This window comes from Microbacterium sp. OR21 (genome assembly GCF_047306785.1).
In the GTDB taxonomy this organism is placed as follows: domain Bacteria; phylum Actinomycetota; class Actinomycetes; order Actinomycetales; family Microbacteriaceae; genus Microbacterium; species Microbacterium esteraromaticum_E.
This window is the reverse complement of record NZ_JAZEXJ010000001.1, coordinates 228,105-339,443: the sequence shown is the minus strand read 5'-3', so window position 1 is coordinate 339,443 and position 111,339 is coordinate 228,105. Positions and strand designations below refer to the sequence as shown.

At 69.9% G+C, this 111,339-nt stretch carries 111 protein-coding genes and 1 tRNA gene (2 of these 112 running past the window's edge); 44 read left to right on the top strand and 68 right to left on the bottom strand.

The features are described from left to right. A protein-coding gene (gene allB / locus V2S04_RS01615; protein ID WP_413636783.1) for an allantoinase AllB crosses the window boundary here: on the top strand, positions 1-746 show its 3' portion. It extends 652 nt beyond the left edge of the window; only the last 746 of its 1,398 coding nucleotides appear in the window; the start codon falls outside the window, past its left edge; the stop codon is at positions 744-746. Positions 747-795: 49 nt separating this feature from the next. Here allB and V2S04_RS01610 read toward each other — a convergent pair whose 3' ends face one another. After that, positions 796-1,974, bottom strand: coding sequence for a glycosyltransferase (locus V2S04_RS01610; protein WP_413636782.1), 1,179 nt, complete (start codon positions 1,972-1,974; stop codon positions 796-798). Between the two features lie 94 nt (positions 1,975-2,068). Between V2S04_RS01610 and V2S04_RS01605 the strand changes: the two genes are divergently transcribed. Further along, positions 2,069-2,653: a hypothetical protein gene (locus V2S04_RS01605; protein ID WP_413636781.1), complete on the top strand. Its 585-nt coding sequence runs from the start codon at positions 2,069-2,071 to the stop codon at positions 2,651-2,653. A gap of 54 nt (positions 2,654-2,707) precedes the next feature. Here V2S04_RS01605 and V2S04_RS01600 read toward each other — a convergent pair whose 3' ends face one another. Beyond that, the gene (locus tag V2S04_RS01600) at positions 2,708-3,280 is read right to left on the bottom strand and encodes a dihydrofolate reductase family protein (RefSeq protein ID WP_413636780.1); all 573 of its coding nucleotides are present in this window, start codon (positions 3,278-3,280) and stop codon (positions 2,708-2,710) included. Positions 3,281-3,353: 73 nt separating this feature from the next. Between V2S04_RS01600 and V2S04_RS01595 the strand changes: the two genes are divergently transcribed. Then, positions 3,354-3,959 (top strand): TetR/AcrR family transcriptional regulator, encoded by a 606-nt coding sequence (locus V2S04_RS01595; RefSeq protein WP_413636779.1) that lies wholly within the window; start codon positions 3,354-3,356, stop codon positions 3,957-3,959. On the opposite strand, the gene V2S04_RS01590 is transcribed toward V2S04_RS01595, so the two are convergent. Next, complete coding sequence (locus V2S04_RS01590; protein ID WP_413636778.1) at positions 3,928-4,989, bottom strand: YeiH family protein; 1,062 nt, start codon at positions 4,987-4,989, stop codon at positions 3,928-3,930. The two genes, V2S04_RS01595 and V2S04_RS01590, sit on opposite strands and share 32 nt — an antisense overlap. Positions 4,990-5,065: 76 nt before the next feature. Here V2S04_RS01590 and V2S04_RS01585 point away from each other — a divergent pair, with 76 nt between their 5' ends. Beyond that, entirely contained in the window at positions 5,066-5,974 is a 909-nt protein-coding gene (locus tag V2S04_RS01585; protein WP_413636777.1) for a LysR family transcriptional regulator, read from the top strand. 69 nt (positions 5,975-6,043) lie between these two features. On the opposite strand, the gene V2S04_RS01580 is transcribed toward V2S04_RS01585, so the two are convergent. From V2S04_RS01580 to V2S04_RS01540, 9 genes are all read right to left on the bottom strand, one after another. Further along, positions 6,044-6,520: a hypothetical protein gene (locus tag V2S04_RS01580; RefSeq protein ID WP_413636776.1), complete on the bottom strand. Its 477-nt coding sequence runs from the start codon at positions 6,518-6,520 to the stop codon at positions 6,044-6,046. Positions 6,521-6,626: 106 nt separating this feature from the next. Beyond that, positions 6,627-8,258 carry a fucose isomerase gene (locus tag V2S04_RS01575; protein WP_413636775.1) on the bottom strand — a complete coding sequence of 544 codons (1,632 nt, stop codon included), beginning with the start codon at positions 8,256-8,258 and terminating at the stop codon, positions 6,627-6,629. A gap of 24 nt (positions 8,259-8,282) precedes the next feature. Then, positions 8,283-9,770 (bottom strand): FGGY-family carbohydrate kinase, encoded by a 1,488-nt coding sequence (locus V2S04_RS01570; protein ID WP_413636774.1) that lies wholly within the window; start codon positions 9,768-9,770, stop codon positions 8,283-8,285. Between the two features lie 111 nt (positions 9,771-9,881). Beyond that, positions 9,882-10,859, bottom strand: coding sequence for a LacI family DNA-binding transcriptional regulator (locus V2S04_RS01565; RefSeq protein ID WP_413636773.1), 978 nt, complete (start codon positions 10,857-10,859; stop codon positions 9,882-9,884). A gap of 61 nt (positions 10,860-10,920) precedes the next feature. Beyond that, on the bottom strand, positions 10,921-11,790 hold the full coding sequence (locus V2S04_RS01560) for a dihydrodipicolinate synthase family protein (RefSeq protein ID WP_413636772.1): 870 nt from the start codon (positions 11,788-11,790) through the stop codon (positions 10,921-10,923). Further along, entirely contained in the window at positions 11,787-13,436 is a 1,650-nt protein-coding gene (locus V2S04_RS01555) for a tripartite tricarboxylate transporter permease (RefSeq protein ID WP_413636771.1), read from the bottom strand. The genes V2S04_RS01560 and V2S04_RS01555 overlap by 4 nt, the downstream gene beginning before the upstream one ends. Further along, positions 13,433-13,960 (bottom strand): tripartite tricarboxylate transporter TctB family protein, encoded by a 528-nt coding sequence (locus tag V2S04_RS01550; RefSeq protein ID WP_413636770.1) that lies wholly within the window; start codon positions 13,958-13,960, stop codon positions 13,433-13,435. Before V2S04_RS01550 ends, V2S04_RS01555 begins: the two co-directional genes overlap by 4 nt. A gap of 59 nt (positions 13,961-14,019) precedes the next feature. Further along, the gene (locus tag V2S04_RS01545; RefSeq protein ID WP_413636769.1) at positions 14,020-14,985 is read right to left on the bottom strand and encodes a tripartite tricarboxylate transporter substrate binding protein; all 966 of its coding nucleotides are present in this window, start codon (positions 14,983-14,985) and stop codon (positions 14,020-14,022) included. A gap of 109 nt (positions 14,986-15,094) precedes the next feature. Next, positions 15,095-15,754, bottom strand: a complete 660-nt coding sequence (locus V2S04_RS01540) for a GntR family transcriptional regulator (RefSeq protein WP_413637274.1) — start codon at positions 15,752-15,754, stop codon at positions 15,095-15,097. A 259-nt stretch (positions 15,755-16,013) separates the two neighbouring features. On the opposite strand from V2S04_RS01540, the gene mgtE reads away from it, so the two are divergent. Beyond that, positions 16,014-17,372 carry a magnesium transporter gene (mgtE, locus tag V2S04_RS01535; RefSeq protein WP_413636768.1) on the top strand — a complete coding sequence of 453 codons (1,359 nt, stop codon included), beginning with the start codon at positions 16,014-16,016 and terminating at the stop codon, positions 17,370-17,372. 9 nt (positions 17,373-17,381) lie between these two features. Here mgtE and V2S04_RS01530 read toward each other — a convergent pair whose 3' ends face one another. Genes V2S04_RS01530 through V2S04_RS01520 form a run of 3 tightly spaced genes read right to left on the bottom strand, consistent with a single transcriptional unit; the run spans position 17,382 to position 20,088 of the window. Next, entirely contained in the window at positions 17,382-18,131 is a 750-nt protein-coding gene (locus V2S04_RS01530) for an SDR family NAD(P)-dependent oxidoreductase (protein ID WP_413636767.1), read from the bottom strand. Then, a complete protein-coding gene (locus tag V2S04_RS01525; RefSeq protein ID WP_413636766.1) occupies positions 18,128-19,252 on the bottom strand; it encodes a C45 family autoproteolytic acyltransferase/hydolase in 1,125 nt (374 codons plus the stop codon). The genes V2S04_RS01530 and V2S04_RS01525 overlap by 4 nt, the downstream gene beginning before the upstream one ends. Then, positions 19,249-20,088, bottom strand: coding sequence for a polysaccharide deacetylase family protein (locus tag V2S04_RS01520; RefSeq protein WP_413636765.1), 840 nt, complete (start codon positions 20,086-20,088; stop codon positions 19,249-19,251). The genes V2S04_RS01525 and V2S04_RS01520 overlap by 4 nt, the downstream gene beginning before the upstream one ends. 241 nt (positions 20,089-20,329) lie before the next feature. Here V2S04_RS01520 and V2S04_RS01515 point away from each other — a divergent pair, with 241 nt between their 5' ends. Genes V2S04_RS01515 through V2S04_RS01485 form a run of 7 tightly spaced genes read left to right on the top strand, consistent with a single transcriptional unit; the run spans position 20,330 to position 28,556 of the window. After that, positions 20,330-21,304 carry a sugar ABC transporter substrate-binding protein gene (locus tag V2S04_RS01515; protein ID WP_413636764.1) on the top strand — a complete coding sequence of 325 codons (975 nt, stop codon included), beginning with the start codon at positions 20,330-20,332 and terminating at the stop codon, positions 21,302-21,304. Next, positions 21,285-22,832, top strand: a complete 1,548-nt coding sequence (locus tag V2S04_RS01510; protein ID WP_413636763.1) for an ATP-binding cassette domain-containing protein — start codon at positions 21,285-21,287, stop codon at positions 22,830-22,832. The genes V2S04_RS01515 and V2S04_RS01510 overlap by 20 nt, the downstream gene beginning before the upstream one ends. Next, positions 22,829-23,893, top strand: a complete 1,065-nt coding sequence (locus V2S04_RS01505; protein WP_413636762.1) for an ABC transporter permease — start codon at positions 22,829-22,831, stop codon at positions 23,891-23,893. The genes V2S04_RS01510 and V2S04_RS01505 overlap by 4 nt, the downstream gene beginning before the upstream one ends. 9 nt (positions 23,894-23,902) lie before the next feature. Next, positions 23,903-25,024 (top strand): class II histone deacetylase, encoded by a 1,122-nt coding sequence (locus tag V2S04_RS01500; protein WP_413636761.1) that lies wholly within the window; start codon positions 23,903-23,905, stop codon positions 25,022-25,024. A gap of 28 nt (positions 25,025-25,052) precedes the next feature. Next, positions 25,053-26,780 carry an ABC transporter substrate-binding protein gene (locus V2S04_RS01495; protein WP_413636760.1) on the top strand — a complete coding sequence of 576 codons (1,728 nt, stop codon included), beginning with the start codon at positions 25,053-25,055 and terminating at the stop codon, positions 26,778-26,780. Positions 26,781-26,785: 5 nt separating this feature from the next. Beyond that, the gene (locus V2S04_RS01490; RefSeq protein ID WP_413636759.1) at positions 26,786-27,601 is read left to right on the top strand and encodes an SDR family NAD(P)-dependent oxidoreductase; all 816 of its coding nucleotides are present in this window, start codon (positions 26,786-26,788) and stop codon (positions 27,599-27,601) included. Positions 27,602-27,617: 16 nt separating this feature from the next. Then, positions 27,618-28,556 (top strand): hypothetical protein, encoded by a 939-nt coding sequence (locus tag V2S04_RS01485; RefSeq protein ID WP_413636758.1) that lies wholly within the window; start codon positions 27,618-27,620, stop codon positions 28,554-28,556. A 32-nt stretch (positions 28,557-28,588) separates the two neighbouring features. On the opposite strand, the gene V2S04_RS01480 is transcribed toward V2S04_RS01485, so the two are convergent. The 4 genes from V2S04_RS01480 to dnaK are packed head-to-tail and all read right to left on the bottom strand — an operon-like array spanning position 28,589 to position 32,550. After that, a complete protein-coding gene (locus tag V2S04_RS01480; protein WP_413636757.1) occupies positions 28,589-29,050 on the bottom strand; it encodes a heat shock protein transcriptional repressor HspR in 462 nt (153 codons plus the stop codon). Positions 29,051-29,052: 2 nt separating this feature from the next. Beyond that, positions 29,053-30,036 (bottom strand): DnaJ C-terminal domain-containing protein, encoded by a 984-nt coding sequence (locus tag V2S04_RS01475; RefSeq protein WP_413636756.1) that lies wholly within the window; start codon positions 30,034-30,036, stop codon positions 29,053-29,055. Positions 30,037-30,049: 13 nt separating this feature from the next. After that, on the bottom strand, positions 30,050-30,688 hold the full coding sequence (locus V2S04_RS01470; protein ID WP_413636755.1) for a nucleotide exchange factor GrpE: 639 nt from the start codon (positions 30,686-30,688) through the stop codon (positions 30,050-30,052). Positions 30,689-30,690: 2 nt separating this feature from the next. After that, a complete protein-coding gene (dnaK, locus tag V2S04_RS01465) occupies positions 30,691-32,550 on the bottom strand; it encodes a molecular chaperone DnaK (RefSeq protein WP_413636754.1) in 1,860 nt (619 codons plus the stop codon). Between the two features lie 190 nt (positions 32,551-32,740). Between dnaK and V2S04_RS01460 the strand changes: the two genes are divergently transcribed. The 12 genes from V2S04_RS01460 to V2S04_RS01405 all read left to right on the top strand — a co-directional run bounded on the left by V2S04_RS01460 (position 32,741) and on the right by V2S04_RS01405 (position 44,669). Further along, positions 32,741-33,427: a sirohydrochlorin chelatase gene (locus V2S04_RS01460; RefSeq protein WP_413636753.1), complete on the top strand. Its 687-nt coding sequence runs from the start codon at positions 32,741-32,743 to the stop codon at positions 33,425-33,427. A 137-nt stretch (positions 33,428-33,564) separates the two neighbouring features. Then, positions 33,565-35,286, top strand: a complete 1,722-nt coding sequence (locus tag V2S04_RS01455; RefSeq protein WP_413636752.1) for a nitrite/sulfite reductase — start codon at positions 33,565-33,567, stop codon at positions 35,284-35,286. Then, the gene (locus tag V2S04_RS01450) at positions 35,283-36,023 is read left to right on the top strand and encodes a phosphoadenylyl-sulfate reductase (protein ID WP_413636751.1); all 741 of its coding nucleotides are present in this window, start codon (positions 35,283-35,285) and stop codon (positions 36,021-36,023) included. The genes V2S04_RS01455 and V2S04_RS01450 overlap by 4 nt, the downstream gene beginning before the upstream one ends. Beyond that, positions 36,020-36,937, top strand: a complete 918-nt coding sequence (cysD, locus tag V2S04_RS01445; protein ID WP_413636750.1) for a sulfate adenylyltransferase subunit CysD — start codon at positions 36,020-36,022, stop codon at positions 36,935-36,937. The genes V2S04_RS01450 and cysD overlap by 4 nt, the downstream gene beginning before the upstream one ends. Beyond that, positions 36,937-38,235, top strand: coding sequence for a sulfate adenylyltransferase subunit 1 (locus tag V2S04_RS01440; protein ID WP_413636749.1), 1,299 nt, complete (start codon positions 36,937-36,939; stop codon positions 38,233-38,235). Before cysD ends, V2S04_RS01440 begins: the two co-directional genes overlap by 1 nt. Before the next feature lie 100 nt (positions 38,236-38,335). Next, positions 38,336-39,358, top strand: coding sequence for an ABC transporter substrate-binding protein (locus tag V2S04_RS01435; protein WP_413637273.1), 1,023 nt, complete (start codon positions 38,336-38,338; stop codon positions 39,356-39,358). Then, positions 39,355-40,191, top strand: coding sequence for an ABC transporter ATP-binding protein (locus V2S04_RS01430; RefSeq protein ID WP_413636748.1), 837 nt, complete (start codon positions 39,355-39,357; stop codon positions 40,189-40,191). Before V2S04_RS01435 ends, V2S04_RS01430 begins: the two co-directional genes overlap by 4 nt. Further along, the gene (locus V2S04_RS01425; RefSeq protein WP_413636747.1) at positions 40,181-41,095 is read left to right on the top strand and encodes an ABC transporter permease; all 915 of its coding nucleotides are present in this window, start codon (positions 40,181-40,183) and stop codon (positions 41,093-41,095) included. The genes V2S04_RS01430 and V2S04_RS01425 overlap by 11 nt, the downstream gene beginning before the upstream one ends. Then, positions 41,092-42,033, top strand: coding sequence for a uroporphyrinogen-III C-methyltransferase (gene cobA / locus V2S04_RS01420; RefSeq protein ID WP_413636746.1), 942 nt, complete (start codon positions 41,092-41,094; stop codon positions 42,031-42,033). Before V2S04_RS01425 ends, cobA begins: the two co-directional genes overlap by 4 nt. Continuing rightward, the gene (locus V2S04_RS01415; protein WP_413636745.1) at positions 42,030-43,430 is read left to right on the top strand and encodes an FAD-dependent oxidoreductase; all 1,401 of its coding nucleotides are present in this window, start codon (positions 42,030-42,032) and stop codon (positions 43,428-43,430) included. Before cobA ends, V2S04_RS01415 begins: the two co-directional genes overlap by 4 nt. Beyond that, positions 43,427-43,756 (top strand): ferredoxin, encoded by a 330-nt coding sequence (gene fdxA, locus V2S04_RS01410; RefSeq protein WP_110555089.1) that lies wholly within the window; start codon positions 43,427-43,429, stop codon positions 43,754-43,756. Before V2S04_RS01415 ends, fdxA begins: the two co-directional genes overlap by 4 nt. Then, positions 43,749-44,669, top strand: a complete 921-nt coding sequence (locus V2S04_RS01405; protein ID WP_413636744.1) for an NAD(P)/FAD-dependent oxidoreductase — start codon at positions 43,749-43,751, stop codon at positions 44,667-44,669. The genes fdxA and V2S04_RS01405 overlap by 8 nt, the downstream gene beginning before the upstream one ends. Positions 44,670-44,708: 39 nt before the next feature. Here the strand turns inward: V2S04_RS01405 and V2S04_RS01400 are convergent, their stop codons facing one another. From V2S04_RS01400 to V2S04_RS01385, 4 genes are all read right to left on the bottom strand, one after another. After that, positions 44,709-46,157 (bottom strand): maltokinase N-terminal cap-like domain-containing protein, encoded by a 1,449-nt coding sequence (locus V2S04_RS01400; RefSeq protein ID WP_413636743.1) that lies wholly within the window; start codon positions 46,155-46,157, stop codon positions 44,709-44,711. Beyond that, entirely contained in the window at positions 46,154-47,917 is a 1,764-nt protein-coding gene (treS, locus tag V2S04_RS01395; RefSeq protein ID WP_413636742.1) for a maltose alpha-D-glucosyltransferase, read from the bottom strand. Before treS ends, V2S04_RS01400 begins: the two co-directional genes overlap by 4 nt. A 125-nt stretch (positions 47,918-48,042) precedes the next feature. After that, positions 48,043-48,504 (bottom strand): DUF3817 domain-containing protein, encoded by a 462-nt coding sequence (locus V2S04_RS01390; protein WP_413636741.1) that lies wholly within the window; start codon positions 48,502-48,504, stop codon positions 48,043-48,045. Between the two features lie 138 nt (positions 48,505-48,642). After that, the gene (locus V2S04_RS01385; protein WP_413636740.1) at positions 48,643-49,911 is read right to left on the bottom strand and encodes a DUF222 domain-containing protein; all 1,269 of its coding nucleotides are present in this window, start codon (positions 49,909-49,911) and stop codon (positions 48,643-48,645) included. A gap of 207 nt (positions 49,912-50,118) precedes the next feature. On the opposite strand from V2S04_RS01385, the gene V2S04_RS01380 reads away from it, so the two are divergent. Next, positions 50,119-51,552, top strand: coding sequence for an MFS transporter (locus tag V2S04_RS01380; RefSeq protein WP_413636739.1), 1,434 nt, complete (start codon positions 50,119-50,121; stop codon positions 51,550-51,552). Then, entirely contained in the window at positions 51,549-53,945 is a 2,397-nt protein-coding gene (locus V2S04_RS01375; RefSeq protein ID WP_413636738.1) for a glycoside hydrolase family 65 protein, read from the top strand. The genes V2S04_RS01380 and V2S04_RS01375 overlap by 4 nt, the downstream gene beginning before the upstream one ends. A gap of 6 nt (positions 53,946-53,951) precedes the next feature. Here V2S04_RS01375 and V2S04_RS01370 read toward each other — a convergent pair whose 3' ends face one another. Both V2S04_RS01370 and dcd read right to left on the bottom strand, forming a co-directional pair. Beyond that, the gene (locus tag V2S04_RS01370) at positions 53,952-55,163 is read right to left on the bottom strand and encodes an NAD(P)/FAD-dependent oxidoreductase (RefSeq protein WP_413636737.1); all 1,212 of its coding nucleotides are present in this window, start codon (positions 55,161-55,163) and stop codon (positions 53,952-53,954) included. A 195-nt stretch (positions 55,164-55,358) separates the two neighbouring features. Next, positions 55,359-55,964 (bottom strand): dCTP deaminase, encoded by a 606-nt coding sequence (gene dcd / locus V2S04_RS01365; RefSeq protein ID WP_099195965.1) that lies wholly within the window; start codon positions 55,962-55,964, stop codon positions 55,359-55,361. Between the two features lie 51 nt (positions 55,965-56,015). On the opposite strand from dcd, the gene V2S04_RS01360 reads away from it, so the two are divergent. Together V2S04_RS01360 and V2S04_RS01355 are read left to right on the top strand one after the other, a co-directional pair. After that, positions 56,016-56,549, top strand: coding sequence for a 2'-5' RNA ligase family protein (locus V2S04_RS01360; RefSeq protein ID WP_413636736.1), 534 nt, complete (start codon positions 56,016-56,018; stop codon positions 56,547-56,549). A gap of 140 nt (positions 56,550-56,689) precedes the next feature. After that, on the top strand, positions 56,690-57,235 hold the full coding sequence (locus V2S04_RS01355) for a TasA family protein (RefSeq protein ID WP_413636735.1): 546 nt from the start codon (positions 56,690-56,692) through the stop codon (positions 57,233-57,235). A gap of 16 nt (positions 57,236-57,251) precedes the next feature. Here V2S04_RS01355 and V2S04_RS01350 read toward each other — a convergent pair whose 3' ends face one another. From V2S04_RS01350 to V2S04_RS01335, 4 genes are read right to left on the bottom strand one after another with little or no spacing between them, the layout of a single operon-like run. Continuing rightward, positions 57,252-57,917: a response regulator gene (locus V2S04_RS01350; protein WP_413636734.1), complete on the bottom strand. Its 666-nt coding sequence runs from the start codon at positions 57,915-57,917 to the stop codon at positions 57,252-57,254. Further along, positions 57,914-59,167, bottom strand: coding sequence for a sensor histidine kinase (locus V2S04_RS01345; protein ID WP_413636733.1), 1,254 nt, complete (start codon positions 59,165-59,167; stop codon positions 57,914-57,916). Before V2S04_RS01345 ends, V2S04_RS01350 begins: the two co-directional genes overlap by 4 nt. Before the next feature lie 26 nt (positions 59,168-59,193). Continuing rightward, on the bottom strand, positions 59,194-60,003 hold the full coding sequence (locus V2S04_RS01340; RefSeq protein WP_413636732.1) for an ABC transporter permease subunit: 810 nt from the start codon (positions 60,001-60,003) through the stop codon (positions 59,194-59,196). Further along, entirely contained in the window at positions 60,000-60,944 is a 945-nt protein-coding gene (locus V2S04_RS01335) for an ABC transporter ATP-binding protein (RefSeq protein WP_413636731.1), read from the bottom strand. Before V2S04_RS01335 ends, V2S04_RS01340 begins: the two co-directional genes overlap by 4 nt. 171 nt (positions 60,945-61,115) lie before the next feature. Between V2S04_RS01335 and V2S04_RS01330 the strand changes: the two genes are divergently transcribed. After that, positions 61,116-61,189: transfer RNA gene (locus V2S04_RS01330), tRNA-Gly, on the top strand. Between the two features lie 6 nt (positions 61,190-61,195). Here V2S04_RS01330 and V2S04_RS01325 read toward each other — a convergent pair. Beyond that, entirely contained in the window at positions 61,196-61,390 is a 195-nt protein-coding gene (locus tag V2S04_RS01325; protein WP_413636730.1) for a hypothetical protein, read from the bottom strand. A 131-nt stretch (positions 61,391-61,521) separates the two neighbouring features. Here V2S04_RS01325 and V2S04_RS01320 point away from each other — a divergent pair, with 131 nt between their 5' ends. From V2S04_RS01320 to V2S04_RS01310, 3 genes are all read left to right on the top strand, one after another. Continuing rightward, on the top strand, positions 61,522-62,364 hold the full coding sequence (locus V2S04_RS01320) for a pyruvate, water dikinase regulatory protein (RefSeq protein ID WP_413636729.1): 843 nt from the start codon (positions 61,522-61,524) through the stop codon (positions 62,362-62,364). A 20-nt stretch (positions 62,365-62,384) separates the two neighbouring features. Further along, positions 62,385-64,769 carry a phosphoenolpyruvate synthase gene (gene ppsA, locus V2S04_RS01315; protein WP_413636728.1) on the top strand — a complete coding sequence of 795 codons (2,385 nt, stop codon included), beginning with the start codon at positions 62,385-62,387 and terminating at the stop codon, positions 64,767-64,769. A gap of 142 nt (positions 64,770-64,911) precedes the next feature. Then, positions 64,912-65,253, top strand: a complete 342-nt coding sequence (locus V2S04_RS01310; RefSeq protein WP_413636727.1) for a protein-L-isoaspartate carboxylmethyltransferase — start codon at positions 64,912-64,914, stop codon at positions 65,251-65,253. Between the two features lie 90 nt (positions 65,254-65,343). On the opposite strand, the gene V2S04_RS01305 is transcribed toward V2S04_RS01310, so the two are convergent. Both V2S04_RS01305 and V2S04_RS01300 read right to left on the bottom strand, forming a co-directional pair. After that, on the bottom strand, positions 65,344-65,757 hold the full coding sequence (locus V2S04_RS01305) for a peptide ABC transporter permease (protein ID WP_413636726.1): 414 nt from the start codon (positions 65,755-65,757) through the stop codon (positions 65,344-65,346). Next, entirely contained in the window at positions 65,754-66,113 is a 360-nt protein-coding gene (locus tag V2S04_RS01300) for a hypothetical protein (protein ID WP_413636725.1), read from the bottom strand. Before V2S04_RS01300 ends, V2S04_RS01305 begins: the two co-directional genes overlap by 4 nt. Before the next feature lie 123 nt (positions 66,114-66,236). Here V2S04_RS01300 and V2S04_RS01295 point away from each other — a divergent pair, with 123 nt between their 5' ends. Continuing rightward, on the top strand, positions 66,237-66,704 hold the full coding sequence (locus tag V2S04_RS01295) for a MarR family winged helix-turn-helix transcriptional regulator (RefSeq protein ID WP_413636724.1): 468 nt from the start codon (positions 66,237-66,239) through the stop codon (positions 66,702-66,704). A 34-nt stretch (positions 66,705-66,738) separates the two neighbouring features. Here the strand turns inward: V2S04_RS01295 and V2S04_RS01290 are convergent, their stop codons facing one another. The 6 genes from V2S04_RS01290 to V2S04_RS01265 all read right to left on the bottom strand — a co-directional run bounded on the left by V2S04_RS01290 (position 66,739) and on the right by V2S04_RS01265 (position 73,245). After that, the gene (locus tag V2S04_RS01290) at positions 66,739-67,935 is read right to left on the bottom strand and encodes a MalY/PatB family protein (protein ID WP_413636723.1); all 1,197 of its coding nucleotides are present in this window, start codon (positions 67,933-67,935) and stop codon (positions 66,739-66,741) included. 65 nt (positions 67,936-68,000) lie between these two features. Beyond that, a complete protein-coding gene (locus V2S04_RS01285) occupies positions 68,001-69,047 on the bottom strand; it encodes a magnesium and cobalt transport protein CorA (protein ID WP_413636722.1) in 1,047 nt (348 codons plus the stop codon). Positions 69,048-69,140: 93 nt separating this feature from the next. Further along, positions 69,141-69,716: a copper resistance protein CopC gene (locus V2S04_RS01280; RefSeq protein ID WP_413636721.1), complete on the bottom strand. Its 576-nt coding sequence runs from the start codon at positions 69,714-69,716 to the stop codon at positions 69,141-69,143. An 88-nt stretch (positions 69,717-69,804) separates the two neighbouring features. After that, positions 69,805-70,392, bottom strand: coding sequence for a hypothetical protein (locus V2S04_RS01275; RefSeq protein WP_413636720.1), 588 nt, complete (start codon positions 70,390-70,392; stop codon positions 69,805-69,807). A 66-nt stretch (positions 70,393-70,458) separates the two neighbouring features. Next, positions 70,459-71,745, bottom strand: a complete 1,287-nt coding sequence (locus tag V2S04_RS01270; RefSeq protein WP_413636719.1) for a serine hydrolase domain-containing protein — start codon at positions 71,743-71,745, stop codon at positions 70,459-70,461. A gap of 60 nt (positions 71,746-71,805) precedes the next feature. Next, positions 71,806-73,245: an ATP-dependent DNA helicase gene (locus V2S04_RS01265; RefSeq protein ID WP_413636718.1), complete on the bottom strand. Its 1,440-nt coding sequence runs from the start codon at positions 73,243-73,245 to the stop codon at positions 71,806-71,808. A gap of 68 nt (positions 73,246-73,313) precedes the next feature. On the opposite strand from V2S04_RS01265, the gene V2S04_RS01260 reads away from it, so the two are divergent. After that, a complete protein-coding gene (locus V2S04_RS01260; protein WP_413636717.1) occupies positions 73,314-74,414 on the top strand; it encodes a hypothetical protein in 1,101 nt (366 codons plus the stop codon). Between the two features lie 4 nt (positions 74,415-74,418). Here the strand turns inward: V2S04_RS01260 and V2S04_RS01255 are convergent, their stop codons facing one another. From V2S04_RS01255 to rpmB, 6 genes are all read right to left on the bottom strand, one after another. Next, positions 74,419-76,413 (bottom strand): cytochrome c oxidase assembly protein, encoded by a 1,995-nt coding sequence (locus tag V2S04_RS01255; protein ID WP_413636716.1) that lies wholly within the window; start codon positions 76,411-76,413, stop codon positions 74,419-74,421. A 71-nt stretch (positions 76,414-76,484) separates the two neighbouring features. Further along, positions 76,485-76,772, bottom strand: coding sequence for an HU family DNA-binding protein (locus tag V2S04_RS01250; RefSeq protein ID WP_099195869.1), 288 nt, complete (start codon positions 76,770-76,772; stop codon positions 76,485-76,487). Positions 76,773-77,055: 283 nt separating this feature from the next. Then, on the bottom strand, positions 77,056-77,883 hold the full coding sequence (locus V2S04_RS01245) for an endonuclease domain-containing protein (protein WP_413636715.1): 828 nt from the start codon (positions 77,881-77,883) through the stop codon (positions 77,056-77,058). Between the two features lie 242 nt (positions 77,884-78,125). Then, positions 78,126-78,431 carry a 30S ribosomal protein S14 gene (gene rpsN / locus V2S04_RS01240; protein WP_099195867.1) on the bottom strand — a complete coding sequence of 102 codons (306 nt, stop codon included), beginning with the start codon at positions 78,429-78,431 and terminating at the stop codon, positions 78,126-78,128. A gap of 2 nt (positions 78,432-78,433) precedes the next feature. Beyond that, positions 78,434-78,604, bottom strand: coding sequence for a 50S ribosomal protein L33 (gene rpmG, locus V2S04_RS01235; RefSeq protein WP_045250846.1), 171 nt, complete (start codon positions 78,602-78,604; stop codon positions 78,434-78,436). Beyond that, positions 78,604-78,840 (bottom strand): 50S ribosomal protein L28, encoded by a 237-nt coding sequence (gene rpmB, locus V2S04_RS01230; protein WP_071645079.1) that lies wholly within the window; start codon positions 78,838-78,840, stop codon positions 78,604-78,606. The genes rpmG and rpmB overlap by 1 nt, the downstream gene beginning before the upstream one ends. A 364-nt stretch (positions 78,841-79,204) precedes the next feature. On the opposite strand from rpmB, the gene V2S04_RS01225 reads away from it, so the two are divergent. Both V2S04_RS01225 and V2S04_RS01220 read left to right on the top strand, forming a co-directional pair. Next, entirely contained in the window at positions 79,205-80,413 is a 1,209-nt protein-coding gene (locus tag V2S04_RS01225) for a Gfo/Idh/MocA family protein (protein WP_413636714.1), read from the top strand. A 16-nt stretch (positions 80,414-80,429) separates the two neighbouring features. After that, positions 80,430-81,407, top strand: coding sequence for a LacI family DNA-binding transcriptional regulator (locus V2S04_RS01220; protein WP_413636713.1), 978 nt, complete (start codon positions 80,430-80,432; stop codon positions 81,405-81,407). Positions 81,408-81,482: 75 nt separating this feature from the next. Here V2S04_RS01220 and V2S04_RS01215 read toward each other — a convergent pair whose 3' ends face one another. The 12 genes from V2S04_RS01215 to V2S04_RS01160 form a co-directional block, all read right to left on the bottom strand. After that, on the bottom strand, positions 81,483-82,154 hold the full coding sequence (locus V2S04_RS01215) for a DNA-3-methyladenine glycosylase (RefSeq protein WP_413637272.1): 672 nt from the start codon (positions 82,152-82,154) through the stop codon (positions 81,483-81,485). Further along, positions 82,151-83,698 (bottom strand): hypothetical protein, encoded by a 1,548-nt coding sequence (locus tag V2S04_RS01210; protein ID WP_413636712.1) that lies wholly within the window; start codon positions 83,696-83,698, stop codon positions 82,151-82,153. The genes V2S04_RS01215 and V2S04_RS01210 overlap by 4 nt, the downstream gene beginning before the upstream one ends. Then, complete coding sequence (locus tag V2S04_RS01205; protein WP_413636711.1) at positions 83,688-84,488, bottom strand: TIGR03943 family putative permease subunit; 801 nt, start codon at positions 84,486-84,488, stop codon at positions 83,688-83,690. Before V2S04_RS01205 ends, V2S04_RS01210 begins: the two co-directional genes overlap by 11 nt. Further along, positions 84,481-85,509, bottom strand: coding sequence for a permease (locus V2S04_RS01200; RefSeq protein ID WP_413637271.1), 1,029 nt, complete (start codon positions 85,507-85,509; stop codon positions 84,481-84,483). Before V2S04_RS01200 ends, V2S04_RS01205 begins: the two co-directional genes overlap by 8 nt. Positions 85,510-85,511: 2 nt before the next feature. Next, on the bottom strand, positions 85,512-85,928 hold the full coding sequence (locus V2S04_RS01195; RefSeq protein WP_413636710.1) for a Fur family transcriptional regulator: 417 nt from the start codon (positions 85,926-85,928) through the stop codon (positions 85,512-85,514). Positions 85,929-85,975: 47 nt separating this feature from the next. Continuing rightward, complete coding sequence (locus V2S04_RS01190; protein WP_340088621.1) at positions 85,976-86,836, bottom strand: metal ABC transporter permease; 861 nt, start codon at positions 86,834-86,836, stop codon at positions 85,976-85,978. After that, on the bottom strand, positions 86,833-87,678 hold the full coding sequence (locus tag V2S04_RS01185; protein ID WP_413636709.1) for a metal ABC transporter ATP-binding protein: 846 nt from the start codon (positions 87,676-87,678) through the stop codon (positions 86,833-86,835). Before V2S04_RS01185 ends, V2S04_RS01190 begins: the two co-directional genes overlap by 4 nt. After that, a complete protein-coding gene (locus V2S04_RS01180) occupies positions 87,675-88,634 on the bottom strand; it encodes a metal ABC transporter solute-binding protein, Zn/Mn family (RefSeq protein ID WP_413636708.1) in 960 nt (319 codons plus the stop codon). The genes V2S04_RS01185 and V2S04_RS01180 overlap by 4 nt, the downstream gene beginning before the upstream one ends. Before the next feature lie 122 nt (positions 88,635-88,756). Further along, on the bottom strand, positions 88,757-90,427 hold the full coding sequence (locus tag V2S04_RS01175) for a glycoside hydrolase family 13 protein (RefSeq protein WP_413636707.1): 1,671 nt from the start codon (positions 90,425-90,427) through the stop codon (positions 88,757-88,759). A 47-nt stretch (positions 90,428-90,474) separates the two neighbouring features. Beyond that, a complete protein-coding gene (locus tag V2S04_RS01170; protein ID WP_413636706.1) occupies positions 90,475-91,377 on the bottom strand; it encodes a carbohydrate ABC transporter permease in 903 nt (300 codons plus the stop codon). Then, on the bottom strand, positions 91,374-92,288 hold the full coding sequence (locus V2S04_RS01165; RefSeq protein ID WP_413636705.1) for a carbohydrate ABC transporter permease: 915 nt from the start codon (positions 92,286-92,288) through the stop codon (positions 91,374-91,376). Before V2S04_RS01165 ends, V2S04_RS01170 begins: the two co-directional genes overlap by 4 nt. Then, positions 92,285-93,589 carry an ABC transporter substrate-binding protein gene (locus V2S04_RS01160; protein ID WP_413636704.1) on the bottom strand — a complete coding sequence of 435 codons (1,305 nt, stop codon included), beginning with the start codon at positions 93,587-93,589 and terminating at the stop codon, positions 92,285-92,287. The genes V2S04_RS01165 and V2S04_RS01160 overlap by 4 nt, the downstream gene beginning before the upstream one ends. Positions 93,590-93,688: 99 nt before the next feature. On the opposite strand from V2S04_RS01160, the gene V2S04_RS01155 reads away from it, so the two are divergent. Beyond that, the gene (locus tag V2S04_RS01155; protein WP_413636703.1) at positions 93,689-94,906 is read left to right on the top strand and encodes an ROK family protein; all 1,218 of its coding nucleotides are present in this window, start codon (positions 93,689-93,691) and stop codon (positions 94,904-94,906) included. A 52-nt stretch (positions 94,907-94,958) separates the two neighbouring features. Here V2S04_RS01155 and V2S04_RS01150 read toward each other — a convergent pair whose 3' ends face one another. The 6 genes from V2S04_RS01150 to V2S04_RS01125 all read right to left on the bottom strand — a co-directional run bounded on the left by V2S04_RS01150 (position 94,959) and on the right by V2S04_RS01125 (position 100,273). Beyond that, positions 94,959-95,243, bottom strand: coding sequence for a hypothetical protein (locus tag V2S04_RS01150; protein WP_413636702.1), 285 nt, complete (start codon positions 95,241-95,243; stop codon positions 94,959-94,961). A 1-nt stretch (position 95,244) separates the two neighbouring features. Continuing rightward, positions 95,245-95,580 (bottom strand): hypothetical protein, encoded by a 336-nt coding sequence (locus tag V2S04_RS01145; protein WP_413636701.1) that lies wholly within the window; start codon positions 95,578-95,580, stop codon positions 95,245-95,247. A 104-nt stretch (positions 95,581-95,684) separates the two neighbouring features. Then, entirely contained in the window at positions 95,685-96,998 is a 1,314-nt protein-coding gene (locus V2S04_RS01140) for a dihydrolipoamide acetyltransferase family protein (RefSeq protein WP_099194726.1), read from the bottom strand. An 18-nt stretch (positions 96,999-97,016) separates the two neighbouring features. Continuing rightward, complete coding sequence (locus V2S04_RS01135) at positions 97,017-97,997, bottom strand: alpha-ketoacid dehydrogenase subunit beta (RefSeq protein ID WP_099194725.1); 981 nt, start codon at positions 97,995-97,997, stop codon at positions 97,017-97,019. Next, complete coding sequence (locus tag V2S04_RS01130; protein WP_413636700.1) at positions 97,994-99,121, bottom strand: thiamine pyrophosphate-dependent enzyme; 1,128 nt, start codon at positions 99,119-99,121, stop codon at positions 97,994-97,996. The genes V2S04_RS01135 and V2S04_RS01130 overlap by 4 nt, the downstream gene beginning before the upstream one ends. An 84-nt stretch (positions 99,122-99,205) precedes the next feature. Next, the gene (locus V2S04_RS01125) at positions 99,206-100,273 is read right to left on the bottom strand and encodes a histidinol-phosphate transaminase (RefSeq protein ID WP_413636699.1); all 1,068 of its coding nucleotides are present in this window, start codon (positions 100,271-100,273) and stop codon (positions 99,206-99,208) included. A 49-nt stretch (positions 100,274-100,322) separates the two neighbouring features. Here V2S04_RS01125 and V2S04_RS01120 point away from each other — a divergent pair, with 49 nt between their 5' ends. Continuing rightward, complete coding sequence (locus tag V2S04_RS01120; RefSeq protein WP_099194722.1) at positions 100,323-100,724, top strand: phage holin family protein; 402 nt, start codon at positions 100,323-100,325, stop codon at positions 100,722-100,724. Positions 100,725-100,762: 38 nt separating this feature from the next. Here V2S04_RS01120 and V2S04_RS01115 read toward each other — a convergent pair whose 3' ends face one another. Then, positions 100,763-102,061: a hypothetical protein gene (locus V2S04_RS01115; RefSeq protein ID WP_413636698.1), complete on the bottom strand. Its 1,299-nt coding sequence runs from the start codon at positions 102,059-102,061 to the stop codon at positions 100,763-100,765. After that, positions 102,058-102,318, bottom strand: a complete 261-nt coding sequence (locus tag V2S04_RS01110) for a hypothetical protein (RefSeq protein WP_413636697.1) — start codon at positions 102,316-102,318, stop codon at positions 102,058-102,060. Before V2S04_RS01110 ends, V2S04_RS01115 begins: the two co-directional genes overlap by 4 nt. A gap of 113 nt (positions 102,319-102,431) precedes the next feature. Between V2S04_RS01110 and V2S04_RS01105 the strand changes: the two genes are divergently transcribed. From V2S04_RS01105 to V2S04_RS01095, 3 genes are read left to right on the top strand one after another with little or no spacing between them, the layout of a single operon-like run. Next, complete coding sequence (locus V2S04_RS01105; protein WP_413636696.1) at positions 102,432-102,944, top strand: low molecular weight protein-tyrosine-phosphatase; 513 nt, start codon at positions 102,432-102,434, stop codon at positions 102,942-102,944. A gap of 37 nt (positions 102,945-102,981) precedes the next feature. Beyond that, positions 102,982-104,355, top strand: coding sequence for an adenylosuccinate lyase (gene purB / locus V2S04_RS01100; protein WP_413637270.1), 1,374 nt, complete (start codon positions 102,982-102,984; stop codon positions 104,353-104,355). Beyond that, on the top strand, positions 104,352-104,720 hold the full coding sequence (locus V2S04_RS01095; protein ID WP_413636695.1) for a DivIVA domain-containing protein: 369 nt from the start codon (positions 104,352-104,354) through the stop codon (positions 104,718-104,720). Before purB ends, V2S04_RS01095 begins: the two co-directional genes overlap by 4 nt. Positions 104,721-104,757: 37 nt before the next feature. Here the strand turns inward: V2S04_RS01095 and V2S04_RS01090 are convergent, their stop codons facing one another. Continuing rightward, positions 104,758-106,182, bottom strand: coding sequence for an MFS transporter (locus V2S04_RS01090; protein ID WP_413636694.1), 1,425 nt, complete (start codon positions 106,180-106,182; stop codon positions 104,758-104,760). A gap of 158 nt (positions 106,183-106,340) precedes the next feature. Between V2S04_RS01090 and V2S04_RS01085 the strand changes: the two genes are divergently transcribed. Continuing rightward, positions 106,341-107,429: a PQQ-dependent sugar dehydrogenase gene (locus V2S04_RS01085; RefSeq protein ID WP_413636693.1), complete on the top strand. Its 1,089-nt coding sequence runs from the start codon at positions 106,341-106,343 to the stop codon at positions 107,427-107,429. 8 nt (positions 107,430-107,437) lie between these two features. On the opposite strand, the gene V2S04_RS01080 is transcribed toward V2S04_RS01085, so the two are convergent. Both V2S04_RS01080 and V2S04_RS01075 read right to left on the bottom strand, forming a co-directional pair. Next, positions 107,438-107,827, bottom strand: a complete 390-nt coding sequence (locus V2S04_RS01080; protein ID WP_413636692.1) for a hypothetical protein — start codon at positions 107,825-107,827, stop codon at positions 107,438-107,440. Further along, positions 107,824-108,483, bottom strand: coding sequence for an acyl-CoA synthetase (locus tag V2S04_RS01075; protein WP_413636691.1), 660 nt, complete (start codon positions 108,481-108,483; stop codon positions 107,824-107,826). Before V2S04_RS01075 ends, V2S04_RS01080 begins: the two co-directional genes overlap by 4 nt. A gap of 114 nt (positions 108,484-108,597) precedes the next feature. Between V2S04_RS01075 and V2S04_RS01070 the strand changes: the two genes are divergently transcribed. Further along, a complete protein-coding gene (locus tag V2S04_RS01070) occupies positions 108,598-108,936 on the top strand; it encodes a PadR family transcriptional regulator (RefSeq protein WP_413636690.1) in 339 nt (112 codons plus the stop codon). Further along, the gene (locus V2S04_RS01065; protein ID WP_413636689.1) at positions 108,933-109,850 is read left to right on the top strand and encodes an HAAS signaling domain-containing protein; all 918 of its coding nucleotides are present in this window, start codon (positions 108,933-108,935) and stop codon (positions 109,848-109,850) included. Before V2S04_RS01070 ends, V2S04_RS01065 begins: the two co-directional genes overlap by 4 nt. A gap of 93 nt (positions 109,851-109,943) precedes the next feature. On the opposite strand, the gene V2S04_RS01060 is transcribed toward V2S04_RS01065, so the two are convergent. Beyond that, on the bottom strand, positions 109,944-111,339 hold the 3' portion of the coding sequence (locus V2S04_RS01060) for a hypothetical protein (protein ID WP_413636688.1). 533 nt of this gene lie beyond the right edge of the window; 1,396 of the gene's 1,929 nt are visible here — the last part of the coding sequence; its start codon lies off the right edge, out of view — the gene reads right to left on this strand; its stop codon occupies positions 109,944-109,946.

Here is a 111,339-nt window from a genome sequence, read left to right as displayed (position 1 = left end):
ACGGCGACGATTACTCCAAGTTCCTGGCATCCCGCCCCCGCGGCGCCGAGAACCTCGCGATCGCCGAGGTCATCGAGCGCGCCCGCTGGACCGACGCCCGCGCGCACATCCTGCACCTGTCGTCGTCCGACGCCCTGGCGATGCTGCGCACGGCGAAGCACGACGGTCTGAAGATCACGGTCGAGACCTGCCCGCACTACCTGACCCTGGTCAGCGAGGAGATCCCGCTGGGCGCGACGGCGTTCAAGTGCTGCCCGCCGATCCGCGAGGCCGGAAACCGCGAGCTGCTCTGGCAGGGCCTGGAGGACGGCACGATCGACTTCATCGTGTCGGACCACTCCCCCTCGACCCTCGATCTGAAGGACCTCGAGAACGGGGACTTCGGCGTGGCCTGGGGCGGCGTCGCCTCGCTGCAGCTCGGCCTGTCGCTGATCTGGACCGAGGCGCGCCGGCGCGGCCTGTCGCTCGAGCAGGTCGTCGCCTGGATGAGCGAACGCCCGGCACAGTTCGCCGGGCTCACCGGCAAGGGCCGCATCGCTCCGGGGTACGACGCCGACTTCTCGGTCTTCGCCGCCGATGACGCCTACGTGGTCGACGTCACGAAGCTGCACCACAAGAACCCGATCACGCCGTACCAGGGCAGGGCTCTCGCCGGTGTCGTGCGCCGCACGTGGCTGCACGGCGAGGTCATCGACTTCGAGAACCCGCGCGGTCGTCTGCTTCGCCGCGGGATGGCGAACGCCTGACGGGCGCTCACGGCGCCCGCCGACGAGCCGCTGCCGGCCTGACGACGCGTCAGGCGGGCAGCGGCTCGTCGCGGTAGAGCGCCTCGAACGTGTCGAGCGTGCGATTGATGTCGTGCACGGCGACGCCGTCGAGCGAGGCGCGCTGCATCCGCTCGTACTCGGCGGGCGAGGCGGTCAGCACCCGGGTCAGCTTGTCGGCGAGGTCGTCGACGTTCCCCGGCTCGAACAGGTGCCCGTTCTCGCCGTCGTGCACGAGGTGGGGCAGGGCGACGGCGTTGGCTCCGACGACGGGCAGGGCGGATGCCATGGCCTCCATCGTCACGATCGACTGCAGCTCGGCGATCGACGCGATCGCGAACACCGACGAGCGCGAGTAGAGCTCCCGCAGCTGCTCGTCCGTCACGAGGCCGTGGAAGGTGACCCGGTCGGCGATGCCGAGCTGGGCGGTCAGAGACTCCAGCGCCTTGCGTTGGTCTCCCCCGCCGGCGATGTCGAAGTGCACGTCGAGCGCCGGGTCGAGCCGCTGCACGGCGCGCAGCACCACGTCGACCTGCTTCTCGCCGGTGAGCCGGCCGACGAAGAGGATCCGGTTCTTCTCGCGCGGGGCGATCACCGGGGTGTAGTTGCGCCGGTCGATTCCGCAGCTGATCGGCACGACTCCCTGCGTGTCGATCGTGCGCTCGAGGAAGTCGGCGGCCTTGCGGGTGGGCGTGGTCACCGCCCGTGTCATGTCGAAGGTGCGCTTGGCGTCGGCCCAGGCGAGGCGCAGCACGATGTCGTCGATGAACTTCGGCATCGTGGTGTGGTCGAGGATGTTCTCGGCCATGACGTGGTTCGTCGCGACGACGGGGATGCCGCGCTGGTGGGCGATGCGCGTGAGTCCGCGGCCGATGATGATGTGCGACTGGATGTGCACGATGTCGGGCTGCACCTCGTCGAGCACCTTGCGCGCCCAGTGCTTCGAGCGCCACGGCCACACGAAGCGCACCCAGTCGTGCGGCAGCCAGCGCAGGGCCGGCAGCCGGTGCATCGTCATGGGCTCGCCCTCGATCACCTCGGTGTGCGCGGGCGAGTGCCGGTAGGCGGTGTTGGGCGCCACGACGTGCACGTCGTGGCCGCGCTGCACGAGGCCGGCGGCGAGCCGCTCGGCGAAGCGAGCGGCACCGTTGATGTCGGGGGCGAACGTGTCGCAGCCGATGAGGATCTTCAGGGGGCGTCCGGAGGTCACGGGAAGTCTGCTGCCTATCTCTAGCTCTGGGCGCCCGTCACTCTACCCGAGGGGACTGTGCCCGCCGGGGAGGCGGGCCGCGTACCGTGGTGTCATGCGTCTGATCTCGTCTGCCGACCGCACCCTGTGGATCCCCGTCACCGGGTCGCTGGGCTTCACCGGCCGTCGGCACCGGAAGGCCGCCATCCGGATGCTCATGGCGCAGGCCGGCACGGGTCTCGGCCGAGAGACGATGCCCGGCGCGCGGTTCGGCAGCTGGCTGGCGAGCCAGGCGATCCCGTTCGCGATGCGCAAGGCTGACGGACGGGTGCTGGCCTGGACGTGGAAGGCCGAGCCGGAGCTCGTGGTGGCGATGGCGACTGTGCAGGCGCTCACCCCGCAGCTGCGCACGGCGCGCGCGATGATGCCGATGGAGTACGACGACACCGAGGACTTCCGCACCGCGCTCGGCCAGGGCGAGAAGCTCATGATGCCCATGCCGTCCGATCCGGCATCCCCGTCGTCGGCGACCTACACCTGGGACACGGGGACGCACCTCATCACCCTCACCGCGGTGTGCAGCGATCGCGAGCGGTTCGGCACCCTCGAGAGCGCCCTCGACGACCTCGCCCGAAGCATCCGCATCGCCGATGACATCCCCGGCGGCGCGGGTGACGTGCTGCGTCTGCCGCCGGCCTGAGCTGCGCGGCCCGTCTGAGCGGCGCGGAATCGAGACCCGGCTGACCAGCGCGTGTCAGGCCGGCGCGTACTCCGAGATCACGACGCCGGAGTCGAACCGGGCGGCCGCACGCGGGATTATCGCGCGCGGCGCGTAGGGGTGATCGCCGAACAGCCGGATGCCGTCGCCGAGCAGCACGGGGCTCACCTTCAGCACGAGGCGGTCGATCTCGCCGGCCAGTCGCGCGGCGAGCGCCCCGCCTCCGCACAGCCAGATGCCGGAGCCCGGCTCGCTCTTGAGCGCGCGGACGACCTCGATCGGATCACGGTCGGTGAACTGGACGTCCTCCGCCCCCTCCGGCGCATCGTGCGCGCGCGTGAAGACGATCTGCCGCAGGTGCGAGTAGGGATTCGGCACGTGGGGCAGGCCGATCGCGTAGGTGTTCCAGCCCATCAGCACCGTGTCGAAGGGGCCGTCGTCGCTCGGCACGCCGACGTGATCGGCGAAGGCGGTCGGCACGGTGCCGCGATACCTCTCCGCGATGAACGCCATATGGTCGCCCTCCGCGAGGAACCGGTCGTGCTCTCCGCCCGGGCCGGCGATGAAGCCGTCGATCGAGACGGCGACGAAGTAGGTGAGTTCTCGCATCGGTGCTCCGATCACAACAGGTGCAGTGGTTGGCAGACTACAACAGCTGCAGTGCTTGCGCTAGGGTCATCCCATGGCGAAGAACGATGCGCGGCGCAGTGCGCTGGCGGATGCCGGGATCACCGTGCTCGCCAGGGAGGGCTCGCGCGGGCTCACCCACCGGGCGATCGACGCCGAGGCGGGGGTGCCGCTCGGAACCACGTCGAACTACTTCCGCAGCCGGGAGCTGCTCATCGCCGGACTCGTCGAGCGGATCGGCATCCGTCTCGCGCCCACCGCCGAGGATCTCGCCGCGCGTGAGTCCGCACCGCCGACGCGCGAGCTCTTCGCCGATTACGTGCGGGACATCGTTCGACGCCTCATCACCCACCGCGAGGTCACGCTGGCGCTGTTCGAGCTGCGACTCGAGGTGGCCCGCCGGCCGGAGTTGATGCCCGCGTTCCGCGACTGGCAGCGTGCCGCGTTCGACGCGGACGTGGCGTTCAACGAGGCCGCAGGGCTGCCAGGGGGGCGTCGCGAGATCGCGCTGTTCCACTACGCGATCGAGGGTCTGGTCTTCGACCGGCTCACCTCGTCGCTCGACCCGGAGACCGGCACCGACGAGATCGTCGACGCGCTCGTCGAGGGCCTGATCGACGGCACCCGCGTCACAGGCAGCCGGCGAACGCCATCGACGTGAGCGTGGTCGCGGCGACGAGCACGGAGAGCATGCCGCCCAGCGCCAGCGGACGCCAGCCCGCGCTGCGGATCGCCGTCAGATCGGTCGACAGGCCGATGCCGGCCAATGCGATCGCCACGAGGAAGCCGCTGACGCCGCTCAGCACCTCGGCAACGGCCGGCGGGATGGCGCCCGCGGAGTTCACCAGCGCGAGCACCACGAAGCCGACCAGGAACCACGGCACCAGCCGCACCAGACGGCCGAGCGAGAAGCCGCTGCGCTCCTGCCCCCGGCGGGCCTGCAGGAACGCGAGGCCCACGCTGACCGGGATGATCATCAGCGTCCGCACGAGCTTGACCACCACGGCGAACTCCAGGGCCGCGGCGCCGTAGACGGTGGCGGCGGCGACCACCGAGCTGGTGTCGTTCACCGCCGTGCCGGCGAACAGCCCGAACGCCTGCGGTGACATGCCGAGCAGGTGCCCGATCAGCGGGAACGCGCCGATCGCGAGAATGTTGAACAGGAAGATGGTCGAGACGGCGTACGCGACCTGCGAGCTCTTCGCGCGGATCACCGGCGAGACGGCGGCGATGGCCGAGGCGCCGCAGATGGCGGTGCCCACGCCGATGAGCGTGACCAGCCCGGCGTCGATGCGCAGCGCACGACCGAGCCACCAGGCCGCCAGCACGCATACCGCGAGCGAGAGCAGCATGACCGGCGCCGAGCGCGCGCCGACGCGCAGCACCGAGTCGATCGACAGCCCGGCGCCGAGCAGCACGACCGCGCACTGCAGCACCCGGGAGCTCGCGAACCGCACACCACCGGCGAGCCGACCCGACGGGCGGCGCACGACGGCGACGATCACGCCGATCAGCACCGCCGGTATGGCCGCACCGAGCACGGGGACGAGGTGGCCGATGACGGTGGCGACCGCCGCGATCGTGGCGCAGAGCAGCAGGCCCGGAAGCACGCCGAGCCACGTGAGCGGAGCTCGGCGGGGAGTCTTCGTGTCGGGTGACTGCGGTCGGGAGGCGAGGGCGGGACGCGGCATGTCTTCAGTCTTCGCAGCGTCCGCAACGGGCAGTAGCCAGCGGATCCTTGTAGGGTTACAACGAGGAGTTGTGACCATGCAGATCGTCGACGTCCGTCCGCTGCGGGCCCTGGTGCAGGTGGCCTCAGACGGCAGCATCTCGCGCGCGGCGCGCACCCTCGGCCTCACTCAGCAGGCGCTCTCGGCACGGCTGCGCGCCTTCGAGCGCGAGCTCGACGTCGAGCTGCTGCAGCGCTCTCCGCGCGGCACCGTGCTCAGCGCCCAGGGCGATCTGGTCGTCGTGTGGGCCCGCGACGCGCTGGCCGCCATGGACCGCTTCAACGCGGCGGTCGCCTCGCTGCGCCAGCACAGCGCGACCGACCTCGTGGTGGCGGTCAGCCAGACGGTCGCGGCGCATCTGCTGCCCGCCTGGGTGGCGGCGCTGCATGGCAGGCAGATCGGGCTCGGCCAGCATCCGTCGCCGGTGGTCTTCGACACGGTGAACAGCGACGAGGTGATCCGCAAGGTGCACGAGGGCGAGTGCGCGCTGGGGTTCATCGAGAGCCCGTACGTGCCGACCGGACTGGGCTCGCGGGTCGTGCACTGGGATTCGATGGTCGTCGCCGTCGGTCTGCAGCATCCGTGGGCGAGCCGCGACGGCGTCGACTTCGCCGAGGTCGCCGCGACGCCCCTCATCGTGCGTGAGCAGGGCAGCGGCACGCGTGCCGCCCTCGACCAGGTGCTCAGTGCAGCCGGCTACACCGCCGAGCCGCCGGCATCCGTGCTGTCGACCGAGGCCGCGGTGCGATCGGCGGCGATCGCCGGGATCGCACCGGCGGTGCTCAGCGAGCTGGCGGTCGCCGACGATGTCGCGTTGGGGAGGCTGCGGGCCCTCGAGCTCGAACCGGTGCCGCTGCGCCGGCCGATCACCGCGGTATGGCAGGGCGGCGCGCGCGATCTGCACGGCCTCGCCCGCGAGCTGGTCGACGTCGCCGTCGCGGGCTGAACCGGATGCCGAAACGGCCCGTCCCCGCATGTGCGGGAGACGGGCCGTTCGGCTGGAGTGCTGGCGGGCTCAGCTCTGGCAGGCCTCGCCGAGCTTCTTGCTCGCGTCGGTCACCTTGGTGACGGTGTCGCTCATCTTCTCCATGGCCTCGCTGGCCTTCGACGGGTCGGCCGAGACCTCGCCGATGATGGTCGAGAACTCGCCGTACGCGTTGACGAACTCGTTGTAGACCGGCGAGATCTCCTCGTTGGTGATCTTCTCGCCGAGCGCCTCGAACTCCTTCTGCACGTCCTCGAGGGCGGCGGCTGCGGCCTCGGGGTCGGTGGAGGCGGATGCCGAGAGCTCCTGGGCCTTGTTGCTGATCTCGGTGCCCTCGTCGACGAACAGCTGGCAGGCGTCCGCGACGCTCTGGCTGCTGGCAGCCGGCTTGTCGTCGGCCTTCTGGCCGTCGCCGCCGTCGGACGCCGGCGCGCCCGAGCAGCCGGTGAGCCCGACGGCGAGCGCGAGAGCGGTGATGAACAGAGCGGACTTGGGTGCGGTGCGCATGAATTCTCCTCCGGTACAGGCCGAAGACCCGCCTTGCGCAGCCCCCCGACCAGGAAACCCTATTGCATCCGCCGCCACGAAGCCGGAGAACCCGGTGAACGACAGGTCAGATCGTCACGTCGCCCACCACGTTCACCCTGATGCCCATTCCCTGCAGCATCGCGGCCTTGGCGACGAGCGCCCGGTCGGCCGTCTCGGCGTCAGGCGCGTAGACCAGCTGGGCGTGGTTCGCCTTGTGACGAGCCATGAACTGATCCCGCGTCTGGCCGTGCAGGACCACGTGCGCGATCGGCCACTCGGGGTTGGTGGCCTCCTTCCGTCGCTGCGTCTCGTCGTCCGGCAGCGACACCACCGTGGCGCGGAAGATGTCGGCCTGCAGGATGCCGTCGGCGATGAACACCCGGCTCAGCACGACCTCGCCGGGCTTGGAGACGCCGTTGATCGTCGCGCCGCCCGCGGGGAAGAACACGTGGCCCTGACGCCATCCCTCCGCCTTGTCCCAGCCGCCCAGGTGCGAGGCGGGCACCGAACCCGAGATCTCGTACACCCAGACGAACTCGCCGTCGTGCTCGTCACCCCAGCGCACGTCGTGCAGGGTGTTGTCGGGCACCAGCCCCATGGCACGCCAGACCCGGTCGGTCACGAGCGCGTCGACCGCGACGCCCTCGTCGGCCTCGTTGAAGTGCGGGAACGCGCGCCCCTCGTGCAGCACCCGCGAGCCGTCTCGCGAGGTGACCGGAGGCCGCTCGGTGGAGTTGAGGATGCCCTCGGCGAGGTCCGATGCCGGCACCAGGTCCTTCAGTCCCTGCTGGTACTGGATGCCGACCGCATCGAGCCCGAAGTCGTCGGCGATCCGCAGTGCGGCGATGTACATCTTCAGCTGCCACTGCACCTGCTCGCGGGTGAGCTCGGTCGCCGCATCCTCACCGAACCGGAAGGTCATCCCGCGCTCGATCAGCCAGTCGAACGCGGCGTCGGCCTCGGCGTCGGTCACCTCGAGCATCTCGGCGTACAGCGCCGACTGCGACAGACGCTCCTTGTAGATGCCCGTCTGATTGAGCAGCTCGTCGTCGAAGATGGCGTTGTACATGCCCATGCAGCCCTCGTCGAACACGCCGATGATCGCCTTGTCGGCGAGCAGCTCTGCGGCCAGCGCCTCGCCGAGCTGCTTCTCGGGGCTCTCGGGCAGGGCCGGGAGCCGGCGGACGTGCGAGTCGTCGTGCGTGATGCGTCCGGTCTCGGTCCATTCGCGGATGCCCTGCGTGAACCACTCGTCGGTGTAGTCGACCGACCAGGTCGTGGCGTACGGCTTGCCCATCTTGGTGAGCCCGGCGTTGAGTCCGAGCAGCCCGACCAGGCCCGGCCAGTCGCCGGCGAAGTTCGCGACGGTGAGGATGGGGCCCTGGTGGGTGCGCAGCCCTGCGAGCACGTGATGGGAGTACTGCCAGTTGGCGATGGCGACGATGAGGGGCGCCTCGGAGGGGATGTTCTTGAACACCTCCATGCCCATGCGCTGACTGGAGATAAAGCCGTGTCCGGTGGCGGGATCGACGTCGAAGGCGCGGATGACGCTCCAGCCGAGATCCTCGAGCACGCCGGTGACGCCGGCTTCGAGCTCGACCTGGGTCGGCCATCCGGCGATGTTCGCCGACTCGCGCAGGTCACCGGAGGTGATGAGGTAGGCCGTCTTCTCGGCGGCCTGTGGGCGCTCGACGGGGGTCGGGAGGGTGTAGCTCATGATGATTCTCCGTTGGTGAGTGGTTCAGCTGCCGCGCTGCTCGGCGGCGAGTTCGTGCACGACGTCCTTCGTGCCGGCGTAGAGGCGCAGGTAGCGGTCGTACAGCGCGTCGTACGCGGTGCGAGCGTCGGGATCGGGCTCGATCCGCTCGGCGACCGGGTTCCACTGCTCGATCCGCGGCGCGTGGCCGTCAGCCCCGACGGCGGAGGCCGCCAGGAACGCGGCACCGTAGCTCGCGCCGATGGTGGTGGCCGGGACCTCCTGCACGAGGCCGGTGACGTCCGAGACGATCTGCAGCCACAGGCGGCCCTGCGTGCCCCCGCCGACCGCGACGATGCGCCGGATGTCCGCGCCGGCACGGCGCATGGTCTCGATGTTGTGCCGCACACCGAGCGCCGTGGCCTCGAGCGCGGCGCGGTACAGGTCGCCGCGGCCGTGGCGGAGGGTGAGCCCGGCGATCACGCCCCGGGCATCCGGGTCCTGGATGGGGGTGCGCTCGCCCGCGAAGTACGGCAGCATGAGCAGTCCCCTCGCGCCGACGCCCGACTCGGCCGCCTCGGCGAGCAGCTGCGTGTAGTCGGCCTCGGTGAGATCCTTCAGCCACGCGGTGAGGGCGCCTGAGGTCGACAGGCCGCCGGCGAGGTTCCTCGTGCCGGGGAAGGCACCGGCGGTGGTCCACATCGACGGGGTGCGCAGCGTCTCGGCACCCGTCGCGATGAGGAACATCGTCGTGCCGTACATCAGCATCAGGTCGCCCACGCCGTGAGCACCGACGCTGACAGCCTCCGTCCACGCGTCGATCGTGCCCGTGATCACGGGCACGCCCTCGGGGATGCCGGTGACCTCCGCCGCGACAGCCGTGACAGCGCCAGCGACATCGCCGGCCCACGCCAGCGGAGGCGGCTCGACCGGGGCGGCGAACCGCGACCACCACGGTTCGTGCCACCTCTCATTCTCGATGTCGTAGAGCGGGGAGACCTGGCTGGCCGACTGGTGATCGAGCACGTAGGCACCGGTGAGCTTGCGGGCGAGCCAGGACGCAGGCATGAACAGGCGCGCGGCCTGCGACCAGTGCTGCGGCTCCTCGTCGGCGACCCACGCGATCTTCGGGCCCCCGGCCTGGGAGGTGAGTACCGAACCGCCGATCCGAGCGATCTCGCCGTCGCCGAGTTCGGCGGTCATCCGCGCGATCTGCGCGGCGGCGCGCGTGTCGACGCCGTACAGGATGGCCGGGCGCACCGGCTCGTCGTTTTCGTCGGCGAGCAGGATGCACGGGCCCATGCCGCTCACGCCGACGGCGGCGACCTCGGCGTCGGGGTGCGCGGAGAGGAGTTCGCGGGTGATCGCGACGAACTCCTGCCACCACACCCGACCGTCCATCTCGACCCAGCCGGTGTGCGGCCGGTCGACGTCGTGCGCACGCGTCGCCGTGCCGAGGATCGAGCCTTCGACGTCGACCAGCACGCCTTTCGTGCTCGACGTGCCGACGTCCACCCCGAGGGTGCAGCGCATGGCGTCCTCCTTGATCGCTGGTACTCGCAACACCCTACGCGAAATCGATTTCATGACGCAAGAGCGAACTCGGGCGACGGAGTCGCACGAGTGCTGGACTCAGCTGTCGATTCAATCCGTGCGGCGCGCGGACTGCAGCTCGTTGCGCAGCACTACGGTGCGCGCCGGCTGGCGGTCGCCGCGGATCCGCTCGAGCAGCATCCGCGCGGCAGTGACGCCCATGTGCCGTGCGGGCAGGCGGACGATGGTGACCACCGATGGTGACAGCGTCGTGAACGGCAGGGAGCCGATCACCGCGACGCCGAGCCTGGGAGGGGTGAGGTCGTGCTCGGTGAGCACCTGGATCGCACCGACTCCGATGAGGTTGTTCCCCGCGACCACGGCGTCGGGCGGCTCCGGGAGGGCGAGCAGCTCCTCCATCGCATCCCTCCCGCCGTCGACCCGGAACGTCGCGAACCGCAGCAGCTCGGACGGCGGCTGCAGGCCCGCATCCTGGTGCGCCTGTCGCCAGCCCTCGGCCCGCTCCGCCGCGGTCTCGATGTCCTCGGGCCCGCCGATGTACGCCACGCGCCGGTGCGATCTCAGCATGTGAGTGGTCGCCTGCCTGCCCGCGTCGCGGTTGGCCATGACGACGGCGTCGATGTCGTGCGCCGCGCCTCGGTCGACCGCCACGACCGGGCGTCCGCTGGCGAGCAGCTCGTCGAGGTTCGTGCGATCGGATGCCGCGGCCACGATGACGCCCGACATGTTCTCGGCCATCGCGATACGCAGGTACGTCGACTCCTTCTCGATCTGCGAATCGGAGTTGCAGAGCACGACCGAGTAGCCGGCCTCGCTCGCCACATCCTCGACCCCGCGGGCCATCTCGGTGAAGTACGGGTTCTCGATGTCGGGGATGACGAGCGCGATCACCTCCGAGCTCTGCCGGCGCAGCGTGCGGGCCGCACGGTTCGGCGTGAAGCTGAGCTCGGTCGCCGCCCGGCGGACGGCATCCACCTTCTCCGCCGACACGCTCGTGCCGTTGAAGACCCGCGACACCGTCGCCGGCGAGACGCCGGCGAGCCTCGCGACGTCGTAGATGGTGGCCACCGGATCCCCCTGCACGCTTCGCCTCAGCGCGCAGCACGGCGCTGAAACCGATGTCAGAGTATCAGGCGTGCGCTGCCACGACCTCCGCCACGCGTGCCCTGGCCTCGGCATCCGGCTCGTCGAGAGCCATCCGGCAGTAGGCGTCCGCGACGTCGAGCACGCGGTAGCCCTCCTTCATGCGGGCCATGTCGCCGCCGATCCAGGCGACGACCTCGTCGACCGCGGCCTGCGCCGCGGCGACGGCGGCCGGGTCGCCGGAGCGAGCGGCGTCCGCCAGCGCACGGAACGGCTTGGGCGTGACCGACGACACACCCGACACCACGCCCTGGGCACCCGCTTCGACGGCGGCGATGAGGTCTCTGTCGGCGCCGGTGTACAGCTCGAAGTCGGCGGGCACTGCGGCGCGGTACGCCGCCAGCTCCTCCAGCGACAGCTCGCTGACCTTGGCGCCCACGACGTTCGGCAGCTCGGCGAGACGCACGAGCAGCTCGGGCGTGACCGGGTTGCCGCTGCGCGCCGGATAGATGTACACGTACAGGCGGCCCTCGCCCACGGCATCCGACACCTGACGGAAGTAGTCGACCACGGCATCATCCGACGAGCGCAGGTAGTACGGGGTCAGCGCGGCGAACTCGGTCGCGCCGAGGTCCCGCGCGATCCGCGTGAGGCGGACGGCCTCGTAGGCGCTGGGGCGCCCGACGTGCACGATCACGCGCATGTGCTCCTGCAGCTCCTCCAGCGCAGCGGAGACGAGCGCGGTGAACTCGTCGACGTCGACAGCGGGGAACTCGCCGGTCGTGCCGAGCACGAAGGCGCCCTCGTTGCCGGAGCGACCCACGTACCGGAAGATCGCGCGCGACGCCTCCAGGTCGAGCGATCCGTCGCGCCCGAAGGCGGTGGGGATCGCGGTGAGGATGTCGTAGCGGGTCACTTCTCGTTCTCCTTCTCGGTGCGACGCGCTCTGCGCGCGCCCTTCTCATCGATGCTGCGCACGGTCGACGTGAGCAGCTCCGGGTTCTGCGCGAGCTGCTCACGGGCGTGCTCGATCTGCGTGATGGTGTCGGTGGGCAGCACCGAGTCCTCGATCGCGGCCCGTCGCTCGCGGGGCTTGCGAGAGGCGCGGATGGCGGGCATCACGACCGACAGCACCGCGAGCACCAGCAGCAGGATCGCGACGGGGCTGACCACCTCGAAGAACGGCTTGCTGGGCAGGATGGCCAGCGTGCGCGCGAGATTCTCCTCGGCGAGGGGGCCCAGCAGCAGTCCGAGCACCACCGGGCCGGCCGGAACCTGCATGCGCTTGAGCAGCACGCCCACGACGCCGAAGACGAGCATCGTGACGACGGTCGACAGGCTGTTGGAGGTGGCGTAGGTGCCGATGATGCAGAAGATCAGGATCCCGCTCCACAGGTACGGCTGCGGCACGTCGAGCAGCTTGACCATGCCCTTCATGCGGATCAGGCTGAGTGCGAGCGAGAGCAGCGTCGCGATGAGCATGATCCCCGCGATGGAGACGACGAGGTCGGGGCGGTTCGAGAAGAGCGTGGGACCGGGGGTGATCCCCCAGATGATCATCGAGCCGATCATCACGGCCATGACCGAGTCGCCGGGGATGCCGAGCGCCATGGTCGTGGTCAGCGAGCCGCCGAGGGTCGCGCTCGATGCGGTGTCGGATGCCGCGACGCCCTCGATGCTCCCCCGGCCGAACTCCTCCGGATGCCGGGAGGCCTTACGGGCGCGCTCCCAGCCGATCAGGCCGGCGATGTCGCCACCGGCGGCGGGGATGAGCCCGACGCCGAGTCCGACTGCGCCGCCGACGGCCGTGGCACGACCGCTCTGCTTCAGCTCGGCGCGGTTGGGCCACCAGCGCCCGAGGCTCGAGATGGGGCGCACCGAGCTCTTGCGGTGCGTGAGCAGCTGATCGAAGAGCTCGGCGATGCCGAAGAGCCCGATGATGACGGCGATGAAGTTGACACCCTCGACCAGCTCGAGCGAGCCGAAGGTGAAGCGCTGATCGGCGGTCGCGGCGTAGGTGCCGACGGTGCCCAGCATGAGCCCGAAGAGACCGGCGAGAACGCCCTTGAGCATCGACTTCGACGAGATCCCGATCATGATGGCGATGCCGAAGACCACGAGGGCGAACAGCTCGGGCGATTTGAAGTAGTCGCGGGCGAAGTTCGCGATCGGCACGGCGGCCACCGAGAAGAGCACGAGCGAGGCGAGGATGCCCACTGCCGACACGATCGCCGAGATGGTCAGCGCGAGTCCCGCCCTGCCCTGCTTGGCCATCGGGTAGCCGTCGAGCGTCGTTGCGATGGATGCCGGGGTGCCGGGGGTGTTGATGAGGATCGACGGCACGCGGTCACCGAAGTTCGCCGCCACGTAGATCGTGAGCAGCACCGCGAGGCCCTGAACCGGCTCGAGCGTCATGGTGAACCCGGCGGCGAGCGCGACGGCCATGGTCGCGGTGATGCCGGGGAAGGCGCCGACCATGAAGCCGAGCACGAGGCCGATGCCCATGTACAGCAGCATCGAGATGTCCAGCAGGGAGCTCACTCCCTCGATGAAGGGGTTCACAGCGGGATCCTCAGGAGCATGCCGAACACGACGTAGACGAACGCGGTCACGGCGACGGAGTAGATCAGGAGGCTCAGCCAGCGGCGGTGGCCGTAGACGAGCATGAGGGATGCCATGAGCAGACCGGCCGCCACCGGGAAGACCTCGATGCGGTAGCCGAACAGGATGACGGCGCCGAGCGACCACAGCGCGACGAACGCGACCACGATCCCGAGCGTGGCGATCACGCGCAGCACGCCCCCGGGCTGAATGCGCTCGACGTCCTCGCGGGTGGGCGCAGGTCGGGTGATGGCGACGACGAGCAGGACGACGGCCACGGCGACCGCGGAGGCACCGAGGACGGTGGGCCAGAACCGCGCGTCCATCTGACCGGCCGCAGCCGCTCGGCGCAGCGGGACCTGCAGGGCGAGCATGAGGTAGCCGGCCGCGACGGCGAGCGCGACGACGGCGAAGGTCAGTTCGAGCCGGCGCGAAGGCATCGCATCCTGATACTCGTCCTGGGTGGTGGTGTCGACGATCGACATGTGTGCGTCCTCTCGAGAGCGGCAGAGGCCGGGTCGCGGGACCCGGCCTCCGGTCCCCCTCAGCCCAGCAGATCCTTGAACAGATCGAACTGGTCGTTCACGAACGAGGTCCACTCGGCCGAGTCGCGGTACACCACGAGGTTGCCGGCGTCCTTCTGGAACTTCTGGTAGGAGTCGGACTCGACCGCTTCCTTCACAGCGGACTCGAGCGTCTCCTTGACGTCGTCAGGAAGGCCCTTGGGAGCGTAGATGCCGCCCCAGCCGCCGAACTCCACGTCCTCGCCGATCGCCTCCGAGACGGTCGGCACGTCGGGCGCGTCGGGGTGACGCTCGTCGTTCATGACGGCGAGGATCTTCACGGCGTCGCCCTGCGCGAGAGCCTCGCCAAGACCCGACACGGCGGCCACGGTCTCGCCCGACGCCGCAGCGCCGACAGCGGTCGCCCCGCCGTCGTACGGGACCGGGGAGAACTGCGCGTCTGCCGCATCGGCGAGCCCGATGGTCGCCGCCTCCCAGATCGAGCCGGCGCCGGAGTTGGCGACCGTGACGGCGCCCGCCTGAGCCTTCGCGATGAGCGCCTCGAGCGAGTCGATGCCGCTGTTCGCGCCGACGGTGATCACACCGGGTGCGAGCATGATCTGCCCGAGCAGGTCGTAGTTCTCAGGCATGACCTTCGCGCCCTGCGTGGTGTTCAGCATCGCGATCTCGACGGGCGCGAAACCGATCACGTAGCCGTCGGCCTTCTGGCTTCCGACGTACTCCATGGCCAGGGCGCCCGCGGCGCCGGGCATGTTCTCGGGGATGACGCTGACGTCGAGGATCTTCTCGAGCTCGGTCGCCAGGGCACGCGACGACAGGTCGGAGCCGCCGCCCGGGTTCGCCTGGATGATCAGGCGGATGTCCTTCTCGGGGAAGGCCGACTCGGCACCTCCCTCTTCGACCTTGGTGCAGCCGGCCAGGACGAGCGCGGTTGCGGCGACGGCGGCGATGGCTGCGGCCGCTCGGGACATGCGGATGCGGGGCATCTTTGCTCCTCGGTGCTGGTCGACCGTGTTGTCGACGGCCCGAGCCTAACAGTGTTCACTGTTAACAGTCAACATTTACCGCGTGGCTCGCCCGGCAGACGCGGTCGAGTCAGGACGTCTGCTGGACCAGTTCGCTGAGCATCCGGTCGCGTGCGCCGTCGAGATGCGCGGTCAGCACGTCGGCGGCACGGGCGGCATCGCCGCTGCGCATGACCTCCATGAGCACGACGTGGTCGTGGGCGGAGTCATGCAGGTCTGCGTCGTGGTTGATCGTGACGTCGAGCAGCGCGGTGAAGGTGGGCAGATACTGCCGCCAGGCGCCCTCCAGGCGCGGATGGTCGGCGAGGGCGTAGATCTGCGAGTGGAAGTCGAGGTCGGCGACGACGAACGCGGAGTGGTCTCCGGCATCCGCCGCCTCGGCCATGCGTCGCACGGCATCCGCCATCACCTGCCAGCGCGTGTCGTCCTCGACCCGGATCGCGCGCGAGAGCGCCAGCTGCTCGAGCGCCCCCCGCAGACTGTACAGCTCGTCGACATCGTCGCGGGTGAGCCCGACGACGAACACTCCTCGCGGGCGCTGGATGCGCACGAGCTTCTCGAAGCTCAGCTGGGTCAGTGCGTCGCGGACGGGACCCCGGCTGACCTCGAACTCCTCGGCGAGCGCCTCCTCGGTGATGCGCTCCCCCGGCGCGAGCTCGCCGCGTACGATGCGCTGACGCAGCACGTTCGCGAGCTGCGCTCCGAGCGACTCGGCCCGCTTGACGGTCATTGTCACGGTTGCTCCCCCATGTCGACTGTTGACAGGTTACAACCTCTCGGCGTTCGTCCACCCCGTCACGTAGGATCGTCTTGTACGCCCAGCGAGCACCAGGAAGTGAGGTGGTTCATCATGTCGAGTGACAGTCACAGTCTCAGACACGTTTCCCCGCCCGCTTCCGCACCGCTCGACTGAGCCGTGATGCGGCGTCTCTGCGACGCGCGCCACGCAACGGCTACATCCCTTCGCGGTGCCTTTCGAAGGCGCGCCCATGACTCCCACCCAGCTTCAGCACATCTCCGAGTCGGCTGACGCCGTCTCCGAGCTCATCGGCGCCGGCGATCTCGCCGGCGCCTCCGAGCTGCTCACCCCGCTCGCCGTGCCCGAGGTCGTCGAGCTGTTCGACCGCCTCAGCATCGAGCATGCCGCGATCGTCTACCGCCTGCTCGCGAAGGGCAGGGCGCTCGAGGTCTTCGAAGCGCTCTCGCCCGGTGCGCGCGGCGAGCTCGTCGGCGCGCTGCGCAACGTCGAGGTCGCGGCGCTGTTCGCCGAGATGGATCCCGACGACCGGGTGTGGCTGCTCGACGAGCTGCCGGCATCCGTGGCGCCGAAGCTGCTGCGCGGGCTGACCCGGCAGGAGCGCGGACTGACCGCGGGCATGCTCGGCTACCCGCAGGCGTCGATCGGTCGCCGGATGAGCCCCGAGTTCGTGACCACGCATTCCGACAGCACCGTCGGCGAGGCGTTCGCGCGGGTCCGAGGCGCGCTCGACAGCGCCGAGACGGTGTACACGGTGCCGGTCACCGACGCCGGCCGGCGGGTGGTCGGCGTGGTGAGCCTGCGCGACCTGCTCGCGGCCGACGACGATGTGCGTGTCGGCGATCTCATGCGCGACGCGCTCGTCGCGGACGTCACGGAGGATGCCGAGGTCTCGGCGCGGCGGATGACCGACTTCGGGCTACTGGCGCTGCCGATCGTCGACAGCGAGGAGCGCCTGGTCGGCATCCTCACGATCGACGACGCCGCCCGCATCCTGAAGGAGGAGGAGAGCGAGGATGCCGCCCGCCAGGGCGGTGTCGAGCCGCTGCGCCGGCCGTACCTGTCGACTCCGATCACGCGCCTGGTGCGCTCGCGGGTCGTGTGGCTGCTCGTGCTCGCCGTCGGGGCGACGCTGACCGTGCAGGTGCTCGACCACTTCGAGGCGACGCTCGCGCAGATGACGGTGCTCGCGCTGTTCGTGCCGCTGCTGATCGGCACCGGCGGCAACACAGGCAATCAGGCGGCGACGACGGTGACCCGCTCGCTGGCGCTCGGCGAGGTCGCCCCGCGCGATGTGCGCAAGGTGCTCTCGCGCGAGATCCGGGTCGGGTTCAGTCTCGGGATGCTGCTCGGGATGCTGGGCTTCGGCATCGCCGGACTCGTGTACGACTGGCACATCGGGCTGGTGATCGGGCTGACGCTGCTGGCGGTGTGCACCGTGGCCGCGACGATCGGCGGCATCATGCCGCTGGCCGCCCGCGCCATCAGGGTCGACCCGGCGGTGTTCTCGAACCCGTTCATCACGACCTTCGTCGACGCGACGGGCCTGATCATCTACTTCCTCATCGCGCGAGCCGTGCTGGGGATCTGAGCGTTCGGGTCAGCTGACGAGCTGCCCTCCGTCGACGGGCACGACCGCTCCGTTGACGAAGCCGGCTTCGGGGGAGCCCAGGAACACGCATACCTGCGCCACCTCATCGGCCGAACCGAGACGCCCCAGCGGAATGCTCGCGAGCACCTGCGCGAAGGCCTCGGGATGCTCGATGACCGTCGTCATGGGCGTTTCGATGACCCCCGGCACGACGACGTTGGTGCGGATGCCGCGATGCCCCCACTCGACGGCGAGCTGCCGCCCGAGCGAGACCACGCCGCCCTTGCTCGCCGCATAGCCGGCGCTGGGCTCCGCGCGGTCACCGAGGAAGGCCGCGGTCGAGCTGACAAGCACGATGCTACCCGGGCGGCCCGCGGCGATCAGCCGGTTGCCGGCGAGGGATGCCGCCGCGAAGGAGCCGCCGAGGTTGATGTCGAGCACGCGGTTCCAGGTGCGCAGGTCGACATCCTCGGTCGGCGATTTCAGGTAGATGCCGGCGCAGTGCACGAGACCGTCGAACCTGCCCTCGAACCGCGCGATGCCCGCGTCGAGCGCGGCGGCGAGCGATTCGACGTCGGACACGTCGCAGCGCGCACGGTGCACGCGCTCTGCCCCCGGGGCGCCCTCCGCGAGGGTCTCTTCGCTCGGGTGGGCGAGGTCGAGGTCGATGACGGCATCGCCGCGGTCGAGGAGCAGGCGCACGACGGCGGCGCCGATGCCCGATCCGCCGCCTGTGACCGCGATGACCCGACCGGTCACCGCTCGCCGCTCAGCAGTTCGGCGCAGCTGATGCGTCGCCGTTCGGTGCGGCAGGGGATGCCTTCACACAGCCAGACCTCGCGTTCCGCCGGGTCGATCACGATCGAGCAGATGCTCGCCCACTGCTTCGCCTCGGGGGTTCGCGAGTCCGGGTGGCAGCAGATCGATCCCGGTGATCCGACGTGGTCGGTGAGGATGGCGTGCAGGGAGTCCTGCGTGTGCTCCGCCCGAGCGGCGAGCAGATCGGTCATGCGCTGCTGACGCACATACGAGTCCGACAGCTGCGTCAGGGCCAGGTCGGATGCGACGGTGCGGCTGAGGAAGTGATTCGCGTGCGCGACCTGTCCACCGAAGGCGGGCAGCACGTGCACGCCCTCGACGCAGCCCGGCTCGCACTCGATGTCGAGGATCGCGCCGTCGGGGGTGCCGACGAGGAAGTTCCCCGACGCCGCGCGCGGGACGCCTGCGAGCAGTTCGACCGCGTCGTACGTGGTGCGGCAGTCGACGAGCGCGCGCAGGAGCACATGGAACGGGATGCCGCGCGTATCGATGTCGGCGGTGGTCGCGAGAGTGTTCACGCCGACCGCGAGACCGTGCGCGTTCAGCGAGAACTTGGCGAGCAGACCCGCTTCGACGATCGTGACGTAGTTCGGCTCGTCTTCGCGCTCGACTTCGAGCACGACGACGCTGTCGAAGGAGTGCACCAGCCAGTCCCAGTTCTGCCCGATCAGCGTGCGCCCGATCGCGGTGCGGTCGGGTGCGAGGCCGAACGACGTGCACTCGCCCCTGATTCCGGCTTCGCTCGCGGCGCGGTTGGCCCGCTCCCACATGATCTCGGTGCGGCAGTTCATCGCGAGCACGTCGGCGACGTCGAGGCCGGAACCTGCGGCGATGCCTTCGAGCTCGCGCCAGATCTGGGGGAAGTGCCGGCGGATCGGACCGGCGTACCTCTCGGCGAGAGCGCATGCGCCCGCCCAGTCGATGCCGTTGCCGGCGAAGTTGCGCTCGTAGCCGTCGCGTCCGTTGCGCACCTGCCGGCGCGCCAGCGTGCCGTACTGCAGGCCGCGCTCGTAGGGATCGCCCGAGACGCGGATGCGCGGATACCCGGATGCTGCTGTCATCGCACTCGTGCTCCTTCGGTCAGCTCCGGCCCATCCTCGGTCAGCGCACCCGATCGCACGAGCTCGGCGACCTGCTGCGACGTTCCGAACCAGGCGCCGGTGTCACGCAGGTGCGCGAGCACGGTGTCGAGCATGTCGAGCCTGGACGGCCTGCCGATGAGCATGGGATGCATCGTCAGCATGACATGTGCGCCGCGCGCAGCGATGCCGTCGATCTCGGGCAGCCAGACATCGAGCACCTCTCGTGTCGAGCGGATCGTCTTGTTCCACGTGTCGTTGGCGAACCAGAAATGCGGTGCATCGTCGAGAATCCACGAGACGGGCAGTTCCGCCATGCCGTCCGCATCGAGGTACGGGAAGATGTCGTCGAGCCGATTGGATGCGTAGGTGAAGCCGTGCTCCCGCAGCAGCTCGCGGGTGACGGCCGTCAGCTCCCACGACGGCGAACGGTAGCCCGTCACCTCGCCGAACTCGCGCAGCACGGCCAGGCCCCGTTCGATCTCCACCCGCTGCTCGGCGCTGGAGAGCTCGGTCGGGTTGGTGTGGGTGTACCCGTGATGCGCGATCTCGTGACCGGCCTCGACGATCGAGCGCACGCTGCGCGGGTGCCGCTCGGCATCGGTGCCGCAGATGTAGAACGTCGCGCGGATGTCATGGCGCTCGAGCGTTCGCAGCAGCTCGGGGACCCCGCGTCGGGGGCCGTATGCCCCCTGCGAGAGAACCCCGGGACGCTCCGCGTTGCGCGGATCCTCTCCGATCCACACCGACTCGGCGTCGAAGTCGAAGCTCACGGTCGCGCCGTAGCGGTGCCCCTCCGGCCAGGCGAAGTACGTCATCGGCAGTCTCCTCCTGCATCCGCGATCATCATCTGCCGGCGCGGGTGTCGACCCCCCGGACCTCTCGATTATTGGATGCGGACAGATCAGAGCACATGCGTATTTTCCCGTATTCCATGCGAACGCCGGATTTCGCAGGTTCGAGCTCTTTATACGTAGTTCTACGCACGACAGCCCCTTCTGACCGTCGGTAACGTGAGCCTGCCCATCAACGTCGAGCGGGCAGTCATGGAGGACAATCATGAAGAACACACGTCTCATCGGTGTCGCGCTTCTCAGCGCACTCAGCCTCGGCACGCTGCTCACGGGATGCAGTGCGTCCGCCGGAGATACGGGCAGTGCGGATGCCGACAAGGGAGCCATCGCGGTGAGCTTCCCCGGGCTCGACATCCAGATCTGGGTCGACATGCTCGACTACATGAAGCCGAAGATCGAGGACGCGGGCTACGAGATGCTCTCGGACGACCCGCAGTGGAACATCCAGAACCAGGTGCAGAGCTGGGAGTCCTGGGTGCAGCGCGGCGATCTGAAGGCACTGTTCGGCAACCCCGTGCAGGTCGACTCGGTTCAGGCCGTCACCGATCAGGCGACTGCTGCCGGCATCCCCGTGCTCGGCTACTCGACCGAGTGGGACGGCACGGAGGCGTCGCTGCTGATCGACAACTACAAGGACGGGCTGACCCTCGGCGAAGAGGCCGGCAAGTGGATCGTCGACAAGTACGGCGACGAGAAGGTGCCCGTCTTCCTGTTCAGCTACTACGAAAACGACCTCGGAATCGACCGTTCGAACGGCGTGAAGGACGGACTGAAGAAGGCCGGAGCGAACGTCGAGATCGCAGAGTCCTCGGCGCTGACGATTCAGGACGGCATGGACGGCGCCAACAGCCAGCTCGCCGCCAACCCGGACACGAAGGTGTGGCTCTCAGTCGGATCCGACTCAATGATCGGCGCCTACCGCGCCCTGCTCGACTCGGGTGTCGCGCCGGACGACGACTCCTACCTGCTGGGGGCGCTCGACGCGACCAACGAATCGCTCGGCATCATCAAGGAGAAGGACTCCATCTGGCGCCTGGGCTACATCCTGCCGGCGAAGATGCTGTCGGATCACATCCTCGACCTCGTCTTCGGCGCGGCCGAGGGCGAGAAGCTCGAGACGATCACCGTCGAGTCCATCAGGGTCACCCCGGAGAACGCCGATGATTACATCGTCCAGTAGCCCCGACGGCGGGCGGGTGGCTCTCGCCGAGCGGATGTCACCGCCCGCTCCGCCGCTCGAGCTCGAACGCGTCGGCGTCGACTTCGGCGCCACCCGCGCACTGCACGACGTCAGTCTCGCCTTCGCACCGGGCGAGATCGTCGGGCTCCTCGGCCACAACGGCGCCGGCAAGTCGACGCTGTTCAACGTCGTCTCGGGGGCGCTGCGCGCCACCGCCGGCAGCATCCGGGTCGCAGGCGAAGAGGTGGGCCCACGACCCACGCCGCGCGAGATGGCCGACTGCGGGATCGCCGTGATCCACCAGGAGCCCGCCCTCGCGCACAACCTGTCGGTGCTCGACAACATCTTCCTCGGCCAGGAGCACCTCATCGAGCGGGGTCGCGGCGAGGCCCAGGCCAGGGCGGCGCTCGCGCGCGTGGGAGCGGATCTCGACCTGCATGAGGCGGTCGCCGCTCTCGGCCTGGGTGAGCGCCAGCTCGTGGATCTCGCCCGCGGCATCGTCCGCGGCGACATGCGCGTGCTGCTGCTCGACGAACCGACGGCGGCCCTCGGCCGGGCCGAGACCGACGCTCTGCATGCCCTGATCCGGCAGCTGGCGGCCGACGGCGTAGCGGTCATCTACGTCTCGCACCGGCTGCCCGACATCCTCGACGTCTGCGAGCGCATCGTCATCCTGCGCGCGGGCCGGGTGCAGGAGGACGGCCGGGCCGCCCTCTACGACGGCGCGGCACTGGCCCGAGCGCTCGCACCGGAGCTCGCCGACGATGCCGGCACGGCCCGGCGGAACTCGTCGCCGGCGAGGACGACGCTCGAACTGAGCGGCACCTTCACCGGGGTGACGGTCGGCGAGGGCGAGGTGCTCGGCCTGTTCGGCATGGCAGCCGGTCGCCAGTTCGAGATCCTCGAGAGCCTGTTCGGCCTGCACGGGCGCTACCGTTTCACCCTCGACGGCACCGAGATCGCGGTGGCCTCGCCGTCCGCGGCGGTGGCCCGCGGCGTGCATCTCGTACCCGGAGACCGCGAGCGCGACGGCCTCATCACCGGCCAGCGGGCGATCGACAGCGTGTTCCTCCCGTGGTACTCCCGGATGCGCGGTCGAGGCGCCTGGATCGGCGGGCGCACCGGCGAGGCCGAGTACGCGGCCGCGCGAGCGGACTTCCAGGTGGTCGGACCGGGCGGCACCGCGCCGATCGACGAGTTCAGCGGAGGCAATCGCCAGAAGCACCTCATCGCCCGCTGGGCGTCTGTGCGCCGCCCGCGACTGCTGCTGCTCGCCCAGCCTACCCAGGGGGTCGACGTGGGCGCCCGCAAGGACATCGCGCGCGCAGTGCACGCCATCGCCCAGCAGGGCACGACGGTTCTCGTCGCCTCATCCGAATCCGATGAGATCGACCTCCTCTGCGATCGTGCGGTCGTGATCGCAGACACCCACTTCACCACGATCGAACGCGGTGAGGACTTCAGCGGCGCTCTTCTCGCCTCGCTGCTGGGCCTCGCCGAGAGACAAGCGAAAGGCACGGCCTCATGAAGCGACTCACCCCGAAGCGATGGGACCTGAAGGCCGAGCTCGCCAAGAACGGCGTGTTCATCGCCCTGATCCTGCTCATCGTGTTCTTCTCCTCCGTCAACCGGAACTTCCTGTCCGTGAACAACGGGCTCAACATCCTGCAGCAGGTCGCAGAACTCGGACTCATCGCCATTCCCCTCGCGATGCTGCTGATCGCGGGCGTCGTCGACCTGTCCGTCGGCTCGATCGCCTCCGCATCTGCCGTCATCGCCGGCCTCACCATGGCACAGACGGGCTCCATGCCGATAGGACTGCTCGCCGGACTCGGCTTCGGTCTCATCGCCGGCGCGATCAACGGCGTGCTCGTGGCGTATCTCGGCTTCAACCCGATCGTGATCACCCTCGGGTTCCTCAGCGTCTGGGGCGGGCTCGCGATGCTGCTCAGCGGCGGACGAACCATCCCGCGGGCGGACCTGCCCGAGGCCTTCCGCACACTCGGCTCGCTGGCGATCGGCCCGGTGCCGTTCCGCCTCCTCCTGCTCCTCGTCGTCGCCCTGCTCGGGTGGTACCTGCTGTCGCGCCATCGCGTCGGACGCGCGATCTACGCCATCGGCGGCAACCCGCGGGCCGCCCACATGATGGGCCTCGATGTCGTGCGCACCCGCTTCGGCCTGTACGTCGCGATCGGCTTGCTCTCGGCCGTCGCCGGCATCATGCTGGGCGCGAAGATGCAGTCGATCAGCCCCGCGCTGGGTGTGAGCATGGAGATGAACGCGCTGACGGTCGTGCTGCTGGGCGGCATCGCGTTCGCGGGCGGCGCCGGTCGCTTCAGCGGAGTGATCGCCGGCCTGCTGTTCTACGGCGTGCTCCGCAACGGTCTCGTGTTCATGCAGGCCTCGCCGTTCCTGCAGACTGTCATCGTCGGCCTGACCCTGGTGCTGGCCGTGTCGCTGGACGAATCCATCCAGAAGATCGTCAAGCGCGCCTGGGCACGCCGAGGCCGCCAGGCGCTCGCGTCTCTCGATGCCGAGGCCGACAACGGGGCATCCGAGCTGAACCGACCCGAACCGACACGAGCGTAGGAGGCAGAAGTGAGCGTGAAGAGAACCGGCTGGATCTGGCACGAGTCGTTCAACTGGCACAACACCGGCAACGGCTCCGGCTTCTTTGCCCCCGGCGGGCATGTGCAGCCGGGGCAGTCGTTCGATCATCCCGCCACGAAGGGGCGCTTCGCCTCGCTCGTGCAGGCGAGCGGGTACGACGAGCAGCTCATCGCGCTGCGCCCGTCGACCGCGACCGACGACGAGATCCTGCGCGTGCACACGCAGGAGTACCTGGATCGCGTCGAGGCGCTGAACGCGACCGGGGGCGATGCCGGCGAATCGGCGGTGTTCGGCCCGCGAGGCGTGCCCATCGCACGCCTCGCAGCGGGCGCCGCGGTCCGTGCCGTGCGCGCCGTGCTCTCGGGCGAGGTCGACAACGCGTACGCGCTCGTGCGGCCCGCAGGCCACCATGCCGAACCGGATCGGGGGCGCGGATACTGCATCTTCGCCAACACATCGATCGCCGCCCGGGTCGCCCAGAGCGAATTCGGTGTCGAGCGCATCGCGATCGTCGACTGGGACGTGCACCACGGCAACGGAACCCAGGCCGCCTTCTGGGACGACCCGTCTGTGCTCACGATCTCCCTGCACCAGGAGCAGCTCTACCCGGTCGATTCGGGCTTCCGCAGCGAGAACGGCGGGCCCGGCGCCGAGGGCACCTCGATCAACATACCCCTGCCTGCAGGCACTGGCGATGAGGGATACCTGACCGCGCTCCGGCAGGTCGTGATCCCCGCGCTCGATCGGTTCCGTCCCGACTTCATCATCGTCGGAAGCGGCATGGATGCGTCCGCGACCGACCCGCTGGGGCGCATGGTGGTCACGAGCGAAGGCTTCCGCGCGCTCTCCCGCGAGATGGTCCGGGCCGCCGAACGCCTCACCGCTGGACGGATCGTGTTCTCCCATGAGGGCGGGTACTCTGCCGAGTACGTGCCGTTCTGCGGCATGGCGGTGCTCGAAGAGCTGAGCGGTATTCCGTCGGGCGTCGAGGACCCGTATCTCGTCTTCATGCGCTCGTATCCGCAGCTGGCGATCCAGCCGTGGCAGCGCGAGGCCATCGAGGCCGCCGCAGCGCTTGTGGAGCGCGTGCCGGCTCCGGTCCCCGCGTAGCCGCATCACGGGATCGGAAGGAGGTCGGATGCAGGCGGGGACCGAGCACGAGTTCGTCGTGGAGTACTCCGGCGACGTCAGAGTGCTGCGCGGAGAGCGTCCGCCCGGAAAGCTGATCGCGTACTCGCGCGCCTTCCTGCTGATGAACCGGCGAGCGCTGCAGTTCTACTTCGTGAAGGGCTCGCGCTGGCAGTCGGTCTCGCTCGAGCGCACCCGGGTCGGCGCGAGGGGCGCCGAGCGTGCAGTGGTCAGCATCTCGGCCGCCGAGTTCCCCAGCGGCATCACGAAGCGCGAGATCCAGATCATCACGCTCATCGCGGCGGGCCTGGGCAATCAGCAGATCGCCGACCGCTTCGGCACGAGCCCGCGCACGGTGTCGACCCAGGTCGAACGGATCATGCGCAAGCTCGGCATCCGGAATCGCGCGGGCCTGGCGGCGATCGCGGTCGACGGATCGCTCATCGCGCTGCCCATCCAGGGCAGCGTGCAGGATCTCGTCGCGGTCGGGGCCATCGCCATCGAAGCGCTTGCGGAGTCGCTCGACCACGGCACCGACCCGATCGTCGTCGGGGTTCCGGCCCAGTCCTCGGCGACACGCCCCATCCGGATCGGAACGATCGCCGGGCTGCAGGGGTACTCGCTCGGCGACGCCGTGGAGCACCTGTGCGGCGTGGACCTGGCCGTCCAAACGATCAACGCCGCGGGCGGCGTGCTCGGCCGTCAGCTGCAGAGCGTGACCGCGAGCGCCGATCTCAGTGATGCGCACACGGTCCGCAAGGCGATGGGGCAGCTCGTCGATGCCGGAGTCGACGCGATCGCCTGCAGCTATGTCAGCGCCGAGAACAGGTTCCTCCTCGACATGGCGGCCGACTTCGGCCGCCCCTTCCTGCACCTGGACACTTATCAGAAGCATGCGCAGCTGGTCACCGATGATCCCTTCCGGTACGGCATCGTGTTCCAGACCTGCCCGTCGGAGCACACGTACTCGCTCGCGTTCACTCGGTTCCTGCGCGATCTCAGCGCCGAGCGGGCGATGGAGAGAGTCGATCGGGTGCTGGGCGTCGTCGAGATGGACGTGCCGAGCGCCACGGTCGCCGACGAAGGCGTGCTCGCCGCCGCCGAGGCGCACGGCTGGGATGCGCGGCTGCGCCGTCGCGTGCCGGTCGAGAGCGTCGACTGGCAGCAGGAGGTGGCCGGCATCATCGCCGCCGGCATCTCGCTGCTGCTCGTCTCGCACTTCTCACTCGACGAGGTGATCGCCCTGCAGCGCGAGCTCGTGCGCACGGGATACACCGGGCTGACCTATCACGTGTACACCGCCTCGCAGCCGGGCTTCCTGCAGGAGCTCGGCGCGCATGCCGACGGGGTGATCTGGAGTTCGTCGACGACCCTGACCGAGTCGGCGATGTCTCAGCGCTTCCGCCGCGACTACGCCCTGCGCTACGGCACCGAGCCCGGCCCCGCGCAGGCGAGCGCCGCCTTCGATCAGGTGCAGCTGCTGGCGTGGAGCTGGCGGCAGGCCGGCGAGCTCGACCCCGAGGAGGCGGCGAAGGTCCTCCGCAGCACCATGTACCGCGGTCTCAACGGCACCTACTTCTTCGGCGGGCATACGCAGACGCCCCTCAGCTATCCCGAAGAGACCAACGACCCGACGCTCGGGCTGCCGCTCCTGACCTCGCAGATCCACGCCGGTCGGTCGGTGGTACTCAGCCCCGACCTGTTCGGCTCGATGAAGAACTGCCGCCTGCCGTGGTGACGGCGATGCGCACGGACGGACGGAGAAGCGACTCATCCGACGAGGGGCTTGACGCGTCGCGCCCGGTGGCCGTCGTCACCGGCGCCGCAGCCGGAATCGGGCTGGCGATCGCCGAGCGGCTGCTGGCCGACGGCTTCGCCGTGGGTGTGTTCGACAGGGACGCGGCGCTGAAGACGCGCTTCGCAGCGGCCGAAGCGGCGGGTCGCGCCACGGTCGTCGTTGGCGACGTGACGGATGCCGCCGACCGTGCGCGACTGATCGAGGCGGTCGCCGCGGCGCACGGGGTCGTCGACGTCCTGGTCAACAACGCGGGCATCGGCGGGTTCGGCGAGCGGATCGGGTCTCTGGATCTCGCCCACCTGCGCACGACGCTCGAGATCAACACCGTCTCGGTCGCCGCCTTCGTGCAGCTCGCGCTTCCTCACCTGCAGCGCTCGGAGCGCGCCCGCATCGTGAACATCGGCTCGCTGTTCGCCGACGACCCGGCGGAGGGCGGCACCGACTACACGCTGAGCAAGGGGGCGATCCACGCGCTCACCCGCATCCTCGCCATCGAGCTGGGGCCGGCCGGCATCACCTGCAATTCCATCGCACCGGGCTACATCCTCACCGAGATGCACCGTGCCGAAGTCGCGTTGCAGGCGAGCCGCCTGGGGATCGCGGTCGAGGAGCGCTTCACCCAGCTGCGCGCGCAGGTCCCGCTACGCCGTCACGGCACGGCGGAGGACATCGCCGGCGCGGTGAGCTGGCTCGCCTCCACGGACAGCGCGTACGTGACCGGAGTCCGGATCGCGGTGAATGGCGGAGTCAGTTTCGCCTAGGTTCTTCGCTGTGTGAATGCAGCCGTCATCGTCCACCGCTCCCTCCTACTGGGCGGTGCAAGCGGTCACGGCGATCGCGTGGACGACCCGGGAGGATCCCGACGTACTGGCGCTGGTCGGCGCGCACTTCGGAATGGCCTTCGAGGCCGCGGACGCGGGCGCGCTCGGCCGCGCGATCACGCCCGCTGATCCGCAGCTCATCGGCGAGGCATTCGAGCTCGGTGTCTGGGCCACGAAGGACGGCATCGCGGTGTGGCGGGCCGGCGAGGAATCCGCGGCGGCATTCATGCGACGCGGACGCGCCACGATCGCCACGTGGAGCACACGGTGGATACTGGTGGATCCCAGTAAGCCCGGTCAGACCGCTGACGGTTCGACTCTGGCGGCCAGACTCAACGAGATGACCGCGCCAGAGAACGATACGGCGCCGTGGATCGCGCGCTTCCGCGTCGCGCGGTCGCGAGCGCCCGAGCTGCGTGCGCTATTTCGCCGGACGCCGCGTCCCGAGGTCCTGGATGAGCTGATGAGCATCCTCGACATGCCGCGCGAGTGGCTCCGCGTGCTGTCGGATGCCCCAGGCACGGAGCAGCTCGAGCGGATCGAGCCGCGCACGGCGCGTGAGATGCTCAGCGCAGGTGTGAACCAGGCGCTGGCCGATGCGGACTGGCGGCAGACGGTAACCGACGCGAAGCCCGCACCCTCGACCTTCCGCTCCCGGCACCCCAGGGCGTGGCTCGCGATCTCGGCCGCCGGCATCATCGCACTGGCCGCCTTCGGAATCGTTGGCATCCTGGACGACCGGGCGACCGCGTTCATTCCCGCGGCTGTGGGTCTCGCGTGGGTGGTCAGCCTGATCGTCGACGGCTCGTTCTCCCGCGTTCGGCGATCCGCCCCTCACAGCGCATCGGCCCATCGCGAAGACCCATCCGCGGATCTCGATCCCGACCCGGCGTGACCGAGCTGCCCCTCACCCCGAGGACGACGGACTCAGCCGGCGCGCTCGGGCGACGCGGTGTCGTCTTCGCCCGCTTCGCCCGATGCCGCCCGCGGCCGCCACAGCACCACCTCGGTGGAGCGGCGGATGCGGCGCGTGGTTCCCACGGTGAACACCTGGCCGGATGCCCCGGCGGCGAACACGCGCACGCCGGGACGGTTCTCGCGCTCGGCACGCAGCGAGCCCTCCAGCTCGGTGACGCGGCGGCGCAGCATCCGCACCTCGTCCTCCAGATCGAGCAGGCGGGCGATGGCCGGCAGGCTCATCCCCTCGCTCGAGAGCTGGGCGACCTCGCGGAGCTGCTCGATGTCGCGCATCGAGTAGCGCCGCGAGCCGCCGCGGGTGCGACCGGGCACCACCAGGCCGATGCGGTCGTACTGCCGCAGGGTCTGAGGGTGCATCCCGGCCAGCTCCGCGGCGACCGCGATCGCGAAGACGGGCGAATCGACATCCATGGTCAGGCCTTCGCCTTGGCCATCAGCTCTGCCCGCGGGTTCTCCTTGGAGCCGAGCTCCTGGAAGCGCTCGAGCGCCTCCCTGGCGGCGTTGTCGAGGTGCGAGGGCACCACGACCTGGAGCTCGGCGAGCAGGTCGCCGGTGCCCTTCGAGCTCTTCACGCCGCGCCCCTTGACGCGCAGCACGCGCCCGGACGGGGTGCCTGGAGCGACGCGGAGCTTGACCACGTCGCCGCCGAGTGTGGGCACCTCGATGGTCGCACCGAGCGTCGCCTCGGTGAACGTCACCGGCACCGTGAGTCGCAGATTCAGTCCATCGCGGGTGAAGACCGGATGCGGGCGCACCTTCACCTGCACGACGATGTCACCCGGCTCGCCTCCGTCCGGCGACGGGCGCCCGCGGCCGCGCAGACGGATCTTCTGCCCGTCCTTCACGCCCGCGGGCACCTTCACCTTGAACGGCTTGCCGTCGCCGGCCTGCAGGGTGATCGTGTCGCCCTGCACCGCCGTGACGAAGTCGAGGGTGGTGGTGGCGGTCAGATCGGCGCCCTTCTGCGGGCCGCCGAATCCGCGGTACCCGCCGGCAGGCTGGCCGAAGCGGCCGGAGCCGAACGACCCGCCGCCCTGCGAGAACATCGAGAAGATGTCGTCGAAGTCGGGCTGACCGCCCCGACCGCCCTGCCCGAACCGGCTGAAGACGTCTTCGAAGCCGCCTGCACCGCCGGCGCCGGGCGCCGTGAAGCGCGCACCCGACCCCATGGCGCGGATCTCGTCGTACTCGCGACGCTGCTCGGCGTCGCTGAGCACGCTGTACGCCTCGCTGATCTCCTTGAACTTCGCCTCGGCCGCCGCATCACCCTGGTTGGAGTCGGGGTGATACTTGCGGGCGAGCTTGCGATACGTCTTCTTGAGATCGGCATCGGAGACGTCCTTCGAGACGCCCAGCGTCTTGTAGAAGTCCTTGTCGAACCAGTCCTGGCTAGCCATCGATCACCTGCTCCTACTCGGCCGGAACGGCGACGACCACCTTGGCCGGACGCAGTTCGACTTCGCCGAGACGGTAGCCCACCTCGACGACCTCGAGGATCGTGGAGGAGGTGGCACCGGGGGTCGGCTGCTGGAAGATCGCCTCGTGCTGCTGCGGGTCGAACTCGTCGCCCGGCGCACCGTAGGCGACCACGCCCAGGCGGTCGACCACGGCGCGCACCTTGTCGGCGATCACCGCGAACGCCGAGCCCTCGGCGAGGTCGCCGTGCTGCTGCGCGCGGTCGAGGTCGTCGAGCACGGGCAGCAGGCCCTTCGCGGCCTCGCCTTTGGCGCGCGCGATCTCGACGTGTCGCTGCTCCTCGGTGCGCCGACGGTAGTTGGCGTACTCGGCGGTCAGCCGCTTGAGGTCGGTGAGCAGCGCGTGCTCCGCGTCGATGATGCCCGCGTCGGAGCCGTCCTCGCTGGCCGCCTCGTCGATCTGGTCGGCGTTCAGGATGTCGTCGACCGTGAGGTCGTCGTCCGAGCCCTCGGCCGCGGCGGCGTCGGCGGAGTCGGGGTTGTCAGGAACGTCCTGGTTCTGCGGCGCGGGGCCGGATGCCTGAGCATCCGACCCCTCCGGAACCTCGTTCTCGTCGAAGTTCTTGTCCGTCATGATTACTTCTTCTCGTCCTCGTCGTCCACGACCTCGGCGTCGACCACGTCCTCGTCGGAAGCGGCGTCGGCCGGAGCCTCGTCACCATCCGGGGCGCCGGCTGCGGCATCCGCCTGGGACTGGGCGTAGATCGCCTCGCCCAGCTTCGTCTGCGACTCGTTCAGCTTGTCGAACGCGGTCTTGACCGCCTCGTCGTCATCCCCGGCGAGAGCCGTCTTGAGAGCGTCGACGTCGCCCTGCACCGAGGTCTTGACGTCCTCGGGGAGCTTGTCCTCGTTCTCCTTGATGAGCTTCTCGATCGAGTACGAGAGGGTCTCGGCCTGGTTGCGCACCTCGGCCGCCTCGCGGCGCTTCTTGTCCTCGGAGGCGTGTTCCTCGGCCTCGCGCACCATGCGGTCGATGTCCTCCTTCGACAGCGACGAGCCGCCGGTGATGGTCATCGACTGCTCCTTGCCGGTGCCCTTGTCCTTGGCGGACACGTGCACGATGCCGTTGGCGTCGATGTCGAAGGTGACCTCGATCTGCGGGATCCCACGGGGGGCCGGGGCGATGCCCGTCAGCTCGAAGGTGCCGAGCGGCTTGTTGTCGCGGGTGAACTCGCGCTCACCCTGGAAGACCTGGATCGCGACCGACGGCTGGTTGTCGTCGGCGGTGGTGAAGGTCTCGCTGCGCTTGGTCGGGATCGCGGTATTGCGGTCGATGAGCTTGGTCATCATGCCGCCCTTGGTCTCGATGCCGAGGCTCAGCGGGGTGACGTCGATGAGGAGGACGTCCTTGCGCTCGCCCTTGAGGACGCCGGCCTGCAGGGCGGCGCCGACGGCGACGACCTCGTCCGGGTTCACGCCCTTGTTGGCGTCCTTGCCGGTCTCGCGCTTGACGAGGTCGGCGACGGCGGGCATGCGGGTCGAACCGCCGACCAGCACGATGTGGTCGATGTCGGCCACCTTGATGTTCGCCTCGCGGATGACGTCCTCGAAGGGCTTCTTGGTGCGGTCGAGGAGGTCCTTGGTGAGGTCCTCGAACTTCGCGCGGGTCAGGGTCTCGCTCAGCGAGACCGGACCGGAGTCGGTCAGCGACAGGTACGGCAGGTTGATCGAGGTGCTCGTCGACGAGGAGAGCTCCTTCTTGGCCTGCTCGGCGGCCTCCTTGAGGCGCTGCAGGGCGATCTTGTCGCCCGCGACGTCGACGCCGGTGGTCTCCTTGAACTGCTTGATCAGGTAGTCCACGACGCGCTGGTCCCAGTCGTCGCCGCCGAGGCGGTTGTCACCGGCGGTGGCGCGCACCTGGATGGTCGAGAAGTCGTCATCCTTGCCCACCTCGAGCAGGGAGACGTCGAAGGTTCCGCCACCGAGGTCGAAGACGAGGATGAGCTCGTCCTCCTTGCCCTTGTCGAGCCCGTAGGCGAGAGCTGCCGCGGTGGGCTCGTTGATGATGCGCAGCACGTTGAGGCCTGCGATCTCACCGGCCTCCTTCGTGGCCTGACGCTCGGCGTCATTGAAGTAGGCGGGAACGGTGATGACCGCGTCGGTCACCGTGTCGCCGAGGTACGACTCGGCGTCGCGCTTGAGCTTCTGGAGGATGCGCGCGGAGATCTCCTGCGGCGTCCACTTCTTGCCGTCGACGTCGAACGACCAGTCGGTGCCCATGTGGCGCTTGACCGACGAGATGGTGCGGTCGACGTTGGTGACGGCCTGGCGCTTGGCCGTCTCGCCGACGAGCACCTCGCCGTCCTTGGTGAACGCGACCACCGACGGGGTGGTGCGGAAGCCCTCGGCGTTGGCGATGACCTTGGGCTCGCCGCCCTCGAGGACGCTGACGACGGAGTTGGTGGTTCCGAGGTCGATACCGACAGCACGTGCCATGTGTTTCTCCTTATTCGGGTTGAGAGTCTGGGGCGACCCGGGATGAAACCTGAGCCGTGATGACTCAAGTGTAAACCCGCATCCGGACGCTGTCAAACAAAGTTGATATGAGTCGACTCAGGTTCGGGTCGGTGACCTTGTTTGACGCTCGTCCCGACACGCGGGCGGCAGCCGACCTATAGTCGCTCGCATGACCCGCCCCGCCCTGCTCGCCGTCTCGCACGGCACGTCCGACGCCGACGGCGCCCGTTCGATCGCCGCCCTCGTCGCCCGGGTGGCGAACCGCCTTCCGGACGTCGACGTGCGCGAGGCCTTCGTCGACGTGCAGCAGCCCGACGCCCCGAGCGCGCTGGCCGGCATCGACGGGCCGGTGGTGATCGTGCCGCTGCTGCTCTCCCAGGGGTTCCACGTGCATCACGACCTGCACGGCATGGCCGCCGAGCGCGCCGACGCCGTGGTCACCGACCCGCTGGGCCCCGACGCGCTGCTCGCCGATGTCCTGGCGACGCGGCTCGACGCGATCGGGCATCCGGACTCCCCCGTCGTGCTCGCCGTCGCGGGCTCACGCGACGAGCGCTCGGTGCCGGATGCCGAGGGCATGGCCGCCCTGCTGCGCGACCGCATCGGCCGCCGGATCGACCTCGCGTACCTCGCGGCACGGCATCCGGATCTGCCGACGGCGCTGGCTGCCGCGCCGGATGCCGTCGTCGCCACCTACCTGCTCGGGCGCGGATACTTCTTCGATCTCGCGGTTCGCCACGCAGGCGAGCACCCGATCACCCCGCCGCTGCTCGACGATCTGCTGGCTGACCGGGGCATCCCCGACGCACTCGTCGACCTCGTCGTCGCGCGGTACGAGACAGCACATTCCAGCTGAGCACGCCACCCCTCGGGCGTCATGTTTCACGTCACATGACGCCGTGTTTCCCCCGTGGTCTTTCCGTGTCACGGAAGGTTTCCGGCTCGGATCTCAGTACGTACCTTGATCCCCAGCCAGTCAACCGAGGGGGCGAGATGACCATCCAGCAGCCGACCACGATCCGCGGAGCGCGCACCCGCACGAGTCGCACACCGACCAAGCCGCACGGCCAATGGGCGCTCGACGGCACCGAGCCGCTGAACGGCAACGAGGAGTTCAAGCTCGCCGACAACGGGCTCAACGTGCGCGAGCGCATCGAGACGATCTACGCCGAGGGCGGCTTCGCGAGCATCGATCCGACCGACCTGCACGGGCGCTTCCGCTGGTGGGGCCTGTACACACAGCGCAAGCCGGGCATCGACGGTGGGCGCACCGCCCAGCTCGAGCCGCACGAGCTCGAGGACGAGTACTTCATGATGCGCGTGCGGATCGACGGCGGTCAGCTCACCACCGAGCAGCTGCGCGTGATCGGCGAGATCTCCACCGAGTTCGCGCGCGACACCGCCGACATCACCGACCGGCAGAACGTGCAGCTGCACTGGGTCGAGGTGCAGGACGTGCCCGAGATCTGGCGCCGCCTCGAGGCGGTCGGCCTCAGCACCACCGAGGCGTGCGGCGACGTGCCGCGTGTGATCCTCGGCTCGCCCGTCGCGGGCATCGCCGCCGACGAGCTCATCGATCCCACCCCGCAGATCCGCGAGATCGCCGACCGGTTCCTCGGCGATGAGACCCTGTCGAACCTGCCCCGCAAGTACAAGACCGCGATCACCGGGCATCCGGGCCAGGACGTCGTGCACGAGATCAACGACTGCGCGTTCGTCGCGGTCGAGCACCCCGAGCTGGGCATCGGCTACGACCTGTGGGTCGGCGGCGCGCTGTCGGTCGTGCCCCGGCTCGGCGAGCGCCTCGGCGTCTTCGTGCCGCCCGAGCGCGTCGCCGAGGTGTGGCACGGGGTCACGCAGATCTTCCGCGACTACGGCTACCGGCGCCTGCGCAACAAGGCGCGGCTGAAGTTCCTGCTCGCCGACTGGGGCACCGAGAAGTTCCGGGCGGTGCTCGAGAACGAGTACCTCGAATCCCCGCTGCCCGACGGCCCCGCCGCACCCAAGCCGAACAGCCTGGGCGACCACGTCGGCATCCACCGGCAGAAGGACGGCCGGTTCTTCGTCGGCGCCGCCCCGCTCGTCGGCCGCGTCTCGGGCAGCACCCTGACCGCACTGGCCGACCTCGCCGAGGCCCATGGATCGCAGCGCGTGCGCACCACCCCGCACCAGAAGCTCCTCGTGCTCGACATCGACGAGAGCCGCGTCGAGAGTCTCGTCGCCGGCCTCGACGCCCTCGGCCTGTCGGCGCGCCCGAGCCTGTTCCGCGGCGGCACGATCGCGTGCACCGGCATCGAGTTCTGCAAGCTCGCGATCGTCGAGACCAAGGTCAACGCGGCCCGCGCGATCGAGCAGCTGGAGGAGCGCCTGGGCGCACTCGAGCCCGCGATCGGGCGGCCGATCACGCTGCACGTGAACGGATGCCCGAACTCGTGCGCGCGCATCCAGACCGCCGACATCGGGCTGAAGGGTCAGCTCGTGCTCATCGACGGGCAGCAGGTGCCCGGCTACCAGGTGCATCTCGGCGGCGGACTCGCGAACGTCGACCGTGAGGAGGCCGGGCTCGGTCGTACCGTGCGCGGGCTGAAGGTGCCTGCCGACGGCATCGCCGACTACGCCGAGCGCGTCATCCGCCGCTACCTCGCCGATCGCGACGGCGCCGACGAGACCTTCGCACAGTGGGCGCACCGGGCGGATGACGAGGCCCTGCAATGAGCACTCCCGTCACGATCGGCTCCACCCGACGCTCGGCGGCCGAGCTCGAGGCACTCGCCGAGCGCGGCAACCGCGAGCTGCGCAGCCGACAGCCCGAGGAGGCGAGCCCCGCCGAGGTGGTCGCGTGGGTGGCGGCGAACTTCGCCGTCCCGCAGGCCGCCGTCGCCTGCTCGATGGCCGATGCCGCCCTGCCGCACCTGGTGGCCGAGGGCCTTCCCGGTGTCGACGTGCTGTTCCTCGACACCGGGTACCACTTCGCCGAGACGACGTTCACCCGCAACGAGGTCGCTTCGCGGCTCGACGTGAACGTCGTCGACGTGAAGCCCGCGCAGAGCGTGCGGGAGCAGGATGCCGAGTTCGGCGCCGACCTGTTCGCCCGGGACCCCGGGCTGTGCTGCGCGCGGCGCAAGGTCGAGCCGCTGCAGCGGGCGCTGGGCGGGTACGAGGTGTGGTTCACCGGAGTGCGCCGCGACGAGGCGCCCACCCGCGCCGAGACGGAGCTGGTGGTGTGGGACGCGCGCAACGGGCTCGTGAAGGTGAACCCCGTCGCGGCGTGGAGCTTCGACGACCTCATCGACTACGCCACCGTGCACGAGGTGCCGGTGAACCCCCTGATCGCGACCGGGTACCCGTCGATCGGATGCGCGCCATGCACCCGGCCGGTCGCCCCCGGCGAAGACCCCCGATCCGGCCGCTGGGCCGGACTGACGAAGACAGAATGCGGGCTGCACGTATGAGCACTGTTGCCGATCCCACCACCACCCTGAGCACGCTCGACCTGCTCGAGGCGGAGGGCATCCACATCATCCGCGAGGTCGTCGCGGAGTTCGAGCGCCCCGTGCTGCTGTTCTCGGGCGGCAAGGACTCGGTCGTGGTGCTGCACCTCGCCGCGAAGGCGTTCGCGCCGGGGCGGGTGCCCTTCCCCGTGCTGCACGTCGACACGGGCCACAACTTCCCCGAGGTCATCCGGTTCCGCGATGAGACGGTCGCGCGGCTCGGCATCGATCTCGAGGTCGCCCGCGTGCAGGACTACATCGACGACGGCCGGCTCGCGGAGCGCCCCGACGGCACGCGCAACCCGCTGCAGACCCAGCCGCTGCTCGACGCGATCGCGGCCGGTCGCCACGACGCCGTCTTCGGCGGCGCCCGCCGCGACGAGGACAAGGCGCGGGCGAAGGAGCGCATCATCTCGCTGCGCGACGAGTTCGGGCAATGGGATCCGCGCAACCAGCGCCCCGAGCTGTGGAGCCTGTACAACGGGCGGCACCTGCCGGGGCAGCACGTGCGCGCCTTCCCCATCTCGAACTGGACCGAGCTCGACATCTGGCGCTACATCGAGCGCGAGGACATCGCGCTGCCGCCGCTGTACTACGCCCACGAGCGCGAGGTCTTCCGACGCTCGGGCATGTGGTGGGCGGTCGGCGAGTTCTCGCAGCCGCGCGACGACGAACAGGTGGTGCGCCGCACCGTGCGCTACCGCACCGTCGGAGACATGAGCTGCACCGGCGCGGTGGAGTCGGATGCCGCGGACACGGCCGCCATCGTCGACGAGGTCGCCCGCACCACCCTCACCGAGCGCGGTGCGACCAGGGCCGATGACCGCATCAGCGAGGCCGCCATGGAGGACCGCAAGAAGGACGGATACTTCTGATGAGCACGACACTCTTCCGGTTCGCGACCGCGGGTTCGGTCGACGACGGCAAGTCCACCCTGGTGGGCCGGCTGCTGCACGACGCGAAGGCGATCCTCGCCGACCAGCTCGATCAGGTCGCCGCGACCTCCCGGGCCCGCGGCTTCGCGCACGGCGCGTTCGACTTCGCGCTGCTCACCGACGGCCTGCGCGCCGAGCGCGAGCAGGGCATCACCATCGACGTCGCATACCGCTACTTCGCGACCGACCGGCGCAGCTTCATCCTCGCGGACTGCCCCGGTCACGTGCAGTACACCCGCAACATGGTCACCGGTGCCGCCACGGCCGACGCCGTGGTGGTGCTGGTGGATGCCCGCAAGGGCGTCGTCGAGCAGACCAGGCGTCACCTCGCCGTGGCGTCGCTGCTGCGGGTGCCGCACGTGATCGTCGCGGTGAACAAGATCGACCTCACCGGCTTCGACGAGCAGGCCTATGTCGACATCGAGCTCGAGGCGCTGCGCGCGGCGGACGAACTGGGCATCGGTGCGGTGCGGGTGCTGCCCGTCTCGGCCCTCGAGGGCGACAACATCGTCGACCGGTCGGAGCGCACCCCGTGGTACCGCGGCGAGACGCTCTTCGAGCTGCTCGAGACGCTGCCCGTGCGCGCCGACGTCGATGAGCCGCTGCGCCTGCCGGTGCAGCTCGTGCTGCGCCCGCAGGGCGGTCTCTCGCCCGAGATCCCGGCCGACGAGGCCGAGCGGCTGCGTGACTTCCGCGGCTTCGCCGGTCGCATCGCCGCGGGCGCCGTCTCGGTCGGCGATCGCGTGCAGGTGCTGCCCTCGGGCCGCGCGACCGAGGTCACCGGCGTGCACGTCGCAGGTGCCGACATCGGCACGGCCGCGGTGCGCCAGTCGGTCACGCTCACCCTCGCCGACGAGATCGACGCCGCCCGCGGCGCGCTGATCGTCGCCGAGGGCTCGGCTCCGGAGCTGCGCCGGGATGCCGTGGTCGAGCTCTTCCAGCTCGATCCGCGCGCCACCGCGCCGGGGGCCCGGGTGCTCGTGAAGCACGGCACCGCGACCGTGCAGGCGATCGTCGCCGAGGTGCTCACCCGCCGCGACCTCGAGACCTTCGCCCACGCCGATCTGACCGCGCAGCCCGATGCGTCGCTCGCCGAGAACGAGATCGGCCGGGTGCGGCTGCGCCTGGCATCCGACCTGCCGCTCGAGCCGTACGCCCGCAGCCGCGAGGGCGGCTCGCTGCTGCTCATCCATCCCGCCGACGGCGCGACGCTCGCCGCCGGCACCGTCATCGACTGACCCGACCGCGAAACACCCAACCGCAGCACGAGCCTAAGGAGGCGAAACCGTGAACTTCACCCGCAGGAACAGGACATTCACCGCACTGGGAGCCCTCGCCATGGGGCTCTCCGCTCTGGCGCTCACGGGCTGCGCCCCGGCATCCGGTGCCGCGACCGAGCCGGTGACCGAGGTGCGCCTCGGCTACTTCGCCAACGTCACCCACGCGCCGGCTCTCGTCGGGCTGTCGGAGGGGCTGTTCCAGGATGCCCTTGGCGACGTCGCGCTGCAGACCGAGGTGTTCAACGCCGGCCCCGCCGCGATCGAAGCGCTCTCGGCCGGGGCGATCGACGCGACCTACATCGGTCCGAACCCCGCCATCAACACCTTCATCCAATCCGGCGGCGCCTCGGCGCGCATCATCGCCGGAGCCACCTCGGGCGGGGCGGCACTCGTCGTCCGCGACGGCATCGACGCCCCCGACGAGCTCGCCGGCACCACGATCGCGACCCCCCAGCTCGGCAACACGCAGGATGTGGCGCTGCGCAGCTGGCTCGCCGACGGGGGCTACGAGACCTCGGTCGCGGGCGACGGCGACGTGAACGTCACCCCCACCGAGAACGCCCAGACGCTGACGCTGTTCCAGGACGGCGAGGTCGACGGCGCGTGGCTCCCCGAGCCGTGGGTCTCGCGGCTGGTCGTCGAGGCCGGCGCTCACGTGCTGATCGATGAGGCCGACCTGTGGCCGGACGGCGACTTCCCCACCACCGTGCTGCTGGTGCGCGCCGAGTTCGCCGACCAGCATCCGGAGATCGTCGACGAGCTGCTGAAGGGCCACATCGCCACCGTGAAGTGGCTCGACGAGAACGCCGACGAGGCGCCGTCGGTGATCAACGCGGCGCTCGACGAAACCACCGGCAAGCGCCTCGACGACGCGGTTCTCGCCCGCGCGCTCGAGAACGTGACGTTCACCGTCGATCCGGCAGCCGCCACGTTCGAGACCCTGCTGGACCACGGCCTCGCCGCGGGCACGCAGAAGAAGGGCTCGATCGACGGGCTCTTCGATCTGCGGGCGCTGAACGCACTGCTCGAGAAGTCGGGCGCCGAGACCGTCTCGGCCGCCGGGCTCGGTGCCGACCGATGACCCGCGACGACACGCTGGCCCGCCCGCTGACGACGACAGTGCCCCTCTCCCCCAGCTTCGACGGTGTCGCGCCGCTGGCGCCGGCGGCGCCCGTCGTCGAACCCGCCGTGCGCATCTCGCACGTCACCAAGCGCTACGGCTCGGGGCCGGTGGTTCTCGACGATGTGTCGCTCGACATCGCACCCGGAGAGTTCGTATGCCTGCTCGGAGCATCCGGCTGCGGCAAGTCGACCCTGCTGAACCTCATCGCCGGGCTCGAGCCGCTCACCTCGGGCCAGCTCACGACCCCCGCGTCCGGCGCGGCGGTGATGTTCCAGGAGTCCGCGCTGATGCCGTGGCTCACCGCCCGCAAAAACATCGAGCTGGCGCTGCGGCTGCGCGGGATGCCTCGTGCCGAGCGCCATGCCGAGGCCGAGCGGCTGCTTCGCACCGTCAATCTGGCCGAGGCGGCCGACAAGCGCCCGCACGAGCTGTCGGGCGGGATGCGCCAGCGCGTGGCGCTCGCCCGGGCCCTCGCGCAGAACCGCTCGGTGCTGCTCATGGACGAGCCGTTCGCCGCACTCGACGCGATCACCCGCGACCTGCTGCACGAAGAGCTCGAGCGGGTGTGGCGCGCCACCGGCCGCACCATCGTCTTCGTCACCCACAACGTGCGTGAGGCCGCACGGCTCGGTCAGCGCGTGATCCTGCTCTCCAGCCGCCCCGGCCGCATCGCCGGCCAGTGGCGCATCAAGACCACCGCGGGCAGGCGCATCGAGTCGCCCGAGGTCGCGGCCCTCGCCGCCGAGATCACCGCCGAGCTGCGCAAGGAGATCGCCCGCAATGCCCAGTGAACCGACCGCAGCCCTCGTCCCGCACAGCCCCGTCTCGGCCGGCGAGGATCTCGACACGCTCTCCGCCGGACTCGACCGCCTGCAGTCGGATGCGACCGAGCGCCCGCCGTTCGTGCGCGACCTGCTGGGCAAGATCGTGCCGCCCATCGCGCTGCTGCTCGTGCTGATCGGGGTCTGGCAGCTGTACATCGTCATCGCGAACCCGCGCCCCGACAAGGCGCCGAGTCCCGCGGCGGTCGCCGGAGCGTTCGGCGAGGCGTGGGAGTCGGGACGCCTGCAGGAGGCCGTCGTCACGAGCCTCGAGCGCGGAGTCATCGGCTTCCTCATCGCGATCGTGGTCGGCACCGCGCTCGGGATGCTGCTCGCCGAATGGAAGCTGCTGCGCCGAGCCGCAGGGCCCCTGATCTCGGGCCTCACCGTGCTGCCCTCGGTCGCGTGGGTGCCCGCTGCGATCATCTGGTTCGCGCTGAGCGATGCCACCGCCTACTTCGTGATCCTGATGGGCGCGATCCCCTCGATCGTGAACGGACTGCTCTCGGGCATCGACCAGGTGCCGCCGCAGCTGCGCCGGGTGGGCACCGTGCTCGGGGCGAGCCGGTGGCAGCTGGCCACCGCGGTGACGCTGCCCGCCGCGCTGCCCGGCTACTTCGCCGGCCTGAAGCAGGGCTGGGCCTTCTCGTGGCGCTCGCTCATGGCCGCCGAGATCATCACGAGCGGCGGGTCGATCGGCTTCGGCCTCGGCACCATGCTCAACCAGTCGCGCGAGCTGGCGGATCTCGCCGGAGTGCTCGCCACCATCCTGCTCATCCTCGCGATCGGCATCGTCATCGAGCTGGTGCTGTTCGGCCCGGTGGAGCGACGCATGCTGCGCAACCGCGGACTGCTGCTAGGAGGCACCCGATGACCACGACAGCGACCCCTGCCGGAACGGTGACCCTCGTCGGCGCCGGCCCCGGCGATGCGGGACTGCTCACCCTGCGCGGGCTCCGCGCGCTCGAGCGGGCCGACGTGATCGTCGCCGACCGGCTCGGCGCGCGCAGCGTGCTCGCGCAGCTCGAGGCCGAGGGAGCGGTGATCGCCGCCGAGGTCATCGACGTCGGCAAGCTGCCCGGTCACCACCGCGTGCCGCAGGACGCCATCAACGAGCTGCTCGTCGAGCTCGCGCAGGCGGGCCGCGAGGTCGTGCGGCTGAAGGGCGGCGACCCGTTCGTGTTCGGTCGCGGCCGCGAGGAGCAGCTGTTCTGCGAGGCCGCGGGCGTGCGCGTCGAGGTCGTGCCCGGGGTGACCAGCGCCGTCTCGGTGCCCGCAGTGGCGGGCATCCCGCTCACCCACCGCGGCGTCGCCGCGTCGTTCAGCGTCGTGAGCGCGCACGACCAGATCGAGCCGGGCGGGCCGCTGAGCACCTCGGGCGCCGATCACACCCTCGTGCTGCTGATGGGCGTCAGCACGCTGGCGCATTCGGCGCACGTGCTGGCCGCCGGCGCCCGCGGCGTCGACTGCCCCGTCGCGATCATCGAGGACGGCTACGGCACCGGCGAGCGCGTGACGATCGGCACGCTCGGCACGATCGCGCATCTGGCCGCGGCACGCCAGGTGCGCTCGCCCGCCGTCGTCGTGATCGGCGAGGTGGTGCGGCTCAGTCCGTACGCCTCGTCGCTCGAGCCGGCGTCGGCGGATGCCGGCGACGCAGCGGCGCCCCCCGCCTCCCCGCCTGCACGCCGGCGGCCGCGCTCGCGCCTGGCCGCCGCGCTCGATGCCGGCCTCGCGGTCGACACCGGACTCATCCGGGCCATCGACGTCCACTCCTCCCCCTCCCCGTCTCGAAAGGTCTCCCTGTCATGACCCTCTCCACGCTGCGCGTCGCGATCGTCGGCGCAGGCCCCGCCGGCATCTATGCGGGCAACCTGCTCGCCCAGGCCGTGAAGGCCCATGAGTCGATCGGCGCGGTCGAGATCGATCTGTTCGAGTCGCTGCCGGCTCCCTACGGCCTGATCCGCTACGGGGTCGCGCCGGACCACCCCCGCATCAAGGGCATCGTCACCTCGCTGCACGAGATGCTCGATGCGTTGCCCGAGGCCGGCGCGGCACGGCGCACCATCCGGTTCATCGGCAACGTCGAGGTGGGTCGTGACATCGCGCTCGCCGAGCTGCGCGAGCGCTACCACGCGGTGATCCTCGCCACCGGCGCGCTGCGCGATGCGACTCTCGACATCCCCGGCGTCGACCTGCCCGGCTCCTACGGAGCGGCCGACTTCGTGGCCTGGTACGACGGGCATCCCGACGTGCCGCGCACCTGGCCGCTCGAGGCGTCGTCGGTCGCGGTGATCGGCAACGGCAACGTCGCGCTCGACGTCGCGCGCGTGCTCGCCAAACACGCGGTCGACCTGCGCACCACCGAGGTGCCCGACAACGTGCTCGCCGGGCTCGAGTCGTCGGCCGTGACCGATGTGCACGTGTTCGGGCGTCGCGGGCCGGCCGACATCAAGTTCACCCCCATCGAGCTGCGTGAGCTGGGCGATGTGCGCGACGTCGACATCGTGCTCGACGACGCGGACTTCGAGGGCGTCGACCCGGCTGCCGCAGCGAACAATCAGCTCAAGATCATGCTCCGCACCCTGAACTCGTGGCGCGACCGGCCGTCCACCGGGGCATCGCGCCGTCTGCACCTGCACTTCTGGCACGCGCCGGTCGAGATCACCGGCGCGGAGCGTGTCGAGGGCATCCGCTTCGCCCGCACCGCGCCGGACGCGTCCGGCGCACCCGTGCCGACCGGAGAGGTGCGCGAATACGACGTGCAGGCCGTCTACCGCGCGATCGGGTACTACGGCACCCGCGTCGCGGGAGCCGGCTTCGACGAGCGCCGCGGCGTGGTCCCGAACGAGGAGGGTCGCGTGCTCGGCGAGAGCGGGGTGTACGAGACGGGTCTGTACGCGACCGGTTGGATCAAGCGCGGACCGGTCGGCCTGATCGGCCACACGAAGTCCGACGCGCTCGAGACCGTCGGGCACCTCGTCGCCGATGCGCAGGCCGGCGTGCTCGCCGACCCGGTCGTCGACGCCGACGTGCTCGATCTGCTCGACGAGCGCGAGACGGCCTACACGACGTGGGACGGCTGGCTGGCTCTGGATGCCCACGAGCGCGCACTCGGCGAGAGCCACGAGCACGTCCGCGAGCGGGTCAAGGTCGTCGCGCGCGACGAGCAGGTCGAGATCTCGCGGCCGGGGGTGTTGACCCGATGACCTACGTGATCGCACTGCCGTGCGTAGACGTGAAGGACCGCGCCTGCATCGACGAGTGCCCCGTGGACTGCATCTACGAGGGCGAGCGCTCGCTGTACATCCACCCCGACGAGTGCGTCGACTGCGGGGCATGCGAGCCGGTGTGCCCGGTCGAGGCGATCTACTACGAAGACGACCTGCCCGAGGAGTGGGCCGACTACTACAAGGCCAACGTCGAGTTCTTCGACGAGATCGGCTCGCCGGGCGGCGCGTCGAAGGTCGGCGCCTACGACGTCGACCACCCGGTGGTGGCGGCGGTGCCGGCCGGAGCGAACGCGCATGACTGACTACGACGTGCTCATCGTCGGCGGCGGCCCCGCGGGCCTCTCGGCCGCGCTGAACCTCGGCCGCTCGCTCGCGCGCGTGCTGATCGTCGATGCCGACCGGCCGCGCAACGCGGCGACGCTCAACTCGCACGGCTTCCTCACCCGCGACGGGGTGCCGCCGTTCGAGCTGCGCCGCATCGCCCGTGAAGAGCTCGCTGCGTACCCCGACGTCGAGATCCGCTCGCGGGTGCGGGTGGGATCACTGACGCGGACGGATGCCGGGTACACGGCCGGCATCGGCCGCCGCGAGCCCTCGGAGCAGGTGAACGCGCGCTCGGTGCTGCTCGCCACCGGGCTCAGAGAGACGCTGCCCGACGTGCCGAACCTGCGCGGCTTCTACGGCATGAGCCTGTTCAGCTGCGCAGCGTGCGATGCGTGGGAGCTGCGCGGGCGCAGCCTCGCCCTGATCGGCGAGTCGAGCGACCTCGCAGACCGCGCCCGGCTGATCGCGCACTGGACGCCGCGGCTGACGGTGTTCACGAACGGCTCGGATGCGGTCGCCACCGCCGAGGAGGCGGAGCTCGCCACCGCCGGCGTGAGCGTGGTGCGCTCTGCCATCGTCGAGCTCGTGGGAGATCGTGGGCGCATCCAGGCGGTGCGCACCGCAGACGGCGGCGAGCACGCGATCGACGGCGGATTCGTGCGCCCCGAGTGGGACGCGGATCTGTCGTTCCTCGGCGGGCTGGCCCCGGAGCGCGACGGTGCCGGGCACCTGATGACCGACCGGTCCGGGCGCACGAGCATTCCCGGGCTGTACGCGGCGGGCGACGTCGCAGCCCCCGGCCCGCAGCAGCTGATCGTCGCCGCGGGGGCCGGCGCACGCGTCGCAGCCGTGATCACGCACGATCGGATCGGCGTCGCCACCACCCACTGAGCCGTCGAGGCCTGCTCGGTCCGGCTCAGTGGGCCGCGCTCATCCCGCGGCGATGCGCTCCAGTGCGACCAGCGGGATCGCCACCCACGACGGGCGGTTGCGCTTCTCGTAGATCGCCTCGTACACCGCCTTGTCGGCCTCGTAGGCGTCGACCAGGGTCCGCAACGGCGGGCTCAGCTCGGCCGGGGCATCCGCTCCCGAACCAGCACCCGCCGGTTCGAGGGCTGCGGTGTACGCGTGCAGGAAGTGCTCGCGCGCGATCGCCGACCACTCCTTGGCGCGTTCACCGCGCAGTTCCTGCTGCTCGTCTTCGCCCGGGCGACCCACCAGAGACATCTCCACGACGCCCGGGGCGTAGCTGAACGAGCGGAGCATGCCCGCGACGTCGCGCCACGGCGAGTCGAGCATGGTGCGCTCGGCGAACGGTCGGCCCGGCTCGCCCTCGAAGTCGACGATCCGCCAGCCGTGCGCGGTGCGCAGCGTCTGGCCGAGGTGCAGGTCGCCGTGCACGCGCTGCACCTGCAGTCCGTCCAGCTGCGCGACGGCGTCGTACAGCGCACGCAGTCTCGCGGCGTACGGCCCGATCTCGGGCACGACGGGCAGGGCACTGTCGAGCCGTTCGGCCATCGCGCGGGCCAGTCGGGTCGTCGCCTCCTGCCCGCGGCGCTCCGACGGGAACCTCTCGCGCAGCGCCGCGTGCACCTCGGCGAGCGCCTCGCCGAGCCGGGCGGCCTCACCGCCGAAGTCACCGCCCGATTCGATCACCGTCAGCTCGGGGTCGACCAGCGCCGCGCGCACGCTGCCGGTGGCCAGCTCGAAGCCGTCGGCGGCCGTGCTCAGGAACTCCTGCAGCATCGCCAGCTGCAGCACTTCGCCGTCGATGTCGGTCTCGATCCAGCCGTACAGCTCGGCGATGTGCTCCGAGCCCGCACCGGTGAGCACGTCGTGGATCTCGATGTCCGGGTTCACACCCGGGCTGACCTTGCGGAACAGCTTCATGATCGCGGTGTCGTCGAACCGCAGCGACGAGTTCGACTGCTCACCGGTCAGGGGCGAGGAGCGCAGGTCGGGGTCGAGCGCCAGACCGGCCGACACGCGGCGGAAGCGCAGCCCGCCGACATCCGCCTGTCCGCTCGCCTCGGCGGCGATGAAGCCGCGCAGCCACAGCGCCATCGCGTCGCGGTCGTGCACCGCGTCGTACAGATGCCGCTCATGACCGTCGACCTGCACGGAGCCGACATAGGCGTGGCCGTGCCGGTCCTCGATCTCCTCGTAGCGCGCCAGCGGCACCTGGTACAGCTCCGTCCCGTCCTCGGCATCCTGGTATTCGACGGTGACGAGGTAGACACCGACATCCGGGCCGTGCCCGTCTCCTGGCAGCTCGGCCAGTTCGCGCACCCCGGTGACGCGGAACGGGCGGCCCTTGCCGCCGAACCACCGCGTGCGCACGAGGTAGCCCTCCAGAAGCGCATGATCGATCGAGGTCACAGCAACCCCACCTCCTCCGAATCCTCCGCCGGTGCGTGCAGCTGGAACCAGTAGAACCCGTGGCCGGCCAGCGTGAGCAGGTACGGCCACTCGCCGATGCGGGGGAACGGCACCCCGCCGACCAGTTCGACGGGGATCATCCCCTCGAAGCGCCGCAGATCCAGCTCGACCGGCTGAGGGAACTGCGACAGGTTGTTCACGCACAGGATGACGTCCGACGTGCCGTCGTCGTTCGTGTGCTCGCGGGTGTACGACAGCACCGACGGGTTCGAGCCGCCGAGATCGTTGAACCCGCCCAGACCGAACGCCGGATGCCGCTTGCGCGCCTGAATCATCTGCCGAGTCCAGTGCAGCAGCGAGGAGCGGTCCTCCTGCTGCGCCTCGACGTTCACGGCGAGGTACCCGTAGACGGGGTCCTGCACGACCGGCTTGCTGAGCTTGCCCGGGTTCGCGCTCGAGAAGCCGGCGTTGCGGTCGGAGGTCCACTGCATCGGGGTGCGCACGCCGTCGCGGTCACCGAGCCAGATGTTGTCTCCCATGCCGATCTCGTCGCCGTAGTACAGCACCGGCGACCCGGGCAGCGACAGCAGCAGCGCGGTGAACAGCTCGATGCGGTCGATGTCGTTCTCGAGCAGTGGTGCGAGGCGACGGCGGATGCCGATGTTCGCCTTCATCCGCGGATCCTGCGCGTACTCGTTCCACATGTAGTCGCGGTCTTCGTCGGTCACCATCTCGAGGGTGAGCTCGTCGTGGTTGCGCAGGAAGATGCCCCACTGGCATCCGGCCGGGATCGAGGGCGTGTCGGCGAGGATCTCGCTGATGGGGTAGCGCGATTCCCGCCGCACCGCCATGAAGATGCGCGGCATCACCGGGAAATGGAAGCACATGTGACACTCGTCGCCGCCGACCTCGGGGTCGCCGAAGTAGTCGACCACGTCGGCCGGCCACTGGTTCGCCTCGGCGAGCAGCACCCGCCCCGGATAGTTCTCGTCGACGAAGCGCCGCACCTTCTTCAGGAACTCGTGCGTCTCGGGCAGGTTCTCGCCGTTGGTGCCGGGGCGCTCGTAGAGGTACGGCACGGCGTCGAGCCGGAACCCGTCCAGCCCCATGTCGAGCCAGAACCGCATGGCGTCGAGCATCGCCTCGTGCACCTTCGGGTTGTCGAAGTTGAGGTCGGGCTGGTGCGAGAAGAAGCGGTGCCAGAAGTACTGCTTGCGCACCGGGTCCCACGTCCAGTTGCTCGGCTCGGTGTCGACGAAGATGATGCGGGCGTCCTCGTACAGCTCGTCGGTGTCGCTCCACACGTAGAAGTCGCCGTACGGTCCTTCGGGATCGCTGCGGCTGGCCTGGAACCACGGATGCTCGTCGCTGGTGTGATTCATGACGAAGTCGATGATCACCTTGATGTCGCGGTCGTGCGCGGCGTCGAGGAACTCCTGGAAGTCGTCGGTGGTGCCCAGGTCGGACTGCACGCCGGTGTAGTCGGCGACGTCGTAGCCGCCGTCGCGCAGAGGCGAGGGGAAGAACGGCGGGATCCACAAGCAGTCCACGCCCAGCCACTGCAGGTAGTCGAGCTTGTCGATGAGGCCGCGGAAGTCGCCGATGCCGTCGCCGTCGCCGTCTTTGAACGAGCGGACGAGCACCTCGTAGAAGACCGCCGTCTTGAACCACTCGGGTGCGGGGCTGCCCGGGGTGTCGGGGAACGGCTGCTGCGTCAGGATCGGGATCGACGCGGTGTACGGGGCGGGTTCGGCGGTCATGCGGACTCCCTCACCATCGGAATGCGGCCGAGCATGTGCCGACCCTGTCACACGAGACGGCCGCTGGCTAGGGTCTTGCACACCTCTTGACCTGCGCTGGTCGTCGTGCAAGCGGAGCTCAGGGCTCAGCGACCCCCAGGAGGCCCGATCAGCAGCAGCACGGCGAAGATCGCTGCCACCGCGGCGAGGATCAGCAGCGCGAGCACCCACGGCCGGTGCAGGAACCAGCGCATGGTGCGGTCGTACCAGGTGCGGTCGCGAGGATCGTCGGTCTCGGTGAGCCGCCACTCGCCCTCGAGGCGACCGTTGCGGTGCAGCCAGATCTCGGCCGGGATGGTGGCGTACGGCACGATGGCGCTGACGATCGCCGTGGCTGCGATCCCGGGGTGCCAGCGCTGGTTGAAGGCGAGCAGCACGGCCGTGGCACCGTAGGCGAGGAAGACGAAGCCGTGGATGCCTCCGCCGATGGTGACCAGCACGGCCGGCTGCCCGACGGCACGGAGGATGAGGGCGCTGATGAGCAGGGTCCAGGTGATCGCCTCGGCGATCGCGAGCGCGCGGTACAGGCGGGCGGGAGTGCGGAACATGCTTCTCACGCTAGGTCAGCGTTTCTATGCAGGCCCCGCAGAACCGCGTCATGATGCGCGCGAACCGTGAAAGATCATCCGAAAGACTGACAGGCCCGGCCCGCCGATGGGTCACTCGGCGCTGTCCGAGGAACGCCCTCAGAACGGCGGCTCGGTGAAGGTGACGGTGTTCGGAGGCGGCGGACGGTCGACATAGGTGCGCCCGGTGGGACTCGTCCACTCCAGAAGCCCGTCGCCGAGCTGCTGGACGTGCCAGGGGGTCTGATGCTTCAGCACGTGGTGGCGTCGGCAGAGCGCTGCGAGGTTCTCCTCGCTGGTCTCACCTCCGAACGCCGCGTCACGGGTGTGATCCAGGTCGCTGCCGCGTGCCGGCATTCCGCATCCGGGGAATCGGCAGCGCTGATCGCGTGCCCGCAGCCGGCGGCGCAGGGATTCCGGAGGCCGGTACCTGTCGACGGACAGCACCCCTCCGTACACCGGATGGGTAAGCACGCGATCCCACCCCGTCGATGCGCCGGCCAGCGCCCGGGCGGTCGCAAGATCGACCGGGGCGCGGCCCGCCAGTTCAGCGGCAGGGCCGTCCGCGCCCATCAGCGTCGTCGCGGGTACGGTCAGCGACACGTGCGCGGTGATCGCGCCGAGCAGCCCGTCGGCCGTGTCATGACCGGCCGGAGCACCGGAGAGCAGCAGATCCGCCGCGAGGTCAAAGCGTCGCTGCGCGATCGTCCGTGGGTCGGCATCCGAGTTCGCATCCTCTTGCCCGTTGCCGGCGATCGCCTTCGCCATCTCGGTCAGCCGGTCATGCGCGCCGTGGATCAGCACCGACGGACCGTACACATGCAGCTCGGACATGGCATCCGGGCCATCCGTAACCCACACGCCGCGATGCGTCCGCGCATCCTCATGTCGCTCGTCGAGCGTGCGCGACTGGTGCTGCTGAGCGATCCGCTCGGCGATCACCCGCACCCGGTTCGGCGACTCGTCCTGCGCGAACTCCAGTACGCGGGCGGCGTACGCGGCGCGCGCGTCGTCATCGTCGATGTGGGAGCCGGCGTCGACGATCACGCGCGCGTGCCCTGCCGTGATCAGCCCGGCGCCCTGCGCCTGCCAGACCTGCGGAAACCGCTCGACCAGCACCTCAGCCGCGACCATGCGCCGCTGCACGGTGCGGTCGCTCACGCGCAGCGCCGTCGCGAGTTCGGCGGCGACCGCCCGCAGGGTGAGATCCGACTCCTCGAGCCCGCCGCCGTTCTCGGCGATCGACATCGCCAGCCGGTTGGCCAGCGCGAGCAGCCCGTCGCGGGCGGCCATCACGCCCTGCAGGGTCTTCTCGACCGCCTGCAGCGACGACACCACGGCGTCGAGATTCGCCATGTCCTCCGTCGACGCTGCCGCAAGTCCGTCCATAACTCGAGTATCCGCGTGACCACCGACATTCGAACCCCCGATCGCCGCAGACGGCAGCCCGCCAGGTCACGAAGACGGAACGACCTCGCATCCGCCGATGTCGCTAAGCCGATCCGGTGAGGTTCGACCGCTGCACCGCGACTACGTCACCAGCCGACTCGTCCGGGCGAGGCGAGCGAGGCACATGCATCCGGTAGCGTGGCGCGCATGACCGGTCGTGACACCGACGCACCCCCGCCCACCGCACGGACGGGAGCCGTCGCGGCCTTCGGCCGGGAGCACGAGAGCGCCACCGCACCCGCCACCCGCAAGCAGGTCGTGTCGTGGGCGATGTGGGACTGGGCGATGCAGCCGTTCAACACGGTCATCCTCACCTTCGTCTGGGTCGCGCTGTACCTCACGTCGCGGATGTTCCTCGATCCGTCGGTGCGCGAATCCGGCCTGCTCACCGACGGCTCGTACATGAACTGCAACGAGTCGGCGAACGCCGGATCGGCCTACTGCCAGGGGCTCACCGATCTGTCGGAGTGGTGGGGGTGGGCGAACTTCGCCGCGGGCATCCTGATCCTGCTGCTCGCGCCGGTGCTCGGCCAGCAGGCCGACGCACGAGGAAGCAAGAAGAAGTGGGTGATCGGCGCGACGATCGCGATCGCGCTGGTGCAGTTCTCGCTGTTCTTCGTCGAAGCCGACCCGAAGTTCTTCTGGTTCGGTGCGTTCGCCGTCGCCCTCGCCGCCGTCGTCGGCGAGATCGGCAACGTCAGCTACTACGCGATGCTGTCGGAGGTGTCGACGCCGAAGAACGTCGGCCGGGTGTCGGGCCTGGGCTGGGGTCTCGGATACATCGGCGGCGTCGTCGCGCTGATCGTGTGCATCCCGGTGCTGTTCCTGGTCGGGCAGAGCGAGCCGCTCGCCTTCAAGCTCGTCGCCGTCATCTGCGCCGTGTGGACGATCATGTTCTCGATCCCGATGTTCCGCAACGTGCCCGAATCGCCGTCGTACGACAGCACGAAGAAGGTCGGGTTCTTCCGCTCGTACGTCGTGCTCGGCCGCAGCATCGCCGAGCTGTTCCGCACGAACCGGCCGACGTTCTGGTTCATGCTCGCCGCCGCCGTCTACCGCGACGGTCTCGCCGGCGTCTTCGCCTTCGGCGCCGTGCTCGCCGCACAGGGCTTCGGCTTCTCGTTCCTCGAGGTGATCATCTTCGGGCTCGCCGCCAACCTCGTCGCCGGTATCTCGACCCTGCTCGCCGGGCGCATCGACGACGCCATCGGCCCGCGCCGCCTCATCATCTTCGCCCTCTCGGGGCTGGTCGTGATGGCTTTCGTGGTCTACGCGCTGCGCGACGTCGGCACCATCGTGTTCTGGATCTGCGGGCTGCTGCTGTGCGCCTTCGTCGGCCCGACCCAGGCATCCAGCCGCAGCCTGCTCACGCGCCTCACTCCCCCCAGCCAGCAGGGCACGATCTTCGGGCTGTACGCAACCACCGGTCGGGTCGCTTCGTTCCTGTCGCCACTGGCCTGGTCGCTCTTCCTCGCCTGGTTCGGCGGCATCGTCTACGGCGTGCTCGGCATCGCCGTCGTGCTGCTGATCGGCCTGGTGCTGCTGCTGTGCGTGCGCTTCCCGAAGGATGTCGGAGCGTGAGCTCCGAAGGCGGCGCGGCACAGCACCGGTTCGACGTCCACCCGTGGGGCGTCGGCTGGTCATGCCGGCGCAACACCGGCTGGGAGGAGCGCGGACAGGCGCACCGCGAGTCGGTCTTCTCGCTGTCGAACGGGCACATCGGATGGCGCGGCACCCTCGACGAGGGCGACCCCAGCGCGGCGGCGGGCAGCTACCTCAACGGCGTCTTCGAAGAGCATCCGATGCCCTACGCCGAAGACGGCTACGGATACCCCGAGCACGGCCAGACCGTCATGCACGTGCCCGACGGCAAGGTCATCCGACTGATCGTCGACGATGAGCCGTTCGACATCCGCACCGGGGAGCTCGCCGAGCATCGCCAGCTGCTCGACGTGCGCACCGGCATCCTGCACCGCACGGCCACCTGGACGTCGCCCGCGGGCCGCACGGTGATCATCGCGTCGCAGCGCATGGTGTCGTTCACCCACCGCTCGATCGCCGCGGTGAGGTACGAGGTCACGGCAGCAGACGCTGCCGTCGACGTGACGCTGCTCTCGGAGATCGTCGCCGACGAGCCGCTGCCCGAGGTGCACTCCGATCCGAGGGTGATGGATGCCCTGCGCGACCCCTTCGAGCCGGTGGCCCACCACGGCGCCGGTGGTCGGGCCACCCTCGTGCAGCGCACCAGGCGCAGCCGGATCGCGGTCGCCGTCGCGGCCGATCACCGCGTCCGCACCTCATCGCGGGGGGCCTCACCCGAGCCGCGGACGGACGTCTCGGCAGACCTCGCGCGCACCGCCGTGCGCGCGAGGCTCGACCCGGGGGAGAGCATCGCACTGGTGAAATGCGTGGGCCACGAGTGGTCTGCCGATCTCGACGATGTCGCGCTGCAGGATCGTGTCGAGGCGGCGGTCGAGACGGCTATGGAGATCGGCTGGGACGGGCTCGTCGACGAGCAGCGTCAGTATCTCGACGAGTTCTGGACCCGAGTCGATGTCACGGTCGACGGCGACGAGCGGCTGCAGCAGAGCGCTCGGTTCTCGCTGTTCCAGGTGCTGCAGTCCGCCGCACGCGCCGAGGTGCGATCGATCCCGGGTAAGGGACTCACCGGCGTCGGATACGAGGGCCATACCTTCTGGGATGCCGAGACGTTCGTGCTGCCGGTGCTCACCTACACCGCGCCGTCCGCGGCGAGAGACGCGCTGGCGTGGCGGCACTCCACGCTCGACCACGCGCGTGCCCGGGCCGACCAGCTGCACCTGGAGGGCGCCGCGTTCCCGTGGCGAACGATCGACGGCCGGGAGTGCTCGGGATACTGGCCGGCAGGCACCGTCGCGTTCCACATCAACGCCGACATCGCGGCGGCCGTCGTGCGCTACGTGCAGGCGACAGGCGATGTCGACTTCGAGCGCGAGAAGGGCGTGGAGATCCTCGTCGAGACCGCGAGGCTGTGGTGCACCCTCGGGCGCTGGGACGACGAGGGCGCATTCCACATCGACGGCGTGACCGGACCCGACGAGTACTCGGCCATGGTCGACGACAACTTCTTCACCAACCTCATGGCGCAGCGCAACCTGCGGTCCGCGGCGGATGCCTGCAGGCGGCACCGCGATCAGGCATCCGCTCTCGACGTCTCGTCGGAGGAGATCGCGCGATGGACGACCACCGCCGACGCGATGGCCTTCCCGTACGACGCCGCACGGGGCATCCCGGAGCAGTCCGCCGGATTCAACGAGAAGGAGCGGTGGGACTTCGAGGACACCCGCGACGACCAGTACCCGCTGCAGAAGCACTTCCCCTACTTCGACCTGTACCGCAAGCAGGTCGTGAAGCAGGCCGACCTCGTGCTCGCGCTTCAGGCGGCCCCCGACGCGTTCACGCCGGACGAGACGGCCCGCGCGTTCGCGTACTACGACGGGCTGACCGTGCGCGACTCGTCGCTGTCGGCGCCGGTGCAGGCCACCGTCGCCGCTCGCGTGGGTCAGCTCGAGCTCGCGATGGACTACCTCGCCGAAGCCGCGACCATCGACCTCGACGATCTGCAGGAGGACGTCGACGAGGGTCTGCACGTGGCCGCGCACGCCGGGGTGTGGAATGCGCTGGTGTGCGGCTTCGGCGGCATGCGCGACGACGGCGGGATCCTGCGGTTCGCACCGCGGTTGGCGGCGCCCATGACCGCCTTCTCGTTCGGGATGCTCGTGCGCGGCCACACCCTTCGGGTCGAGGTCCAGCACGACGCGGTCGCCTACCGGCTCGACGGCGGCCCCGCGCTCGGCATCCGGCACTTCGACGAGGAGATCACGCTGGAAGCGGGCGTGGCCCAGCGTCTCGGCATCCCTGCGCTCGCCGACCCCGGCCCGCGCCCATCGCAGCCGCGCGGCCGGGCGCCGCGGCGGGCGGGCGCCGAGACCTGACCCGCCTCAGGCGCGCCCCTGCAGGATCATGTGCCAGTACACCTGCGGGAAGACCTGCCGATCGATGATCCAGTTCATCCGGCTCTCCCGGTAAGAGCTGCGCCAGAGGCTGGGCATCAGGCGGAGCTGATCGTCGAACTCGGCGAAGACCGCGGTCGACCGCGAGACGGTGAAGGGGCAGACGCCGTAGCCGTCGTAGGCGGACGCCGGGTCGCGGCCGTCCACCACCGCGCGGAGGTTCTCGGCGAGCACCTTCGTCTGCTTGCGCAGCGCGCCGCCCGACTTGGAGTTGGCCGTGCCGGCGGCATCGCCCAGCGCCCAGATATCGCGATGCGTGGTCGAGCGCAGCGTGCGCGGGTCTACGGCGACGAAGCCCTCGTCGTCGGCGAGACCGCTCGCGCGGATCCACTCGGGCGCCTTCTGCGGCGGTTCGACCATGAGCAGGTCGTAGCGCAGCTGCTGCCGTTCGCCCCCATCGGAGCCGAACACGATCGTGCGCTCGTCCGGGTCGACCTCGTGCAGAACCGTGCCCGTGCGCACGTCGATGTCGTACTCGTCGATGCTGCGCTGCAGCTCGGCGTCGATCTCGGGGATGCCGAAGACCGTCGGCGAGGGCACCAGGAGCACCACATGGATGTCGTGCAGCACGTTCATCGCTCGCCAGTACGCGCAGGCCTGGTACATCGGCTTCTGCGCGGCCCCCGCGCACGAGGCAGGCCCTGGCGCCTGCACGAAGACGACCGTTCCGGAGCGCATCGAGCGCAGCAGCTGCGAGGCCTTCCGGGCCAGGGCGAAGTCGTAGTTCGAGGCGCCGTGCGGCGAGTTCATCGCCTCGTCGAGGCCGGGGACGGCATCCCAGTCGTTGCGGATCCCGGGGCTGAGGATCAGCTGGTCGTAGCGGAGGGTGTCGCCGGATGCCAGATGCACCCGCCGGTTCTGCGGATCGACCGCGTTCACGGCATCCGGGATCCACCCCACCCCGTCGGGCATCACGTCGGCCTGCGGACGCACCGCCTCGCTCGCCCGGGCGGTGCCGCCGGCGATGTGCGAGAAGAGCGGCTTGTAGTAGTGGGTCTGCGATGGTTCGACGACGGCGATGTCGGTCACGCCGGCGCGGCGCAGCCGACCGGCGACCGACAGCCCGCCGTTGCCCCCGCCGACGACGACGACCTGATGCGCGCGCTCTGCGTCGCGCTCTGACTGCCCGTTCGCGCTCATGACATCCGACCGTAGTCAGCCGACCGCATCCGGCAGACGGGGTTGACAGCCCCGATCACGGGTGCGGCTCAGTCACGCAGCCATTTGCTGCGAGGTCACATTCGTACGCTTCAGCCCGGCAACCCGTACACGATTGACCCCGGCATTCGGCGAATGGGAAACGCTGGCCGCGGGTGCGGATCTGGATCGCTCATGTCAGCCGCCGAGGGCGCCCGCGTCGGTCGTGCCGACGTCGGTGCGGTGGAAGTTCTGGAAGGAGCGGGATGCCGTCGGTCCGCGCTGCCCCTGGTAGCGGTTGCCGTACGGGCCGGAGCCGTAGGCGTTCTCGGCCGGCGAGGTGAGGCGGAAGAAGCAGAACTGGCCGATCTTCATACCCGGCCACAGCTTGATCGGAAGCGTCGCGACGTTGGCCAGCTCGAGTGTGACGTGCCCGCTGAACCCGGGATCGATGAACCCGGCCGTGGAGTGCGTGATGAGCCCGAGCCGGCCGAGCGACGACTTGCCCTCCAGCCGCGCGGCGACGTCGTCGGGCAGGCTGACCTGCTCGAACGTCGCGCCGAGCGCGAACTCGCCCGGGTGCAGGATGAAGGGCTCGTCGGGGGCGACCTCGATCAGCCGGGTCAGCTCGGGCTGATCCTCGGACGGATCGATGAACGGGTACTTGTGGTTGTCGAACAGCCGGAAGTACCGGTCGAGGCGCACGTCGACGCTCGACGGCTGCACCATCTGCTCGTCGTAGGGAGCGAGACCGATGCGGCCGGATGCGAGTTCTGCCCTGATGTCGCGGTCGCTGAGAAGCACGTGTTCAGCGTAACGGTGCTGCCGCCCCGACCTCGGCACTATCCTCGGCGCATGACACGTGCGTCGGTGGTCTCGATCGAGCTGCTGCTCGATGAGCAGGCCGAGGCCGCCGTGCGAGCCGAATGGCAGGCGCTCGCGTCTGCGGGCCTGTCGAGTCTGGCGGCCCACACCGCGCCGAGCAACCGTCCGCACATCACTCTTCTCGTGCGCGAGGAGCCCGTGTCATTCGATCCGGGAGCGCTCGCCGGGCGGTCGGCATTCGGCGTGCGGCTGGGCGGCCCACTCCTGTTCGGGAGCGATGACCGGCGGGTTCTGGCGCGCAGCGTCATCCCCTCGTTCGACCTCCTCGCGCTGCACCGCGACGTGCATGCCGCGGCCGGCCCGGCGTCCGGTCCGACGGGTGACGCGGCGCACACGGCGGGCGGCGCCTGGACTCCCCACGTGACCCTCGCGCGTCGCATGCGCACCGCCGATCTCGAGCGCGCCCTCGAACTCGTCACCGGCGAGATCGCCGGAACCGCCCGCGCCGTGCGCCGATGGGACGCGGCGACCCGCACGGTGACCGAGCTCTGCCGGCTGCGCTGATCGGCCGGGCGACCGTGGCAGAACGCTGGCGCAGCTGTTGCCGCTCTGTGGCGTGCGTGTAATCGCCGTCTCCGTAGCTTCGGTATCACAAGCTTTCCCGCACATTCACCCCGGCCCTCGGCCCCGCAGAACGGAAACCCATGAACGAGACCACCACCACCGCAGCTGCCCCCACCCGGTCGCGCAAGCGCCTCGTCATCGTGCCGCTCGCCGGCCTGCTCGTCGCCGCCGCCGTCGCGGTCGGCTCGGGTGCCGACTTCGTGTCCAACTCGGTCAACACCGCGAACGCGTTCAGCACCGGCACCCTCTCGCAGCAGAACTCCAAGGCCGACAAGGCGATCTTCGACCTCGCGAACCTCAAGCCGGGCGACACGCTCAACGGCTCGGTGACCATCACCAACTCCGGCAGCCTGCCCGCCTCGTTCACCCTCAGGCACGGGCGGGGCGAGATCACCGTCAGCGGCACGCGTCGTGCCGAGTACGTCACGGTGCAGGTATCCGACGAGGGGCCCCGCCCTAGCGGCAACCAGATCTTCCACCGCCGCCCCGAGCAGCGCAGCGCCTCCTCCGGCGAGCGCATCGGCCTGGCCCTGTCGGCCGAGCTCGCCGAGAGCCTGGGCGGTCACCTGCTGCTCGACGGCACCCCGACGACGACGTTCTCTCTGATCCTGCACGCCCGCGGCTGAGCGTCGACCGGCGCCCTCAGACCAGCCCGGCCTCGTACGCGAGGATCACCAGATGGATGCGGTCGCGCGCGCCGAGCTTGGCGAGCACGCGCCCCACGTGCGTCTTGACCGTCGACTCGCCGAGGAAGAACCGCTGGGCGATCTCGCCGTTCGTGAGTCCCTGCGCGATCGCGAGGAACACCTCCCGCTCGCGCTCGGTGAGCCCCGAGGTCGGGTCGGCGACCCGTCCGGATGCCGTGCGCGCCCCCTCGCCCTGCCCCGAGACCCTGTCGAGCAGCGCCCGCGTCACACGCGGGGCGAGCACTCCGTCGCCGCGGTGCACGGCGCGCACGGCCGAGACGAGCTCGTGCCGCTCGGCGTCCTTCAGCAGGAAGCCGCTCGCGCCGGCGCGGATCGCCGCGAAGGCGTACTCGTCGAGGTCGAACGTGGTCAGCACGAGCACCCTGGTGCCGGGGTGGCTGCGCACGATGGCGTCCGTCGCGGCTATGCCGTCGATTCCGGGCATCCGGATGTCCATGAGCACCACGTCGGGGCCGATGGCCGCGACCCGGGCGATCGCCTCGGCGCCGTCGGCCGCCTCGCCGACCACCTCGACGTCGGGCTCGGCGTCGAGGACCATCCGGAAGCCGAGCCGGATCAGCGGCTGGTCGTCGACGAGCAGAACGCGGATCGGACCGGTCACGACTCGGCTCCTTCGAGCAGCTCGCGGGTGCGATGCGGCAGTTCGGCTCGCAGCATCCATCGCCCGGCGCCGGCGGGAGCGGACACGACCCGGCCGCCGAGCAGGGCGGCCCGCTCGGCCAGCCCGCGCAGGCCGAATCCCGCCTCGGACGGCTCTCCGGTCGCCCCGTCGTTGACGATCTCGACGATCAGCGGCGTCGCGGCGTGGTCGATACGCACGTCGATCGCGGTGGCGGACGGCGCGTGACGGATGGCGTTCGTCACCCCCTCCTGCACGATGCGACCGACGGCGAACCGCACGGCGGGAGCGGGGTCGGGCTCGCCTCGAACGGCGATGGATGCCGGGAATCCGGCCGCCTGGGCGGCCGCCACGGTCGCCGCGGGGCTGGCGGGTTCGAGGGGCGCGAGCGAGGCATCCGAGTCGCCGTCGCGCAGCACCCCGAGCATCGAGCGCATCTCGGCGAGAGCAGAACGGGCGGTGCGGGCGGCTGCGAGCGACGCATCGCGAGAGCGGCCGCGGTCATCGGTGGCGGCCGCGCCCTCCGACAGCGCCACGACGACGGTCAGCGAATGCGACACGATGTCGTGCATCTCGCGCGCGATGCGGTCGCGCTCGGCGGCCGCCGCCAGCTGAGCCTGCTGATCCCGCTCGACGAGCAGCTGCCGCGACCGGTCGATGATCGCCTCGACGTAGCGGCGGCGACCGCCGATGTTCATGCCGATGAGAACGCCGATCACACCCGGCACCGTCACCGAGAGCATGGCGTTCCAGAGGTCCTGCAGCGTGAGGTCGCCGCCGAGCAGCATCGCGAGGGCGAGCGCGGTCACAGCCGCGCAGCCGCCGCCCAGCCAGACCCACGCGAGGCGCGTCGAGCGGTACACGGCGACGGTGTAGACCGCGACCGTGAACATGGGAGAACCGGTCGAGGCCGCGGTCATCAGCAGAGTGAGGTCGACGATGATCGCTGCCACGACGGCCGTGGTCGTGCGGGTGCGCCGCCACACGAGCAGAACGCACGAGGCGATGGTCACGAGGCCCAGCACGGCGCTCGCGGCAGGCGACATCACCTGGCCGGGCTCGTCCGGGATCGCGCTGACGCCGAACGAGGCCGTCAGGCAGATCAGGGCGATGAGGATGTCGGCGAAGAGCGGATGCCTGGCCCAGAACCTTCTGATCACTCCGGGCGGACGCGGCAGCCGCAGCCCGTCGTCGACGACGACGTCCGAGCTGCGGCTGCGCGGTGAGGACACGCTCACGACTCTACGTGGCGGCGCCCTCAGGCATCCCGCCCGCGCAGCGTCGCCCACCCGGCGACGAGTGACACCGCGGCCCATCCGCCGAGAGTCAACCACGACTCGGCGCTGCCCAGCGTGTTCACGTCGGAGGGAAGGATCGCGCTGGATGCGGCGGATGCCGGCAGGTAGTTCGCCGCGTCGGTCAGCCAGGTGAGGTCGGGCAGGAACGAGCCGACCAGGCCGAAGATCACGGGAAGCACGAAGATGATGCCGACCGTGGCGGCGATCGCGCCGGCACCGGAGCGCAGCAGGAAGCCGAGACCGACGCCGATCAGCGCGAACAGCGCCATGGCGGCGGATGCCGACAGGATGGGCAGGATCACGGCATCCGGCGTCGCCCAGTCGAACGTCACGCCATCGGCGGCGAGGATCGGCGTGACGATCAGCGCGGCGGCGACGAAGATCACGAGCGACACGGCGAACAGGAACGCCGCGAGCACGGCGGCCTTCGCCGCGAGCACCGAGCCGCGTCGCGGGTTGGCGGTGAGGGTCGAGCGGATCATGCCGGTCGAGTACTCGCCGGTGACCGAGATGACCCCGAGGATGCCGGCGAGGAGCATCGTGAACTGCACGGGTGCGACGACCACCATGATCGGGTTGCCCATGCCCTCGGGCAGGTTGGCGCCGAAGAGCACCGCGATGCCGACGGTGAGCACAGCCACGATCGCGACGGACCACCAGGTGCCGCGCACCGAGAGCAGCTTGATGAGCTCGCTGCGCAGCTGACGACCGAGCGAGACGTGCGATGCGGTGGTGGGGATGTGCGTGGCGCGGGCCTGGATGGCGGTCATGCGCGGGCCTCCTCGAGAGGGGCGACGTCCTGCGGGACTTCGCGGGTGCGGTATTCGACGGCGTCGCCGGTGAGGGCGAGGTAGGCGTCTTCGAGCGAGCCGCTCGTGGGGGTGAGCTCGTGCACGGCGATGCCGCGGTCGGCGGCGATGTCGCCGATGCGCGATGCCGGCAGACCCGTCACGTCGAGCGTGAACCGATCGCTGCTGGTGACCTCGACGTCGGTGCCGGCGAGCGCGTCGGCCAGCTCTGCCGCACGAGGGCTGCGCACGTGCACGCGCTCGGTGGTCCACGCGCGCACGAGGTCGGTCAGCGGGGCGTCGGCGAGAACCCTGCCCCGGCCGAGCACGATCACGTGATCGGCGGTCTGGGCCATCTCGCTCATGAGGTGGCTCGAGAGCAGCACGGTGCGCCCCTCGGATGCCGCGTGACGGACGAACTGGCGCACCCAGCGCACGCCCTCGGGATCGAGGCCGTTGACCGGCTCGTCGAGGATGAGGGTGTGCGGGTCGCCGAGCAGGGCTGCGGCGATGCCGAGCCGCTGGCCCATGCCGAGCGAGAAGCCGCCTGCGCGCTTGCGAGCGACCGAGCCGATCCCGGTGAGCTCGATCACCTCGTCGACACGGGATGCCGGGATGCCGTGCGTCGCGGCCATGGCGCGCAGGTGGTTGCGGGCGCTGCGGCCGGTGTGCACGGCCTTGGCGTCGAGCAGCACGCCTACCTCGGCGAGCGGCGCCCTGAAATCGGTGTAGCTCTGGCCGTTGATCATGACGCGGCCGGATGTCGGACGGTCGAGTCCGACGATCATGCGCATCGTGGTCGATTTGCCGGCGCCGTTCGGCCCCAGGAAGCCCGTGACGCTGCCGGGGCGCACCGTGAACGACACGTCGTCGACCGCGACCTTGTCTCCATACCTCTTGCCGAGGCCCTCTGCTGTGATCATGCCTTCGACGCTATTTCTGGAGGATGCCGCGGCGCGTCCGCCCGCAGAGTGACTCTGGGTGACACGTGTCATCCCGTGGTACTACTTCCCGGGCGCCGCCGGTGTCGGGCGGGGTGGGGCACCGTCGGCCACCGACCGTTTGTTATGCTTGCCACGCGCCTCCGGGCGCACGGGGCTGTAGTTCAATGGCAGAACTTCTGCTTCCCAAGCAGACAGCGCGGGTTCGATTCCCGTCAGCCCCTCCACATCTTCTACTCGCCGTAACGCAGCGTGCTCAGCTGCATGTCGAGCTGCTCGACACGGCTGAGGTCTCCGCGCTCGAGCGCGGCGCCGCGCAGGTGCTCGAGCTTGGCGATCTCATCGGCGCGGGTGCCGGTTCCGGCGCGGAGGCGCTCGCTGATCGCGTCGTCGAGTCCGTTCAGGTCTTCGTCTCTGTGCTCGCTCATCTCCGCACTCTAGCGATCCGCACAGGGGCAGGGCAGGGTCGCGTCCAGTCCTTGCCGAATTCGAAACTTCACCGTATCTTTCCATCCAGCACCGTCGAAGGTTACTGCGATCCTGCGCTTAGTGTCGTCTCATGGCCGAGACGACCATCCCCGACACGACGACGCGCAGCGTGCGCGCCGCGTACTTCGTGTCCGACAGCACGGGCATCACGGCCGAGACGCTCGGCAACGCACTGCTGGCGAACTTCCCCGGCATGGTGTTCGTCAAGCACACCGTGCCGTTCGTCGACTCGGTCGATGCGGCCACCACCGTCGCCGAGCAGATCGCGCAGGATGCCGCGAACGGGCTCGAGCCCCTCGTGTTCACCACCGCCAAGAACCCCGCAGTGCGCACCGTGCTCACATCGGTCCCCGCCACGCACATCGACCTGCTGAGCGGTCATCTCAGCGAACTCGCCGAAGCCCTCGGGACCCCACCGTCGGAGCAGCTCGGGCAGTTCCACACCCTGGGTGATGCCACCGAGTACTTCGCCCGCATGCGCGCCGTGGAGTACGCGATCGAGCACGACGACGGGCAGAGCAGCCGCGCACTCGACCTCGCCGACGTCATCATCGTCGCCCCGAGTCGATGCGGCAAGACGCCGACGACGATGTACCTCGCCCTGCAGTACGGCCTGCTCGTGGCCAATTACCCGCTCACCGACGACGACTTCCCCACCGACGGCCTCCCGCCGCTCGTGGCGCCCTACGCCGCACGCTGCTTCGGGCTCACCACCACGCCGCTGCGGCTCAGCCAGGTGCGCCACGAGCGCCGCCCCGACTCCCGCTACTCGAGCCTCGCGCAGTGCACCACCGAACTGCGCCGGGCAGAGAAGCTGTACGCCCGCAACGGCATCCCGTTCCTCAACTCCTCGACGAAGAGCGTCGAGGAGATGTCCGCAGTGATCCTGCAAACCCTCGGCCTTCGGCGCTGACCAAGACGAAAGAGCTCCTCGTGACCAACATCCTCTGGTTCGATCAGATCGGAATGGCCGATCTTCCCCAGGTCGGCGGCAAGAACGCCTCCCTCGGCGAGATGATCTCGAATCTCGCCGAACTCGGCGTGCGGGTGCCCGGCGGCTTCGCGACGACCGCAGACGCCTACCGCCGCTTCCTCGATCACGACGGTCTGCGCGATCGCATCCGCGAGGCGATCGCCGGACTCGACACCGACGACGTCACCCGTCTCGCTCTGGTCGGCACCGAGATCCGTGGTTGGGTCACCGAGCATCCGCTGCCGGCAGATCTCGAGAGCGACATCCGCGCCGCTTTCGACCGGCTCGTCTCGACGGATGCCGATCCCGACGGCGTCACGTGGGCTGTTCGGTCGTCGGCGACGGCCGAAGACCTTCCGGATGCCTCGTTCGCAGGTCAGCAGGAGACCTTCCTCAACATCGGCGGGATCGACAACATCCTCGCCGCTATACGCAGCGTCTACGCCTCGCTGTACAACGACCGGGCGATCGCGTACCGGGTGCACCAGGGATTCGACCACGACGAGGTCGCGCTCTCGGCCGGCGTGCAGCGCATGGTCCGCTCCGACGTCGGCTCGTCGGGCGTGATGTTCACCGTCGACACCGAGTCGGGCTTTGATCAGGCGGTCTTCGTCACCAGCTCGTACGGACTCGGCGAAGCCGTCGTGCAGGGCGCCGTGAACCCCGACGAGTTCTATGTCTCCAAGTCGGCGCTGCGCGCCGGCCGCCCCGCCATCCTCAAGCGCTCCGTCGGCGAGAAGGCCATCGCCATGCGCTACACCGACAGCAGGGAGGCCGGGTCGAGCACGGCCTTCGTCGATGTGCCCGCCGAGGACCGCGTACTGTTCTCGATCACCGACGCGGAGCTCACCGAGCTGGCGAAGCATGCCCTGGTCATCGAGGCGCACTACGGTCGCCCGATGGACATCGAGTGGGGCAAGGACGGCGTCGACGGCCAGCTGTACATCCTGCAGGCGCGACCCGAGACGGTCGTGTCGCGGGCGTCGGCCAATGTCATGCGTCGCTTCCGCCTGCAGGACAAGGGCGCGGTCGCCGTCGAGGGGCGCGCGATCGGGCAGCGCATCGGCGCAGGACCGGTGCGGATTCTGCGCGATGCCACGCAGATGAGCGAGTTCCAGACCGGCGACGTGCTCGTCGCCGACATGACCGATCCCGACTGGGAGCCGATCATGAAGCGGGCATCCGCCATCGTCACCAACCGCGGCGGGCGCACCTGTCACGCGGCGATCATCGCCCGCGAGCTCGGCATCCCCGCCGTCGTCGGCACCGGCGACGCGACCCGAGTGCTCACCGACGGCCAGCCGGTCACCGTGTCGTGCGCGGAGGGTGACACCGGCGTCGTCTACGAAGGCATCCTGCGATTCGCCGAGGAGGAGACGGCGCTCGACAGCATGCCCGAGGCGCCGGTCAAGATCATGATGAACGTCGGAACGCCCGACCAGGCCTTCTCGTTCTCGCGCCTGCCGCACCGCGGGGTGGGACTCGCGCGGCTCGAGTTCATCATCAACCGCCAGATCGGCATCCACCCGCGCGCCCTGCTCGAGCACGACTCCCTGCCAGAGGACCTTCGCCGACGGGTGGATGCCCGTATCGCCGCCTACCCCTCGCCCCGGGACTACTTCGTGCAGCGGGTCGTCGAGGGGGTCTCGATGCTCGCCGCGGCCTTCGCCCCGGAGCCGGTCATCGTGCGGATGAGCGACTTCAAGTCGAACGAGTACGCGAACCTCATCGGCGGCGAGCACTACGAGCCGCACGAGGAGAACCCGATGATCGGCTACCGCGGTGCGTCTCGGTACATCTCCCCCGACTTCCGCGAGTGCTTCGAGATGGAGTGCGAGGCGCTGAAGTACGTGCGCGACGAGATGGGATTCACCAACGTGCAGGTGATGGTGCCCTTCGTCCGCACCGTCGCGGAAGGCCAGGCCGTGGTTGAGCTGCTCGCCGAGAATGGCCTGCGCCGGGGCGAGAACGGCCTGAAGGTCGTCATGATGTGCGAGGTGCCCAGCAACGCGCTGCTGGCCGACGAGTACCTCGAGCACTTCGACGGATTCTCCATCGGCTCGAACGACATGACCCAGCTCACGCTCGGCCTCGATCGGGACAGTGCGCTGGTGGCGGACACGTTCGACGAGCGCGATCCTGCGGTGCTGAAGCTGCTGTCGATGGCGATCGAGGCGTGCCGCCGGCACGGCAAGTACGTCGGGATCTGCGGCCAGGGCCCCAGCGATCACCCCGAGCTCGCCGAGTGGCTGGTCGAGCAGGGGATCGAATCGGTGTCGCTCAACCCCGACACGGTGATCGAGACCTGGCTGCGGCTGGCTCGCACCGAGCCGGTGAGTGCGTGATTCTAGCGCTGTGGCGGTTACGGGATGCGAAAGGAGGGTTCGCGTGCGGCATGTCGGAGCGCCGCACGGCCTTCACATCGGCCACGTCGGCTAGCGTTCAAGGGGAGCGCGTCTGCGCTCTTTCATGAAGACAGGTGCCTGAATGCCATACCGCGACCGGACCACAGTGGAGCGCTGGGTCAACGAGTACATCGTGTCGCACAGCGCTGATCCGCTGGGCGTCGCGGTCCTCGACAAGAACTTCGAGGCCGGACCCAATTCCGGCATCGTCGTCGTCACCCTGCGCTCCGCCAGCACGATCACTTTCCTCCACCCGGAGGTGCGCCAAGGCGTGCCCACCTGGGTTGTCACCTTCGAGGGCAGGAGCGGTGCCCTCGACATGGACGACGCCGACCTGCGCACTCTCGCCGCCGACGTCACCGCCCTGGCCGAGCTGCGCTCGTTCCTTCAGCAGAAGACCGACGAGGTCGTTCTCACCCTCTGAGCCGAGCTGAATCGGATCCCGGGCTGAGCCGGATCCCGGGCTGAATCGGATCCCGGGCTGAGCCGGAAGCCGGATCGACCGCCAGGCGGATCAGCCGGGCAGGACGGTGAGCAGGGCACCGAGCATGGCGGTCGCGCCGGCCACGAGGCCTGCCGATGCGGCGACGGGTCGCACGGCGTCGGACAGACGGCGGTCGCGGATGCGGGTGCGCTCGGGCTTCCACTCGTGCACAGCCGCCTTGGCGTCAGCCAGGGTCGTGTAGCGCGCGATGGGGGCACTGGTGCTGTCGAATGCGATGAAGTGCCCGTCGGCGGTGGTGTCGACCGAGCCCACGTACTCCCCGGCACGCGAGGCGACGTAGAAGCCGGTGTCGACCTTGCTCCAGGTGACTGGCCGAGGCAGCGCCGGAACCACCGGAGTGCCGGCGGCAGGCGTGGAAGCGGTGACCGGCGCGTCAGCGCCCGGAACGTACAGCCGCCCTGCGGGGTGCTCTGCGATGGTCATGCGACACGCGCCAGAGCCGGGGTGCGGACGTCGATCTCGGAGAGCTCACGCTCGGCGACCTGGTCGCTCAGGTCGATGACCACGCCGGCCGAGGAGTTCGCCTGGTCGGCGAGCTGCTGAAGGTAGGCGCGGTCGAGCTGCTTGGCCGCCTCGGCGTCCATCTGGAACTGCAGCGGGATCGAGCAGTGCAGCCAGATGCTGGATCGCTCGACGGCTCCGTCGACGAGGCGATCCCACGACAGTGAGAAGCTCTCGTTGCGGCGCAGCTTGGTCGAGATCAGAACCTTCAGGTGAGCGAGGATGCGGTCAGGCATCTCGATCGGATCACCGGTTGCTCCGTAGTGCAGCGTGCCCATGTCAACTCCTCGGGTCGGTGTGAATCTGATGTGAGAAAACTTACTCAGATCAAAAGTAGTTTGTCAAACTACATATCCGCCACACTTCACGTTTTGCTATGATCGGAGTGCAAGGAGGGCCACATGAGCGATCAGGTGAGTACCGAAACCCAGATCATCGACGCACTTCGGCAGTATCAAGAGGCCGACAGCGCGATGCACGCACGTGCTCGCGCGGCCTCGTCGATGTCCGACAACGAGATCCGGATCATCCAGTACCTGCTCACCGCGGCACGCAGCGACGACACGGTCACGCCGACCGCGCTGTCGAAGCACCTCGGCGTCACCTCAGCGTCGATGACGGCCCTGCTCGATCGCCTCGAGCGCGCCGGCGCCATCGAGCGGGTGCGCCACCCCTCCGATCGCCGCAGCCTCGTCATCACCGCGACGCCGCTCGCCGAACGCACCGTCGGCGCCCCCGTCGTCGCCTTCCAGGAGGCGACGCGTAAAATCGCCTCCGAGCTCAGCGCCGACGAGCACGCCGCCGTCGTCGGATTCCTGAGCAGGCTCACGAAAGCCGTGGATCAGGCCAGCCGCACCGTCACCCCCTGAAGGCACGACGCGCCGCGAGCACCTGCTCGAGGGGTCAGCGGGAGAGCGCCTCGGCGATCCGCAGCACTGCTTCCCGGATGATTGGCCGCGGCGTCGCGAAGACGAAGCGGGTGCATCCCACCGCCGCCTGACCGCACAGCGCACCATCGGTCATCGCGACCCCCGCGTTCTCGCGGAACCAGGTGCCGAGGTCTGCTTCCCCGCCCAGCTCACGCCACAGGCGCGTTCCGCGGAAGTCGAGCAGTGCGATGTAGGTGCCCTCGGGCACGGTGACCCGCACACCGGGCAGGTGCTCGGCGACGAGCTCAGCGAGAAGCCGCCGGTTGCCGTCGAGGTACTCGGTTACCTCGGCGAGCCAGTCGGCACCACCCGTGTAGGCGGCGAGCTGCGCGACCACGCCGATGGTCGCCGTGCCATGCCCGGCCCAGCCGCCGTCGGCGTCCCACGCCGCGCGGGTCTCGTCGTTCGACAGGATCAGCTGCGCGCACTTGAAGCCGGCGAGGTTCCATGCCTTCGAGGCCGAGGTGGCGGTGAGCGTATGGGCGGCCGCGGCATCCGACACCGACGCGTACGGGATGTGCCGAGCCGGCGCGTAGACGAGCGGGGCGTGGATCTCGTCGGAGAAGACCCGGCCGCCGGCATCCGCCACCGTCTCGGCGATCGCCAGCAGCTCCTCGCGCGTCGCGACGGTACCCAGCGGATTGTGCGGATTGCACAGCACGAGCAGCTCGCCGCCGTCGGCAAACGCGGCCGCGACCGCGTCGAGGTCCATGGCCCATCGGCCGTCGACCTCAAGGCTCGGCACCTCGATCACGCGGCGACCGTGACGCAGCGGCACATCGAGGAAGGGCATGTACGCGGGCGTGGGCACGATCACCGCAGCCCCCGGCTTCGTGTACGTGGTGATCGCGAATTCGTAGGCGGCGATCACGTCGGCGACCAGCCGCACGTCGTCGGTCGCCACCGCCCAGGCGTGCTTCTGCGTGTACCAGTCGGCGACCGCCTGCTGCAGGGCGCGGGCCGTGGGCAGGGGCAGGTAGCCGGTGAAGCCGGCGCGCAGCGCGTCGGCGACGGCATCCGAGATCGCGGGAGCCACACCGAAGTCCATCTCGGCGATGAACGTGCCGATCGTGTCGGGGAAGCGCGTCCACTTCACGCTGCCGGCCTGCCGCAGGTCGGCCTGGGTGATGGCGTCGTACGGATGCGTGGCGGTGAGATCGGCGGGGCTCATTCCTCCATTCTGCCCGTGCGCGCAGGCCCCCTGGGGTGCCCGCTGCCGCGCGACGTCACACGGCGCTACAGCCAGCCCTTGCGTTTGAAGGCGAGGTAGAGTCCGCCGCCGAGCGCGAGCATCGCCGCGATGGAGAGCGGGTACCCGTACGGCCAGTTCAGCTCGGGCATGTCGTGGAAGTTCATCCCGTAGATCGAACCGATCAGGGTGGGCGCGAACAGGATCGCCGCCCACGCGGAGATCCGCTTCATCTGATCGCCCTGGCGGATGCTCTCCTCCGTCATGCGCCGCACCTCCTCGTTCTGGCGGCGGGCGACGATGGTCGATTCGACGGTGAGCGCGTTCTCGAGCACCGCGCGGAAGGTCGCGGCGCGATCAGCGACCCGGATCGTGTGGTCGTGCACGTCCCTCAGGCGCCGGTGCAGCTCGGCATCCGCTCCGTCGCCCGGATCCCGGCTGAGTGCGGCGAGCCGCATCTCGCCCTCGTGCAGCAGACCGCCCACCATCTCGGTGAGCGGCTGTGCCGCCCTCTGGAAGTCGAGCACCTCGCGTGAGAGCTCGTAGATGCGCTGAGTCGCGTCGACGTCCTCGACGAACAGCTGGTTTTCGATCTCGTCGATGTCGTTCTCGAGCCCGGCGAGCACGGGTGCGTACCGGTCGACGACCTCGTCGAGGATGGCATAGAGCACCGCCTCCGGGCCGTGCGCGAGCAGCTCCGGCTCGCCCTCGAGCCGGCGGCGCACGCGGCCGAGATCCGGCTCCTCGGCATGCCGCACGGTGACGACGAAGTCGCGCCCGGCGAACACATGCACCTCGCCGAACTCGACCTCCTCCTCGTGGTCGAGGTAGCGCGCGGGGCGCAGCACGACGAACAGGTGATCCTCGTACTGCTCGAGCTTCGGCCGCTGATGCCCGCGCAGGGCGTCTTCGACGGCGAGCTCGTGCAGCCCCAGCTCGGCGGCGACCGCCTGCAGCTCATCGGGACCGGGACGGTAGAGCCCGATCCAGCCCATTCCACCACGTTCGCGCATGAGCTCGAACGTCTCGTCGAGACTGCCGGGGTTGGCGGTGCGCACCCCGTCGACATAGATGCCGTTGTCGACGATCGCCATGCCTGCCTCCTCATCACGCGCAGCCCGCGCTGTCGCCGACCGTATCACCGGGAACGGGCCCCGCCGATGCACGGCGGGGCCCGCTCGGCGCACTCAGCGCCTGCGACGCACGAGGATCACGATGAACACGACGATCGCCACGAGCAGAACGGCACCCAGGCCGATCAGCAGCGGCCAGGATGCGGTCTCGGCCGGCTCCGCCGACTCTGCCGGCTGGGACGGCTCGGCGCTCTGGTCGGGCGCGGCGCTCTCGGTCGCAGTGGCGCTGGGTTCTGCGGGAGCCTCCGGCGCGGCGAGCGAGAAGGAGTACTCGCCCGAGGTCGGGTGGCCGTCGCTCGAGACGACCTGCCAGGTCACCGTGTAGGCGCCGTTCGGCATCCCCTCGGCGAGCGGGACGGTGACGGAGTCCGCCGTGATGGTCGGCTCACCCGCCACCCAGTCCTCGCCGGATTCGTCGGCGACCGTCATGGCGGTGCCGCTGTTCTCGTCGAGCGAGATCAGATTGTTCGAGAAGGTCAGGACGACCTCGGTCGGTGCGGTGGTCAGCTGCGAGTCGGCAGCCGGGGTGCTCGACACGATCGTGTCGTGGGCGGATGCCGGTGCCGCGACGGCGATCGCGGCGACGGTCGCCACGGCGACGGCGGCGAGGGTGGTGCGGATGCGGAACATGGGGAACCTCTTTCTGGATGCCGCGGAGCGCGGCGAGTCATCTGGAACGGGCGCACGCGCGCCCTCGCGACCTGAGGGCCGCGGGTGATCAGACGACGCGAAGAGGCGGGCCGCGCCGACGCAGTCCCGCGAGTCTCGGCTCAGCTCGGCGGGGCGCGGCGCGCACGACCCAGCGCAGTCGGAGAGGGGCCGCGGGAAGGACGGGCGCGACGACGACGCGGCTCAGCCAGTCGACGACGGCGGATGCCACGGCCGTGAGCGCCTGCAGCAGGCGCTCACCTCGGTGCAGTGCGAGCACGGTGACCAGGGCGGCGACGCCGTGCGCGAGCCACATCCCCGCGTTCTCCGGCACGAGGAGGGCGGCGCCCTCGGAGGGCAGCACGAGCGGTCCGTGCACGTGCGGTGCGATGCCCCCGCGCGGACTGATCGCGCCGAGCACGAACAGCGCGTGGAACAGCGCCTGCGACAGCAGCACCGACACGGTCAGTCTGGTCGCCGAGAGCCGGATGCCCGAGAGCAGCGTGCACAGCATGAACGACAGCAGCCAGGGCACGGCGATGCCGAGCATCCCGGGCATCTGCCCGCCGACCCAGACGTGCGAGGCGAGGGCGACGAACGTCGAGATCGAGGCGCCCGCGAAGCCGCGGAGAAGCCTGACCCTACGAGACGAACGCACTCGTCCATCCTTTCACGGCGTGGGCGGCACGTCAGCCGTGACCCCGGCGCCCGCGTCCGCCGCGGGTCACCCTTCAGCGGGAGGAGAGCAGATCGCCGCGTCCGCGACGCTCTTCGCGTACTGCTCGGCCGTGAACGGCAGCCCGAAGTCGGGCGCGGTCTGCCCCTTCGCGGCCGGAGCCTTCGACGCGATCGCGGCCAGCTGCCACGACAGGTACGCGGCGATCGAGCCGCCGGACGACGAGCCGTTGAGGGTGACCGCGACCGTGAATCCGGTCGACGGGTCGGAGTACGCGGCCGTCGCGTACCCCGGCACCCAGCCGTGCTGGCCGATGAGCGATCCGACCAGGTACCCGCCGCCGGTCGCCTGGTACCAGCTGGGCGCCTTCGACGTGGCCGGCAGCGGCGCGCCGAAGCGCGCGGGCTCGGCGTTCTTCTCACGCAGCGCCTGGCGCGCCTCGGCCTGCGCGTAGCGGCCCAGGTCGGTGATCGTCGACACGACCCCGGAATCGGTGAAGCCGATGCTCGACGAGCTCTCGGTGATGTCGACGGGCGCCGCGCAGTCGTACCCGCCGCCTTCGGCGGTGGGCAGGAACGTGCCCTTCAGCGCCGGCGACGGCGTGGGCGGCGCTGATTCGCGCGGAGGCAGCGAGGTGGACTCGAGCTCGAGGGGGTTGGTGACGTACTGAGCGATCAGCTCGGACGCGCTGCGGCCCGTGATGCGCTCGAGTGCCATGCCGAGCATCAGATAGCCGGCGTCGGAGTCGCGGTACGCGGTGTGCGCGGGGCCGCGGCTGCCGCCCAGACCGAAGCTCGCCAGCTGCAGCGGAGCCCACTCGCGCCCGGGGGTGTTCAGCCAGTACTGCTTGACCGCCGCCTCGGAGGAGCCGATGCCGCTCGTGCCGTTGCACAGATCCAGCAGCGTGATGTCGGTGAGGTCGGCGACGCCGGAGACGTACTTCGGCACGGGGGCGTCCAGCTCGACCTTGCCCTCGTCGGCGAGGCCGTACAGCACATCGCACGTCATCAGACGGGTCACGTCGGCGATGCGGAACGACATGTCGCTCGTGACCTTCGCGCCGTCCTTGCCCTGCGTGCCGAGGCCTGCGACCCATTCACCGCTCCACGGCACCCAGACGCCCACGATGGCGCCCGATGACCCGCTCGCGATGATCGCCTGCTCGACCGCCGCCTGCAGCTGACCCGTGACATCGTCGGGCAGCTTCGCGTCGACCTGCTCGGGAGGGGTGTAGCTGAACTCGGGCTCCGACCCCGTGCAGCCGGTCAGTGCGATGGCCAGGGCGAGCGCGCCGCCGATGGCTGCGCGCACACGGCGCGACGAACGAAGATGCATATGGACTCTCCCGGAGATGGACTCTCCGAGTCTAGGGCGACCAGGCTGAGAGGCCGCCGGTCATGGCATCCGGATGCTCCTGATCGGCCGCACGCCCCGGTCGGTCTTCCCCGCCTCGGCCTTCTCCGCCTCGGCCTTCTCCGCCTGGCGAGCCTCCCACGCTTCGCGCATGAAGCGGCGCACGTCCTCGTCGACGCGGATGTCGCTCGGCCGGAGCGGCCGCGAGAGGTACAGGCCGTCGAGCGAGGTCAGCCGCGACAGGGCGACGTACGTCTGCCCTGGCGCGAACGCGCCGGAGCCGAGATCGACGACCGCGCGATCGTAGGTCTTGCCCTGCGACTTGTGGATCGTGACGGCCCAGGCCAGTCGCAGGGGGAACTGGGTGAACTCGGCGGCGACCTCGCGAGAGAGCGTCTTGGTGCCCGGGTTGTACGCGTAGCGGAATCTCTCCCACACCGCCGGCTCGACGTCGAACTCGTCGCCGTCTACGTCGACGCGCACCGTGTCGCCGAGGATGCGGGTGACCGTGCCGATCGAGCCGTTGACCCAGCGCGGCGGCTCGCCCTGCATGGCGGTGTCGTTGCGCAGGAACATCACCTGCGCGCCGACCTTGAGCTTCAGCTCGGCGTCGGCGGGGTAGTTCGCCTCACCGCGGCCGAAGTCGCCCGACACTTCGGCGTGCGCGGTCTGCTCGCGGCCCGGGAGGGCCGCGAGATGGCGCCGGTTGATGTTGTTGACGATGTCGTTGCGGGTGGCCAGGGTGATGATCGGCACCTCCCCCGGCTCGGGTTCGGGCGGGGTGCGCGCGCCCTTCTCGTTCAGCACGCCGGCGATGTCGGCGGTCACCCGGCCGTAGCGCACGGCGTTGAGCATCGCCTTGAAACCGTCATCGGACTGACGGTGGATGTGCACCAGCTCGTGCACGTGCAGCTTCGCGCCATAGGTGCCGATGTCGAGCATCCCGCCGCCGTCGTCCCTGCCGCCGGTCCACACCTTCGCGTCGAAGAACCAGAACGAGCGGTAATGGTCCTGGATGTAGCGCAGCTCGTCGCCGCGCGGTGGCACCGGCGCGAGCTGGTACGGGTCGCCGAACATGACGATCTGCACGCCGCCGAACGGGATGCCCCTCTTGCCCCGCGCCTGGCGGAGCGAGCGGTCGATGGCATCCATGAGATCGGCGTTGACCATCGAGATCTCGTCGATGACGAGCGTCTCGATCGCGTTGAGGATGCGGCGGGTGGCATCCGACTGCTCGATCTCGCTCTCGGCGATGAGCCCGATCGGCAGCCGGAACAGCGAGTGGATCGTCTGGCCCTCGACGTTCAGCGCGGCCACGCCCGTGGGCGCGCAGATGGCGATCTGCTTCTTCGTGTTCCACGCGAAGTGCTGCAAGAGCGTCGACTTGCCCGTGCCCGCGCGGCCGGTGATGAAGACGTGCTCGTCCGTGTCCTCGATGAGTCGGAACAGCGCCTGCTGTTCGTCGGAGAGGGCGATGGACACGTCCCTATGTTAAGTCCGGGCACCGCGCGTTCGGCGTCGTCCCAGCGCCGACTCCCTAGACTTGCGCCATGATGCAGGGGCGGGTGTCAGGTGCGCGAGCGCGCCCGCGCGCGCGTGCCGGCCTTCGCGGCGACCTCACCCTGCTCGCCCTCGTGGGGGTGCTGCTGTTCGCCGCCATCGCGGCCGGCGGCATGTCGCTGTACCAGCAGTTCTACAGTCCCTCGGCCTTCGTGCAGCGCTACCTCGACCTGCTCTCCAGCGGTCGAGCCGTCGAGGCTCTGCAGGTACCGGGCGTCTCGCTCGATCTGGCGGTGCTGAACGACGCGGGGATCGATCCGACAGCCTCCGAGGCGCTGCTGCGCCGCGCGGCGCTCGCCCCGCTCACCGACGTCGAGGTGACCGAGACGGGCGAGAAGGACGGCGTGCACGAGATCGTCGTCGACTACCGCGCCGGCGGCGTCGACGGCACCTCGACGTTCTCGGTCGCGCAGGACGGCTGGGTCGGCGTGACGCCCAACTGGCGGTTCACCGAGAGCCCGCTCGCCGAGATCGAGCTGACCGTGCGCGGCGCCGACGAGTTCGCGGTCAACGGCTTCGAGGTCGACCGCAGTCAGGTGTCGGTCGACGGCGCCGAGGCCGCGCCCCTCGACCCGCTTCACCTGCTCGTGTTCACCCCGGGAAGGTACTCGGTCACGGTCGACACCGCGATCTCGGCGTCGCCCGGTGTCAGCGTGCTCGCCGACACCGCGCTCGCCCGCACGCCCGTCGATGTCCAGGCCGAGCCCACCGAGAAGTTCCGTGAGGTCGTTCAGCAGCAGGTCGAGCAGTTCCTCACCGACTGCGCGACGCAGGAGGTGCTGCTGCCCACGCGCTGCCCGTTCGGTCTGCAGCTGCACAATCGTCTTGCTCCCGACACCGTGCCGAAGTGGTCGATCACGAAGCAGCCGACCGTCACCCTCGTACCCGACGGCGCCAGCTGGGTGGTGCCGCCCACCGAGGCGATGGCGCACATCGACGTGGAGATCCAATCGCTCTTCGACGGCACCGTGCGTCAGGTGTCGCAGGACGTGCCGTTCCGGGTGAACGGCACCATCGCCGTGCTCGCAGACGGGTCGGTGTCGATCCGGGTGGGATCGCCCGACGGCGACGAGCCCGCGTACGAGGACTGACGCCTCAGCGGACGCGATCGTGCTCGGCCATCCGTGCCAGGCGCGCGTTGTACTCGTCCAGCTCAGCGTCTCCGGTGCGGTCGGCGTGCCGATCACGGCGACGCTGCAGCCTGGCATCCGATCTCGACCACTGGATCGCGACGGTGATCGCCAGGATCAGCGTCGGGATCTCCCCGACCGACCAGGCGATGCCGCCGCCGATGTACTGATCCTCCATCGGCGTCGGGCCCCAGGTGCGCCCCATCGAGCCGAACCACTCGGCGACGATCAGTCCGGACTGCATCATGATCGCCATGCCGAAGAACGCGTGCGTGGCCATCACCGCGATGAGGGTGATCAGCCGCCCCGCATACGGCAGCCGGTAGGGAATCGGGTCGGCGCCGATCAGGGTCATCGCGAACAGGTAGCCCGAGATGAGGAAGTGGATGATCATCCACTCGTGACCGAGGTGGTCGTACATCGCCCAGCGCACCAGGTCGGTGAAGTAGAACGCCCACAGCGACAGCGCGAAGATGCCGGCGGCGACGAACGGGTGCGTGATGAAGCGCGAGTACGGCGAGTGCACGGCCCACAGGATCCACTCCCGTCCGCCGCGCGTGCCGTCGTCGCGCTTGTGGATGCTGCGCAGCGCGAGCGTGATCGGGGCGCCGGCCACCAGCAGCACCGGGATCGCCATGCTCAGCAGCATGTGTCCGGCCATGTGCACGCTGAACAGGTAGTCCTGGTATGCGTTGATCGGGCCGTTCGTGACCCACAGCAGCAGGAGCAGGCCCGCCATCCAGAAGATGATGCGGTGCACCGGCCAGGTGTCACCGCGGCGGCGGAGCCGGATGATCCCCGCGACGTAGAGGAAGACGCCGAAGGCGACCGCGGCGATCCACAGCACGTCGAGGTCGAACGAGGTGAACCAGCGATCGATCGTCAGCTCGGGCGGCAGCGGCTCCCGGGTGAGCCGTTGCGCGGGCGTCTGCACGGCCGGCGCCTCCTCGCCGAGCGGCGGCGGGGTGCGCGCGAGCGCCGCAGCGGCGCCCGAGGCGATGCCCATCAGCGCGAGCTCGCCGAGGATCAGCATCCAGAACGAGCGCCTGTGCCGCTCGCCGTCGAGGTGCGGGATCAGCCGGCGGCGGTACCAGGCGCCGAACAGTCCGAGCCCGATGAGGGCGATCGCCTTGCCGATGACGATCAGGCCGTAGGGCGAGAGCAGCTCGCTCCACTCGCCGAGCGCCACGACGGTGCGCGCGACCCCTGAGAACGCGACGACCGCGAAGGCGGCGATGGCCAGCGACGAGTAGCGCCCGACCAGCGCGGGGAGGTCGATGCGGGCATCCGTCTTCCGGTTCTTCGCCTGTCCGGCGCCGACGTGACGGAGGATGACGAGCAGCAGCAGCCCACCCACCCATACGGCGGCCCCGATGGTGTGCAGCAGGATCGCGTTGACGGCCACGGTGTGCCCCGCGACGTCACCCGAGTGGCCCTGCGTGGCCATCGGCAGGAAGGCTGCGGCGGCTAGCACGGCGGTGAGCATCGTGCCGGTCCAGCTGCGCCATCCGAACAGCAGCAGCGTGATCACGGCGCCCATCAGCGTTGTGATCAGCCAGGCCTGACCCAGCGGCAGCTCGAGCAGGTAGCGGCCGAACTGCTCGCCGAACCCGCGGTCGGCGGTGAGCTTCGGGTTGAACGCCGCCATGAACGTGAGGAAGGCAGTGACTCCCGAGCCGATCGTGAAGACGGCTGCTCCCACGGATGCCGTGTCGACCGCGACCTCGAAGGGGCGCGATGCCGCGCGCAGGCCGAACAGGGCGAGCACGAGGGAGCCGAGCATCGCGGCCGCGCCCAGGTTCGCGATGAGCTTGGCGGCGGGCAGCCCCCACATGACGACGGGGCCCGGGTCGAGCAGCTTCGGGGGCACGGCGCCGCCGCCGATGACGAGGGCAGCGATGAGGCCGGCCGCACCGCTGATGACGAGGATCGCCAGGCCAGCGAGACGGTACGGATTCACCGTTCCAGCCTACGTCGGATACGAGTGAAGGCCGCCCCCGTAGGGACGGCCTCCACACGCGGCGAGCGGTCTTACTTGACGGCTGCCTTGAGCTTGGAGCCAGCGGTGACCTTGACGCGCTTGCCAGCCGGGATCTTGATCTCGGCGCCGGTCTGCGGGTTGCGGCCGGTGCGAGCGGCGGTGTCGACCTGCTCGAACGCGATCCAGCCCGGGATCGAGACCTTGCTGCCCTTGGCAACGGCGTCCGAGACGGTGGCGAACAGCGAGTCGAGCACGCGCGAGACGGTGGCCTGGCTCTCGCCGGTGGCGGAAGCGATGCTCGCGACGAGCTCGGTCTTGGTGATGGACTTGTCAGCCATGTCACTCCTCCAGCGACGAAGGTCCGTCGCATCGTGTTGATTTCGAGGGAGAGACCCCCGTCGGTCGTTCGACCGCCTCGAATGTACCAACCACAACCCGTGATTCCGCGTCATTTCGCGGGTTTCGACGTGATTTCTCGGCGAGTTCCGTCACTTTGGCCACTCCAGTCACAGATTCGAGGGCGGGGCATGCGCTCGAAACGCAGGAGTTCTCCCCAAACGCATGAGCGGATTCCTGACCTGATCCTGTGATTCAAGAGAACTCCTGCATTTCACGCGGTGGTCACTGCGGGAGATGCAGCCCCTGCGCGACGGCCTCGGTGATCACCGCCTGCACCTGCTCCCAGTGATCCATGACCTGCTCGTAGCTGAAGCGCAGCACGTGGAAGCCATGGAGGGTGAGCAGCGCGTCATGGGCGATGTCACTCGTTCGCTGAGGGCCCGTGTGCGTGGCGCCGTCGAGCTGGATCACCCAGCGCTTGCCGATGAGCAGGTCGACGCGATGCCCGTACAGCCATGCCTGAGCCAGCATCGGCAGTCGCAGCCAGCTGAGCCTGTGGATAATGATGGTCTCGAGACCGGAATCGGCGTAGGGGCGGGCTCGGTCCAGCACCGCGCGCGCCGAGGCGGGCAGTTCGAGCCTGGCCATGGAGGCGCGGTCGATGAGGCCCTTGTTCAGCGCGGACTCCCAGATGATCAACGCCGTCTCGAACGGCTGACAGCACGCGACGAGGGCGAGTGCGTTGCGAAGGTCATCCTCCACGGCATCCGGTCGGCGCGGAACCACCGGCTGCGCCCAGTGGACGACGGCGTGCTCTGGCACCGTGAATCTCGAGGAGTGCGGCGAGGCCGCGACGTGGCGCTGGGCGGGCTCCGGAACCCAGAGGCCTCTGCGCTCGGCGGCGCTGACGCAGGTGAGCAGAAGACCTCTTCGCACCACCGCCAAAGAGAGCCAGTCGGCGTCCGGCAGTGCGACCCAGCCGTTGCGAGGTCTGATCACCGCGCCGATCTCCTTGGCGCGGCGCAGTGCGTGCGCGGTGACGCCCGCTTCCAGCAGGGTGCGCGTGCGGGTGATCCCACCACGTCGTCGCAGCTCGTCGAACAGGTCCATTGAGCGAGCCTGGCCGATGCGGGCGGACAGGTCGGCCGCGGATCCCAGGGATTGGGGAGAAGCCCGCGCCGCGGACCATTGTGCAGGGCATCCGGATCTCAGGAGAATGCACGAAACGCAGGAGCGGATGGCTGATCCGAGCCTGTGTTTCGTGCGTTCTCCTGCGTTTCGCGCGCGGGGCGGGCGCCGGGGATGCGAAAGGGGCGAGGATCCGAAGATCCTCGCCCCTTACAAGCGGATGCTTACCAGCTCGACTTGGTGATGCCGGGCAGCTCGCCACGGTGGGCCATGTCACGGAAGCGGACACGCGAGATGCCGAACTTCGTGAGCACGCCACGGGGGCGGCCGTCGATGGCGTCGCGCGAGCGGACGCGGATCGGCGACGCGTTGCGCGGCAGCTTCTGCAGGCCGACGCGAGCGGCCTCGCGGGCCTCGTCGGTGGCGTTCGGGTCGACCAGGGTCTTCTTCAGCTCGGCGCGACGCTCGGCGTAACGCTCGACGATGACCTTGCGCTGCTCGTTGCGAGCGATCTTGCTCTTCTTCGCCATGATTAACGCTCCTCGCGGAATTCGACGTGCTTGCGAACGACCGGGTCGTACTTCTTCAGCACGAGGCGGTCCGGGGTGTTGCGGCGGTTCTTCTTGGTCACGTAGGTGTAACCGGTGCCCGCCGTCGAGCGCAGCTTGATGATGGGACGGATGTCCTGAGCCTTCTTGGCCATTAGAGCTTCACACCCTTCGCCTTGAGGTCCGCGACGACCTTCTCGATACCGCGAGCGTCGATCACCTTGATGCCCTTGGCGGACACGTTCAGGGTGACCTTACGACCGAGCGACGGCACGTAGTAGGTCTTCTTCTGCACGTTCGGGTCGAAGCGACGCTTCGTCCGGCGGTGCGAGTGCGAGATGTTGTGACCGAAGCCGGGAACAGCACCGGTCACCTGGCACACTGCTGCCATGTTGTGACTCCTTCATTACCGTGAGGCCGGACGGCCTCACCCAAGATCCCTTGTCTGCGTCCCACCCGCAGGCACAGTCCTTCGACAGGCTCGAGAGCCGATCTGGGGGTGTGGGACACGAACTACGCACAGGAGTGTGCGCAGACAAGGAGTCAGTTTAGCATGGCGCGCCTCGCCGCCCGAACCGCGCAGAGGCGATTCCGCGATCGCTTGACACACGAAGGTGCGCGCTTCGGCTTTTCGTGATACTCTACCCGCGTAGATCACTGGGGTGACGGGGATCTCGGAACCGTTCTGAGGGGCACGGTTCCGAGATCCCTTAGTCAGTTGACACCCGTTGACGGGCGGTGTCAGACTGCGGCACATGGCGTTCACCATGGGGCTCGTCGGCGCGGGCCAGTTCGCAGGCGAGTTCGCCACCCTCTTCCAGCATCATCCCGGAATCTCGGCTGTGCACGTCACCGACGTCGTGCCGTCCCGAGCGGCCGACCTGGTGGCATCCGCCGGCCTCGCCGGAACCTTCGACAGCTTCGACGACCTGATCGCGTCGCCCGCGATCGACTCGGTCGCCATCTTCACCCAGCGCTGGACACACGGCCCGCTGGTGGTGAAGGCGCTGCGCGCCGGCAAGCACGTCTACTCCGCGGTGCCCATGGCCATCACCGTCGACGAGATCGGCGCCATCATCGACGCCGTCCGCGAGACCGGGCTGACGTACATGATGGGCGAGACCAGCTACTACAACCCCGCGACCGTCTACGCGAGGCAGAAGCTCGAGGCGGGGGAGTTCGGCCGGCTGTTCTACGGCGAGGGCGACTACATCCACGACATGGACCTCGGCTTCTACGAGGCGTACCAATACTCCGGAGGCGAGGCGTGGAAGAGCACCGCGAGCTATCCGCCGCTGCTCTATCCGACCCACTCCATCGGCGGCGTCCTCGGCGCGTGGCCCACCCACGCCGTCGCGGTCTCGGCCATCGGCGTGACCGACGAGCGCGGCGACGGAGTCTTCGAGCGCGGCGTCAGCCAGTTTGACAACGACTTCTCCAACGCCACCGCGCTGTTCGAGGTCGCGGGCGGCGGCTCCATGCGGATCAACGAGTTCCGTCGGGTCGGTTACCCCACTCATCTGCGCGAATCGCGCTTCCGCTGGTTCGGCACCGAGGGCTCCTTCGAACAGCTCGCGCGCACCACGGTCTGGCAGAACCGCGCGGGCTATGAGGACATCTCGCACCTGATCGACACCCACGCCTCGGCATCCGTCGACGATCCCGCCCTCGCCCACATCGCTCCGGCACTGCGCGATGCGTTCGTGTCGGGCTACGCCGCGGTCCACGACCGGGAGCGCGAGCGCATCCCGGTCGAGATGCAGTCGCTGCACACCGGCCACGAGGGCAGCCACCACTTCCTCGTCGACGATTTCGTGCGTGCCGTGATCGACCAGACCCTGCCGCCGGTGAACGCCTGGCAGGCGGCGCGGTTCACTCTTCCCGGTGTGATCGCGCACGAGTCGGCGCGTCGCGGCGGTGAGCGCCTTATGATTCCCGATATGGGGCAACCGAATGCAGGCTGACCGCAGACCGCGGTCGGTGACCCGGGCAGACGTCGCCCGATACGCAGGCGTCAGCACCGCCGTCGTCAGCTACGTGCTCAACGACGGACCGAAGGCCGTCGCGCCACTCACCCGCGAGCGCGTCCTCGACGCCGTACGCGTGCTCGGGTACCGGCCGAACGCCGCGGCGCGAGCACTGTCGATGGGTTCCGCCGACATGTTCGGCCTGCTCGTGCATGACAATCGCAGCCCGTTCTTCGCCGAGCTCTGCCACACTCTCGATCAGGCGAGCGCCGACAAGGGCCGCTCCCTCCTCATCGTCAACTCGGATCGCGAGCAGGTCGCCACCTCCGAGCAGATCCGTGATCTCGTCTCGCGCCAGATCGGCGGTCTGATCATCGCCGACGTGCTGACCGCGCGCGAGCAGTCGCTGGTCGAGTCGGTCGGCATCCCGACGGTGGTGATCGGCCAGTTCGGCGAGACCGATGGCCTGCACAGCGTCGGCGTCGACTTCGCGGTCGGGGCGCGCGAGGCCACCGAGCATCTGATCGGGCACGGCTACCGAGAGGTCGCCTTCGCCGGAAGCGCCGCACGGTACGACGATCGCGAGCGCGGCTGGCGTGACGCGCTCACCGTGGCAGGCCTGCCGCTCGGGCCGCTGCTGCATGTGCCGTTCACGTATCAGGGCGGCTACGACGCCGCGATGCAGCTGCTGCAGGGCTCTCGCAGGCCTCGGGCTGTGCTGGCGGCATCCGACCAGATCGCGATCGGCATGCTCGCCGCTTTCGGTCAGCGCGGCGTGCGCGTGCCCGACGACATCGCGATCGCCTCGTTCGACGGCACGGTCGCCGCGGACTTCGTCTGGCCGCGACTGACGACGGCGGCACAGCCGCTGCACGAGATGGCGGATGCGGCTGTGCGCATCCTGCTCGGCGCCGACGACGAACCCGGGCATCGGGCGTTCACCACCCAGCTGCGTATCCGCGAGTCGTGCGGCTGCACTCCCACGAGCTGATCCTCCGCTGCCCCGAGTCCCGCTGGCCCCGACCGCCGCGGACCGGCTTGCGGGGCGACGCATCTGGGGCGGGTCTCAGAGCGTCGCGGCAGCCTCGCGCGCGCCCCGGCCCCAGCGGAACGGCGACACCGTCGGGTCGCCGGTGATCCAGAACCGCCAGGGGTAGGCATCCGTGCCGGCGATCCCCGCGACCCCCACTCGGGGGCCCGCCGAGACGTCCGCAACCGGCTCGCCCCAGAGCAGCCGCGCACGGGCGCCGTTCTGCTCGTCGCCGGTGACGAAGTCGATGCCGTCGTGCAGCGCGTGCCGCAGGCCGAGCGCCTGACCCAGCCGCCCCGGACCCCGGGCCAGATCGCGCAGCGCGATACGCGACAGGGGCGTCGCGACGCCACGGCGGTGGGCCGCGGCATCCACTCCGGCGACGATCTCGCCGGCGCGCAGCAGCACTCCCCCGGCGGTTCCCTCCGGGCCGCAGACCACGTTGATGCAGGAGTGGATGCCGTGGCTGAGGTACACGTACAGATGCCCCGGCTCGCCCCACATCGTCGCGTTCCGCGCCGTGGGGCCCATGCGGGCGTGGGAACCCGGGTCGGGCAGGTCGCCCGTTCCCCGCCCGTGATACGCCTCGACCTCGGTGATGCGCAGCGCCGTCCGGACGCCGTCGACGACGGTGCGCAGCTCAGCTCCGAGCAGGCGCGGCGCCACCTCGACGGGCAAACCCAGCAGGTCTGTGCGCGCGATCGTCATGGCAGCGGGGCGGTGCGGCACCAGGAGATGTCGAAGCCGCTGAGGGTGGGCAGCTCGCGGTCTCCGATCAGGTCGATCAACCGGGTGTGCAGGGTCGTGGGCAGGGGCAGCAGCAGATCGTCGTACTGGTTGCTCGCGAGGTCGGGAGCGACCGTGACCGCCGCGTACTGGCCGCTGGGCGAGACGCAGGTCTGCAGGATGGAGTCCTCGCCGCTCACCTCGGCGATGACGGTGGCGGCCCCCTTCTCGTCGACCTTCACGACCGCCTGTCCGGTCGGCATGCCGAGCTCGTCGCGCTGCACGACGTGGCGCAGGGTGCCGCCGGGGAACGCCTCGATGCCAACGGCGTCGCCGTAGTCGGGATCGGAGGCGGGCAGCGGCTCTTCGGATCCGTCGGTGAGATCGAGCACCACGAAGCTTCCGTCCGCGCGCTCGATGAGGGCCGTGAACGTGCCGCGGTTGACGCCGAGGATGCTCGCGGCGGTGCCCATGGGCTGCGCGCCGGCGTCGCCGGTCGGATCCTCGACCGTCAGCGAGCCGTCGAAGTCGATGAAGAGCAGCGACGAGGAGTCGGGCACGAAGCGCCATTCGGCGACGTTCGCGTCCTTCCCGTCGATCTGGACGATGCGCGGCTCCCCGGCACCGCTGAGGGGCTGTGTGACGAGCGCGCTGGCGCGGCCCGACGTCTCGGTGAGCTCGCGATCGGAGTAGCTGTAGCCGACGAGGCCGGCGCGATCCGACACCTGCACCGACGAGATGTAGCCCTCCCCGGGCAGCGGCAGCTCGCGCGGGTCGGAGCCGTCGCGGTTCATCACGAGCAGGCGCGAGCCGTCCTCCTCCTCGACGGCGACGACGAGCGCGTCGGACGTCGCGCGGTAGTCGCTGATGCGCGGATGCTCGAACACCGCCGCGGCCCTCTCACCGGCGAGGTCGGAGAGGAAGATCTTGTCTGCTCCGTCGCTCGATCGCTGCAGCAGCAGGATGCTCGACTCGGGCGTGCGGAAGGCGGTCTCGAGGTTCGCGGCGGTTCCGCCGCCGGTGGCGGTGACCCCGGTGACGGCGACGCGATACGTGGTGTCGTCGTGCAGGGGCACGGTGAAGCGGATGCCCACGCTGCGCCCGCTCGCATCGACGGTGAACGGCACCGCGGGTTCGACGCTGACCTGCTCGGGCTCGACCGCGTCGAGGCTCTGGTTGGCGGTGAGGATCAACCGGCTGCCGGATGCCTCGATCGCCTGCGCCGGGTCGACCTGCACGTCACTGAGGCGCGGGCCCTGGACGAGACTGACCACCGCGAGCACGCCGGCGACGAGGGCCAGGACGCCGAGCACCGAGAGCAGGGTGAGCGTGAACCGGCGGTCACGCGTGGTCGGAGGCTCCGCAGGCGGCGCCGATCCGTCGGCGGGCTCGGCGGGCTGGGGCTCGTCGGCGGGCGCGCTGGGCTGGGGCTCGCCGGGCTGGGGCTCGGCGGGCGTCTCCGCGGCGCGCAGCGCGCGCAGCTCGGCACGGGTGAGGGGCCGGTCGCCGGATCCGTCAGTACTCATACGGATCCTTCGGCTCGTCGATCCGCTTCACCGTGGCCGATTCGATGCTCAGCGCGCCGTCGTCTCCGGCGCGCACGGTGCCGGTCACCTCGACCCACTGGCCGGTCTCGTAGTCGCCGTCGAGTCCGCCGCCGCTCAGCGGCACGGATGCCGGCTGCGCGTCGATCACGCAGTGCGAGATGACCATGCGGGTGAGGTTGACGTCGCCGTCCTGCGACGGTGTGACGAACCCGGTGAGGGTGACGGCCGCGCCGTCGTACTTCTCGGGCCGGGTGGAGTTGGCGAAGGCGATCGACCAGTCGCCCACGCCGAAGCTCGTCGTGTCGGCGACGCCGAGCGACACGTCGTCGGCACCGGCGAACAGCGTCGGCGACTCGCCGGCGCGTGACAGCGCCAGCTGCGCCGAGAGGGATGCCGGGGGCAGCACGAGACCGGCGAGAACGACCGCCGAGGCGATCACCCCTCCGCTCACGACGGCCGCCGTCTGCATGCGCCGGCGGCGCCGCGTCACGGCATCCGTCGCCGCGGGAGCGTGCGTGTGGTCGTGCTCGCCCTCGGCGCCCAGCGGCAGGGTGCACGACCAGACCGCAGCGATGAGCGTCACGGCGGCCGCGGCAGCCGCGAACCAGACCGTCTCGGGGCTGATGTACAGCGTCAGCCGGCCGGTGACCGCGAGAACCAGCGTGACCACCGAGATCACCGCGGCGAGGCCGACGCCAAGCCACCTCGTGGCGAGGGCGCGCAGACGTTCACGGCGGGCATCCGGTGCGGTGACGGGCGAATCAGCCAAGGACATTCACCCCGATCCCGATCACGCAGGCCGACAGGACGACCACGCCGACCACCGCCGCGAGCACACGGGCGGTGAAGGTGGTGCGCAGCAGGGCGAGCATCTTCACGTCGACCAGCGGTCCGACGATGAGGAAGGCGATGATCGCGCCGGCCGAGAAGGTCGAGGCGAACGACAGCGCGAAGAAGGCGTCGACGTTCGAGCAGATCGCGACGGTCATCGCCAGCGCCACCATCGCGACGATCGACAGCACGGGGTTCGAGCCGATTGCGAGCAGCACGTCGCGCGGCACGAGGACCTGCACCGCTCCCGCCAGCGCCGAGCCGATCACGAGCGCGGGCATCACGGCACGCAGCTCGACGAGGAACTGGATGAGGCTGCGACGGGTCGGGCTGCCGGGTTCGTGAGCGACGTGCTCGCACGTCTCGACGAAGCGCTCGGTGAGCAGCGCCTGCTGATCGCGTCGCCGGCTGAAGATCCAGCCGATGAGATTGGCGATGAGGAAGCCGCCGAGCAGGCGCGCTACGAGGATGCCCCCGTCCCATCCGAACGCGGCGTGGGTGGTGAGGATCACGATCGGGTTCACGATCGGAGCGGCGATGAGGAACGTCATCGCCTCGGCGGGGGCGAGCCCGCGCATCATCAGCCCGCGCGCGAAGGGCACGTTGCCGCATTCGCAGACCGGGATGAACATCCCCAGCAGCGAGAGCACACCGCGTCGGGCCCATGGCGTGCGGGGCAGCCAGCGCTGCACGGCATCCGAGGGCAGCCACACCTGCACGACGATCGACAGCACCACGCCGAGGATCACCCACGGCAAGGCCTCGATCAGCACGCTGAGCGCGAGCGTCAGTCCGTCCTGCGCGCGATCGGGCAGTGCCTTGGGGAACAGCGTGGGTGCGAGCACGTCGATGAGCACGAGCGCCGCGACGATTCCCGCACCGATCGCGATCGCCGTGAGCGGGGGCACCCGCCGCGGCGGCTGTCGGTGCGCGTGCGACACCGACGCGGGCGCGGTCATCGTCATCGCGCGGCCCCGGCCGCGGCGTCCTGTCTGTTGGCGCACGACGCGCAGAGCCCGAAGATGTCGACGACATGCTCGGCGTCGCGGAAGCCGTGCAGGGATGCCGTGCGCTTGGCCCACTGCTCGACGTCCTTCGCCTCGATCTCGACGGTCAGCCCGCACGACCGGCAGATCAGGTGATGGTGGTGGCCCTCGGTCGAGCAGGCGCGATACAGCGCCTCGCCCTCGGGACTCTGCAGCGAGTCGGCTTCGCCGGAGGCCGCCAGCCCGGCCAGCGCGCGGTAGACGGTGGCGAGCCCGATGCCCGTGTTCGCCTGACGCAGCTCGGCGTGCAGCGTCTGCGCGCTCACGAAACCGCGCGCGTCGGCGAGCGCATCGCGCACGCGTTCGCGCTGCCAGGTGTTCCGCTGAGCCATGCCTCGAGTCTAGGCCGGGTGCCTGTGCGGGCGGTCAGTGCGGGCGGTCACGAGCGCACTCTCCGCACGCGGCCGCGCATGCGCCCGGCGAGCCAGCAGACGCCGTAGATGAGGAAGGAGATGGTCGTGATGTACGGGCTCACCGGCAGGGTGCCGGCGAGGGCGAGCAGGATGCCGCCGACCGCCGCGGTGAAGCCGAACAGCGCGGCCAGCAGCGGCACCGCCACGGGACCCGCCGACAGCCGCATCGCCGCCGCGGCCGGCGTCACCAGCAGCGCCATCACGAGCAGCGCCCCGATGATGTGCACGCTGACCGCGACGATCAGCCCGAGCAGCACCATGAAGGCGAGACTGACGAACCGGGTCGGCACGCCGCGCGCCGCCGCGGATTCAGGGTCGAGCGAGTCGAAGCGCAGCGGATGCCACATCAGCACCAGTCCGAGCAGCACGACCACGCAGATGCCGATCAGCCAGCTCAGATCGGGGCTCGAGACCGACACGATCTGGCCGGTCAGCAGTCCGAACCGATTGGCGGTGCGGCCTTCGACGAGCGACAGGAACAGGATGCCCAGGCCCAGCCCGAAGGGCATCAGCACGCCCACGATGGAGTTGCGGTCGCGCGCCTTCGCGCCGAGCACGCCGATGAGGATCGCGGCGACCAGGGCTCCGCCGAGGGACCCGGCCACCACGCTGCCGCCGAACAGCAGCGCCGCCGCGGCGCCCGCGAACGACAGCTCGCTGACGCCGTGCACGGCGAAGGCGAGGTCGCGCTGCATGACGAACACCCCGACCAGACCGCCGACGATGCCGAGCACCGCCCCGGCGATGATCGAGTTCGACAGCAGCGCGAGCAGCTCGCCGTAGTCCTGGAACGAGAAGACGTCTCCCCAGTCGAGCAGCGCCCTCATGCGTGCACTCCCGCGTGTCCCTCGTCGCCGTGCTCGTGGGCGTGGGTGCCCCCGGCATCCGGTGCTCCGACGACCACGAGCCGGTCGCCGGCACGCAGCACGAACACCGCTGTGCCGTACAGCTCGGTGAGCACGCGGCTCTGCAGCACCTCGTCGGGGGTGCCGAGCACGAACCGGCCGCCGGCGATGTACAGGATGCGATCGACGAGACCGAGGATCGGGTTGACGTCGTGCGTGACGAACATCACCCCCGCGCCCTGACGGCGGCGTCGGTCGATGATGGTGGTGATGGCACGCTGGTTGGCCAGGTCGAGACCCGAGAGCGGCTCGTCGCAGAGCAGCAGGGCAGGGTCGTCGGCCAGCGCCTGGGCGACCCGCAGGCGCTGCTGCTCGCCGCCCGAGAGCAGACCGACCGGCCGATGGGCGTAGTCGGTGGCTCCGACGCCGTCGAGCAGCGCGTCGACCCGGTCGCGGTCGTCGCGGCGCGGGATCGGCAGCCCGAAGCGGGTGCCGTTCACGCCCAGGGCGACGAGGTCGCGAGCGCGCATGCTGGTGTCCGGCGGCAGGGGCCGCTGCTGGGGCACATAGCCGATCCGGCGGTCACCGCGGCGGGCCGGCCGGTCGCCGACGCGGATGCTGCCCGACGAGAGCGGCTGCAGACCGAGGATGCTGCGCAGCAGAGTTGTCTTCCCCGACCCCGACGGACCGAGCACGGCGAGGAACTCCCCTGGCGTCACGTCGAGGTCGAGGCCCGACCACAGCTCGCGGTCGCCGCGGTGCAGTGCTGCTCCGCGGATCTCGAGGATCGACGCGGGCTGAGAGCTCTGCCGGGGGCCGCTCATTCGCCGAGGGCGGCGGCGAGGTCGGAGATGGCGGCGCGCATCCACTCAGCGTACGACTGATCGGCCGCGAGCAGCTCACTGAACGACACCACCGGGATGTCCGCGTGCGCGGCGGCATCCGTCACCCGGTCGGTTTCGCTGCCCCCCGTCTGGGCGGTGGTCAGAACCGCGCGCGCCGTGCCGTCCTCGACGAGCGAGAGCGAGTCGAGAAGCACCGACGGGGCGACCTCGTTGCCCTCTTCGACGGCCGAGGCGAATCCGTCTGGAGCGACGTCGTCAAGTCCGGCGGCGGCGGCGAGCAGCCCCGGCAGCGGCTCGGTGATGAACACCGGCGTGCCCTCGAGCTTCTCGTGCAGCGTGTCGAGCTCGCCCTCGATGCCGGCCAGCTCGGTGGCGAGCTCCTCGGCGGCGGCGGCGTACTCCGCCTTGCCGGCGGGATCGAGCTCGGTGAGATCGGCCGCGATCTGCTCGGAGAGATGCGAGACGGTGTGCACGTCGAACCAGACGTGCTCGTTGAATCCCTCGATGTGCGAGTGCCCCTCGTGCTCGTCGGCATGCTCATCGGAGTGCTCGTCGGCGTGCTCGTCGACGGTGGCGTGCGGGTAGTCGTGCGAGAACTCCGCGGCGGTGATCACCGCGGCATCCGATCCGTCGATCAGCTCCTGCATGAACGCGTCGTAGCCGCCTCCGTTCTCGATCACGAGGTCGGCCTTCTGCACCGCCAGGCGGTCGCGGGCAGTGGCCTCGTAGCCGTGCGGATCCTTCTCCGCCGAGTCGATCAGGCTGGTGACCTCGACGCGGTCGCCGCCGATCTCGGCGGCGAGCTGCCCGTAGACGTTGGTCGACGCGACGACCTGAAGAGCGTCATCGTGGGCCGGCGTGGCTGCAGCCGAGCATCCGGTCAGCGCGAGGGCGGAGACGGCAGTGATCGCGAGGAGGGAGAGACGCTTCTGCATGTCTCCACTCTAAGCGTTAATGATAACCATTCTCAACTTGAGCCCCGGTGGCCGTTGGACAGGCCAAGAGCGCACCTCCGAGCAGCGTCTCGGAGGTGCGCTCCCGATCTTCGCGCGAGTGGTCAGGCCTTCAGCCAGGCGGTAGCCTCACCCGGCAGGGCGCCGTCGCGCAGCGGCTGGGTGGTCAGAACAACGGCATCCGCCTCGGCGTCGAGGTCGAACGGCTCGGTGCCGAAGTTGGTCACCACCTGCCAGCCGTTCGGGCGCGCGAAGCGCAGCACGTCGACGCGGTCGGTCTCGCGCCACTCCAGCGCCTCCTCCGCCTGCAGATCGTGGCGCAGACCCAGCGCCCTGCGGTACAGCGAGAGAGTGGATGCCGGATCGGCGGCCTCGACGTCCACCGCGTACTCGGCGAACCAAGCGGGCTGCGGCAGGTGCGCACCGTCGGAGCCGAAGCCGAACGACGCCCCCTCTGCGCTCCACGGCAGCGGCACACGGCATCCGTCCCGACCGAGCCCGTCGAACTCGCCACCGCGGAAGAACGCCGGGTCCTGGCGCTGTTCGGGCGTGATCTCGGCCACCTCGTGGAGGCCCAGCTCTTCCCCCTGATACAGGTAGGTGCTTCCGGGAAGACCGAGCAGCAGCATCGTGGCCGCCTCGGCTCGGCGACGACCCTGCTCGCGATCCAGCTGATCTTCCGGTCCGCCGGCGCGCACCCACTCCACCCCCTGCTTGACCTCCCGTCCGTCAAGCGGCGGCAGCCCGTAACGCGTCGCGTGCCGGGTGACGTCATGGTTCGAGAGCACCCACGTGGTCGACGAGCCGCTCAGCGTCGCCTGTGCGAGGTTGTCGGCGATGATGCGGCGGAACTCGGCCGCGTCGAAGTCGGCGACCAGCAGGTCGAAGTTGAAGGCCTGCCCGAGCCCCTCGGCCGACGCGTACTTCGCGCGCCGCTCGGGCGTCGACACCCACGCCTCGGCGACAGCGGTGCGCGGCGGGTCGTACGAGTCGAAGACCTTGCGCCATTCGGCGTAGATCTCGTGCACGTCGTCGCGGTCGATGAGCGGGTGGGTGCCGTCCTGCGGCAGCAGGGCGAGCTCGGCGCTGCTGGGCAGCGGCTCGCTGAGGTCTTTCGTGAGCATGTGCGCCACGTCGATGCGGAAGCCGTCGACACCGCGGTCCGACCAGAAGCGCAGCGTGGTGAGGAAGTCCTCGCGCACCTCGGGGTTGTCCCAGTTCAGGTCGGGCTGCTCGGTGGCGAAGTTGTGGAAGTACCACTGCCCGTCCTCGACGCGCTCCCACGCCGGCCCGCCGAAGACCGACACCCAGTCGGTCGGCGGCAGCTCGCCGTTCTCGCCCTCCCCCTCGCGGAAGATGTAGCGATCGCGTGCGGCAGACCCCCGCCCGGCGGCCAGCGCCTCCTGGAACCACTCGTGCCGGTTCGACGTGTGATTCGGCACGATGTCGATGATCACCTTGATACCCCGCTCGTGCAGGGCCGAGACCATGGCGTCGAAGTCGTCGAGAGTGCCGAGGCGCGGGTCGACATCCCGGTAGTCGTCGACGTCGTAGCCGCCGTCGGCGAGCGCCGACGGGTAGAACGGGCTCAGCCACACCGCGTCGATGCCCAGCTCCGCCAGATAGTCGACTCGGGACAGGATGCCCGGCACGTCGCCGATGCCGTCGCCCGTGGCGTCGGCGAAGCTGCGCGGATAGATCTGGTACACGGCGGCCTGGCGCCACCACGCGGCCTCGGTGGACGGGCTGGTCTCGGTGAGGGAGGGGTCGGTCATGGAACTCCTTGTCCGGGATGGGTTCGGGATCGGTCGGTGCGCGGGCGTCAGCCCTTCACGGCACCCTGGGTGACGCCTTCCATCACCCAGCGCTGCGTGAACAGGTAGGCGATGATCGCGGGCGCCATCGCCATGAGGTACGAGGCGAAGGCGACGTTGTAGTTGTTGCTGAACTGGTTCTGGAACAGGTTCTGGCGCACCGGCAGGGTCTGCAGGTTGGGATCGGAGATGATCAGCGACGGCATCATGAAGTCGTTCCAGGCGTACAGGAAGGCGAAGATGCCGACGGTGGCGCTCATCGGCGCGAGCAGTGGGAAGATCAGCCGCCAGAACGTCTGCCATGTCGTGGCTCCGTCGATGCGGGCGCTCTCCTCGAGCTCCAGCGGGATCGAGCGCAGGAATGCGGTGAACAGCAGAACGCTGAAACTGAGCTGGAACATCGTGGCGAGGATGACCACGCCCAGCGGGTTGTCGAGACCGACTCGTCCGGTGAGCTGGATCTGCGGCAGGGCCACCACCGGGAAGGGGATGAACATCGCCGCGAGCAGATAGAAGAAGGAGTACCGGAAGAACCGCCGGTCCCAGTTGCGCACGATCGCGTACGACGCGAAGGCCGCGAGCACGATCGTCGCGATCACCGTCCCGGCCGTGACGAGTATCGAGATCGCCGCGCCGACGGGGAACTTCGTCAGGGTCCAGGCCTGCACGAAGCCGTCGACGCTGAACGGCGCCGGCAGCGAGAACGCATTGCCGTCGACGGCCTGGCCGGTCGTCTTGAACGCCATCGAGATGGTGACGTACAGCGGCAGCAGCACGGTGACCGCGCACAGGATGAGGATGATGGTGCCCGACCAGTTGATGCGCTCCATCGGCGTGCGGGAGGGCTTGGTCGGTGTGCGCTCGGTCAGTGCGCCCGGGGTGGCCGAGGTGAGAGCGGGCTGGGTGGTCATGAGAGCGCATTCCTTCCGCGCGTCAGCGAGAGCTGGAGCAGGGAGATGAGCACGGCGACGATGAAGAAGATCGTCGCGTTCGCCATCTGGTAGGCGTAGTCGCCGCCGTTGAAGCCCGCGATGATCGTCATCGCGACGCTGCGGGTGGCGGTGCCAGGGCCGCCGTTGGTGAGGCCGACGATGATGTCGTAGGCGTTCAGGAAGCCCTTGAAGCCGAGGATGACGTTGATCACCACGTAGCCGGCCACCAGGGGGACGGTGATGCGCAGGAGCTGCTGGGTCTTCGTCGCCCCGTCGATCGACGCCGCCTCGTAGACATCTCCCGGCACTGAGAGCAGACCCGCGATGTAGATGAGCATCGTGCCGGGGATCGCCTGCCACGCCGTGACGATGACGATGGCGACCCAGGCGAGGTCGGGGTTGGCCAGCAGGCTGGTCTGCAGCCACTCGATGCCCGTTGCGGCACCCACCGCGGGGATCGAGTTCGAGAAGAGGAAGTTGAAGACGTAGGCGATGATGATGCCCGAGATCACCATCGGGATGACGAAGATGGTGCGCAGGCCCGTCTTGAACCGGATGCGCGAGGTGAGCCCCACCGCGAGCAGGAACGCGACGATGTTGACGACGATCACCGTCGCGATCGAGAACCCGAAGGTGAACAGGTAGCTCTGCAGGATGGCCGGGTCGCTGAACATCGCGATGTAGTTCGTCAGGCCGTTGAAGCTCCAGTCTCCGAGCCCGATCGAGTCGGTGAAGCTAAAGAAGATGCCGATCACGCCCGGGACGGTGATCGCCAGGGTGAACAGCACGAGGGTGGGGACGAGGAAGAAGTAGTAGATCGGCTCGACCCGACGACTGCTGCGCCGGCGGGTGCGGTCCCCCTGCGTGATGACCGTGGACGTGGTGCTCATTCTGCCGACTCCTTCGTCTGGCTGGCGGGCGCGGGGGCGCGGAAGGCGATGCGCGCCCAGTCGGCGTCCATCGTGCGCAGGATGTCGTCGGGATCGGCCCCGAGCACCATGGCCTGCGCGTAGTTGAACACCGGGATCGTCTTGGGAACGAGAACCGAGGGACCCTGGTAGATGCGGCCCTCGTCGTAGTACTCGATCATCCCCTCGATGCGCGGGTCTTCCGGCGGGGCGGCGTCTTCGAGCGGGGTGAAGCCGAGCTGCGATGCGTTGTACTCCTCGATGCGCTCGGGCTGGTAGAGGTACTCGAGGAAGTCCCGGGCCGCCTCCTTGTGGCGAGACTCCTCGGGGATCATCGCCGCGAGGTCCATGTTGACGCGCACGGCGAGGTCGTCGGGGTCGTCGGTCATCGGCAGCGGGAAGGTGCCGAGCTCGAGGTCGGGGGCGGTCTTGGCGATCTCGCTGAACGCCCACGGCCCCTGCAGGTACATGGCCGCCTCCCCCTTCGAGAAGGCGAGGTTGCCGTCGCCGTAGCCGCGGCTGGGGGCGTCGTCGTTGGTGTAGTCGGTCGCGAGGGTCAGCATCCGGTCCATCGGCTCGGCGAAGTCCTTCTGGAACGAGACCTCCGACTCCGGACCGACCTCGGTGCCCTCCTTCGCGAGGGCGTCGAAGAACGCGAGCACGTCGAGCGACCCTCCGACCGAGTAGTCGTACCAGCCCTGGCCCACCGTCCAGTCGTCTTTGAAGGTGCCGTAGAACGGGGTGATCCCGGCCTCCTTGAGCTGATCGGCGACCTGCAGCAGCTCATCCCAGGTGCGCGGCACCTCGAGGCCCTGCTCGTCGAAGATCTGCTTGTTGTAGATGACAGACGCGGCCATCACCGAGTAGGGCAGCGCGCTCGTGCGACCCTCGCACGATCCGTACTGCTCCATGAGCGGCTGCAGATCCTCGCGCACGCTCTTCGCGGCGTCGGTGCCGCCGAGATCGCTCAGCGCGCAGCGCTGCACGAAGCGCGCGACCTCGTAGTTGTAGTTGGCGAGCATGATGTCGGGCGGGTTGCCGCGCACGAAGCTGGCCGAGACGACGTCGACGCCGGATGTGTCGATCTCGACGCGCACGTCGTCCTGAGAGGCGTTGTAGTCGGCGACGAGCTTCGTCATGAACTCGATCGCCTCGCGTTTGCTGAAGGTGAAGCGGATGGTCTCGCGGCCGTCCGACGAGCAGCCGACGAGGGCCGAGCCGAGCAGCGCGAGCACCGCAGCGCTCGCCGCGATGCGAACCGCGCGGGAAGATTTCGAAGACACCGTCGTCCTTCCGATCTGAAGATCCGGGGAGTAAATCTAGTTACTAGATTTAGTCGCTTGCCGGTACTCTCTCAGAGGGAAGGGAAGAGGTCAAGAGCTGTGAGCGATATCTCCGCAGATCTCGGCACCGGCAGAGCCAGCGTCGGAGCGGTGCTCGAGTACGCCTGGACCGCCGGGGAGTTCACGGCGACCGACGTCATGGCATCCGCGGCGATCACCCGCTCCACCGCCATCGAGGCGCTCGCGACGCTGGTCGGCGCCGATATCCTCGTCGAGCTGCCGAACGCCAGAGCCGCCGGCGCGTACCGCGCGGGGCGGCCGGCCCGCCGCTTCACGCTCTCCCCCGACCTCGGCGTGGTCGCGGGGATCGATGCGGGCGACACGCATCTCGCCGTGACGATCGCCGATCTGCTCGACACGACGCTCGTGCATCGTCGCGTCGAGCTGCACCCGGAGCAGACGCCGGCGCAGCGCCGGGCCACGATCCTGCTGCACCTCGAGCAGTCCCTGACCGAAGCCGGCACCACGCGCGACTCGCTGCTGTCGATCTGCGTGGGGGTCGCCGCTCCCGTCGACCGCGACGGCACCTCTCCCCCGCATCCGCAGGGATTCTGGGAGCGCACCAACCCGGGACTCGCGGCCGCGTTGGACGACTGGGCCCCCGTGGTCGAGGTGAAGAACGACGCGCTGCTCGCGGCCGTCGCCGAGGGCTCACTCGGTGCGGCGATCGGATGCCGCGACTACGTCGCCCTGCTCGCCGGCGAGCGCTTCGGCGGTGGAGTGGTCGTCGATGGGCACTTGCTGCACGGCGCGCACGGCGGCGTCGGCGAGGGCGTGGTGTTCGACCACATCATCGGGGTGGGCTCGGCCTTCGGCCTCAGCTACGCGGTGCAGGACGAGGTGCGCGCCGCCGTGACCCGCGGCGACATCGACTGGCGCGGCCAGGTCGGCCGTCTCGCGGACGCCGCGCGGGTAGACGCCCGTGTCGTGCTCGCGGCGGCCACTCAGGGCGACCCCGACGCCCTGCTCGTCTGCTCGCGGGTCGCCGAGAAGCTCGCCCGCATCGTCGGCGTGCTCGGCAGCATGTACGACCCGGCGCGCGTCATCGTGTGCGGCGCGATCGCCGAGAGCATCGAGCCCGTGATCACCGCCGCCCGCGCCATGCTGCCCGCACAGATGCACCTGCCGGCCCCCGAGGTGCTCGCGTCATCTCTGGGGGCGGAGGTCGTCTCGCTCGGCGCCGTGGCGACCGCGCGGCGTCGAGCGCGCGAGCGCGCCGTGCCGCTGCTCGCGGAGCGTCGGCTCGCCGCCGTGTGAACCCGCAGCATCTTCCGCGCGGCCGCCGAGCGCAGTCTTCTGGAGATGTCGATCAGTTCAGAACGAGCTCCCCGCGAGCATTGAGCTGCTCCATCATCTGCGCCAGCCGCTCCGGCACCACCTGAGGCGGCGGCTCGACGTCGAACTCGACGACGAGCGGAATGCTGGGATGCATCCACGCCGACAGGCGACCCGCACCGGGCTCGCGCGGGAGCCAGGTCATCATGAAGCTCTCCTGACGACGCAGCTTCGTGGCGATGAGGATCTTCACATGCGCGAGCGTGTCATCGTCGATCTCGATCGCCGGATGGGAGCTGTTGTACTCGAGCTTGCCCATGTCAGAGCTCCGGATCGAAACCCGAGTCGAGGGGCCCGTCGAACCCCTCGTCGTCCGCCTCGGGGCGCCTGCGCGGGTAGAGGCGGTGCGAGCGCATTCGCGCGGCATCCTCAGAGAAGTCCGGATCGGGTCCATCGGATGCCTGCGGGCCGACGAGGAGATCGTTGCCCACGCCCACGAGCAGGTCGGCACTGTCCTTGGCGCCGTTCACGACGACCGGGATCTGCAGCGCCTCGGTCTCACCGTCGCGTGCGATAGCGGCTGCCAGCTCCACGAGTGCGTCGGCGACGTCGTCGGTGGTGAGCAGCTGCTGGCCCGCGTATGAGACAAGTTTCATACCTGAAGGATGACAGAGCCGAAGACGCTCGCACTCTGGGTTGCAATTGCTCCTACCGTGCTGTACTCGGGCTGCCTCTCAGCGAGACCGCGCCGACTCCGCGATCAGTCGACGAGCAGTGCCGGCTCCTCGAGGATCGACGCGACGTCGGCGATGAAGCGGCTCATGCCGTCGCCGTCGATCACCCGATGGTCGAACGAGCCGGCGACGGTGGTAACCCAGCGCGGGCGCACCTCGCCGTCGACCACCCACGGCTTCTGGGCGATCGTGCCCATGGCGACGATCCCGGCCTCGCCCGGGTTGATGATCGGGGTGCCCGCGTCCATTCCGAAGACGCCGATGTTCGTGATCGTGATGGTGCCGCCCTGCTGATCGGCGGGGCTCGTCTTGCCCTCGCGCGCGGTGAGGGTGAGCCGGTTCAGCGCGCGGGCGAGGTCCTTCATGCTGAGGTCCTGCGCGTCCTTGATGTTCGGCACCAGCAGGCCGCGCGGGGTCGCCGCCGCGATGCCGAGGTTCACGTAGTGGCGCACGACGATCTCGGCACCCGAGTCGGCGTCGACCCACGCCGCGTTGACCATCGGGGTGCGTCGGGCGGCCCAGATCACCGCGCGGGCCATGATCAGCAGCGGCGAGACGCGGATGTCGGCGTAGTCGGGCGATGCCTTCAGCCGCTTCACCAGCTCCATCGTGCGGGTCGCGTCGATCTCCTTCCACACGGTGACGTGCGGGGCGGAGTACGCGCTCTGCACCATCGCCGACGAGGTGGCCTTGCGCACGCCCTTGACCGGGATCGACTCCGAGCGACCTTCATCGGCCTGCGGCCTGACCGGCAGCTTCTCTTCGCGCACCGCTCCCCACTCGGGCGTCTGGATGTTGCGGAACACGCTCGCCTGCTCGGCGTGCTTGAGCACGTCCTCCCTGGTGACCTCGCCGTCGGCTCCGGTCGCGGCGACCTCGGTCAGCTCGACCTTCAGGTCGCGGGCGAGCTTGCGGATCGGGGGCTTGGCGATCACCCCGACCGACGAGCGCACCTGGCGCTCGGCCGGCTTGCGACGCCGCGAGGTCGCGCCTCCCCCGGTGCCGTAGCCGACGAGCACCGACCCGCCGCCCTCATCGGTCGACGGCGGCGCGGCGGGATCCGTCGGGTTCGGGGCGATACCGGCATCCGCCACCTCGGCATCTGACACGAAGGTGATGATCGGCGACCCGACCTCCACCGTCACGCCCTCAGCGACCAGCAGCTCGCCGACGACGCCGGAATGCGGCGAGGGCAGCTCGACCAGCGACTTGGCGGTCTCGATCTCGCAGATGACGTCGTTGATCGCGACGGCGTCGCCGGGGGCGACCTTCCACGCGACGAGCTCGGCTTCGGTGAGGCCCTCGCCGACGTCGGGGAGAGAGAAGGTTTCGGTGGTCATGAGAGATGTCCTCCGGTGTCAGTAGGCGAGGGAGCGGTCGACGGCCTCGAGGATGCGGTCGGCGTCGGGCAGGTAGGTTCCCTCGAGCTTGGCGGGCGGGAACGGGGCGTCGAAGGCCGACACCCGCAGCACCGGCGCCTCGAGAGCGTAGAACGCGCGCTCCATGACGGTCGCGGCGATCTCGCTGCCGACGCTGGTGTGCCCCGGCGCCTCCTGCGCGTAGACCATGCGGCCGGTGGAGCGCACGGAATCGAGGATCGGGCCGTAGTCGACCGGCGAGAGCGAGCGCACGTCGACGACCTCGCAGCTCGTGCCCTCGGCCTCGGCGAGCGCAGCGGCCTGCAGCAGCGTGGTGACCATCGCCCCGTGGCCGACGAGCGTCACGTCGCTGCCGCGGCGCACGATGCGCGATGCGTGCAGTGGCAGTGCGGATGCCTCCAGCTCGACCTCGCCCTTCTGCCAGTAGCGGCTCTTCGGCTCGAGGAAGATCACCGGGTCGTTCGAGCGGATCGCCTCCTGGATCATCCAGTACGCGTCGTTCGGCGTCGACGGCGCGACCACCCGCAGGCCCGGGGTGTGCGCGAAGTACGCCTCCGGACTCTCCTGGTGGTGCTCGACGGCGCCGATGTGCCCGCCGTACGGGATGCGGATGACGACCGGCATCGACAGCGCACCCTCGTGCCGGCTGGTGAGCTTCGCCAGCTGGGAGGTGATCTGGTCGAACGCGGGGAACACGAAGCCGTCGAACTGGATCTCGCAGACGGGGCGGAACCCGGCCATGGCGAGGCCGATCGCGGTGCCGACGATGCCGGATTCGGCGAGCGGGGTGTCGAGCACGCGACGGTCGCCGAAGTCGCGCTGCAGGTGCTCGGTGATGCGGAAGACGCCGCCGAGGCGACCGATGTCCTCGCCCATCAGCAGCACGCGCGGGTCGTCTTCCATCGCCCTGCGCAGGCCCGCATTGAGCGCCCTCGACATGGGCATCGACTCGATCGTCATGACGCGCTCCCCTCGAAGGATGCCTCGTAGTTGTTCAGCCACGTCTTCTGCTCTGCCATCAGCGGATGCGGATCGCTGTACACGTGATCGAAGATCAGCGACCGCTCGGGCGAGGTGAGGGTCACGGCGCGGCTGCGGAGGTCTTCGGCGGCATCCGCCGCCTCGGCATCCACATCTTCGAACAGGGCTGCAGCCACGCCGCGCCCTTCGAGGAAGGCGCGCATGCGCGCGATCGGGTCGCGCTGCGCCCACCGCTGCTCCTCATCGGAGCCGCGGTACTTCGTGGGGTCATCACTGGTCGTGTGTGCACCCATCCGGTAGGTGACCGCCTCGATCGCGCGCGGCCCGAGCCCGCTGCGCGCCTCGTCGAGCAGTGTGCGCGAGACGGCGTAGCTAGCGAGCACGTCGTTGCCGTCGACGCGCACCGAGGGGATGCCGTAGCCCGCTCCGCGCCCGACCAGCGGAACCTTCGACTGGGTCTCGACGGGCACCGAGATGGCCCAGTGGTTGTTCTGCAGGAAGAACAGCACGGGGGCGTCGTAGCTGGCGGCGAACACCATCGCCTCGTGCACGTCGCCCTGGCTGGAGGCCCCGTCTCCGTAGTAGGCGACGACGGCCTCGTCGTGCTCGACATCACCGGTGCCGGTGCGTCCGTCGAAGACGAGGCCCATGGCGTAGCCGGCGGCGTGCAGGGTCTGCGAGCCCAGCACCAGCGTGTAGATGCGGGTGTTGCCGTTCGCCGGGTCGGTGGGGTTCCACCCACCGTGCGAGGTGCCGCGCATGACCTTGATGATGTCGAGCGGGTCGACACCGCGGATGCGGGTGACGACGTGCTCGCGGTACGACGGGAACAGGGTGTCGTGCGCGCGGGCGGCGCGGGCCGAACCGACCTGGGCGGCCTCCTGGCCACGGCTCGGCGGCCACAGCGCGAGCTGGCCCTGGCGCTGCAGGTTCGTGGCCTGGGTGTCGATCGCACGGATGACGACCATGTCTCGGTAGAACTGCTCGAGTTCGGCGTCGGTCAGCGCGTCGATGAGGGGCAGGTAGCGCTCGGCGTCAGCCGTGGGAGCGTAGCTGCCGTCGTCGGCGAGGACGCGAACGAGAGGGGCTTCGATCGGGGTCACCCGACCCACGCTACCCACGGCGGCATGCCACGTCACGCATACCTAGGGGCCCCTAATAAGTGCCCGGAACCTGGACTTCTGCTCTCAGAGCAGCGACTTCGCAACCGCCAGCACGCGACCGATCGACTCCTCCTCGCCGACGGAGATGCGGATGCCGTCGCCCGAGAAGGGCCGCACGATCAAGTCGGCGGCGTCGAACGCGGCGGCGGCCTCCTCGGTGCGCTCACTGGTCGGCAGCCACACGAAGTTCGCCTGCGAGTCCGGCACGTCCCATCCCAGCGCGCGCAGCCCGCCGAGCAGGCGCGTGCGGCGCTCGATGAGCACCGAGACCCGCTCGCGCAGCTCGTCCTCGGCATCGAGGCTGGCGATGGCCGCGCGCTCGGCCGCGCCGGTGACCGAGAGCGGGATGCCCGTGGTGCGAGCGGCGTCGAGCACCCGCGGGTGTCCGATGGCGTACCCGACGCGCAGGCCAGCCAGGCCGTACGCCTTCGAGAAGGTGCGCAGCACTACGACGTTGGGGTGCCGCTCGAACAGCCGCTCCGCCAGACCGTCGACCGCGTCCGGAGCGGTGACGAACTCGGCATAGGCCTCGTCGAGGATGATCAGCACATCCTGCGGCACGCGGGCGACGAAGGCGGCGAACTCGGCGCCGGTGACGATCGGGCCGGTCGGGTTGTTCGGCGTGCACACGATCACCACACGGGTGCGCTCGGTGATGGCATCCGCCATCGCGTCGAGGTCGTGTCGTGCCCCCGAGCGCAGCGGCACCTGCACGCCGGTCGCGCCCGCGACCAGCGGCAGGCTCGGATACGCCTCGAACGAGCGCCAGGCGTAGACGACCTCGTCGCCGACCGACGACGTGCCGAGCACGAGCTGGTGCAGGATCGACACCGACCCGGCGGCGACGTGCACCGCGTCGGGCTCGACGCCGTGCTTCTCGCCGAGGCGGGCGCGCAGTGCCGCCGCGGAGGCGTCGGGGTAGCGGTTGATCGGCGTGGCGTGCTGCAGCGCATCGACCACCGAAGGCAGCGGATCGAACGGGTTCTCGTTGCTCGAGAGCTTGAAGGCGTCCGGTCCCGCCTGCTTGCCCTGGCGATACGGCGGCAGGGCGGCGATCTCAGGACGGATGCGGGGCAGGATCAGCTCGGTCACGGCATCAGTCTAAGAGCCGCGCGCGGCCGCGACGTGGCAGGATCAGCACATGCGATTCCTCATCCGCGTCGTCATCAACGCGTTCGCCATCTGGGTCGTCACCCTCATCCCGGTGCTCGGGATCGGCATCCGCCCCTTCGAGCCGGGCGACGATCTGCGTCTCGCCCTGACATTCCTCGCCGTGGGCGCGGTGTTCGCACTGGTCAACTCGATCATCGGCACGGTGATCCGCATCGTCGCGTTCCCGCTCTACATCCTCACGCTGGGGCTCATCTCGTTCATCGTGAACGGCCTGCTGCTGTGGATCACCGCGTGGATCACCAGCGCGTTCAGCTGGGGGCTGACCGTGGAGTCGTTCTGGTGGGGCGTGGTCGCCGCCTTCGTCATCTCGGTCATCAACGCGATCTTCGGCGCGGTCCTGCGCCCACAGGAGAAGAAGAAGCGCCGCTGACGCCGTGCCGCCCGACCGGCACCGCCCCGCGGGCGGCCTCACGGCCTCGTCGCCTGGAACTCGGTCCGCTCGACCGACACGATGTCGTCGGCCTCCGAACGCAGCGTCTCGTGCATCCGCTCGACGCGGGCGTCGCCCGACTCGTCGGCGAGGGCCAGCGTCTCGTCGTACGCATCCCGGAAATGCGCACTGAACGTCGAGACCTTCCCACTCGACGCGTCGTCGCGCGAGATGGTCATGCTGTCGGCTGAGCCGATGCTCGCCGCCGGTGCGCCCGAGGTGAGACCGGCGCCGACGGGGTCGTCGGGGTGGACGACTCGGATGAGCGTCTGATCGGCGCTGAGCACCGGCACCGTCGGGCTGCCCACGGTCATCACCCGGGAGGTGGCGTAGACCCCGCTCGTGGCCACCGCCGCGGCGATGGCGCCGCCCTGCGAGTACCCCACGAGATCCACTCGCGAACCGGGCTCGGCGCCGGCCTGGCGCAGGGCCTCCATCGTCGCCGCGTACGCGGCGCTCTGCTCGCGGTCGATGTAGAGGTCCCAGTTCGATCCGGCATCCCACGGCTCCTCTCCCCCGCTGGTGACGGTGCGGGTGCCGTCGATGTATGCGACGAACGACGATGTGCCGTCGGCGTGGGTGCGTTTCTCGACCGCGACCTGCGCCGCCCCGCCCGGCACGCGCCGGATGAGCTGACTGAGGGTCGTGGCGACGCGGTCGACTGCTGTCGTCGACACCGGACGCACCGCCACCGGCGGCGCGGTGCCACTGAGCCGGGTTCCGTTCAGGAGCGTGCCGGCACGGGCGGTGATGCGCTGCAGCAGTGGGGCCAGCAGCCACATCGGCACACCGAGCGAGGTGTCGAGAAGGAACCCCATCGCCCGTTCGGCGGGCGCATCCATCAGCCCTTCTACCGATGAGCGCTCCCATCCGACGGTCAGCTGCAGCGCCATCGCGTCGAGCTCGGGGTACGAGGCGACCAGCTCGTCGATCCGCCCCTGCAGCAGCCCCGCTTCTACAGGATGCTCCACCGCGAGCAGCTGCTGCTCGGAGCGCAGGTCGGCCAGCTCGAAGGCATCCGCCATGATGGCGGTGCCGCGCGCGTCGCCGGCGAGCTCATCCGCGTCCTCGGCCGTGTGCTGCGCCATCGCCCACAGCCCGCCGGCATCGACTCGACCGCCGGCGCTCCACGTCGATGACAGGGTGTGATGCGCGCGCCGCAGGTCGTCGGCGGCTGCGCTCAGGCGTGCCGCGGTCGCCGCCATCCGATCGGCGACGGCGCGCATCTCGTCCGGATCGACGGCGATCACCCCGCCTCCGGTGATCTCGACGCTCACGCCACCACCGCCAGGCATCCGTCGCGGTACGACGCGATGTCGGCACAGGCGACATCGAGCCGGCCCGCCCGCCCGATCAGCGCGGCGCGCAGCATCCGCACCGCCGCCGCCTCCCAATGCGAGTCGTCGATAAGCCGGTCCAGCTCGACCCGCACCTGCGCGAGGGTCTCGAGCGCGTCGTCGAGGATGCGGACGCCGGAGAGGAGGGTCGCGATCTCGTCCGGCGACGCGGTGCCCGGATGGATGGTGGTGAGCATGCTCCCAGCGTGCGCGGCGCCGGGCATCCGTCCTGCCCCGATTCCCGACCGCTGTGCAGAACTCGATCAGATCGACGATTGGGGACGGAAGTGGATGCGGGCAGAATGGGGTGATGACCGACCCGGATCCCTTCCGCGTCATCTTCGTCTGCACGGGCAACATCTGTCGTTCACCGATGGCCGAGGTGGTGCTGCGCGCGCTCTCGGAGCAGCGCGGCCTCGGCGCGCGCGTGACCTCGCGCAGCGCCGGCACCGGCGACTGGCATGTCGGCGAGCGCGCCGACGACCGCACGCTCGACGCCCTGAACCGGCGCGGGTACGACGGCTCGCATCACCGCGCGAAGCAGTTCACAGCGGCCTCGTTCGCCGAGAACGACCTGATCATCGCCCTCGATCGCACCCACGAGCGCATCCTGCGGGCCTGGGCGCGCAGCGAGGACGACGAGGGCAAGGTCACCCTGCTGCGCGGCTACGACCCGCACGCGTCGAGCATGGACGTGCCCGATCCGTACTACGCCGGCCCCGCGATGTTCGATTCGGTGCTCGGTATGATTGAGACCGCAACCCGCGGCCTCTTCGCACAGCTCGAACCGGCTGTGCGGGCATCCCATCGCCGTCTCGCCTGACGCGGGACCCTGAGCAGGAGGACCTGCCCTGACTTCTCTGCCCTCGCTCCCGACCCAGCCGCTCAGCCCGCTCGACGGTCGCTATCAGGCCGCCGTCTCGGGCCTCGCCGACTACCTGTCCGAGGCAGGGCTCAACCGCGCCCGGGTCGAGGTCGAGGTGGAGTGGCTGATCGCGCTGACCGACCGGTCGCTGTTCGAGACGTCGCCGCTGGCGGATGCCGATAAAGAGCGACTGCGCGCGCTGTACCGCGACTTCGGTCAGGCCGAGATCGACTGGCTGGCCGAGAAGGAGGCCGTCACGCAGCACGATGTGAAGGCCATCGAGTACCTCGTGCGCGATCGCCTGCAGACGCTGGGCCTGGATGCCATCGCCGAGCTCACGCACTTCGCGTGCACCAGTGAGGACATCAACTCCGCCTCGTACGCGCTGACGGTGAAGCGCGCGGTCGAGCAGGTGTGGCTGCCCGCGCTCGACGTCGTCATCGCCAAGCTGCGTGAGCTGGCCGTCGAGCACGCCGACGCCGCGATGCTCTCGCGCACGCACGGACAGCCCGCGACGCCGTCGACCATGGGCAAGGAGCTCGCCGTCTTCGCGTGGCGTCTCGAGCGCGTGCGCGGTCAGATCGCGGCATCCGACTACCTGGCGAAGTTCTCGGGCGCGACCGGCACGTGGTCGGCGCACCTGTCTGCCGACCCCGACGCCGACTGGCCGACGATCGCGCGCGAGTACATCGAGGGCATGGGCCTCGGATTCAACGTGCTCACCACCCAGATCGAGTCGCACGACTGGCAGGTCGAGCTGTACGACCGCGTGCGTCACGCTGGCGGCATCCTGCACAACCTCGCCACCGACATCTGGACGTACATCTCGCTGGGCTACTTCGCGCAGATCCCCGTCGCCGGAGCGACCGGATCGTCGACCATGCCGCACAAGATCAACCCCATCCGGTTCGAGAACGCCGAGGCCAACCTCGAGCTGTCGGGTGCGCTGCTGAACTCGCTGTCGCAGACGCTGGTCACCTCGCGCCTGCAGCGCGACCTCACCGACTCCACCACGCAGCGCAACATCGGCGTCGCGTTCGGGCACTCGCTGCTCGCGCTCGACAACCTGCGCCGCGGGCTGAACGCCATCTCGCTGCGCCGCGACGTGCTGCTCGCCGATCTCGACGAGAACTGGGAGGTGCTCGCCGAGGCGATCCAGACCGTGATCCGCGCCGAGGTGGTCGCCGGCCGCTCGACGATCAGCGACCCGTACGCGCTGCTGAAAGAGCTCACCCGCGGTCACCGCGTGGGCGGCGCGGAGCTGGCGGAGTTCGTCGAGAAGCTCGAGATCGGCGATGCCGCCAAGCAGCGCCTCCTCGCCCTCACCCCCGCGACCTACACGGGAATCGCCGAGCGCCTCGCGCGATGACAGGAATCACCGCCGCTGAGCTGGCCGATGTGCGGATCCCACGGCGACGTGCGGGGTTGCGCTATGCGATCGGCGCGGTCGACGACTTCCTCGAGAGGGCCGCGGCCGACCTGCGGAAGGTGGAATCCGGTGTGGCCGCATCCCTGTCATCGGACGACGTGACGTTCCAGGAGTTCCCCACGGTGGGGCTGTTCGGTCTCGGGTACGAGGCGGATGCCGTGGATGCGCTTCTCGATGGCATCTCGGCGCAGCTCAACCGGCGCGGGCAGAACGCGCAGCATGGTCAGCTGCGCGCGGCACAGGACGCATCCGACGAGGCGAAGCTGCGAGAGATGCTCGAGAGGATCCGCCGCGGCGAGCTCTGACTTTCCCGGCCCCACCTGCCCCTCCCCTTCTCTTTCGTCACACCGCGTCGGGGTCCGGCACATCGTCGCGCGGCATCAGCACCGCGGCGAGCAGCGTGAGAGCGGCGAAGGCCGCGGCGCCGACGAACACCCACGTCGACGCCCAGACCACCGTGGCGGGGTCGCCGGAGCCTTCCCCGGCATCGAGCAGCGAGTTCGAGATCGCGCCGAGCACGGCGACGCCGACCGCGCTGCCCGCCGAGCGGGCGAAGCCGTTCATCCCCGTGACCGCCGCACGTTCGCCCCAGCCGACCGCCGCCTGCGCGCCGATCAGCGTCGGGGCCGCCGTCCATCCCAGCCCGAACCCGAGCACGAAGGCGACAGCCGCGAACGCCAGCGGGTTCGGCCACGGCGCGATGAGCGCGAGCGCGGCGGCCGCGAGCGTCGTGATCGACATCCCGATCAGCACGGTGCGGCGGAATCCGATTCGCAGATAGAGGCGTCCGACGAGGGATGCCGCGAGCGGCCATCCCATGCTCATCGCGGCGACCGCGAGGCCGGAGATCACCGGAATCGCGCCGCCCGCACCCTCCAGATACGCGGGGCCGAAGCTCGTCACCCCGATGGTCAGCGCGCCCACCCCGAACGCGACCGCCGTGCAGGTGAGGATGAGGCGCCGGGTGATGAGCCCGAAGTCGATGATGGGCTCGGTGGCCCGCCTCTCGACGTTCGCGAACACGACCAGCAGCAGGGCACCGCCGCCGAAGCACACCGCGCTCTGCCACGAGAGCCAGTCCCACGCGCTGCCGCCCTCGAGCAGGCCGAGGATGATCCCGGTGAGCCCGAGCGTCAGCAGCACCGCGCCGAGGTAGTCGATGCGATGCCGCTGCGCCTCGACCTGCTCGTGATACCTCGTCACCAGCATCCATCCGGCCAGCAGGCACAGGGGCACGTTGACGAAGAAGATCCACCGCCACGCGTCCAGCTGGGCGAAGACGCCGCCCAGCGACGGCCCGACCACCGACGAGATCGCCCAGACGCTCGCCATGTAGCCCTGCACCTTGGCGCGCTCGGCAACCGTGTAGATATCCCCGACGATGGTCATCGCCATGGGGCCGACGGCGCCGGCGCCGAGTCCCTGCACGATGCGGAACAGGATCAGGGTGAACATGCTCCACGCGAAACCGCACAGCACGGACCCGGCCAGGAACAGCGCGATGCCGATCAGGATGATGGGCTTGCGGCCGATGGTGTCGGCGAAGCGGGAGTAGATCGGCACACTCACCGCCTGAGCGAGCAGGTACACCGAGAACAGCCACGGGAAGAGCTGGTAGTCGCCGAGATCGCGCACGATCGTGGGCACCGCGGTGGCGAGGATCGTCGTGTCGATCGCGATGAGCCCGGTGGCCAGCATGAGCGCGCCGAGCACGGGACCGCGCTCCGAGCGCAGACCGACGGAGGCGCGATCGACGGAGACGGACATAACAGGGCCAAGCCCCGACGCGTCGGATGTATTCCCGGTCCATGCCGTCGAGAGCACGGGACTTCGCCGAGTGCACGGACGATTCACGCGTACAACCCGTGCGCTCGCTGAGGTACCGTGCTCTCAACGCGAAGTGATGGGACATAGGGAGCGGGTTCATGAGGCAGCGGGTCGTGATGTGCGCTGTGCTGGCGGGCGCGCTGGTGCTCGCGGGCTGCACGAGCCCTGGCATCCCGACGCCGCCCGCCATCGACGCGACCGACCCGGCGAACGGCGCACCGGTCGCTCTGGCGACCGGGCTGGACGCGCCGTGGTCGGTGGTGCGCCTCGACGACGGCGGGGCGCTGATCTCGCAGCGCGACGGCGGCGAGGTGCTCGAGCTGACGGCATCCGGAGACCTGCGCGAGGCGGGTGTCGTCCCCGGCGTCGTCTCGGGCGGCGAGTCGGGGCTGCACGGCCTCGCCGTGCTCGAGCGCGGCGACATGCGCTGGCTGTACGCCTATCACGGCGCCGAGGACGACAACCGGGTGGTGCGGATGCCGCTGACCGGCGAGTCCGGCTCTCTCGGCCTCGACGTCGCGGCTGCCGAGGTGGTCGTCGAGGGCATCCCGCGGGCATCCAGCCACGACGGCGGGCGGATCGCCTTCGGCCCGGACCGGATGCTGTACATCGCGACGGGCGACGCCGGGCAACGTGAGCGGGCACGCGATCGGGATTTCCTCGGCGGCAAGATCCTGCGAGTGACGCCCGAGGGTGATCCCGCCCCGGGCAATCCGTTCGACTCGCTCGTGTACAGCCTCGGCCACCGCAACGTGCAGGGTCTGGCGTGGACGGCCGACGGCACGCTGTGGGCGAGCGAGTTCGGGCAGGACACCTGGGACGAGCTGAACCGCATCGAGCCCGGCGGCGACTACGGCTGGCCCGACCACGAGGGATTCGCCCGCACCGACGACGCCATCGACCCGGTGGCGGTGTGGACGCCGGACGAGGCCAGCCCCAGCGGCATCGCGGTGATCGATGACGTCGTGTACGTCGCCGGCCTGCGCGGTGAGCGGCTGTGGCTCTACGACACCACGACGCCGAGCGTCGAGCCGTGGGCCGTGTACACCGGCGAGTTCGGCCGGCTGCGCGACGTGATCGCGGGCCCCGATGACACGTTCTGGGTGCTCACGAACAACACCGACGGTCGGGGCTCACCCGGCGCGGACGACGACCGGCTGCTGCAGCTGACGTTGCCGGAGGGGTGAGGCCAGCGTCAGGATGCCGATGCCGGCGCGTCACCGGTGTCGGCGGCGCCGCTCGTGCCTCGACCGCCGGAGGCCTGCGAGCCGGGTTCCGGCGAGTCGTGGTCGTACAGCACCGGCCGGTCGATCGTCTTGGTGACGTCGGCGGGATCGACCGCGAGCATGAGCATCGCGAGCCCCAGCAGCGTGACGATGAACGAGGCGCCGCCGACGACCAGGCCGAGACCGATCGGGGTGAGCCCCTCGTAGGTTCCCTTGGCGATCGACAGGTTCACGCGCTCGGTGAAGGCCCCGGTCGAGACGAGGGTCACGACCGTCGCGAAGATGCCGGCGGCGAGGGCGATGCCCACGAGGTGCAGCGGTCGCAGGATCTCTTTGCGCGTCGGCTTGTGGTCGGTCATGCCTCTCCTCCGTGGTCGGCCAGGCGGTCGGCCCCGTCAGTCCTGTCTGCGCCCTTCGGGGCGGGCGCGAGCCCCGCGATGCCCAGGAACACCGCCACGACGGCGGCGTACGCGCCGAACATCCCGACGCCGAGGATGATTCCGGTCAGCGAGAACGCCTGACCGTCGACGGCGTAGTTCTGCACGAACCCGACGGGGATGACGAGCAGCAGCAGCGCGAGCAGCAGCCCCAGCGCTCCTATGGTGATCGCGTCGCGCGACCCCTCCTGGCCGCGCGTGCGGATTCCCCAGATCAGCTCGACGAGCCCGGTGAGCGCGGCCCAGGCGATGACCAGCACGAAGAACAGCGCGTCAGTGCGCCATGCCGGGATGCTGGCCGCCATGCCGAGCACCAGGGTGATGGCGCCCATCAGCACCGCGGGCCAGCGTCGGCCCGCTTCGTGCACGACGATCGCCGAGACGATCAGCACGAGGGAGGTGACGATCGCGAACCCGCCGAACACCGACAGACCGACGGCGGCGGAGTGATCGGGCGAGAAGGTGATCATGATGGCGGCGACGGCGGCCATCAGGGCGCGGCCCAGCTGCACGGTGCGCACGGTGAAAGGGTGCCCCGTGGTGGGGCGCGCGGTGCGCGAGCGGGAAGCGGCGGGCATGACAGTCCTCAGATCGGTGACCCCACCAGTCTACGTCGCGCGGCCTTCGCGATGGCCCGGCGGCGATCGTAACCTTGCATTGCAATACTTGCATCACATGATTACTCTGATGCCATGACCGACAGCGCCGAGCGCATCGCGACGAACCTTCGCAAAGGAGTGCTCGAGTTCTGCGTGCTCGGCCTGCTCGCCGCCGGCGAGCGGTATGGACTCGACCTGGCATCCGATCTGCAGCGTCGCGGCCTGATCGCCGGGGAAGGCAGTCTGTACCCGCTTCTCGCCCGCATGCGCGAGGGCGGGCTGGTCGATACCCGCACCGAGGCGGTCGGCGGCGGCCGCCCGCGCAGGTACTACACGATCACCACCGCCGGCAGCGACCAGCTGAACACCTTCATCGGGGTCTGGCGTGCGGTCGGCATCGAAGTCGACACCATCATCGAGGGGGCAGCATGAACGTCGAGGACAGATATCTGCGGTCGGTAGAGCGCAGGCTTCGGACCATCGCGCCCGAGCAACGCAGCGCGGTGCTCGACGACCTGCGCGGGCACTTCGCCGACGCGGGCGACGCGGGCCGGTCCGTCGACGAGACGATCCGCGGACTCGGCTCGGCGCAGGAGATCGCGGAGCGCGCCATGGAGGAGTTCGGAGCCGATGCCTCGGCCTCCGACGGTCGCGCCGAGCGTGCCTGGCGCCTGCTGCAGGGAGCGGCCGTTGCGACGGCGATCGGAATCGGGGCGCTCGCGGCGCTCATCACCCCGGTCTACAGCACGCAGACGGAGGGCGGCTCCATCGGCGGAACTCCGCGCACCACGACGCTTATAGAGATGAACGGGGTCTGGGTTCTGCTCGTCGCACTGGTCCCGGCTCTGATCACCGCCGTCCCGCTCGTGCTGCCGCGCGCCGCGCGAGCGGTGGCCGCCCTGGTGTGCAGCGCCGTGCTGACGGTGCTCGCCGTCGTGGGCGGCATCAGTCTGGGCGGGTTCTTCCTGCCCACGGCGTTGCTCTCCTGGGCGGCCGTGATCGTCTGGACGCGCCTGCGCGGATCGGGTTTCACTCGTGCCTGGCGATTCACCGGCGCCGTGCTGACCGCTCTACCTGTCACAGCTCTGCTCAGCGGGGCGTTCGCCGCCGGCGCCTTCTCTCTGCAGCCGGGGGCATGGGGGATCATCGCCGGGGTACTCGTCCTCGCCGCGCTGATCGCGCTCGGACGCCGGTGGGCCGGCTGGCTGCTGGCGGCACTCGGCCTCGCCATCATGATCGTCGCGATCGCCTCCGGCGAGCTGCTGACCCTGATGTTCATCTGGATCGGCGGCTGGTGGCTGACGATCGGCCTGGCACACGCGGTGGCGACACCCCGCCGCCGCTGACGCCGGACGGAGGTCGGCGGGACGGACGGATGTCGGTAGGAACCGGGCATCCGGACCGACATCCGTGAATCCCGCCGACATCCGTCCGGGTCGTCAGGCGCCCGCGAGGGCGCGGCGGTGCGCGATCCGGTGTCCGACCCAGAAGCCGATCGCGATCAGTCCGGCCAGTCCCAGCCCGAGCATCCAGGGCATCATCGACGGCGCCGCTCCCGCGGTGGCCGAGGCGAGCTGCACCGATCCGGCGGCCAGCTTGCCGTTGCCGTCGTTGAGCTTGACGGCGCCGCCCGAGAGCTCGCCGCCGCCGGCCGCGAGCTTCGCGGTGCCCTCGTCGACCGCGGTCGCCCCGTCGGAGATCTGGCCGACGCCCGCGCTGAGGTCGGATGCCCCGGTGCTGAGCTTCGCGGTGCCGGCGGCGAGATCGCCGGCACCGGTCTCGAGCTTCGCGGCACCTGCGCTCAGCGACTGCGCGCCGGTGTTCAGTCGCTCGGCGCCGGTCGACAGCTCGAGCAGGCCCACGGTGAGATCCGCCGCACCCGAGGCGAGCCGAGCCGTGCCGTCGCGCAGGTCGCCCGAACCGGATGCCAGCGCCTGGACGCCGCCGGCGAGGGTGGCCGCACCGGCGGAGAGCCTGGTGTTCCCGGCGTGCAGCTCGGCCGCGCCCGACGCGAGAGTCCCCGCGCCGACCGACAGCTTCGCCGCACCGTCGGAGAGCGCGGTCGTGCCCGCGTGCAGGTCGGATGCCCCGGTCGACAGCGCACCGGCACCTGTCGACAGCTCCCCTGCCCCCGCCGAGACAGCGGCCACGCCGGTCGCGAGCGTGTCAGCACCGCTGGCGAGCTTCGTCGCACCGGCGGCGAGGTCGGCAGCGCCGCTCTTGAGCCCGGTGGTGCCCGGCCAGCCGCGTGCCGCGTCGCCCTCGACCAGGGCGGTGGCGCCGTCTGCGAGCGTGCCGGCACCGGCCGACGCAGCGACCAGTCCCTGCGCGAGAGTCGACGCCGCGGCCGTGGGAGCCGCCATGCCGTGAACCTGCTTCTGCAGGCCTGCCGACAGCTGCGCGAGCTCTGCCAGCCGCGTGTCGCCCGGGGCTGCGGCGGACATCGCGGCGAGCGCGTCGGCGAGCTTCGTCGCGTTACCGGGTGCCGAGGCGGCGAGCCCTCCGAGCAGCTCCGCGCTGGCGGGAGCGGCGAGGGTGCGCACCTGCTCGCTCACGCTGGTCGAGAGCTTGCCGCTGAGCTCGGTCGCGCCGCTGAGCAGCCGCGATGAGATGTCGTGCGCGGCGGCGACGCCGAGCGACAGGGTGCCGGCTCCGGTCGAGAGCGCCGTGGCCCCCGCCGAGACCTCAGCGGCGCCGGCGCTCGCCTGGCCGGCGCCCGCAGCCAGCGTCGACGCGCCGCTCGACAACGCCTGGGCGCCGCCGGCGACCAGCTCAGAGCCCCTCTGCGCGGCATCCGCGCCGCCGGACAGCTGCTGGGCTCCCGCCGAGAGCGCT

Coding starts and splice junctions, on each gene's coding strand:
- V2S04_RS01605 (WP_413636781.1), top strand. CDS start 2,069: ATGCGTCTGATCTCGTCTGCCGACCGCACCCTGTGGATCCCCGTCACC.
- V2S04_RS01600 (WP_413636780.1), bottom strand. CDS start 3,280: ATGCGAGAACTCACCTACTTCGTCGCCGTCTCGATCGACGGCTTCATC.
- V2S04_RS01595 (WP_413636779.1), top strand. CDS start 3,354: ATGGCGAAGAACGATGCGCGGCGCAGTGCGCTGGCGGATGCCGGGATC.
- V2S04_RS01590 (WP_413636778.1), bottom strand. CDS start 4,989: ATGCCGCGTCCCGCCCTCGCCTCCCGACCGCAGTCACCCGACACGAAG.
- V2S04_RS01585 (WP_413636777.1), top strand. CDS start 5,066: ATGCAGATCGTCGACGTCCGTCCGCTGCGGGCCCTGGTGCAGGTGGCC.
- V2S04_RS01580 (WP_413636776.1), bottom strand. CDS start 6,520: ATGCGCACCGCACCCAAGTCCGCTCTGTTCATCACCGCTCTCGCGCTC.
- V2S04_RS01575 (WP_413636775.1), bottom strand. CDS start 8,258: ATGAGCTACACCCTCCCGACCCCCGTCGAGCGCCCACAGGCCGCCGAG.
- V2S04_RS01570 (WP_413636774.1), bottom strand. CDS start 9,770: ATGCGCTGCACCCTCGGGGTGGACGTCGGCACGTCGAGCACGAAAGGC.
- V2S04_RS01550 (WP_413636770.1), bottom strand. CDS start 13,960: ATGTCGATCGTCGACACCACCACCCAGGACGAGTATCAGGATGCGATG.
- V2S04_RS01545 (WP_413636769.1), bottom strand. CDS start 14,985: ATGCCCCGCATCCGCATGTCCCGAGCGGCCGCAGCCATCGCCGCCGTC.
- V2S04_RS01540 (WP_413637274.1), bottom strand. CDS start 15,754: ATGACCGTCAAGCGGGCCGAGTCGCTCGGAGCGCAGCTCGCGAACGTG.
- mgtE (WP_413636768.1), top strand. CDS start 16,014: ATGACTCCCACCCAGCTTCAGCACATCTCCGAGTCGGCTGACGCCGTC.
- V2S04_RS01525 (WP_413636766.1), bottom strand. CDS start 19,252: ATGACAGCAGCATCCGGGTATCCGCGCATCCGCGTCTCGGGCGATCCC.
- V2S04_RS01520 (WP_413636765.1), bottom strand. CDS start 20,088: ATGACGTACTTCGCCTGGCCGGAGGGGCACCGCTACGGCGCGACCGTG.
- V2S04_RS01515 (WP_413636764.1), top strand. CDS start 20,330: ATGAAGAACACACGTCTCATCGGTGTCGCGCTTCTCAGCGCACTCAGC.
- V2S04_RS01510 (WP_413636763.1), top strand. CDS start 21,285: ATGATTACATCGTCCAGTAGCCCCGACGGCGGGCGGGTGGCTCTCGCC.
- V2S04_RS01505 (WP_413636762.1), top strand. CDS start 22,829: ATGAAGCGACTCACCCCGAAGCGATGGGACCTGAAGGCCGAGCTCGCC.
- V2S04_RS01495 (WP_413636760.1), top strand. CDS start 25,053: ATGCAGGCGGGGACCGAGCACGAGTTCGTCGTGGAGTACTCCGGCGAC.
- V2S04_RS01490 (WP_413636759.1), top strand. CDS start 26,786: ATGCGCACGGACGGACGGAGAAGCGACTCATCCGACGAGGGGCTTGAC.
- V2S04_RS01485 (WP_413636758.1), top strand. CDS start 27,618: ATGCAGCCGTCATCGTCCACCGCTCCCTCCTACTGGGCGGTGCAAGCG.
- V2S04_RS01480 (WP_413636757.1), bottom strand. CDS start 29,050: ATGGATGTCGATTCGCCCGTCTTCGCGATCGCGGTCGCCGCGGAGCTG.
- V2S04_RS01475 (WP_413636756.1), bottom strand. CDS start 30,036: ATGGCTAGCCAGGACTGGTTCGACAAGGACTTCTACAAGACGCTGGGC.
- V2S04_RS01470 (WP_413636755.1), bottom strand. CDS start 30,688: ATGACGGACAAGAACTTCGACGAGAACGAGGTTCCGGAGGGGTCGGAT.
- dnaK (WP_413636754.1), bottom strand. CDS start 32,550: ATGGCACGTGCTGTCGGTATCGACCTCGGAACCACCAACTCCGTCGTC.
- V2S04_RS01460 (WP_413636753.1), top strand. CDS start 32,741: ATGACCCGCCCCGCCCTGCTCGCCGTCTCGCACGGCACGTCCGACGCC.
- V2S04_RS01455 (WP_413636752.1), top strand. CDS start 33,565: ATGACCATCCAGCAGCCGACCACGATCCGCGGAGCGCGCACCCGCACG.
- V2S04_RS01450 (WP_413636751.1), top strand. CDS start 35,283: ATGAGCACTCCCGTCACGATCGGCTCCACCCGACGCTCGGCGGCCGAG.
- cysD (WP_413636750.1), top strand. CDS start 36,020: ATGAGCACTGTTGCCGATCCCACCACCACCCTGAGCACGCTCGACCTG.
- V2S04_RS01440 (WP_413636749.1), top strand. CDS start 36,937: ATGAGCACGACACTCTTCCGGTTCGCGACCGCGGGTTCGGTCGACGAC.
- V2S04_RS01435 (WP_413637273.1), top strand. CDS start 38,336: ATGGGGCTCTCCGCTCTGGCGCTCACGGGCTGCGCCCCGGCATCCGGT.
- V2S04_RS01430 (WP_413636748.1), top strand. CDS start 39,355: ATGACCCGCGACGACACGCTGGCCCGCCCGCTGACGACGACAGTGCCC.
- V2S04_RS01425 (WP_413636747.1), top strand. CDS start 40,181: ATGCCCAGTGAACCGACCGCAGCCCTCGTCCCGCACAGCCCCGTCTCG.
- cobA (WP_413636746.1), top strand. CDS start 41,092: ATGACCACGACAGCGACCCCTGCCGGAACGGTGACCCTCGTCGGCGCC.
- V2S04_RS01415 (WP_413636745.1), top strand. CDS start 42,030: ATGACCCTCTCCACGCTGCGCGTCGCGATCGTCGGCGCAGGCCCCGCC.
- fdxA (WP_110555089.1), top strand. CDS start 43,427: ATGACCTACGTGATCGCACTGCCGTGCGTAGACGTGAAGGACCGCGCC.
- V2S04_RS01405 (WP_413636744.1), top strand. CDS start 43,749: ATGACTGACTACGACGTGCTCATCGTCGGCGGCGGCCCCGCGGGCCTC.
- treS (WP_413636742.1), bottom strand. CDS start 47,917: ATGACCGCCGAACCCGCCCCGTACACCGCGTCGATCCCGATCCTGACG.
- V2S04_RS01390 (WP_413636741.1), bottom strand. CDS start 48,504: ATGTTCCGCACTCCCGCCCGCCTGTACCGCGCGCTCGCGATCGCCGAG.
- V2S04_RS01385 (WP_413636740.1), bottom strand. CDS start 49,911: ATGGACGGACTTGCGGCAGCGTCGACGGAGGACATGGCGAATCTCGAC.
- V2S04_RS01380 (WP_413636739.1), top strand. CDS start 50,119: ATGACCGGTCGTGACACCGACGCACCCCCGCCCACCGCACGGACGGGA.
- V2S04_RS01370 (WP_413636737.1), bottom strand. CDS start 55,163: ATGAGCGCGAACGGGCAGTCAGAGCGCGACGCAGAGCGCGCGCATCAG.
- V2S04_RS01360 (WP_413636736.1), top strand. CDS start 56,016: ATGACACGTGCGTCGGTGGTCTCGATCGAGCTGCTGCTCGATGAGCAG.
- V2S04_RS01355 (WP_413636735.1), top strand. CDS start 56,690: ATGAACGAGACCACCACCACCGCAGCTGCCCCCACCCGGTCGCGCAAG.
- V2S04_RS01340 (WP_413636732.1), bottom strand. CDS start 60,003: ATGACCGCCATCCAGGCCCGCGCCACGCACATCCCCACCACCGCATCG.
- V2S04_RS01335 (WP_413636731.1), bottom strand. CDS start 60,944: ATGATCACAGCAGAGGGCCTCGGCAAGAGGTATGGAGACAAGGTCGCG.
- V2S04_RS01325 (WP_413636730.1), bottom strand. CDS start 61,390: ATGAGCGAGCACAGAGACGAAGACCTGAACGGACTCGACGACGCGATC.
- V2S04_RS01320 (WP_413636729.1), top strand. CDS start 61,522: ATGGCCGAGACGACCATCCCCGACACGACGACGCGCAGCGTGCGCGCC.
- V2S04_RS01310 (WP_413636727.1), top strand. CDS start 64,912: ATGCCATACCGCGACCGGACCACAGTGGAGCGCTGGGTCAACGAGTAC.
- V2S04_RS01305 (WP_413636726.1), bottom strand. CDS start 65,757: ATGACCATCGCAGAGCACCCCGCAGGGCGGCTGTACGTTCCGGGCGCT.
- V2S04_RS01300 (WP_413636725.1), bottom strand. CDS start 66,113: ATGGGCACGCTGCACTACGGAGCAACCGGTGATCCGATCGAGATGCCT.
- V2S04_RS01295 (WP_413636724.1), top strand. CDS start 66,237: ATGAGCGATCAGGTGAGTACCGAAACCCAGATCATCGACGCACTTCGG.
- V2S04_RS01290 (WP_413636723.1), bottom strand. CDS start 67,935: ATGAGCCCCGCCGATCTCACCGCCACGCATCCGTACGACGCCATCACC.
- V2S04_RS01285 (WP_413636722.1), bottom strand. CDS start 69,047: ATGGCGATCGTCGACAACGGCATCTATGTCGACGGGGTGCGCACCGCC.
- V2S04_RS01280 (WP_413636721.1), bottom strand. CDS start 69,716: ATGTTCCGCATCCGCACCACCCTCGCCGCCGTCGCCGTGGCGACCGTC.
- V2S04_RS01270 (WP_413636719.1), bottom strand. CDS start 71,745: ATGCATCTTCGTTCGTCGCGCCGTGTGCGCGCAGCCATCGGCGGCGCG.
- V2S04_RS01260 (WP_413636717.1), top strand. CDS start 73,314: ATGATGCAGGGGCGGGTGTCAGGTGCGCGAGCGCGCCCGCGCGCGCGT.
- V2S04_RS01250 (WP_099195869.1), bottom strand. CDS start 76,772: ATGGCTGACAAGTCCATCACCAAGACCGAGCTCGTCGCGAGCATCGCT.
- V2S04_RS01245 (WP_413636715.1), bottom strand. CDS start 77,883: ATGGACCTGTTCGACGAGCTGCGACGACGTGGTGGGATCACCCGCACG.
- rpsN (WP_099195867.1), bottom strand. CDS start 78,431: ATGGCGAAGAAGAGCAAGATCGCTCGCAACGAGCAGCGCAAGGTCATC.
- rpmG (WP_045250846.1), bottom strand. CDS start 78,604: ATGGCCAAGAAGGCTCAGGACATCCGTCCCATCATCAAGCTGCGCTCG.
- rpmB (WP_071645079.1), bottom strand. CDS start 78,840: ATGGCAGCAGTGTGCCAGGTGACCGGTGCTGTTCCCGGCTTCGGTCAC.
- V2S04_RS01225 (WP_413636714.1), top strand. CDS start 79,205: ATGGCGTTCACCATGGGGCTCGTCGGCGCGGGCCAGTTCGCAGGCGAG.
- V2S04_RS01215 (WP_413637272.1), bottom strand. CDS start 82,154: ATGACGATCGCGCGCACAGACCTGCTGGGTTTGCCCGTCGAGGTGGCG.
- V2S04_RS01210 (WP_413636712.1), bottom strand. CDS start 83,698: ATGAGTACTGACGGATCCGGCGACCGGCCCCTCACCCGTGCCGAGCTG.
- V2S04_RS01200 (WP_413637271.1), bottom strand. CDS start 85,509: ATGACCGCGCCCGCGTCGGTGTCGCACGCGCACCGACAGCCGCCGCGG.
- V2S04_RS01195 (WP_413636710.1), bottom strand. CDS start 85,928: ATGGCTCAGCGGAACACCTGGCAGCGCGAACGCGTGCGCGATGCGCTC.
- V2S04_RS01190 (WP_340088621.1), bottom strand. CDS start 86,836: ATGAGGGCGCTGCTCGACTGGGGAGACGTCTTCTCGTTCCAGGACTAC.
- V2S04_RS01185 (WP_413636709.1), bottom strand. CDS start 87,678: ATGAGCGGCCCCCGGCAGAGCTCTCAGCCCGCGTCGATCCTCGAGATC.
- V2S04_RS01180 (WP_413636708.1), bottom strand. CDS start 88,634: ATGCAGAAGCGTCTCTCCCTCCTCGCGATCACTGCCGTCTCCGCCCTC.
- V2S04_RS01175 (WP_413636707.1), bottom strand. CDS start 90,427: ATGACCGACCCCTCCCTCACCGAGACCAGCCCGTCCACCGAGGCCGCG.
- V2S04_RS01170 (WP_413636706.1), bottom strand. CDS start 91,377: ATGACCACCCAGCCCGCTCTCACCTCGGCCACCCCGGGCGCACTGACC.
- V2S04_RS01165 (WP_413636705.1), bottom strand. CDS start 92,288: ATGAGCACCACGTCCACGGTCATCACGCAGGGGGACCGCACCCGCCGG.
- V2S04_RS01150 (WP_413636702.1), bottom strand. CDS start 95,243: ATGGGCAAGCTCGAGTACAACAGCTCCCATCCGGCGATCGAGATCGAC.
- V2S04_RS01145 (WP_413636701.1), bottom strand. CDS start 95,580: ATGAAACTTGTCTCATACGCGGGCCAGCAGCTGCTCACCACCGACGAC.
- V2S04_RS01140 (WP_099194726.1), bottom strand. CDS start 96,998: ATGACCACCGAAACCTTCTCTCTCCCCGACGTCGGCGAGGGCCTCACC.
- V2S04_RS01135 (WP_099194725.1), bottom strand. CDS start 97,997: ATGACGATCGAGTCGATGCCCATGTCGAGGGCGCTCAATGCGGGCCTG.
- V2S04_RS01120 (WP_099194722.1), top strand. CDS start 100,323: ATGCGATTCCTCATCCGCGTCGTCATCAACGCGTTCGCCATCTGGGTC.
- V2S04_RS01110 (WP_413636697.1), bottom strand. CDS start 102,318: ATGCTCACCACCATCCATCCGGGCACCGCGTCGCCGGACGAGATCGCG.
- V2S04_RS01105 (WP_413636696.1), top strand. CDS start 102,432: ATGACCGACCCGGATCCCTTCCGCGTCATCTTCGTCTGCACGGGCAAC.
- V2S04_RS01095 (WP_413636695.1), top strand. CDS start 104,352: ATGACAGGAATCACCGCCGCTGAGCTGGCCGATGTGCGGATCCCACGG.
- V2S04_RS01090 (WP_413636694.1), bottom strand. CDS start 106,182: ATGTCCGTCTCCGTCGATCGCGCCTCCGTCGGTCTGCGCTCGGAGCGC.
- V2S04_RS01085 (WP_413636693.1), top strand. CDS start 106,341: ATGAGGCAGCGGGTCGTGATGTGCGCTGTGCTGGCGGGCGCGCTGGTG.
- V2S04_RS01080 (WP_413636692.1), bottom strand. CDS start 107,827: ATGACCGACCACAAGCCGACGCGCAAAGAGATCCTGCGACCGCTGCAC.
- V2S04_RS01075 (WP_413636691.1), bottom strand. CDS start 108,483: ATGCCCGCCGCTTCCCGCTCGCGCACCGCGCGCCCCACCACGGGGCAC.
- V2S04_RS01070 (WP_413636690.1), top strand. CDS start 108,598: ATGACCGACAGCGCCGAGCGCATCGCGACGAACCTTCGCAAAGGAGTG.
- V2S04_RS01065 (WP_413636689.1), top strand. CDS start 108,933: ATGAACGTCGAGGACAGATATCTGCGGTCGGTAGAGCGCAGGCTTCGG.